The sequence below is a fragment of the Laceyella sacchari genome (assembly GCF_004343255.1).
GTDB lineage: Bacteria > Bacillota > Bacilli > Thermoactinomycetales > Thermoactinomycetaceae > Laceyella > Laceyella sacchari.
This window is the reverse complement of sequence record NZ_SMDD01000003.1, coordinates 229872-343514: the sequence shown is the minus strand read 5'-3', so window position 1 is coordinate 343514 and position 113643 is coordinate 229872. Positions and strand designations below refer to the sequence as shown.

At 50.2% G+C, this 113643-nt stretch carries 119 protein-coding genes, 6 tRNA genes, 1 other RNA gene and 1 riboswitch (2 of these 127 running past the window's edge); of the genes, 108 read left to right on the top strand and 18 right to left on the bottom strand.

All coding sequences use genetic code 11. The features are described 5' to 3' along the window. The 10 genes from dnaG to EDC32_RS11990 form a co-directional block, all read left to right on the top strand. On the top strand, positions 1–1551 hold the 3' portion of the coding sequence (gene dnaG, locus EDC32_RS12035) for a DNA primase (RefSeq protein WP_132222496.1). 288 nt of this gene lie to the left of the window's left edge; the window shows 1551 of its 1839 coding nt (coding positions 289–1839); its start codon lies beyond the left edge, outside the window; the stop codon is at positions 1549–1551. 58 nt (positions 1552–1609) lie between these two features. Next, positions 1610–2704 (top strand): RNA polymerase sigma factor RpoD, encoded by a 1095-nt coding sequence (gene rpoD, locus EDC32_RS12030; protein WP_375163204.1) that lies wholly within the window; start codon positions 1610–1612, stop codon positions 2702–2704. Between the two features lie 229 nt (positions 2705–2933). Next, entirely contained in the window at positions 2934–4076 is a 1143-nt protein-coding gene (locus tag EDC32_RS12025) for an acyl-CoA dehydrogenase (protein WP_022736629.1), read from the top strand. A gap of 171 nt (positions 4077–4247) precedes the next feature. Further along, positions 4248–4853: a GNAT family N-acetyltransferase gene (locus EDC32_RS12020; protein WP_054096031.1), complete on the top strand. Its 606-nt coding sequence runs from the start codon at positions 4248–4250 to the stop codon at positions 4851–4853. A 70-nt stretch (positions 4854–4923) separates the two neighbouring features. Further along, on the top strand, positions 4924–6039 hold the full coding sequence (gene hppD / locus EDC32_RS12015; protein ID WP_132222494.1) for a 4-hydroxyphenylpyruvate dioxygenase: 1116 nt from the start codon (positions 4924–4926) through the stop codon (positions 6037–6039). Positions 6040–6152: 113 nt separating this feature from the next. Continuing rightward, a complete protein-coding gene (locus EDC32_RS12010; RefSeq protein WP_132222492.1) occupies positions 6153–7622 on the top strand; it encodes a M1 family metallopeptidase in 1470 nt (489 codons plus the stop codon). A 100-nt stretch (positions 7623–7722) separates the two neighbouring features. Continuing rightward, positions 7723–8466, top strand: coding sequence for a tRNA (adenine(22)-N(1))-methyltransferase (locus EDC32_RS12005; RefSeq protein WP_132222490.1), 744 nt, complete (start codon positions 7723–7725; stop codon positions 8464–8466). Next, positions 8442–9548, top strand: coding sequence for a Nif3-like dinuclear metal center hexameric protein (locus tag EDC32_RS12000; RefSeq protein WP_132222488.1), 1107 nt, complete (start codon positions 8442–8444; stop codon positions 9546–9548). Before EDC32_RS12005 ends, EDC32_RS12000 begins: the two co-directional genes overlap by 25 nt. A gap of 67 nt (positions 9549–9615) precedes the next feature. Then, an RNA gene (rnpB, locus tag EDC32_RS11995) (RNase P RNA component class A) lies at positions 9616–10037 on the top strand. 194 nt (positions 10038–10231) lie between these two features. Further along, a complete protein-coding gene (locus tag EDC32_RS11990; protein ID WP_132222486.1) occupies positions 10232–10510 on the top strand; it encodes a hypothetical protein in 279 nt (92 codons plus the stop codon). Positions 10511–10550: 40 nt separating this feature from the next. On the opposite strand, the gene EDC32_RS11985 is transcribed toward EDC32_RS11990, so the two are convergent. Continuing rightward, positions 10551–12215: a hypothetical protein gene (locus EDC32_RS11985; protein WP_132222484.1), complete on the bottom strand. Its 1665-nt coding sequence runs from the start codon at positions 12213–12215 to the stop codon at positions 10551–10553. A 154-nt stretch (positions 12216–12369) separates the two neighbouring features. Here EDC32_RS11985 and EDC32_RS11980 point away from each other — a divergent pair, with 154 nt between their 5' ends. From EDC32_RS11980 to EDC32_RS11940, 9 genes are all read left to right on the top strand, one after another. Further along, on the top strand, positions 12370–13434 hold the full coding sequence (locus EDC32_RS11980; RefSeq protein ID WP_132222483.1) for a M42 family metallopeptidase: 1065 nt from the start codon (positions 12370–12372) through the stop codon (positions 13432–13434). A gap of 75 nt (positions 13435–13509) precedes the next feature. Next, positions 13510–14241 (top strand): isochorismatase family protein, encoded by a 732-nt coding sequence (locus tag EDC32_RS11975; RefSeq protein ID WP_132222481.1) that lies wholly within the window; start codon positions 13510–13512, stop codon positions 14239–14241. An 86-nt stretch (positions 14242–14327) separates the two neighbouring features. Beyond that, positions 14328–14942: a DedA family protein gene (locus EDC32_RS11970; RefSeq protein ID WP_132222479.1), complete on the top strand. Its 615-nt coding sequence runs from the start codon at positions 14328–14330 to the stop codon at positions 14940–14942. 63 nt (positions 14943–15005) lie between these two features. After that, entirely contained in the window at positions 15006–15290 is a 285-nt protein-coding gene (locus EDC32_RS11965; RefSeq protein WP_211341929.1) for a 2Fe-2S iron-sulfur cluster-binding protein, read from the top strand. A 15-nt stretch (positions 15291–15305) separates the two neighbouring features. After that, on the top strand, positions 15306–15749 hold the full coding sequence (locus tag EDC32_RS11960; protein ID WP_132222477.1) for a GNAT family N-acetyltransferase: 444 nt from the start codon (positions 15306–15308) through the stop codon (positions 15747–15749). Between the two features lie 41 nt (positions 15750–15790). Beyond that, positions 15791–15901, top strand: a riboswitch (TPP riboswitch). Between the two features lie 60 nt (positions 15902–15961). Continuing rightward, a complete protein-coding gene (locus EDC32_RS11955; RefSeq protein ID WP_246026956.1) occupies positions 15962–16561 on the top strand; it encodes a thiamine phosphate synthase in 600 nt (199 codons plus the stop codon). Continuing rightward, entirely contained in the window at positions 16548–17678 is a 1131-nt protein-coding gene (thiO, locus tag EDC32_RS11950; protein WP_132222473.1) for a glycine oxidase ThiO, read from the top strand. The genes EDC32_RS11955 and thiO overlap by 14 nt, the downstream gene beginning before the upstream one ends. A 4-nt stretch (positions 17679–17682) precedes the next feature. Further along, entirely contained in the window at positions 17683–17886 is a 204-nt protein-coding gene (gene thiS / locus EDC32_RS11945; RefSeq protein WP_425460175.1) for a sulfur carrier protein ThiS, read from the top strand. A 5-nt stretch (positions 17887–17891) separates the two neighbouring features. After that, positions 17892–18656, top strand: coding sequence for a thiazole synthase (locus EDC32_RS11940; protein WP_132222469.1), 765 nt, complete (start codon positions 17892–17894; stop codon positions 18654–18656). A gap of 48 nt (positions 18657–18704) precedes the next feature. On the opposite strand, the gene ftsW is transcribed toward EDC32_RS11940, so the two are convergent. Then, entirely contained in the window at positions 18705–19841 is a 1137-nt protein-coding gene (gene ftsW / locus EDC32_RS11935) for a putative lipid II flippase FtsW (protein ID WP_132222467.1), read from the bottom strand. 289 nt (positions 19842–20130) lie between these two features. Here ftsW and rodA point away from each other — a divergent pair, with 289 nt between their 5' ends. The 9 genes from rodA to EDC32_RS11890 all read left to right on the top strand — a co-directional run bounded on the left by rodA (position 20131) and on the right by EDC32_RS11890 (position 27266). Then, the gene (gene rodA, locus EDC32_RS11930; RefSeq protein ID WP_132222465.1) at positions 20131–21285 is read left to right on the top strand and encodes a rod shape-determining protein RodA; all 1155 of its coding nucleotides are present in this window, start codon (positions 20131–20133) and stop codon (positions 21283–21285) included. Positions 21286–21454: 169 nt separating this feature from the next. Beyond that, positions 21455–22147, top strand: a complete 693-nt coding sequence (locus EDC32_RS11925) for a zinc metallopeptidase (protein ID WP_132222463.1) — start codon at positions 21455–21457, stop codon at positions 22145–22147. Between the two features lie 148 nt (positions 22148–22295). Then, positions 22296–22853 carry a YhcN/YlaJ family sporulation lipoprotein gene (locus EDC32_RS11920; RefSeq protein ID WP_132222461.1) on the top strand — a complete coding sequence of 186 codons (558 nt, stop codon included), beginning with the start codon at positions 22296–22298 and terminating at the stop codon, positions 22851–22853. A 398-nt stretch (positions 22854–23251) separates the two neighbouring features. Beyond that, on the top strand, positions 23252–23548 hold the full coding sequence (locus EDC32_RS11915) for a DivIVA domain-containing protein (protein WP_132222459.1): 297 nt from the start codon (positions 23252–23254) through the stop codon (positions 23546–23548). 15 nt (positions 23549–23563) lie between these two features. After that, positions 23564–23947: a hypothetical protein gene (locus EDC32_RS11910; RefSeq protein WP_132222457.1), complete on the top strand. Its 384-nt coding sequence runs from the start codon at positions 23564–23566 to the stop codon at positions 23945–23947. A gap of 139 nt (positions 23948–24086) precedes the next feature. Next, positions 24087–25703, top strand: coding sequence for a peptide ABC transporter substrate-binding protein (locus EDC32_RS11905; RefSeq protein WP_132222455.1), 1617 nt, complete (start codon positions 24087–24089; stop codon positions 25701–25703). Between the two features lie 299 nt (positions 25704–26002). Continuing rightward, on the top strand, positions 26003–26368 hold the full coding sequence (locus EDC32_RS11900; RefSeq protein WP_132222453.1) for a hypothetical protein: 366 nt from the start codon (positions 26003–26005) through the stop codon (positions 26366–26368). A gap of 94 nt (positions 26369–26462) precedes the next feature. After that, positions 26463–26536: transfer RNA gene (locus EDC32_RS11895), tRNA-Gly, on the top strand. A 97-nt stretch (positions 26537–26633) separates the two neighbouring features. After that, positions 26634–27266, top strand: a complete 633-nt coding sequence (locus EDC32_RS11890; protein WP_246026938.1) for an O-methyltransferase — start codon at positions 26634–26636, stop codon at positions 27264–27266. A gap of 149 nt (positions 27267–27415) precedes the next feature. On the opposite strand, the gene EDC32_RS16400 is transcribed toward EDC32_RS11890, so the two are convergent. After that, the gene (locus tag EDC32_RS16400; protein ID WP_158283356.1) at positions 27416–27709 is read right to left on the bottom strand and encodes a PGPGW domain-containing protein; all 294 of its coding nucleotides are present in this window, start codon (positions 27707–27709) and stop codon (positions 27416–27418) included. A gap of 101 nt (positions 27710–27810) precedes the next feature. On the opposite strand from EDC32_RS16400, the gene EDC32_RS11880 reads away from it, so the two are divergent. From EDC32_RS11880 to thiI, 6 genes are all read left to right on the top strand, one after another. Then, positions 27811–28371, top strand: a complete 561-nt coding sequence (locus EDC32_RS11880) for a beta-class carbonic anhydrase (RefSeq protein WP_132222449.1) — start codon at positions 27811–27813, stop codon at positions 28369–28371. A gap of 15 nt (positions 28372–28386) precedes the next feature. Continuing rightward, positions 28387–28857 (top strand): peptide-methionine (S)-S-oxide reductase MsrA, encoded by a 471-nt coding sequence (gene msrA, locus EDC32_RS11875; RefSeq protein ID WP_022736600.1) that lies wholly within the window; start codon positions 28387–28389, stop codon positions 28855–28857. Between the two features lie 119 nt (positions 28858–28976). Beyond that, the gene (locus EDC32_RS11870; protein WP_375163151.1) at positions 28977–29324 is read left to right on the top strand and encodes a CHY zinc finger protein; all 348 of its coding nucleotides are present in this window, start codon (positions 28977–28979) and stop codon (positions 29322–29324) included. Between the two features lie 106 nt (positions 29325–29430). Then, positions 29431–30471: a LacI family DNA-binding transcriptional regulator gene (locus EDC32_RS11865; RefSeq protein WP_132222447.1), complete on the top strand. Its 1041-nt coding sequence runs from the start codon at positions 29431–29433 to the stop codon at positions 30469–30471. Between the two features lie 219 nt (positions 30472–30690). Beyond that, positions 30691–31854: a cysteine desulfurase family protein gene (locus EDC32_RS11860; protein WP_132222445.1), complete on the top strand. Its 1164-nt coding sequence runs from the start codon at positions 30691–30693 to the stop codon at positions 31852–31854. Continuing rightward, positions 31851–33050, top strand: a complete 1200-nt coding sequence (gene thiI / locus EDC32_RS11855) for a tRNA uracil 4-sulfurtransferase ThiI (protein ID WP_132222443.1) — start codon at positions 31851–31853, stop codon at positions 33048–33050. Before EDC32_RS11860 ends, thiI begins: the two co-directional genes overlap by 4 nt. A gap of 11 nt (positions 33051–33061) precedes the next feature. Here thiI and EDC32_RS16545 read toward each other — a convergent pair whose 3' ends face one another. Then, the gene (locus EDC32_RS16545) at positions 33062–33220 is read right to left on the bottom strand and encodes a hypothetical protein (protein ID WP_211341928.1); all 159 of its coding nucleotides are present in this window, start codon (positions 33218–33220) and stop codon (positions 33062–33064) included. 79 nt (positions 33221–33299) lie between these two features. On the opposite strand from EDC32_RS16545, the gene EDC32_RS11850 reads away from it, so the two are divergent. Then, on the top strand, positions 33300–33992 hold the full coding sequence (locus tag EDC32_RS11850) for a TerC family protein (protein WP_246026937.1): 693 nt from the start codon (positions 33300–33302) through the stop codon (positions 33990–33992). Between the two features lie 94 nt (positions 33993–34086). On the opposite strand, the gene EDC32_RS11845 is transcribed toward EDC32_RS11850, so the two are convergent. After that, positions 34087–34161: transfer RNA gene (locus EDC32_RS11845), tRNA-Gln, on the bottom strand. Between the two features lie 189 nt (positions 34162–34350). On the opposite strand from EDC32_RS11845, the gene EDC32_RS11840 reads away from it, so the two are divergent. From EDC32_RS11840 to EDC32_RS11785, 12 genes are all read left to right on the top strand, one after another. Further along, positions 34351–35466 (top strand): GspE/PulE family protein, encoded by a 1116-nt coding sequence (locus EDC32_RS11840; RefSeq protein WP_158283355.1) that lies wholly within the window; start codon positions 34351–34353, stop codon positions 35464–35466. Continuing rightward, positions 35438–36481 (top strand): type II secretion system F family protein, encoded by a 1044-nt coding sequence (locus EDC32_RS11835; protein ID WP_132222440.1) that lies wholly within the window; start codon positions 35438–35440, stop codon positions 36479–36481. Before EDC32_RS11840 ends, EDC32_RS11835 begins: the two co-directional genes overlap by 29 nt. Positions 36482–36494: 13 nt before the next feature. Further along, positions 36495–36830, top strand: a complete 336-nt coding sequence (locus EDC32_RS11830) for a competence type IV pilus major pilin ComGC (RefSeq protein ID WP_132222439.1) — start codon at positions 36495–36497, stop codon at positions 36828–36830. After that, complete coding sequence (locus tag EDC32_RS11825; protein ID WP_132222438.1) at positions 36827–37264, top strand: prepilin-type N-terminal cleavage/methylation domain-containing protein; 438 nt, start codon at positions 36827–36829, stop codon at positions 37262–37264. The genes EDC32_RS11830 and EDC32_RS11825 overlap by 4 nt, the downstream gene beginning before the upstream one ends. Continuing rightward, on the top strand, positions 37261–37638 hold the full coding sequence (locus EDC32_RS11820; RefSeq protein ID WP_132222437.1) for a type II secretion system protein: 378 nt from the start codon (positions 37261–37263) through the stop codon (positions 37636–37638). The genes EDC32_RS11825 and EDC32_RS11820 overlap by 4 nt, the downstream gene beginning before the upstream one ends. Then, entirely contained in the window at positions 37622–38110 is a 489-nt protein-coding gene (locus EDC32_RS11815) for a hypothetical protein (protein WP_132222436.1), read from the top strand. Before EDC32_RS11820 ends, EDC32_RS11815 begins: the two co-directional genes overlap by 17 nt. Then, entirely contained in the window at positions 38094–38471 is a 378-nt protein-coding gene (locus EDC32_RS11810) for a hypothetical protein (protein WP_132222435.1), read from the top strand. The genes EDC32_RS11815 and EDC32_RS11810 overlap by 17 nt, the downstream gene beginning before the upstream one ends. Before the next feature lie 27 nt (positions 38472–38498). Continuing rightward, positions 38499–39020 (top strand): shikimate kinase, encoded by a 522-nt coding sequence (locus tag EDC32_RS11805; RefSeq protein WP_132222434.1) that lies wholly within the window; start codon positions 38499–38501, stop codon positions 39018–39020. A 42-nt stretch (positions 39021–39062) separates the two neighbouring features. Next, positions 39063–39284, top strand: a complete 222-nt coding sequence (locus tag EDC32_RS11800) for a YqzE family protein (protein WP_158283354.1) — start codon at positions 39063–39065, stop codon at positions 39282–39284. A gap of 166 nt (positions 39285–39450) precedes the next feature. Next, a complete protein-coding gene (gene ispG / locus EDC32_RS11795; protein ID WP_132222432.1) occupies positions 39451–40557 on the top strand; it encodes a flavodoxin-dependent (E)-4-hydroxy-3-methylbut-2-enyl-diphosphate synthase in 1107 nt (368 codons plus the stop codon). A gap of 133 nt (positions 40558–40690) precedes the next feature. Further along, a complete protein-coding gene (locus EDC32_RS11790; protein ID WP_102992916.1) occupies positions 40691–40903 on the top strand; it encodes a DUF378 domain-containing protein in 213 nt (70 codons plus the stop codon). Positions 40904–41120: 217 nt separating this feature from the next. Continuing rightward, the gene (locus tag EDC32_RS11785) at positions 41121–41828 is read left to right on the top strand and encodes a gamma-glutamyl-gamma-aminobutyrate hydrolase family protein (protein ID WP_132222430.1); all 708 of its coding nucleotides are present in this window, start codon (positions 41121–41123) and stop codon (positions 41826–41828) included. A 52-nt stretch (positions 41829–41880) separates the two neighbouring features. On the opposite strand, the gene EDC32_RS11780 is transcribed toward EDC32_RS11785, so the two are convergent. After that, complete coding sequence (locus EDC32_RS11780) at positions 41881–42894, bottom strand: cytochrome d ubiquinol oxidase subunit II (protein ID WP_102992914.1); 1014 nt, start codon at positions 42892–42894, stop codon at positions 41881–41883. 6 nt (positions 42895–42900) lie between these two features. After that, positions 42901–44241 (bottom strand): cytochrome ubiquinol oxidase subunit I, encoded by a 1341-nt coding sequence (locus tag EDC32_RS11775; protein WP_132222428.1) that lies wholly within the window; start codon positions 44239–44241, stop codon positions 42901–42903. A gap of 272 nt (positions 44242–44513) precedes the next feature. Here EDC32_RS11775 and EDC32_RS11770 point away from each other — a divergent pair, with 272 nt between their 5' ends. The 5 genes from EDC32_RS11770 (at position 44514) to EDC32_RS11750 (ending at position 50079) form a co-directional block, all read left to right on the top strand. Next, positions 44514–45488, top strand: coding sequence for a VanW family protein (locus tag EDC32_RS11770; RefSeq protein WP_158283353.1), 975 nt, complete (start codon positions 44514–44516; stop codon positions 45486–45488). 154 nt (positions 45489–45642) lie between these two features. Continuing rightward, positions 45643–46620 carry a 3D domain-containing protein gene (locus tag EDC32_RS11765; RefSeq protein WP_158283352.1) on the top strand — a complete coding sequence of 326 codons (978 nt, stop codon included), beginning with the start codon at positions 45643–45645 and terminating at the stop codon, positions 46618–46620. Between the two features lie 412 nt (positions 46621–47032). Next, on the top strand, positions 47033–48469 hold the full coding sequence (locus EDC32_RS16665) for a YecA family protein (RefSeq protein ID WP_246026936.1): 1437 nt from the start codon (positions 47033–47035) through the stop codon (positions 48467–48469). Between the two features lie 106 nt (positions 48470–48575). Next, complete coding sequence (locus EDC32_RS11755; protein ID WP_132222422.1) at positions 48576–48887, top strand: hypothetical protein; 312 nt, start codon at positions 48576–48578, stop codon at positions 48885–48887. A gap of 370 nt (positions 48888–49257) precedes the next feature. Then, positions 49258–50079, top strand: a complete 822-nt coding sequence (locus EDC32_RS11750; protein ID WP_132222420.1) for a PHP domain-containing protein — start codon at positions 49258–49260, stop codon at positions 50077–50079. On the opposite strand, the gene EDC32_RS11745 is transcribed toward EDC32_RS11750, so the two are convergent. Both EDC32_RS11745 and EDC32_RS11740 read right to left on the bottom strand, forming a co-directional pair. Continuing rightward, entirely contained in the window at positions 50076–50510 is a 435-nt protein-coding gene (locus EDC32_RS11745; protein ID WP_132222418.1) for a GNAT family N-acetyltransferase, read from the bottom strand. The two genes, EDC32_RS11750 and EDC32_RS11745, sit on opposite strands and share 4 nt — an antisense overlap. Before the next feature lie 24 nt (positions 50511–50534). Further along, the gene (locus tag EDC32_RS11740) at positions 50535–51044 is read right to left on the bottom strand and encodes a 2'-5' RNA ligase family protein (protein ID WP_022736572.1); all 510 of its coding nucleotides are present in this window, start codon (positions 51042–51044) and stop codon (positions 50535–50537) included. A gap of 120 nt (positions 51045–51164) precedes the next feature. Between EDC32_RS11740 and EDC32_RS11735 the strand changes: the two genes are divergently transcribed. The 6 genes from EDC32_RS11735 to EDC32_RS11710 all read left to right on the top strand — a co-directional run bounded on the left by EDC32_RS11735 (position 51165) and on the right by EDC32_RS11710 (position 52538). After that, positions 51165–51692, top strand: a complete 528-nt coding sequence (locus EDC32_RS11735) for a phosphatidylglycerophosphatase A family protein (RefSeq protein WP_132222416.1) — start codon at positions 51165–51167, stop codon at positions 51690–51692. A 241-nt stretch (positions 51693–51933) separates the two neighbouring features. Next, complete coding sequence (locus tag EDC32_RS11730) at positions 51934–52113, top strand: hypothetical protein (RefSeq protein WP_132222414.1); 180 nt, start codon at positions 51934–51936, stop codon at positions 52111–52113. 75 nt (positions 52114–52188) lie between these two features. Continuing rightward, positions 52189–52265: transfer RNA gene (locus EDC32_RS11725), tRNA-Met, on the top strand. Between the two features lie 4 nt (positions 52266–52269). After that, positions 52270–52346, top strand: a tRNA-Asp gene (locus EDC32_RS11720). Positions 52347–52358: 12 nt separating this feature from the next. Further along, positions 52359–52434 (top strand) — tRNA-Ile (locus EDC32_RS11715). A 29-nt stretch (positions 52435–52463) separates the two neighbouring features. Continuing rightward, positions 52464–52538: transfer RNA gene (locus EDC32_RS11710), tRNA-Val, on the top strand. Between the two features lie 883 nt (positions 52539–53421). Here EDC32_RS11710 and EDC32_RS11705 read toward each other — a convergent pair. Then, positions 53422–54630 carry an aminotransferase class V-fold PLP-dependent enzyme gene (locus tag EDC32_RS11705; protein ID WP_132222411.1) on the bottom strand — a complete coding sequence of 403 codons (1209 nt, stop codon included), beginning with the start codon at positions 54628–54630 and terminating at the stop codon, positions 53422–53424. Positions 54631–55008: 378 nt separating this feature from the next. Here EDC32_RS11705 and EDC32_RS16395 point away from each other — a divergent pair, with 378 nt between their 5' ends. Next, positions 55009–55155 carry a hypothetical protein gene (locus EDC32_RS16395; RefSeq protein WP_158283351.1) on the top strand — a complete coding sequence of 49 codons (147 nt, stop codon included), beginning with the start codon at positions 55009–55011 and terminating at the stop codon, positions 55153–55155. A 475-nt stretch (positions 55156–55630) separates the two neighbouring features. Then, entirely contained in the window at positions 55631–56842 is a 1212-nt protein-coding gene (locus tag EDC32_RS11700; RefSeq protein ID WP_132222409.1) for an ATP-grasp domain-containing protein, read from the top strand. A gap of 112 nt (positions 56843–56954) precedes the next feature. Here the strand turns inward: EDC32_RS11700 and EDC32_RS11695 are convergent, their stop codons facing one another. After that, positions 56955–58277: a DNA recombination protein RmuC gene (locus EDC32_RS11695; protein WP_132222407.1), complete on the bottom strand. Its 1323-nt coding sequence runs from the start codon at positions 58275–58277 to the stop codon at positions 56955–56957. 185 nt (positions 58278–58462) lie between these two features. Here EDC32_RS11695 and EDC32_RS11690 point away from each other — a divergent pair, with 185 nt between their 5' ends. The 4 genes from EDC32_RS11690 to EDC32_RS11675 all read left to right on the top strand — a co-directional run bounded on the left by EDC32_RS11690 (position 58463) and on the right by EDC32_RS11675 (position 64288). Then, complete coding sequence (locus tag EDC32_RS11690) at positions 58463–62095, top strand: dynamin family protein (protein ID WP_132222405.1); 3633 nt, start codon at positions 58463–58465, stop codon at positions 62093–62095. 347 nt (positions 62096–62442) lie between these two features. Further along, positions 62443–63024, top strand: a complete 582-nt coding sequence (locus tag EDC32_RS11685; RefSeq protein WP_158283350.1) for a stalk domain-containing protein — start codon at positions 62443–62445, stop codon at positions 63022–63024. A 30-nt stretch (positions 63025–63054) separates the two neighbouring features. Then, positions 63055–63627 carry a M23 family metallopeptidase gene (locus EDC32_RS11680; protein WP_132222401.1) on the top strand — a complete coding sequence of 191 codons (573 nt, stop codon included), beginning with the start codon at positions 63055–63057 and terminating at the stop codon, positions 63625–63627. A gap of 127 nt (positions 63628–63754) precedes the next feature. Next, complete coding sequence (locus EDC32_RS11675; protein WP_022736562.1) at positions 63755–64288, top strand: phosphatase PAP2 family protein; 534 nt, start codon at positions 63755–63757, stop codon at positions 64286–64288. A 151-nt stretch (positions 64289–64439) separates the two neighbouring features. Here EDC32_RS11675 and EDC32_RS11670 read toward each other — a convergent pair whose 3' ends face one another. Then, on the bottom strand, positions 64440–64739 hold the full coding sequence (locus tag EDC32_RS11670) for a hypothetical protein (RefSeq protein ID WP_132222399.1): 300 nt from the start codon (positions 64737–64739) through the stop codon (positions 64440–64442). 199 nt (positions 64740–64938) lie between these two features. Between EDC32_RS11670 and EDC32_RS11665 the strand changes: the two genes are divergently transcribed. Then, entirely contained in the window at positions 64939–66261 is a 1323-nt protein-coding gene (locus EDC32_RS11665; RefSeq protein ID WP_132222397.1) for a tetratricopeptide repeat protein, read from the top strand. A 79-nt stretch (positions 66262–66340) separates the two neighbouring features. Here the strand turns inward: EDC32_RS11665 and EDC32_RS11660 are convergent, their stop codons facing one another. Continuing rightward, positions 66341–66757 (bottom strand): DUF1885 family protein, encoded by a 417-nt coding sequence (locus EDC32_RS11660; protein ID WP_132222395.1) that lies wholly within the window; start codon positions 66755–66757, stop codon positions 66341–66343. A 314-nt stretch (positions 66758–67071) separates the two neighbouring features. On the opposite strand from EDC32_RS11660, the gene EDC32_RS11655 reads away from it, so the two are divergent. The 3 genes from EDC32_RS11655 to EDC32_RS11645 all read left to right on the top strand — a co-directional run bounded on the left by EDC32_RS11655 (position 67072) and on the right by EDC32_RS11645 (position 68256). Continuing rightward, positions 67072–67512 (top strand): GAF domain-containing protein, encoded by a 441-nt coding sequence (locus EDC32_RS11655; protein WP_132222393.1) that lies wholly within the window; start codon positions 67072–67074, stop codon positions 67510–67512. A gap of 140 nt (positions 67513–67652) precedes the next feature. Beyond that, a complete protein-coding gene (locus EDC32_RS11650; protein WP_022736556.1) occupies positions 67653–67955 on the top strand; it encodes a DUF3055 domain-containing protein in 303 nt (100 codons plus the stop codon). 169 nt (positions 67956–68124) lie between these two features. Then, the gene (locus EDC32_RS11645; protein ID WP_132222391.1) at positions 68125–68256 is read left to right on the top strand and encodes a GapA-binding peptide SR1P; all 132 of its coding nucleotides are present in this window, start codon (positions 68125–68127) and stop codon (positions 68254–68256) included. 152 nt (positions 68257–68408) lie between these two features. On the opposite strand, the gene EDC32_RS11640 is transcribed toward EDC32_RS11645, so the two are convergent. Both EDC32_RS11640 and EDC32_RS11635 read right to left on the bottom strand, forming a co-directional pair. Further along, positions 68409–69866: an aminotransferase class I/II-fold pyridoxal phosphate-dependent enzyme gene (locus tag EDC32_RS11640; protein ID WP_132222389.1), complete on the bottom strand. Its 1458-nt coding sequence runs from the start codon at positions 69864–69866 to the stop codon at positions 68409–68411. A gap of 472 nt (positions 69867–70338) precedes the next feature. Beyond that, positions 70339–70965 (bottom strand): YktB family protein, encoded by a 627-nt coding sequence (locus tag EDC32_RS11635; protein ID WP_132222387.1) that lies wholly within the window; start codon positions 70963–70965, stop codon positions 70339–70341. Between the two features lie 320 nt (positions 70966–71285). On the opposite strand from EDC32_RS11635, the gene EDC32_RS11630 reads away from it, so the two are divergent. The 6 genes from EDC32_RS11630 (at position 71286) to EDC32_RS11605 (ending at position 75157) form a co-directional block, all read left to right on the top strand. Continuing rightward, positions 71286–71477, top strand: coding sequence for a hypothetical protein (locus EDC32_RS11630; RefSeq protein WP_102992891.1), 192 nt, complete (start codon positions 71286–71288; stop codon positions 71475–71477). A 132-nt stretch (positions 71478–71609) separates the two neighbouring features. Then, positions 71610–73100 (top strand): leucyl aminopeptidase, encoded by a 1491-nt coding sequence (locus tag EDC32_RS11625; protein WP_132222385.1) that lies wholly within the window; start codon positions 71610–71612, stop codon positions 73098–73100. 94 nt (positions 73101–73194) lie between these two features. After that, complete coding sequence (locus EDC32_RS11620; RefSeq protein WP_132222383.1) at positions 73195–73509, top strand: iron-sulfur cluster biosynthesis family protein; 315 nt, start codon at positions 73195–73197, stop codon at positions 73507–73509. A gap of 116 nt (positions 73510–73625) precedes the next feature. Then, entirely contained in the window at positions 73626–74462 is an 837-nt protein-coding gene (locus tag EDC32_RS11615; protein ID WP_132222381.1) for a deoxyribonuclease IV, read from the top strand. Between the two features lie 15 nt (positions 74463–74477). Further along, entirely contained in the window at positions 74478–74750 is a 273-nt protein-coding gene (locus tag EDC32_RS11610) for a YlaH-like family protein (protein ID WP_022736490.1), read from the top strand. A 122-nt stretch (positions 74751–74872) separates the two neighbouring features. Continuing rightward, entirely contained in the window at positions 74873–75157 is a 285-nt protein-coding gene (locus EDC32_RS11605; RefSeq protein ID WP_022736489.1) for a hypothetical protein, read from the top strand. Here EDC32_RS11605 and EDC32_RS11600 read toward each other — a convergent pair. Both EDC32_RS11600 and EDC32_RS11595 read right to left on the bottom strand, forming a co-directional pair. Next, positions 75139–75351 (bottom strand): YlaI family protein, encoded by a 213-nt coding sequence (locus tag EDC32_RS11600; protein ID WP_158283349.1) that lies wholly within the window; start codon positions 75349–75351, stop codon positions 75139–75141. The two genes, EDC32_RS11605 and EDC32_RS11600, sit on opposite strands and share 19 nt — an antisense overlap. Positions 75352–75652: 301 nt before the next feature. Beyond that, positions 75653–76240 carry a YhcN/YlaJ family sporulation lipoprotein gene (locus EDC32_RS11595; RefSeq protein WP_132222377.1) on the bottom strand — a complete coding sequence of 196 codons (588 nt, stop codon included), beginning with the start codon at positions 76238–76240 and terminating at the stop codon, positions 75653–75655. 132 nt (positions 76241–76372) lie between these two features. On the opposite strand from EDC32_RS11595, the gene EDC32_RS11590 reads away from it, so the two are divergent. The 8 genes from EDC32_RS11590 (at position 76373) to fabV (ending at position 82557) form a co-directional block, all read left to right on the top strand. After that, positions 76373–77014: an MBL fold metallo-hydrolase gene (locus EDC32_RS11590; protein ID WP_132222375.1), complete on the top strand. Its 642-nt coding sequence runs from the start codon at positions 76373–76375 to the stop codon at positions 77012–77014. A gap of 14 nt (positions 77015–77028) precedes the next feature. Continuing rightward, entirely contained in the window at positions 77029–77613 is a 585-nt protein-coding gene (locus EDC32_RS11585) for a TlpA family protein disulfide reductase (protein WP_132222373.1), read from the top strand. 14 nt (positions 77614–77627) lie between these two features. Beyond that, entirely contained in the window at positions 77628–78338 is a 711-nt protein-coding gene (locus EDC32_RS11580) for a cytochrome c biogenesis CcdA family protein (RefSeq protein WP_132222371.1), read from the top strand. Between the two features lie 62 nt (positions 78339–78400). Continuing rightward, complete coding sequence (resA, locus tag EDC32_RS11575) at positions 78401–78934, top strand: thiol-disulfide oxidoreductase ResA (protein ID WP_132222369.1); 534 nt, start codon at positions 78401–78403, stop codon at positions 78932–78934. Between the two features lie 15 nt (positions 78935–78949). Next, positions 78950–79270 (top strand): rhodanese-like domain-containing protein, encoded by a 321-nt coding sequence (locus EDC32_RS11570; RefSeq protein ID WP_246026935.1) that lies wholly within the window; start codon positions 78950–78952, stop codon positions 79268–79270. Positions 79271–79293: 23 nt separating this feature from the next. Beyond that, positions 79294–80211, top strand: a complete 918-nt coding sequence (gene cysK, locus EDC32_RS11565) for a cysteine synthase A (RefSeq protein WP_281275231.1) — start codon at positions 79294–79296, stop codon at positions 80209–80211. A 14-nt stretch (positions 80212–80225) separates the two neighbouring features. Next, a complete protein-coding gene (locus EDC32_RS11560) occupies positions 80226–81347 on the top strand; it encodes a class I SAM-dependent methyltransferase (RefSeq protein ID WP_132222365.1) in 1122 nt (373 codons plus the stop codon). A 19-nt stretch (positions 81348–81366) separates the two neighbouring features. Next, positions 81367–82557, top strand: a complete 1191-nt coding sequence (gene fabV, locus EDC32_RS11555) for an enoyl-ACP reductase FabV (RefSeq protein WP_132222363.1) — start codon at positions 81367–81369, stop codon at positions 82555–82557. 98 nt (positions 82558–82655) lie between these two features. Here the strand turns inward: fabV and EDC32_RS11550 are convergent, their stop codons facing one another. After that, positions 82656–82883 carry a DUF2626 family protein gene (locus EDC32_RS11550; protein ID WP_022736478.1) on the bottom strand — a complete coding sequence of 76 codons (228 nt, stop codon included), beginning with the start codon at positions 82881–82883 and terminating at the stop codon, positions 82656–82658. Positions 82884–83004: 121 nt separating this feature from the next. Here EDC32_RS11550 and EDC32_RS11545 point away from each other — a divergent pair, with 121 nt between their 5' ends. The 26 genes from EDC32_RS11545 to ftsA form a co-directional block, all read left to right on the top strand. Next, positions 83005–83769, top strand: a complete 765-nt coding sequence (locus EDC32_RS11545) for an enoyl-CoA hydratase/isomerase family protein (RefSeq protein WP_158283348.1) — start codon at positions 83005–83007, stop codon at positions 83767–83769. Between the two features lie 188 nt (positions 83770–83957). After that, a complete protein-coding gene (locus EDC32_RS11540; protein WP_132222359.1) occupies positions 83958–84575 on the top strand; it encodes an RsfA family transcriptional regulator in 618 nt (205 codons plus the stop codon). Between the two features lie 544 nt (positions 84576–85119). Continuing rightward, the gene (locus tag EDC32_RS11535; RefSeq protein WP_132222357.1) at positions 85120–86448 is read left to right on the top strand and encodes an acetyl-CoA carboxylase biotin carboxylase subunit; all 1329 of its coding nucleotides are present in this window, start codon (positions 85120–85122) and stop codon (positions 86446–86448) included. 12 nt (positions 86449–86460) lie between these two features. Beyond that, positions 86461–86673, top strand: a complete 213-nt coding sequence (locus EDC32_RS16660) for a biotin/lipoyl-containing protein (RefSeq protein WP_132222355.1) — start codon at positions 86461–86463, stop codon at positions 86671–86673. A gap of 16 nt (positions 86674–86689) precedes the next feature. Beyond that, positions 86690–87607 (top strand): hydroxymethylglutaryl-CoA lyase, encoded by a 918-nt coding sequence (locus tag EDC32_RS11525; protein ID WP_132222353.1) that lies wholly within the window; start codon positions 86690–86692, stop codon positions 87605–87607. Then, entirely contained in the window at positions 87604–88380 is a 777-nt protein-coding gene (locus tag EDC32_RS11520; RefSeq protein ID WP_132222351.1) for an enoyl-CoA hydratase-related protein, read from the top strand. The genes EDC32_RS11525 and EDC32_RS11520 overlap by 4 nt, the downstream gene beginning before the upstream one ends. 12 nt (positions 88381–88392) lie before the next feature. After that, positions 88393–89928, top strand: coding sequence for an acyl-CoA carboxylase subunit beta (locus EDC32_RS11515; RefSeq protein ID WP_022736471.1), 1536 nt, complete (start codon positions 88393–88395; stop codon positions 89926–89928). Positions 89929–89997: 69 nt separating this feature from the next. Beyond that, positions 89998–90918 carry a ketopantoate reductase family protein gene (locus tag EDC32_RS11510; protein ID WP_054095994.1) on the top strand — a complete coding sequence of 307 codons (921 nt, stop codon included), beginning with the start codon at positions 89998–90000 and terminating at the stop codon, positions 90916–90918. A 22-nt stretch (positions 90919–90940) separates the two neighbouring features. Continuing rightward, positions 90941–92335, top strand: a complete 1395-nt coding sequence (locus EDC32_RS11505; RefSeq protein ID WP_158283347.1) for an MFS transporter — start codon at positions 90941–90943, stop codon at positions 92333–92335. Positions 92336–92394: 59 nt separating this feature from the next. Then, positions 92395–94035, top strand: coding sequence for a bacillithiol biosynthesis cysteine-adding enzyme BshC (bshC, locus tag EDC32_RS11500; RefSeq protein ID WP_022736468.1), 1641 nt, complete (start codon positions 92395–92397; stop codon positions 94033–94035). 82 nt (positions 94036–94117) lie between these two features. Then, entirely contained in the window at positions 94118–95380 is a 1263-nt protein-coding gene (locus tag EDC32_RS11495) for an adenosylhomocysteinase (RefSeq protein ID WP_022736467.1), read from the top strand. Between the two features lie 139 nt (positions 95381–95519). Then, positions 95520–95951, top strand: coding sequence for a division/cell wall cluster transcriptional repressor MraZ (gene mraZ / locus EDC32_RS11490; RefSeq protein WP_022736466.1), 432 nt, complete (start codon positions 95520–95522; stop codon positions 95949–95951). Positions 95952–95967: 16 nt separating this feature from the next. Continuing rightward, a complete protein-coding gene (gene rsmH / locus EDC32_RS11485) occupies positions 95968–96900 on the top strand; it encodes a 16S rRNA (cytosine(1402)-N(4))-methyltransferase RsmH (RefSeq protein WP_022736465.1) in 933 nt (310 codons plus the stop codon). Between the two features lie 47 nt (positions 96901–96947). Continuing rightward, positions 96948–97313 (top strand): cell division protein FtsL, encoded by a 366-nt coding sequence (gene ftsL, locus EDC32_RS11480; RefSeq protein ID WP_022736464.1) that lies wholly within the window; start codon positions 96948–96950, stop codon positions 97311–97313. Positions 97314–97380: 67 nt separating this feature from the next. Then, positions 97381–99144, top strand: coding sequence for a peptidoglycan D,D-transpeptidase FtsI family protein (locus tag EDC32_RS11475; protein WP_022736463.1), 1764 nt, complete (start codon positions 97381–97383; stop codon positions 99142–99144). Positions 99145–99346: 202 nt separating this feature from the next. Continuing rightward, entirely contained in the window at positions 99347–101263 is a 1917-nt protein-coding gene (locus EDC32_RS11470) for a stage V sporulation protein D (protein ID WP_132222345.1), read from the top strand. A gap of 287 nt (positions 101264–101550) precedes the next feature. After that, positions 101551–103047, top strand: coding sequence for a UDP-N-acetylmuramoyl-L-alanyl-D-glutamate--2,6-diaminopimelate ligase (locus EDC32_RS11465; protein WP_132222343.1), 1497 nt, complete (start codon positions 101551–101553; stop codon positions 103045–103047). After that, a complete protein-coding gene (locus EDC32_RS11460; RefSeq protein ID WP_246026934.1) occupies positions 103044–104438 on the top strand; it encodes a UDP-N-acetylmuramoyl-tripeptide--D-alanyl-D-alanine ligase in 1395 nt (464 codons plus the stop codon). Before EDC32_RS11465 ends, EDC32_RS11460 begins: the two co-directional genes overlap by 4 nt. Positions 104439–104447: 9 nt before the next feature. Beyond that, positions 104448–105467 carry a phospho-N-acetylmuramoyl-pentapeptide-transferase gene (mraY, locus tag EDC32_RS11455; RefSeq protein WP_022736459.1) on the top strand — a complete coding sequence of 340 codons (1020 nt, stop codon included), beginning with the start codon at positions 104448–104450 and terminating at the stop codon, positions 105465–105467. Further along, entirely contained in the window at positions 105464–106840 is a 1377-nt protein-coding gene (gene murD, locus EDC32_RS11450) for a UDP-N-acetylmuramoyl-L-alanine--D-glutamate ligase (protein WP_132222341.1), read from the top strand. The genes mraY and murD overlap by 4 nt, the downstream gene beginning before the upstream one ends. 36 nt (positions 106841–106876) lie before the next feature. After that, positions 106877–107977 (top strand): stage V sporulation protein E, encoded by a 1101-nt coding sequence (spoVE, locus tag EDC32_RS11445; RefSeq protein ID WP_132222339.1) that lies wholly within the window; start codon positions 106877–106879, stop codon positions 107975–107977. Between the two features lie 21 nt (positions 107978–107998). After that, positions 107999–109111 carry an undecaprenyldiphospho-muramoylpentapeptide beta-N-acetylglucosaminyltransferase gene (gene murG, locus EDC32_RS11440; RefSeq protein ID WP_132222337.1) on the top strand — a complete coding sequence of 371 codons (1113 nt, stop codon included), beginning with the start codon at positions 107999–108001 and terminating at the stop codon, positions 109109–109111. A 117-nt stretch (positions 109112–109228) separates the two neighbouring features. Continuing rightward, the gene (gene murB / locus EDC32_RS11435) at positions 109229–110137 is read left to right on the top strand and encodes a UDP-N-acetylmuramate dehydrogenase (RefSeq protein WP_132222335.1); all 909 of its coding nucleotides are present in this window, start codon (positions 109229–109231) and stop codon (positions 110135–110137) included. A gap of 14 nt (positions 110138–110151) precedes the next feature. Then, a complete protein-coding gene (gene murA / locus EDC32_RS11430; protein WP_132222333.1) occupies positions 110152–111417 on the top strand; it encodes a UDP-N-acetylglucosamine 1-carboxyvinyltransferase in 1266 nt (421 codons plus the stop codon). Positions 111418–111552: 135 nt separating this feature from the next. After that, positions 111553–112302, top strand: coding sequence for a cell division protein FtsQ/DivIB (locus EDC32_RS11425; protein ID WP_132222331.1), 750 nt, complete (start codon positions 111553–111555; stop codon positions 112300–112302). A gap of 175 nt (positions 112303–112477) precedes the next feature. Further along, positions 112478–113643, top strand: partial view of a cell division protein FtsA gene (gene ftsA / locus EDC32_RS11420; protein WP_132222329.1) — the 5' portion only. Its footprint extends 73 nt past the window's final position; only the first 1166 of its 1239 coding nucleotides appear in the window; the start codon lies at positions 112478–112480; its stop codon lies beyond the right edge, outside the window.

Below are 113643 nucleotides of genomic sequence, written 5' to 3'. Positions count from 1 at the left end.
GTTCCCGAAACGGGACCGTCTGAGACAGATCCCGCTGAGATTGAGCGGATGGAGATGCGCAAGGCCATGGACTTGGCAGCGAAGCTTTACCATCATGTGCTGATGAAGACGCGCTATGGGGCAGAGGCGCGTAATTATTTGGCAAAGCGTGGTGTTTCGCCGGAAGCGATGGAAGAGTTTCAGCTAGGTTACGCGCCTGCATCGTTTGATTTTCTCCTGTCGTTTTTGAAGGGAAGGGATTTCAACGAAGCGCTGTTAGAAAAAGCGGGGCTTTTATCCTTGCGTGAAGACAAAGGTATGAAGAAGTACTTTGACCGCTTTCGTGACCGCATCATGTTTCCGATCATGGATTCGCAAGGCCGGGTCATCGCGTTTGGCGGGCGGCTGTTGGGCGAAGGGCGCCCCAAGTACATGAATAGCCCAGAGACGCCTATCTTTTCAAAAGGGAATTATTTATTTAACCTCCATCGCGCACGTTCGCACATTCGCAAGGAACAACAAGCGATCTTGTTTGAAGGTTACATGGATGTGATATCTGCTTGGCAAGCGGGCTTTCCAGGTTGCGTGGCTACGTTGGGTACTTCGCTCACTGATGATCAAGCGCGGATTCTGAAACGCAATACTGAAACGGTCATCCTTTGCTATGATTCCGATCAAGCGGGTCAGAATGCGGCGGCCCGGGGGATGGAGCTATTGAGGAAGCAGGAGTGTACAGTCAAAATTGCACAAATGCCCCACGGTATGGATCCTGATGATTACATTCTCCGGTTCGGGGGAACAGCATTTAAGGAAGAAGTCCTGTCCGCGGCTTTGACATTAACCGCATTTAAACTGGAAAACCTAAAGAGACACCACAATCTTCATGATGAAGACGATCGGATGAAATATTTGGCGGAAGCGATTGGCACAATTGCGGAATTGCCGCTGGTTGTTGAACAAGATCATTACCTGCGGCGATTGGCCGAAGAGTTTGGGCTCTCGCTGGACGCGCTGAAGGAAGACCTCAGGCGCGCAAAAAAACGGAAAAAGGGCGAGACCAGAAGGGATAAAGAGGGCTTCAGGTGGAATAATGGGTATCGAGAGCCTGGCAAACATTTGCTCGCTGGGACACAAGTTCATTCCGTCGCGGAAAAATCGGAAATGTACCTCGTCGCCCACATGATGAGGAGCCGCACGGTTACGGAATGGGTGAAAGAAAAGATCGGCGCAGATTTTAATACGGAGATATACGCAGCGCTTGCTGCCTATCTATATGTCTATTATGATCAGGGGAATCCCGAAGACATGGGTCGATTCATCAGTTCTCTCCCCGATCAGGCGCTTATTTCCAAAGCAAGTGAATGTGCGATGCTTGATGTACCTGAACATTTACCGGAAGAAGCGTTGTTGGATTATGTCCGGCATATAAAGAACGTCCCCATATTGAGAGATATTGAAGAAAAAGAAAAAATGGTTGAACGATTATCGCGTGCTGATGAACCCGTCAAGGCCGCGCAGTTGATGCAAGAGATCGCGCAGCTGAGGAAACAGCTTCAAACACGGATGAAGTAGGAGTTCATCAGAAAGGAGGAAATCGATCTTGGCGAAAGAACAAAATGTGGATACTGAGATGGAATTGACGCTCGACCAAGTGAAGGAGCAGCTTGTTGAGGGCGGTAAAAAGCAGGGTGTGGTCACCTATAAGACGATTATGGAGAGATTGGCTCCGTTTGACCAAGATTCCCAGCAGATCGATGACTTCTTTGAGCAATTGAGTGAGCAGGGAATTGAAGTAATCAACGAAGAGAATGATGATGAGTTTGAAAGCCCAGACGACGTGGAAATGGAAGAGGACGACTCTTATCTTGACGAAGATCTGAGTGTGCCTCCTGGGGTGAAAATCAACGATCCGGTGCGCATGTATCTGAAGGAGATTGGACGCGTACCCCTGTTGACCGCTGAAGAGGAAGTGGAATTGGCAAAACGGATCGAGCATGGAGATGAGGAGGCTAAGCGTAGGCTTGCCGAAGCGAACTTGCGTCTGGTGGTCAGCATTGCCAAACGTTATGTTGGGCGCGGTATGCTCTTTCTCGATTTGATCCAAGAAGGAAACATGGGTTTAATCAAAGCTGTAGAAAAGTTTGATTTCCGCAAAGGATTTAAGTTCAGTACTTATGCCACTTGGTGGATTCGCCAAGCGATCACCCGGGCGATTGCCGACCAAGCGCGGACGATCCGGATCCCTGTGCATATGGTGGAAACGATTAACAAGTTGATTCGGGTGTCAAGACAATTGCTACAAGAGTTAGGGCGCGAACCCTCACCTGAAGAGATTGCTAAAGAAATGGGCCTAAGTCCGGAAAAAGTGCGTGAAATCATGAAAATCGCCCAAGAGCCCGTATCGCTGGAGACACCGATCGGTGAAGAGGACGATTCCCACTTGGGTGACTTCATTCCGGATGATGATGCGCAAGCGCCCGCGGATGCTGCGGCTTATGAATTGTTAAAAGAACAATTGAAAGAAGTTCTTGATACGCTGTCCGAACGGGAAGAGAATGTTCTGCGACTGCGTTTTGGTTTGGATGATGGACGCACCCGCACCTTGGAGGAAGTGGGCAAAGTGTTTGGTGTTACCCGTGAGCGCATTCGCCAGATTGAAGCGAAAGCGTTGCGCAAGTTGCGCCATCCCAGCCGCAGCAAACGCTTGAAGGACTTCTTGGAATAAAACCAAAACCCATCCATTCTGCTTCTTTTCACACCCTGCCTACAGGGTGTGTTTTTGTTTCGTTTGTTGATTCAATTTTAATCCTTTTCCCAGTCCAATGCAAATAAGTTTCGGACAATTCTCGGCCGGGCGTTGTTGCATTTTTAAAAATTATTGAAGTACTCCAACAAATGAACCTATAATAGAAATGGAAACGCTTGCAACAAGTCAGCGAAGAGGAGTGGGGTTCATGAATTATGATTTAACAGCAGAACAAAAAATGATTCGCAAACTGTTACGTGATTTTGCAGAAGGAGAAGTGGCCCCGGGAGCGGATGAACGAGATCGAAGCAAACGCTTTCCAATTGAAATATTCGAAAAAATGGCTGACCTCAATTTGATGGGTCTGCCTTTTCCGGAAGAAGTGGGCGGTGCTGGAGCGGATACGGTGAGTTTCGCGATCGCTGTGGAAGAGTTGAGCCGCGTGTGTGCATCCACCGGCATCACCTATTCGGCACACATTTCGTTAGGTTGCGCCCCCATTTACCTGTTTGGAACGGAAGAGCAAAAGCAACGCTACCTCGTTCCATTGTGCCAAGGAAAAACGCTGGGGGCGTTCGGCCTGACGGAACCAGGGGCGGGTTCAGATGCAGGAGGCACGAGAACCCGAGCGGTCAAAGATGAAAACGGCTGGGTTATCAACGGCAGCAAGTGCTTTATCACCAATGCGAGTTATGCCAAGTTTCTGGCGCTGACGGCGGTGACAGGCCAGTCGGATGAGGGCCGGCGGGAAATCACCGCATTTATCGTGCCTACAGACGCACCTGGTTTTCAGGTATTGGATAATCTGAATAAGCTGGGCCTGCACAGTTCCAATACCACCGAGCTGGTGTTGGAGGGCGTTCGGGTTCCTGAAGACAGCGTTCTGGGGGAAATTGGGCAGGGTTTCAAGCAATTTTTGATTACGCTTGACGGAGGGAGAATCGGCATTGGGGCGATGGCAGTAGGAATCGCTCAGGGAGCCTATGAATTGGCGTTAAATTATGCACGGCAACGCACGCAATTCGGGCAATCCCTGTCCAAATTCCAAGCGATTCAACATAAGCTTGCAGATATGCACATGTTGATCGAATTGGCCCGCACGTATGTGTACAAAGCGGCTTGGCTGAAGGATCAAGGGCGCAAATTTACCAAAGAGGCTTCGATGTGCAAGTTGTTTGCCTCAGAAATCGCGATGAAAGTGTGCAACCAAGCCGTACAAATCCATGGCGGCTGGGGGTACATTCATGATTATAAAGTGGAACGTTTCTTCCGTGATGTCAAATTGACGGAGATTGGTGAGGGAACATCGGAAATTCAACGAAACATCATTGCCAGAGAAATTGGTTGTTAATGTAAAGATGGTTGTTTGAAGAAAATACGAACTTATTTTTCAAAAAGAGTAAAATGACGAAATGTTTAGCCGAATCCGTGCGGGATTCGGTTTTTTTTAAAAAAACGATTCTGTAAAATTTGGTTAGAGTCATATCAATGGAAATGGGGGGAGTCTGTTGCGATGAAGCCGATGCCACCGATACTCAAAGATTTTCCCCATTCGTTTGAGACAGAACGGTTGCTGATCCGCCTTCCCCTTCCCGGTGATGGGAAGTTGGTGTATGAAGCAGCGATGGAGTCGCTGGATAGCTTGCGGCAATGGATGATTTGGGCCAACAAACCATTGTCAGAAGCAGAGATGGAAGCAAATGCAAGACAAGCACATTGCCACTTTTTGGAGCGGGTCGACCTGCGGTTTCATTTGTTTGACAAAGAAAATCACATGTTCGTGGGGAGCAGTGGATTGCATCGGATTGACTGGAGCATTCCCAAATTTGAGATCGGGTATTGGTGCCGCACCCAATGTCAGGGGAAAGGCTATATTTCCGAAGCGGTTCGCGGGCTGACTGTGTTTGCGTTTGAGATTTTGGGAGCGAATCGGGTAGAGATCCGCATCGACCAGCGCAATGTACGCTCGCGCAAAGTAGCCGAGCGATTGGGGTACACACTGGAAGGGGTGCTGCGCAATCATCAGTCGGCGGTTGATGGACGCTTGGAAAATACATGTGTCTACGCAATGGTGCCCGAAGAATTTCGGAGCCTTTCATTGCGTAAAAGCGCAGGCGCATCGCTGTGAATGCTTGCGCCTTTTTTTTGTACGCGTTAATCTGAATATAAAGAAATATTTTTCATCGGGAGGGGTTAGCATGAGTAAGGAACAGATGATGCCGGAACTAAAAAATGAATTCTTCCCCATTCAGGATATTGATTATTTGGAATTATACACGGGCAATGCCAAACAAGCGGCCTACTATTTTTGTCAAACTTATGGCTTCCGGTTAACCGCTTATTCCGGGCTGGAAACAGGGCAAAGAGAAAAAGCCTCTTATCTGTTGGAACAAGGGAATTTCCGGTTGGTAGTCAGCGGCGCCTACTCCCCAGAACATGAAATTACCACATTTGTCAACTTGCACGGTGATGGGATTAAAGATATTGCCCTCCGTGTGGATGATGTGGAGCGCGCATTTTCGGAAGCGGTTTCAAGAGGGGCCAAAGTGGTGAAAGAGCCACATGTTGTCAAAGATGAGCAGGGCGAATTGAAAAAAGCAGTCATCGGAACATACGGCGATACAGTACACACATTGGTGGAGCGGAAACAATATCAAGGTGTTTTCCATCCGGGCTTTGTTGCCGTAGATAGCCACATCCCCTCCCAGTCGACCGGCGTATTGGGCATCGACCATGTGGTAGGCAACGTGGAGCGAATGGAAGAATGGGTGGAATATTATGAGCGGGTGATGGGCTTTAAGCAGCTGATTCATTTTGACGACGAAGACATTAGCACAGAATACTCCGCACTCATGTCTAAGGTGATGCAAAACGGAACCGGACGCATCAAATTCCCGATCAATGAACCGGCCGAAGGCAAACGTAAATCGCAGATTCAGGAGTATTTGGATTTTTACCGCGGTCCAGGGGTGCAACATGTAGCGCTGATTACCGAAGACATCGTGGCCACGGTGGAAGCGATGCGCAAGAACGGTGTAGAATTTTTGGACACCCCAGACACATATTACGAGGAGCTGACCAAACGCGTAGGCAACATCGACGAGAGCATTGAGGACCTCAAGCGGCTTAAAATCTTGGTTGACCGCGACGATGAGGGATATTTGCTCCAGATCTTCACCAAGCCGATCGTGGATCGTCCCACCCTGTTTTTCGAGATTATCCAGCGCAAAGGTGCGAGAGGATTCGGTGAAGGCAATTTTAAAGCGCTGTTTGAAGCGATTGAACGGGAACAAGCGCGTCGTGGCAACCTGTAACATTTAATACAGCTGTGCCGTAAGCAAAGGTAAAAAATGCAAATGGGTCATACTTTAACCAAGAGTGGGCATCCTGATAAGAGCCCACTTTTTTGGTTTGAGGTGACTTGTTCATGAAGCATCGATTATTTTCTTTCGGCATAAGCTTGGTGATGGTTGCGATGGCGTTTGCCTCAACTTACAACCATATTGAGCAAGAGAATCCGGCCACTTCGGCTCCTGCGATACATAAACCAAAAGCAACCGAAATCCCCGAATCAGGGAGCCGTCCCTTCTACCAAATTGACGCTGCCTATCACCCTGAAAGGGACGAAGTGACGGCCAAGATGGAAGTGACGGTTCCCAACAAGCAACGCGAAGCATGGCGAGAAGTCTTTTTTCATCTTTATCCCAATGTGTTTCGCAAATGGAAGTATGGAGAAGAAAGCAAACCGAGCAAGCCGGGTCATATCCAGGTGCATCAGGTCAAAGTGAACGGACAACCGGTGAAGGAGAAACTGGTGCGCGATGAAATCATGAAGGTTCCTTTGCGCGAACCGCTAACACAAGGCCGCACGGCACGGATCACCATGGACTTTACCCTGCGGTTGCCGCACGGGGGAACGCGATTAAACACGTTTAAACAGACAGCCTTTTTGGCACAGTGGTATCCTATGTTGGCGGTTAAGGATCGGGACGGATGGCAAGTCGAGCCGTATACGACAGTGGGTGACCCGTTCTATTCCGAGATATCCGACTTCGCTGTTACGTTTCGCATGCCCAAGGGGTACCGCTTGATTTCGACAGGCAGAAACGCAGATACTACCAACTCCGTTGTGACTGTAAAGCAAGACCGGGTGCGGGACTTCGTCGCCGTCTTGACCAAAGATTATCGCAAGCGGAGCGCCAAATCGGGCCAAACTGACGTCAATCTTTGGTATTTGCCGGACATGGAGCGATCAGTGAACCCCCTTCTTAAAGCGGCGGTGCAAAGTATGGAATTCTTTGGGGAGATCTATGGCACCTATCCGTATGATGAAGTGGATGTGGTGTTGGGAGAAACCGGATTTGGCATTGCGGGCATGGAATATCCCGGCTTGATCACATCCATTCCAACCATGGCGACAGAAAAAGGCATTCAACCGGCTGTCAGCGTGGTTGCACACGAATTGGCTCACCAATGGTGGTATGGAGTGGTGGGCAATAATCAGGCTAAAGAACCGTGGCTGGATGAAGGGTTGACCACGTTCTCCGAATTCCTGTTCATGAAGGAGAAGATGAAATCCAATGAGCAAGAATTCTTGCGCCGAGCTACTCAGAAAACAAACGAGATTCACCAAGCAGCTGGTATCACTTGCGTGGACACCCTTTATTCTTATCCCGACATGGTTTATGGACTCATGGTGTATATTCGGCCGGCAGCCATGATGTTTGAGTTGATGGATGAAATTGGGCGGGAGAATGTGTTGAAAATCATGCGCACATATTATGAGCAATATCAATTTAAAACCGCGACGACGCAAGACTTTATTCGAGTGGCCAATCGTACTGCGGGCAAAGATTTGACTCCGTTTTTCCACAAATGGTTGTATTTCGGGAAATAAATGTGGGAGAAGCCGGGATGATCCCGGCTTTTTCTTGTGGATGGGGATGATGTTATAATGAGAGAGGCGAAGGATTGTTAAAAAGGAGAGACATGAGCGGATGGAATCGAGTATCAAGCTATGGCAATTGTCGGAGCGCTTAAAGACGATTGCTTCTTTTATTCCCGATCATAAGCGGGTTGCCGACATTGGAGGGGACCATGCTTTGCTCCTCACACAAGTGGCTAAAGAGAACCGCTTGCAAAAAGGTATTGTCGGGGAAATAAACCGTGGGCCCCATCAAAACGCCAGTGAGCGGGTGAAGCTGGCGGGCTTGACCAATTTGATCGATGTGCGTTTGGGAGACGGGCTCGCCGTGATTCAACCTGGGGAAGTGGAGGTTGTGGTCATTGCCGGCATGGGCGGGGCGTTGATCGCTTCCATCCTGGAGCAAGGCAAGGACAAACTGGCAGGGGTTGAGCGCCTGATCCTGCAACCCAACATAGGGGAAAGCCGGGTGCGATGCTGGTTGGAAGAAAACGGCTTTCGCTTAGTGGAGGAAACCATTGTGGAAGAAGCGGGAATTTATTATGAAATCCTAGTGGCTGAACCAGGAAAGCCGGGTTATGCGGCAGATCAAATATTGGGCCGGGACATGGCCAGAGAAGTGGGGCCGCTCTTGTGGGAGAGGCGACATCCGCTGTTACATAAAAAATTGCAGGAGGTTGTAGCTGGCAAACGGAAGATCCTTCGCCAGCTAAACCTGGGGAAAACAGAGCAAGCTATCGCACGCAAACGGGAACTGGAGAAGGAGATTGAAACTTGGGAGAGGGTGATTCAATGCCTATCAAAGGAAAACAATTGATACAAGTGCTGGAGGCGTTTGCACCGGCAAGCCTTGCTGTGGAAAAAGACCGTATCGGCCTGCAGGTGGGAAATCCGGACAGCGAGGTTACCGGTGTGCTCGTTACATTGGATGTGAATGAAGATGTGGTTGAAGAAGCGATCCGTCAAAAAGCCAACTGGATCGTTGCCCACCATGCAGTGATTTTTCAACCACTGAAGGCATTGCGCTCAGATCAGCCAGCGGGGCGGTTGTTTCACAAATTGTTGAAGCATGACATGAATGTCTACATCGCGCACACCAATCTGGATGCGGCCGCTGGCGGCGTCAATGATGTGATGGCAGAGAAGTTGGGTCTTGGTGCGGTAGACGTGCTGATCGGCTACCGTGAAGACAAACTGAAGAAACTGGCCGTATTCGTGCCAGAATCGCATCATGAGGCGGTGCTTGACGCGATGTGCGAAGCAGGGGCAGGTTGGATCGGCAACTACAGCCATTGCAGTTTTCAGGTGGAAGGTACAGGTACATTTATGCCCCGCGAAGGCACGAATCCTTATATTGGACAGCGGGGAACGCTGGAGCGGGTCAATGAGCGCCGGATCGAAACCGTTGTGCCGGAAAGTAAGCTGGCACAAGTTCTTGCGGCCATGTTGGATGCCCACCCATATGAAGAGGTTGCTTACGATGTTTACCCACTTGAGCTGCAAGGTAAGAAACAGGGGTATGGACGCATTGGAGAACTGCCTCATGCACGGACCCTCCGCGACTTTGCCGCGCAAGTGAAGCAGGCGTATGGCGTGGAAGGATTGCGTGTGGTGGGAGATCTTGACCGCATGGTGAAGCGGGTAGCACTGGTAGGCGGTTCGGGAAGTCGCCACATCGAAGATGCCAAACGCGCTGGTGCGGATGTTTATATTACCGGAGACGTCGATTTTCACACGGCGCAGGATGCTTTGGCAATGGGCTTGAGCATTATCGATCCGGGTCATCATGTTGAACATCATGTGGTGCCGCGGGTATGCGATGTCCTGGAACGGGGACTGGGAGAACAAGTGCCGATCATGGCTTCAACCGTCAACACGAATCCCTTTCGCTACCTCTGATGTTTCCAATGTCCACCAGTTGCTTTGCCTGTGAGTATTTGATACAATGAATTTTGCTTGAGACGGGAAAGTAAACAAGGCAATCGCCGGTGGAGTGCCGCAAGGCCCCACGGGAGGAAAGTCCGAGCTCCACAGGGCAGGGTGCCGGCTAACGGCCGGTGGGGGCAACCCTAAGGCTAGTGCCACAGAAATGTAGACCGCCGATGGAGGTGTCTCACCTCACAGGCAAGGATGCAACGGTGCGGTAAGAGCGCACCAGCAGCATGGAGACATGCTGGCTAGGTAAACCCCACCTGGAGCAAGACCTGATAGGAGATCGGCGCGCTTACGCGCGCAACTGTGGCCCGCAGTGATCTCGGGTTGGTCGCTTGAGCCTTGCAGCAATGCATGGCCTAGATAGATGATTGCCACTCCAATGGGTGGAAGACGTCCACAAGCCGTCGTTATACCACTCGGAGAACAGAACTCGGCTTATTGTTTGCTTTCCACAGGTAGCTTGTGACACCAAGACGCTAAGGCGTCTTTTTTATTTCTCCTTTTTGACGGAATATTCCATCGTTGGGAGTCTGTAGCGGATCGATCAGCCATACTGGGGATGGGAGACCCAAACCCGCCTGATTTGCATAGGGTGGCTTCCATAATGACATGCTAAAGACAAATCCCTTAGTGAAGGTTGGTCGTCTATGCATGATGATTTCGCTTCTTATGAAGCTTATCTAGAACGGTACAAGATGTTTTATGACGAGGAGGGGGATGGCCGCCCTCCCATCGTGTCGCGCGAGCAGTTTGCGGAGACTTTCCGTTTGCTCAAGGAAAGCTACCAAGCGTATGAGGATATGATCCGCATGGGGCATGTGGATCAAGCGGCCAATTATTACACCCAAGTAATCAATAAATTGGAGAACACCTTGGCTATCGCTGACGCTTCGGACAATTTCCACAAACAAATCTTCAATGATTAAGCCGTGTCTCAGTTGGACACGGCTTTTTGCATTGCCTAGCTTACTCTTCATCCAGCAGATGATGTAATTGATGGGCGTCGCGAATCAACGCTTCTTTGCGGTGATAAGGAATATGCCGGTCAAACAGAACCAGACTGGGTAACTCCTCTAACAGATGGAGAGCGAAAGGAAGACGATCTAATAAAATGCATGTGAGCAAGCGGTCTGCTTTGCGAATTAACAGGGGGTGTTCGGTCCACTGCGTCAAATCTTCATGCAGGCGAAACGTTTGGTACATCCGGCGCACTGCTTGAAATGTTCGGAAACGGCGGCTCGGGTCGTAGCGCAAGACTTCTCCCATCAAGTTTCGAGTGCTGGAAATCAGTTCCCATTCATTTCCCTGATATTCAAAATCGCCGTTTTGCAATGAAATACCTGAAGCGGATAAACAGTCAAAACCGCTGTAAGTCCAAGGGGCTGGCCCTTTTTTCATTTTGGTGAGGCGAAGGGACAAGATGGCTTTCCTCTTGCCCCGCAATACCCGCGTCAAGTCCAATGTGACGGGCACCCACGACTCCGAAGCATGACGGGTGATGCTGCTTTGCCAAACGACGCGATTGTCGATCAGCACTTGTTTTGTATACGTTCCTGCACCGGTGTTGGGGGGATAAACGCTCATATGCCAAAAAGAGAGTTTGGCCTGTGTGCGTGGGTCCAGATAAATCCGTTGACGCCATTCTACATAGTGGCCAGGTGCATCATCATCGTGGGTCGAAACGGCTGGCGCGAAAAGATTGGCATAACTAACTCCTGATTTGGCGACCGCATCGCCCTCTTCCTGAAGAAACTCTTTGTGCAGCACATAGGTGACCACCCCATCCAACCGCCGCAATTTCAACCGACCCAAGGCTATTTTCAGAGCGTTAGCCACATATTGCGCACTCGGATTGGCCGGGGTAGCAGAAAGGCGGCTGGCGTAAATCATCAGGATGAAGGGGAGACGGGTTCGCTCCAGGCGAGCTTGCACTTCGTCCAATTGTTCAATCATGCGATCCGTTTTTTGCGTGTTGCGGTAATGATCATCACGAAAGGACATGACCACCCCATCAAAGAGATGTCGGTAGTGTGTGAGCAAGGCGTTGTCGAGGGCTGGGTAATAAATTTGCGGATAAAACAGAAACCCAGGATTTTCTTTACGCCCTGCTCCCTTCGCTTTGGCTAAATAAGCCGGGGTGAAGAAGGTCAAATTATCGTTGAAATCATCCATCACGATGCCTTTGAGATTGGGGAAATGCCGTCCAAGGCGGCCGACGGCGCGAAACCAAGCGACATAATCCGTGCCAAATGGCTCCGACCGTTTCAATTGTGCTTCGGAAGGGGGCACCAGATAGACCCATACATTGATACCCGCTTGGCGGGCGGCCGGCAAAAACTCTTTGCGCAAATCATCCCAATCCGACTTTTCATGCCAGATCAGGTAGAAGTACGTATTGGCATGCAACTCTTTCAACCGCTGAATGGTTCGGGGGGTGTCCACGTGAACCATTCCATCGGCCCGCGGCTTTTTTTCCCTGATTTCGCCGCCGTAATCCCCAAGGATGGGATAAGGGGAAGGGGGAGCGGCTGTGACGGAGACAGGCTGAATGAGAGTGAAGATCAATGCAAAACACAAGCTGACGAGCCAACATCGACACTTCCAGTTTCGTTTGAACAGCCAACTCACCATAGTTACTTTCTCCTAAAGTAAGGACATTCTTCTGCTTAGTGTGAAAGCATCATCGAAAGAATATGTATGAACATAGAAAGAGGATCGAAAGGAAACACTGAGAAACAACCGGGAGTTTCCCATGAGAAGATTTTTATGAGGAAGAGGTGTGCCAATGCGTTTGCTGCAAGAGTTGACGGAAGCCAAAGGCGTTCCGGGATATGAACAGGAAGTGCGCGCCATCATGGAGCGGGAATTAAAAAAGCAAGATGTAAACCTGATCACGGATGGATTGGGAGGCATTTTTGGCGAAAAAAAGGGGACAAGCGACCAACCTCGGATATTGTTGGCCGGGCACTTGGATGAAGTCGGGTTTATGGTGACAGAGGTGACCAAAAGCGGTTATTTGCGATTTGCGCCATTGGGTGGATGGTGGAGTCAAGTGTTATTGTCGCAACGGGTGTCTATCGTGACAGAGAAACGGGTGTTTACTGGGGTGATCGGTTCTCGCCCGCCGCATGTATTGACATTAGAGGAACGGAACAAATTGGTGCCTATCCGCGAGATGTTTATCGATGTGGGGGCCCACAGTGATGAACAAGTAAAGGAATGGGGAATCCGGGTGGGTGACCCGATTGTGCCCATTTGTCCGTTTGAAATCATGCCCGATCACGACACCATCTTAGCCAAGGCGTTGGACAACCGGATCGGTTGCTATTTGTCTATCGAAGTGTTGAAACGCTTGCAAATGGAGAGCCATCCCAATACAGTGATTGCCGGTGCAACCGTACAAGAGGAAGTCGGATTGCGGGGGGCGGCCACCGCACCGTATGTAGTGGAACCGGATATCGCGTTCGCTTTGGATGTGGGAGTGGCAGAGGATTCCCCGGGCAATGAGGGGAGCGGCAAAGCCAAGCTGGGCAAAGGGCCATTGATCACGTTTTTGGATGCTTCGATGATTCCCAACATCCAATTGCGGAACCTGGTGATCGATATCGCCGAACAAAAGCAAATCCCCTACCAAGTGGATACAATGACGGGAGGGGGCACTGACGCCGGCAAGTTCCATCTGTACAAAAAAGGGGTTCCCTCTTTGGTGATCGGGGTGGCAGCTCGTTATATCCACAGCCATGTTTCTATGATCAGCAAGTCCGATTTGGAACACGCTGCCGAATTGTTGGTAGAAGTAATCAAAACACTGGACGCAGCCAAAATGAAGGAGATAACCCGTTTTATCTGACCCATTCCTTCTTTTAAATCAAGCTTGTCTTTGTTAAGATGAGAGCGAATCATCATAAAAGCGGAGGCGATCCAGTTGCAACATCATGTTGAAGCCATCGGTCATATGGAGAGGGTCGTGGCTAAAGCCCCCGTCTGGTCCATTGCTCAGATTAAGAACCAATTGGGGGCCTGGGAACGGGTGTATCTTGTTTTTGTCGATGTGTTGAAAGGGTTTTGCGATGTGGGGCCTTTAGCCAGTCCGCGCGTGCGTGAAATGGTGAAACCTGTGTCAGAGTTGGCTCAAACGCTCATAGCGCAAGGCTTGCCGACGGAAAATATCATTTTCCTCAATGACGACCATCCGGCTGATGCAGTTGAATTCACTGCATTTGCGCCCCATTGCGTGCAAGGCACAGTGGAGGCGGAAGTGGTGGATGAATTGAAGTCGGTCTTTGACGCGCCGGGCGTCCAACTGTTTCGCAAAAACGCCACCAACGGGTTGTTTGGAGTAAATGGAGAAGGCGTCCGATTTTGCGACTGGTTAGAACAGGTATTCGCCGCTGGCCCCAGTTCTTTTATCGTGGTAGGAGATTGTACCGATTTATGCATTTACCAAAACGCGATGGGCATCCGGTTGCTGGCCAATCAAGTTAACGCTCGAACGCAAGTGATTGTTCCTGTTTCTCATGTGCGGACATACGATTTGCCAGTGGAGACAGCCAAACAGATCGGGGCGATGGCCCATCATGCGGATCTGATGGACACCGTGTTTCTTTATCACATGCAGTTAAACGGAATTAAACTGATCTCTGGCATCACCGACTGACCATAGGCGGGATCGCATCTTTTGCTGGACGGGAAAGTATGATATTCTTAAGTTGTTTGTACGTATTGGGTAAACGGGGTTAGACCATGGAACAAACATTATTGGAGCTGTTACAACAATACGGGTATATCGGGATTTTTTTCTTTTTGGTGTTGGGGATCGCGGGATTGCCGTTGCCGGATGAGATCATGATGACGTTTCTCGGTTATCTCACCTCAACGGGTCAACTTAATCTCTACCTCGCTTTCCTCAGTTCGTTCTTGGGATCGGCTTGCGGAATCAGCATCAGCTATTATTTGGGAGTGCGCTTGGGGTATCCGTTCCTCAAGAAATATGGTGGCAAGATATTTATTACGCGCCGCCGCTTGCGAATCACGCAACTCTTGTTCCGCAAGTATGGAAACTGGTTGCTATTTGTTGGATATTTCATTCCTGGCGTACGCCATGTCACCGCTTACCTCGCCGGCATTTCCAAGATATCGCTAGCCCGGTTTTCCCTGTTCGCCTATACGGGGGCGTTTTTTTGGTGCGCTACCTTTATCGGTCTGGGGCATGTGCTTGGCGCGAATTGGGAAATGGTTTTCGGTGTGATGCACAAATACGGCGCCCGATTGTTATGGATTGTGCTTCCCGTTGTGGCGATCTGGTTGGGTTGGTACTTATGGAACCAAAACAACAACTCCTATCACACGAAGCAATAAATAGCAAAGCAACACACCATCACATGTTGACGTGATGGTTTTTTCATGGGGGAGGGCTGAACAATGGCTAAAGTGAGTATTCAAGTCGCCGGACAGATGAAAGAAATGGAAGTGGCTGAAGGAGCCAATCTTTTGCTGGAAGCGGCGTCACAGTCGATTCCGATTCCGTTCAAGTGCACGACAGGTCGGTGTGGAACATGCCGCGTGCGTGTGATCGAGGGGAGTAGCCAATGCAGTGATTACACAGATCCGGAATTGCACCATTTGAGTGAAACGGATTTGGCTTCCGGCCGGCGTCTGGCATGCCAAACGTTTATTTATGGTGATGTCACCATAGAAATCCCTTAAAGGAGCGAGTAGCCGATGATGCGCATACTGGACGTGAAAGATCCGGTCACATTAAGCCGGATCGTGGAGATCCAACAACGAGCCTACCGTATTGAGGCCGAGATCATCGGTTGTGATCAATTGCCGCCGCTTAACGATACAGAAGATTCGCTGAAATGCTCGCCGGAAACCTTTATTGGTTATTATGAGCGGGATGTGCTGGTTGGCGTCCTTTCATATGAACAGAAAGGGCAGCTGGTAGAGATTTGCCGGTTGGCGATTCACCCGGCATACTTTCGCCGGGGAATTGCTTCGCGCTTGCTGTCGCATGTGTTGGAACTGGATGATGCCACCATCTGGGAGGTGCAAACAGGGCAAGCCAACCGTCCTGCAATCAGCTGTTACTTAAAGCATGGATTTACGGTCGTGGAATCATTTACTTCGCCAGAAGGGATACAATTAGTGAAGTTGAGAAAATAATTGTTTTGATTTAAAATGAGATTGGACAAATGAATAAGTTGTCGTACCACTAGGGGTGCACAGGTTGTGCTGTGCTGAGAGGAACAAGTCGGTTCCAACCCTTTGAACTTGAACTGGGTAATGCCAGCGAAAGGAAGTGGGGAAGATCGTGAACCCTTTTTTGATTAGTAGCCCGATATCCCCATGGATATCGGGTTTTTTATGTTGTGGTGATGAAATTGGAATTGCACGTGATTTCAAGTCCTAAGCAGACCGTGCAGGAGTTGGCGCGATGTTGGCTTCGACTGGTGCCGGAGGTGGATTGGTTTCATTTGCGGTACAAGCAACTGTCGGATGACGAGTTGATGCAAAGAGCCAAAGCGCTGTTGTCTGTTGGCATTCCGGCGAAATCGTTGATCGTCAACAGTTCTGTGTCCGTGGCGGAAGCGCTGGGACTGGGGGGGATTCATCTCCCTGAGCGGATGCCGTTTCCCGCTATGTCCCCGGCGATGCGGGTGGGAAGGTCGGTTCATTCATTGGCAGCGGCAGAGCGGGCCGCAGCCGAAGGAGCCGACTATCTGATGGTTGGCCATATCTTTCCTTCCGCTTCCAAGCCGGGATTGCCGCCGTTGGGAAGCGACCGGCTTCTGGTGTGGGTGAAGCAGGTTAAGATTCCGATGATTGCCGTCGGAGGCATCGACGCAGGCAATGTGGCAGAGATCAAGCGTGCAGGTTGCCATGGCATTGCTGTCATCTCTGCAGTGGCCAATCATGAACAACCCGAGCGTGTGGCCAGAGAGCTGAGAAGAAGGTGGGAAAATGCAGACTGCTGAGGTGTTGATTATTGGGGGAGGCGTGATGGGATGCTCCATCGCCTTTCATTTGGCCCGGCGGGGGATCAAAAGCGTGGTCGTCGAGCGAGATGCTATTGGGAGCCATGCTTCATCCGCGGCAGCGGGCATGCTGGGGGCACAGGTGGAGATGGATGAACCTGGGCCTTTGACCGATTTCTGTTTACAGAGCCGCTCGATGTTCCCGGCGTTGCAAGCGGAGTTGCTAGAACGGACCGGGGTGGACATTGAGCTGAACCGGGCTGGGTTGCTGAAGGTAGCCCGATTCGATGAAGATGTGAAGCGCTTGCGGGAGCGTCAGGCATGGCAGACTGCTTATGGACAGACTGCCCGTTGGCTGAAGCCGGAAGAATGTTTGGCGCTTGAACCGAGTCTTCACCCGGAAGTGAGGGGCGGATTATACTTACCAGAGGATTGGCAGGTATCCGCTCCCAAGTTGACGCAGGCATTGGCGGCAGCGGCGCAACGGTTGGGAGCCAACCTGGTGCAAGGCACCGAGGTGCGGGCGATTGAGCGTAGCCCCGATGGGACGTGGCACGTTGATACCACGCAGGAGCATTGGATTGCGGACTGGATTGTTATCACCGCGGGAGTATGGAGCCAGTCCATCGCCGAGAAATTGGGTTGGCATTTGCCGATGACGCCCGTTAAGGGGGAGTCATTGGCATTGCGACCAAAAGAGCCGCTGTTTAGCCGGACGCTGTTTGGCCCGGAGTGTTATCTTGTGCCCAAGGCCAATGGTGAAATCATTGTAGGTGCGACGGAACGGGATGGGGCATGGGACGAAGAGGTGACCGCCGATGCTGTGCAGAGATTGTTGCAATCCGCTTTTAATTTGGTGCCTAGATTGCGGGATAGTCTGCACACCCGTAGTTGGGCCGGGTTGCGGCCCGGTACGCCAAATCGATTTCCCTATGTCGGACAGTTGGGCGATGAGAACCGGGCAGTGATTGCGACCGGTCATTACCGAAACGGTATTTTGCTCAGCGCTGCCACAGGCGATGCCGTTGCTCGACTGCTACTGGGAGAGCCAGCGCCTGAATTGGCCGCGTTTGCCCCAATGAGCCAGGCGGATGTACAGAAGTGGGAGGAGGGATAAAAACGTGATCATTCAGTTGAATGGAGAGCCATTCACTGTGGCTGAAGGCACAGAGACGGTGGCTGATTTGGTCGCCGCCTTAAATTTGGTGTCGCGCATTATCGTCGTGGAACACAATCGGACGGTATTGATGCGAGACGATTATCCGCGTGTGGGATTGCAAGATGGAGATCAAGTAGAGATTGTTCAATTTGTGGGGGGAGGATGAGCCATATGCTCAAAATAGGAAATCATACATTTCATTCTCGTCTGTTTTTGGGAACTGGCAAATTCCCGTCGTTTGAGGTGCAAAAAAAGGCGGTAGACGCATCAGGCACGGAGGTGCTGACCTTTGCGGTGCGTCGCATGAATATTTATCAACAAGACCAGCCTAATTTTTTGGAGATGCTGGATTTGACAAAATATAAGCTCTTGCCGAACACAGCCGGCGCCCAAACGGTGGATGAGGCGGTGCGGATCGCGCATTTGGCCCGGGCTTCCGGTTTGTGCGACATGATCAAGGTTGAAGTGATCGCTGACACGAAGACCCTGTTGCCTGATCCTATCGCCACGCTGGAAGCGACGAAGATCTTGGTCGAAGAGGGGTTCACGGTACTTCCGTATACTTCTGACGACCCGATCTTGGCACGAAAACTGTGGGAAGCAGGTGCCCACGCGATCATGCCGGGAGGATCTCCTATCGGGTCAGGGCAAGGCTTGTTAAATCCGTTGTACCTCCGCTATATCATTGAAGATTCCCCTGTGCCTGTCATCATCGATGCGGGCATCGGTTCTCCGGCCGATGTGGCGCAAGCGATGGAATTGGGGGCTGACGGGGTGTTGTTAAACACGGCTGTATCGGGAGCAAAAGATCCGGTCAAAATGGCACAGGCGATGAAATGGGCCGTTGAAGCCGGACGGCTGGGCTGGGAGGCTGGGCGTATCCCCAAAAAGGTTGTGGCTACGGCCAGCAGTCCGACAGAGGGCATGTTGGACTGAGTGCATGAAAAAGGCCAAATCGGAATGCGCATCCGATTTGGCCTGGTTTTACATATGGACAGGTCGAGCGACGGTTGGGCGCTTGCTTGTCTTTTCTTTTTTGGTGCGATAGCGAGAGATGTTAAGCAACATGCCTAAGCCGATCATTTTGATAATCAGAGCTGTCCCCCCATAGCTAATCAGCGGCAGAGGAACGCCAGTCACGGGGAGCAGAGCAGTGACAACACCTAAGTTAAAGATCGATTCGATGGCCATCAAAGTGACGATCCCGATTCCGAGCAGTGTGCCAAATTGGTCGGGCGCCTGCAATGCGATCAACACTCCGCGCACGATGAACAGGATGAACAACAAAATCACAAACGATCCCCCGACAAACCCCAATTCTTCTGAGATGATGGAAAAGATGAAGTCGGTATGAGCTTCAGGCAGATAAGCGAGCTTTTGGATGCTTTCGCCCAATCCCACTCCTGTCAAGCCACCGGGGCCGATGGCGATGAGCGATTGAATGATCTGGTATCCTTCATCATTGGGATTGCTAAGCGGGTTTAATAATGTGTGCAGACGCTCGATCCGGTAATCGCTAGTCAGCATGATTAAAATCATGGCCGGGATGCCGGACATGAGCAATAAGGCTAGGTGCTTGATGCGCGCGCCGGAGCAAAAAATGATCACAAAGCAGGTGGTGACGATGATAACAGTTGCGCTGAAGTGGGGCTCCAACACCAACAAGGAAGAGACCAAGCCAATAACGATCAGCGGCGGTAACAAGGCCCGCTTGAAATTGTCCAACAGGGGTTGCTTTTTTACCATGATCGAAGCGGTATAGATGATCATGCCTAGCTTCACAAGTTCCGACGGCTGGAAATCAAAGAAGCCCAAGTCGATCCAGCGGCGCGCGCCGTTGCGTACTTCGCCGAACAAAAGTACGGCCAATAGGAAGAAAAGCGAAAGAAACAAGATAATCCCTACGTATTTGCGGTAAACTTGGTAGGGGATGTTGGAGACCACAAAAAACAGCACCAGTCCCAACAATCCGTAGACCAATTGCTTTTTGAAAAAATAGTATGAGTCCTGCAAATCCACATAGCCTTTAAAATAACTGGCGCTAAACACCATGATGAGGCCGATACCTAACAAGGTAAAAGTGATCAAAATCAGCCAAAAGTCAGGTTTGCCGCGTTTCATAACTACAATCTCCTTTTAGCGAAGAGTTATCCTTTATCCTAAATGGCGTGATGGTAAACGGCTCCGCCTCCCGGGATGGCGGGGAAACAGGAAAATAGGTTTACCAGCGCATGTTCGTTTGTTAAGCTGTGATTAGTTGTGGCGGGACTGAAGACAAGCGTGTCCGCGGGCGCAGGAGTTGTACCTGCAAAGCCGCGCACGGGGCGAATCGGCGTAGTACCGTGCGCTGTCGTCAGGAAGTGTCACAGGTGATGGTCAGACTCTGATTGCAAAAAAGGGGCAAGGGATCATGAGAACAGTCCAGAAAAAGAGGTTCTTAATTCTTAACATTGATCCATTTATTATCATGATGGTATTGGTATTGGCAACTATCAGCATTGTTGCCATATCGAGCGCAACTTACACCGACCCCACTTATGTAAATAAGCAGATTGTATGGTATGTAGTGGGTTTTCTATGTATGTCTATTTTTCTCCTGTTGGATTATAAAATTTTGTCACAAGGGAGATTTCTGTACATTTTGTTTGGTTTCAGCGTGTTGCTGAACTTGTTGGTGATGGTGCCCGGTTTGGGGGTCGAGGTGAACGGTGCCCAGCTGTGGTTTCGCATCGGTGGTTTTCAGTTTCAACCTTCGGAAATGATGAAGCTGATCCTGATTTTGATTTTAGCCAAAGTGTTGGCGGAGAAAAAGGGTCACCCTTGGTCCGACCTGTCTTCTCTTGGGCGCATTTGCTTGTTGTTTGGGGTGCCGTTTCTCATTATTTTAGCACAGCCTGACTTGGGGACGTCACTCATCCTCTTCGGTATTCTGCTTAGCATGTTGCTGGTGAGCGGACTCGATTGGAAATGGTTTGTGAGCGGGCTTTTGGTCATTGGTTCAATCGCGGGCAGCGTTCTTCTTCTATATGTTACAGACTCTCCGCTGTTGCACGTCATTCTTCAGCCGCACCAGGTCAAACGGATTCAAATTTTCATCGATCCGGCATCTGACCCGTCGGGAGCGGGCTACCAATCAACACAGGCAAAGATCGCGATTGGCTCCGGTATGTTACATGGCAAGGGCTTCCATCAAGGGACGCAGGCGCAAGGTAATTGGATACCAGAACCGCACAATGACTTTATTTTCGCTGTCTATGCAGAGGAATTCGGCTTTATCGGCGCCAGCATTCTCATTTGCGCCTATCTGCTATTGATATACCGCATGTTGGTTGTCGCCTTGCGTTCGGATCACCTATTTGGAACCTATATTGTGGCGGGAGTCATGGGGATGTTTGTGTTTCAAATCTACCAAAATATCGGAATGACGATCGGCTTGATGCCAATCACGGGAATCCCTCTTCCCTTGATTAGCTATGGGGGCAGTTCGTTGTTGACGCAAATGCTGGCGATTGGATTTGTGGTCAATGTGGGTATGCGCACCCAGACGGATGCACTGTCTTTTTGAAATGCATATCACTTCATGGCACCTATGGCTTAGAAGCCCGGGTGCTATTTATTCTGTTTTGGAATTGGAAAAACAAACCTATATTTTTACAAATTATTGATTTCTATCAAATCGCTGTCATGTTTTTAGATGAAACGGGGTAAGGTTATGATAGGGGGGAAGGACAGAGATGATCAATGCATTGTTTGGTTTCACATTTGTTGTCGGTTTGGCGTTGACCCTATGGGCTCAGTGGAGAGTGAAAAGTAATTTCAACCGCTGGTCGCGGGTCGCAGCCAGATCGGGAATGACCGGGGCTGAAGTTGCCCGGCGCATTCTTGATGACAATGGATTACACCATGTACCTGTTCAAGTGGTGCCAGGACGTTTGTCGGACCATTATGACCCGACCGCGCCTGCTGTCCGCTTGTCCGAAGATGTCTATTATTCAAACTCGATCGCGGCTATTTCAGTGGCGGCGCATGAGTGCGGCCATGCCTTGCAACATAAAGAGTCCTACGGGGCATTGGTATTTCGCCACCGCATGGTTCCGGTACTGAACTTTACATCCGGAGCGGCGCCCTTCCTGCTGTTTGCTGGCGTTGCTTTTCGTATGGCCGGCCTTCTGGTGTTGGGTCTTATTTTCTTTTCCACAGTGGTTCTTTTCCACTTGGTGACTCTGCCTGTGGAATTTAACGCCAGCGCCAGAGCCAAACAAATCATGGCGCGGCAAGGGTTTATCAACGGTGTGGAGGAAGAGCGGGGAGTCAACCGGGTGTTGGGTTCAGCTGCATTCACCTATGTTGCCGGAGCGTTGGTCGCTTTGATGGAGTTGTTACGATATATTGTGCTTTTGCTTTTGCAAAATGGCAGTGATGATTGATACGGGAAAGCAAATGGGCTTTCCCGTTTTTTTTGCCAATAACCTCCTTAGTTTCCTGATTCTCTACTGGCGATTAGACACATAATCGCCGGGGCGCAACCCATACTAACCCTGAGCGGAACCAGTTGAACCAAGGGAGGCAGATCGTGTGAACAGTAGAAAATGGATGACGGGCGCAGTAGCCGCTGGGCTGTTGGTAGCGACATTGACCGGATGTGCTACCAATAACAAAGAAGCGGTGGAAAAACGGCAAGATCAGGGCATGCGGACAACGAGAGTAACCGACAGGACTTACAGACAAATCAATCGTCCGGAGTATCCCAATGTCGCCAGAAACCGCTATGACACCTTGGATGACAACATGGCGCGGGGGGTTCGGTTGGCAGACAATGTGGCGTACGAAGTGGCCCGCATGCCTCAAGTGAACTCCGCCTCGGCGATTATCATGGGCCGAACCGCTTACCTTGGAGTGATGCTGAAAAAAAGAGTTGGGGACGGGAAAATATCCCAAGACCTAAACCGACAAATTTCCGCTCGGGTGCGTGCTGTTGATCCTAGCATCCGCCGCGTGTATGTGTCGCAAAACCCTGATTTTGTCAAGCAGATGAACAACTATGCCCAGGATTTGCGACAAGGTCGCCCAGTGCAAGGTTTTTTCAAAAACTTGATGGATATGATTCGGCGGACTTTTCCGGAAGCCAGATAATGGATTTGGGGGCGGGAGAATTTCAACCGCCCTTTTATTGTTTCTATAAAAATCACTGGGTGTTTTGTCATTTGGCCGTTGGTTGAAACAGCAGGGTTGAGCGGCCGTGGCGGAAGCCGGATTGATTCGATCAGGGCATGATGAAAGGGGACGCATTGGTGTAATGGGTTTTGTAGGGAGTCATTATAAGAAAATGGGCTGGAACCGTGTCATTCCAAAAGGAAAAATGAACTTTTAATAAATTTCACTCTTCCTTAGAAACGGAATCTTGGTTATTCTATAAAATAAGATGGGATATATTCATCAACGCATCTGAATCTTCATACAAAGAAGATGTTTCATCGAAAATGTTTTTATATAATGAATGTAAATGGAATGCAAAGGGGAGCGTGTTGTAGATGAAAAGAATCACTCCGATGGAGATCTTTAATAAAGATTTCAAGCATGCCATAAGAGGGTACGATATCGAGGAAGTGAATGAATTTTTGGATTTAATCATAAAAAGCTATGAAGATGTATTGCAGGAAAACGAATATTTGAAGGAACAGCTTAAAAAGGCCAAAAGTGCCGCCGGCCGGCGCACAGGTAACACCGCGCCACATGCGGCCGTTGGTAATAGCGGCGGGGAATATGACGAAGTGATTAAAAACATCCTTAACCGGTTGGAACATCTCGAATCATTGGTGCTCAGATAAAAGGGGGATGGCGATTTGTCCAAACTTCAGCGTTTTTTCAGCGGCGTGGTGGAAACCAGTGACGATGCCAAGGAGAACGCGTTGCGAACAAGGTATTACCGTGACCGTTTGTCAAACGCCGTGGCCGCGCTCAAACAGATTCCTGCTCAAGCATCTCGCTTTCGGCTGATTCATGTTGATAGTACCAGAGGTGAGGTGATGCTGGAATATGCCAATGGGTTGGGATTGAAGCATGATTTGGTGGTCACTGTGATTGAGGTGTCGCCGATGCGACTGGCGGTAGATGTGCATGCGGCTTTGCGGGCTCGTTTTGTTGATATGGGATGGAATGTACAGGCGATCAGCATCATCTATGCCATGCTGGATCGGCAGTTGGCCAAGGATGAGCGGTTGCATTGAAGGTGGCATGAGGGGTGCGCCTGCGCACTTCTTTTTTCGCAAAAATATTCAGTTTATTCTATTTATATAATATAATGTGTTTATTACGTCATTTATTGCGAAAAGTGAAGGGATTGGCGAGGGAAAAGGGGGAATCGATGTGAAACGGATTGGATTTATATCGTTGCTTATCCTTTTAGTGGCAAGCGGATGTCTTTCCGGTTGCACCTCTGGGGCCGGCCAAGGCACGGCGGACGACAAGACATTGCAATTAATTTTGAGCGGTGAACCAACTTCGCTTGATCCGGCTGATGCGTTCGACTCTGATACTTTGGACGTGACACACAATTTGTTTGAAGGGTTGATGCGCTTGGACAAGGCGCACAAGCCGCAACCAGCTGTGGCGGACAAAGCGGAGTTGAGCGCAGATGGCCTTTCTTACACCTTCAAGTTAAAAAAAACTTATTGGTCCAATGGCGATCCATTGACAGCCCATGACTTTGAGTACGCTTGGAAACGTGCGCTCAACCCGAAACGAGCTTACCAGACCGCTTTTTTGTTTTACTTCATCGAAGGGGCGGAGGAGTATAACACAGGCAAAGGTACGGAAGACCAGGTTGCCGTGAAAGCGGTTGATGACATGACGCTAGAGGTAAAATTGAAACAACCCACTCCGTCTTTTTTGGAATTGGTGTCATACCCTGCTTTTTCACCGGTTAACCGGAAAGTGGACACACAAAATGCAAATTGGCATGCCGAAGCGAAAACATATGTGAGCAATGGCGCCTTCAAATTGGCCGAATGGAAGCACGACGCTGAACTGAAGGCGGAAAAAAATGAAAAATATCATAACAAAGACAAGGTGAAGCTGACTACCCTCCATTACTCTGTCATCAACGATAACAAGACCGCCTACACGATGTTTAAAACGGGTAAGTTGGACGTCGTGTCAAAGTCGCAGGTTCCAGCCGACTTGGTTCCTTCCCTGATGGAGAGTGGAAAGCTAAAACCATCTGATGGGAACGGACTCGCTTTTTTCCGGTTCAATGTGGAAAAAGAGCCGTTTACCAATCAAAAAGTGCGTAAAGCATTTGCCCTTGCCATTGACCGTAAAACCATTGCTCAACAGATTATCGCCGGGGGAGAGCAACCCGCTTACGGCTATGTGCATCCATCGGCGCCTAACGATTTTCGCCAAATCGGTGGCAATTTGATCCAGGATAATCAGACCGCCGAAGCGAAGCAGCTGTTGGCCGAAGGGATGAAAGAAGAAGGTTGGGACAATTTGCCGGAAGTTACTTTGCTGTACAGCAATTCTAATGAGAAGAATAAGAAAGTGGCGGAAGCTGTCCAAGAGATGATCCGCAAAGGCTTGGGTGTGAACATCCGGTTGCAGGCCAAAGAGCGAAAAGTGTTCTTTGCCGATGAGCGGTCACAAAATTACAAGATGTCCTTGTCCAGTTTTTTGGCGGATTATAACGATGTGTACAACTATCTGGAAAGCTTCCAAACGGGACATTCCATGAATCGAACCAATTGGAGCAATGCTAAATACGACGAGCTGTTGAAGGAAGTGGCCAATACGGCAGATATCAAAGAGCGAGACCGGTTGCTCCATGAAGCGGAAAAAATCCTGATCGAGGAAGCACCATTGACGCCATTGTATTTCTATACCAATGCGGTAGTGGAGCAACGTGGGATCACCGGCATCCTTCGACATCCGGTAGGCCCGTCAGATTATACGCAAGCCGACAAGGTGAATGATGGTAACGATTAATATGTGTGGGAATAAAGACGGATTCCCAGCTGCTTCCTATGCGTCGGGGGCGCTCACTTTATACCACTTATGCGCCAACTCGGATCGCTGGATACCTGTTTACCTGTGCTAGGTGGCAGACGCCGTGAGCAATCGAAAAACCATTTGCAAATAAGCCTGTTCAGGGTTCCCCTGGAAAATAAAAAGTCCGCGAAGTATTCCCGCGGGCTTTTTACTTTTTCAAATGGGGTTTATTAACAGGTAGAGCCATAGGAAAAAGGAGCATACTAACTGCAGGATAGCGAGAAAGGAGGGGTAAGATGGCTGACAGACCAAATCAACATACAGACGAAGAAAGACGCGTGTCCAAATTGGATCATGATGAGGAAGTGGCGGCGGAGTTTTCACCAACTCCTGCGGGCATTCCCATTCGTACCAACAACAAGGAACACAATGAGAGGGAAGGTGCGGATACGGAGAACAGCGGGGTGGGACTGGGAATTACCGCGCTTATTTTGGCAGTGCTCTCCTTTTTTATGTTGCCGTTCCTTCTCGCGCCGGCGGGAATTATCATCGGTGCGATTGCGGCACGCCGTGGGAGCAGTTGGGGAATCTGGGCGGTTGCGGTCGGCATCATCGCGGTGATTGTTTCCTTGATCGTTTTGCCATTTCGGCTGATATTTTAAGCACCCCAAAAAGCTCCCGCTTTGGGGGCTTTTTGTGCTTGCCAACAGATTGGTTCTCTGTTAAAATATTAAATGTCAGCGAACATATTAATATGCGGATGTAGTTCAATGGTAGAACTCTAGCTTCCCAAGCTAGCAGCGCGGGTTCGATTCCCGTCATCCGCTCCACATTTTTAAAGAGATACCTGCAAAGGTATCTTTTCTTTTTATTTAACGCTAAAATTAATTTGTAGGATCACCAATTACAATAAAGGGGAGAAGTTTCTTGCGGGAACAAGAATATGTTCGCTCGCTATTCGCCCAAGAGGATGAAGTGTTGAAAAGCATCGCGCCTGGTTTGGATGAGCGGGGTATGCCGCAAATATCGGTGCCGCCGGAAGTGGGCAAAACCCTATATCTGTTGGCCGGTTTATCGGGAGCCAAACGTGTGCTGGAAATTGGAGCGCTGGGCGGATACAGTACGATCTGGCTGGCGCGTGCACTGCCTGCGGACGGGCAAGTGATTTCGTTGGAATTGAAGGAGGAGCATGCGGCATTCGCGCGGGAGAATGTGGCCAAAGCCGGGCTGGCAGATCGCGTCACGATTATGGTGGGTGATGCCACAGAGAGTTTGGCTAAGCTGGTGGAAAGTCAAGAGAAATTTGATTTCTTCTTTCTCGATGCTGATAAGCCCAACTATCCGCACTACCTGGAACAAGCGATTGCATTGGCTTCGCCCGGCGCGGTGATTGCTGCCGATAATCTTTTCCAAAACGGCCGGATTTTCGACGAATCCTACCAAGGGCCTTCTCCAGTGACGATTCGTCGGTTCAACCGACAACTAGCCGAAGATCCGCGGTTGGAATCCATTATTCTGACCATCGGGGACGGTTTGGGCGTGTGTCGCGTCAAAAAATAAAAACTTCCCTGTGATGGGAAGTTGCCTTTAGTGCTACGGAACAAGTGTAGGCGCTTATTACTGAATCGGCGCCTACTCTGCGAATTTTGCAGGATGGGATGTGTCAGTGTTTTTCGTGCGTGAAGTGGGAAAGGGGATGGCAACAGCTTTCATTCTTGGTCGGGGGAATTTGCACCCCAATTGCGTTTTCTCTTGTTGGGAGGAATGATCCAACCTTCCACTCGATGAATCCAAGAGTCGAATGTGGCCGACAGCTTGGGGTAACGCGATTTCAAGCGTTCCAGCCACCGCTTGGCCCAAGGGGAGCTTTTTGACAAAAGATAAAGCCCGATCAGAAGGAAGAGGATGCCCTGTAAAAACGGAAGGAATAATCCAAGCACGCCGAGAATGAGAAAAAACCAGCCAAAAATGTTATAGAGCAACATGCGTTTCGTCGAATTCATGCAACGAATCGAACTCCTTTGATGCGTGTTTTTTAACAGTATACCCGAGCTGCGCATGGATGAATATGAAGGATTTTTGGCAATGAACTGGGGGGATTCTGATGAGCCAATTGGAAAACATCTTGCAACATAATCGCGAATTTGTGGAGAATAAAGCTTATGATCCATATAAAGCAAACCGATATCCCCTCAAGAAGCTGTTGGTCGTCACTTGCATGGACACGCGATTGGTGGAATTGCTTCCTCGGGCGCTCAACCTCAAAAACGGGGATGCCAAAGTGTTGAAAACAGCCGGTGCGCTGATTTGTCAGCCATATGGTAGCATCATGCGTAGCGTGTTGGTGGCTGTCACGAAGTTAGAGGCTCAGGAGATCATGGTTGTCGGCCATCATGATTGCGGTATGGTCGGCTTGACAGCGGAAACGGTGTTGGAGGAATTGAACGAACGCGGCATCACGGACGCTGATCTTACCCGCTTGAGCGAAGATGGGGTGGATGTAGGCACATGGTTGCGCGGGTACAAAGATGTGGAGACAGGCGTGATGGAAAGTGTTAAAATGATCCAAAACCATCCTCTGTTGCCCAAAGATGTGCTTGTGCACGGATTGGTGATCCATCCGGAAACCGGAGAATTAACCTTGCTTCACGATGGAAGAAAATGAGTGGAGGGTATGGATATGGCATTGGCGACATTTGGTGCAGGATGTTTCTGGGGAGTAGAAGAGACGTTCCGCAAACTGCCGGGCGTTTTGAACACCGCCGTCGGTTATATGGGTGGGACGAAAGAAAACCCCACATACGAAGAAGTGTGCACAGATAAAACAGGACACGCAGAAGTGGTACAAGTCGAGTTTGATCCGGAACAAATCACGTATGCAGATCTGCTGGATGTGTTCTGGAACAACCACAACCCAACCACTCTCAACCGTCAAGGCCCCGATGTGGGCACTCAGTACCGTTCCGTCATTTTTTATCATGATGAAACGCAAAAGAAACTTGCGGAGGAATCTAAGCAAGCGTTGGATCGCTCGGGTCGCTTTAAAAACCCGATCGTCACCCAAGTGGAACCGGCTACGACTTTTTGGCGGGCTGAAGAATACCATCAGCGCTATCTGCAAAAGCGTGGCATGGATTCTTGCCATCTGTGACGCTACCCCTAACCGTGATGGGTTGCTCCTTATTTGGGGTGGTTCGCGGACTATAACTTGGACATGGGCTGCCCTCTTTTGGGCTGGCCCATTTTCGTTTTCAGAAGGGAGATGGTCCAGTGGGCGAGGTGATTATTCACGGAGCTGTTGTCGACGAAGAAACCCGATGCGTCCACTATCGTAGCGAGCGGGATATCATCGCGATTCGTTTTGCGTGTTGCGGTCGTTATTATCCTTGCATCAAATGCCATCAAGAGGCGGAAACCCATTTGGTCAGAACCTGGAAACCGGAGGAGTGGGATCAAAAAGCGGTCTTTTGTGGCAGTTGCAAACAAGAGCTGTCCATACGGGATTATCTTTCAGCCGCAGGGGCTTGTCCGTCGTGTGGCCGATCGTTTAATCCAGGGTGCCAAAAACATTGGCACCTGTACTTTGAGATCGGGCAACAGTTTGGATGTCCACGGTAAAACCTTTTTCGATCGTTTGCAAGCTGGTTTAGCGCTGTTTAACCAGAAAATGTGCGGCAACTGGAGTATAATGAAGGTGAACAATGATGGGTGAAGGAGCGCTTTTATGGTTACAATCAAAGATGTTGCAAGACGGGCGGCTGTTTCCCCTTCAACCGTTTCCCGTGTGATCGCGGGAAGCAACCGGATCAGCCTTCAAACGAAGCTGCGTGTGCAACAGGCGATGGAGGAATTGAATTATGTTCCCAACGCTATTGCTAGAAGTCTGGCCAGAAGCCATACGCGTACCATCGGTTTTACAGTTGCCAGGCAAGCCGATGAAGCTTTTGCCAACCCTTTTTTTTCAGAAGTGATGAGAGGGATGTCTACGGTTGCCCAAGCGCGTGACTACAATATATTGCTGTCGATTAATCCATCCGCGGAAGAGGAGCGGGAAAAATGTATGCGCTTAATCAAAGAGCGGCGTGTCGACGGGTTAATTGTATCCACCTCCCGGATGAAAGACCGCTTGATTGATGCCTTGGCAGAAGAACAGATTCCGTTTGTGCTCATCGGACGAAGTGCGGAAAAGCCCGTGCTGTCGGTCAATAATGACAATGTACAAGCGGCACGAACGGCGACCATCCACCTGTTTGAACAAGGCTATGAACGGGTCTTGTTTCTTGGTGGAGACCGCCGCCTTGTGGTGACGCAAGATCGCTTGGCCGGTTACAAGCAAGCATGTTACGAATGGCAACGCGCATATGATGAAGCCTATGCGCTTGAAGCGGAGTTTTCGATCGAAGGTGGGTACCGGGCGCTTTTGGAAGCAAAAGAGAGAGGGATTGCCTTTGACGCTGTGCTGGCGGCGGACGATTTGTTGGCACTGGGCGCGTTCAAATACGCTGAGACAAGCCATTACCGGGTACCTGAACAATTGGGTGTGGTTGGTTTCAATGACTCGCCGCTCCTTTCGTTTGTAAGCCCCCCGATGACCAGCGTCAGAATATTGGCATACGAATTGGGGATTGAGGCGATGGAGCTGTTGATCGACACGTTGGAAAAACCGGCCAAGGCGGGGATGAAAAAAGAGATTCTGCTCCCTTCTGAACTGATCGTGCGCGCATCAAGTGTTCGAAGCGGGGGAGAGAAGACTGCCGGAAGGTAAGGAAGGTATGCTAGGGTGTGTCTGGCAACGCGTGAAGCGAATGAGAAAATAGTTTTGGAGCTGCTGGCATATTCATCAGACACGCTCTAGTGGGAAGGGAACTGTCAGCATGATACTGATTTGTCAAGAAGCTCACACCTGACCGTCATGTCAGGTGTTTTGTTTTATGTTAGAATGGTGAAGTTATAGAAGTGAGGAGAATGAAAGGAGGGTTGTGCGATGATCTATTTGGACAACAGTGCGACGACGCAAACAGACGCCGACGTGATCAAGGTGATGGCAGATGTGATGGCCAATGTGTACGGGAATCCGTCTTCTCTGCACGGGTTGGGGGTCAAAGCGGAACGGCTGATGGAGCAAGCCCGTAAAATCATTGCTCAAGAGCTCGCTGCCAGTCCGCAGGAAATCATTTTCACCTCGGGCGGAACCGAAGCAAATAATATGGCAATCAAGGGAGTGGCCGAAGCGTATCAGCACCGGGGCAAGCACATCATCACCACCGAGTTGGAGCACCCTTCAGTCTATGATACATGCAAACAGTTGGAACAGCGGGGATGGCGGATCAGCATGCTCCCTGTTGACCATTTGGGCCGCGTCAGCCCTGAATTGGTGGAACAATCCATAACAGAAGACACTGTGCTTGTCTCAGTCATGCACGTCAACAATGAAATCGGAACCGTTCAGCCAATCAGTGAGATTGGGAAACGGTTGAGACGTTATCCCAAAGTTTTGTTTCATGTGGATGCTGTCCAATCGTTTGCCAAGCTTCCCATTCATCCCGAACAATGGGGGATTGATCTATTATCGGTGTCAGGGCATAAATTTCACGGGCCGAAAGGAATCGGCTGTTTATATAAGCGAAAAAATCTACAATTGACGCCCCTTATTGCCGGCGGTGGACAAGAGCAAGCCTTGCGATCGGGCACGCAAAATCTACCCGGTATCGTCGGTTTGGCAAAAGCGACTGCGCTCGCAGGCAAACAAAGGGATGCCTTTATGGAAAGGTGCCGTGCATGGAAGGAGTGGCTGATTCAGCGCATAACCGCTGAAATCAAGGAGGTCCGCGTCAATGGTGATCTGACCGGTAACGGTGGGGCTCCCTACATATTGAGTCTCTCTTTCCCCGGACTGAAATCAGAGGTCATCGTGCATGCATTGGAGCAAGAGGGGGTATTCGTTTCCAGCAAATCAGCGTGTTCATCCAAAAAAGAGGTTCCCAGTCGGGTGCTCAAAGCGATTGGGTTGGAGGATGAAGCGGCGGTGGGCTCCATACGCATCAGCATGGGCTTGATGACGACGGAGAAAGAGGTGCGCCATGCGGCGGAAGCCTTGCTAAAGGTGATTCCATCATTACAACAAGTGATAAAGGTGCGTAAGAGATGAAAAGAAACTGCATTTTGGTGCGATATGGTGAACTGGCCTTAAAAGGCAAGAACAAAGCGGAATTTGAAGACCGTCTGGTAAAAAATATCCGTGACAAAGTGAGAAGGTTTCCAGGCGTTCAAGTGAACAAAACCCATGGGCGCATTTTTATTGAGTTCGGGGAACAAGCTGTCGAGCCTATTTTGGAAGAAGTGTCTCAAGTGTTTGGCTTGGTAGGCATCAGCCCGGCGATTCGTGTCGCCTCTGATTGGGAAGAAATTAAAGGTGCGGTGCGGGAGTTGGTTGAGTCACAACGTGATGCCGTCCGCACGTTCAAAGTGAACAGCAAACGGGCCAATAAAACGTTCCCCCTCGGTTCACAAGAGATGAATCATCGGTTGGGTGGCTATCTGTTGGGGATGTTTCCTCAGCTCAAAGTAGATGTGCACAATCCGGAGTTGACCGTTCATGTCGAAGTACGTGGGAAATATTCTTACGTTTACGGCAATGACATCAACGGGCCGGGAGGCTTGCCTGTCGGTGTGAGCGGGCGCGTAATGTTGCTCTTATCCGGAGGGATTGACAGCCCTGTCGCAGGCTACTTGGCGCTGAAACGCGGTGCTGAATTGCATGCGATCCATTTTCACAGTTATCCGTTTACCAGCGAACGGGCCAAACAAAAAGTGATTGATTTGGCGCAGACGCTTACGCGTTACGGTGGCCGCATTAAGTTACATGTGGTGCCTTTTACCGAAATCCAAACAGAAATTAACAAACACTGTTTTGAGTCGTACTCGATCACCGTCATGCGGCGCATTATGTTGCGGATATCCGAAGAGGTGGCTAAGCGCAATGGGGCGTTGGCGCTGGTAACTGGGGAGAGCTTGGGCCAAGTGGCCAGTCAGACACTTGAGAGCATGAATGCAATTAATGATGTAACCCGTATGCCGATTTTGCGCCCGGTGATCGGAATGGACAAACATGAGATCATGAATATCGCCAAGCGCATCGGCACTTATGAAACATCGATTTTGCCTTATGAAGATTGTTGTACCGTCTTCTTGCCCAAAGCGCCCAAAACCAAGCCAGATAAAGAAGTGGCTCGTGCGCAAGAAGCGAAGTTGGACTTGGAGCGGTTGATCCAAGAAGCGGTTGATGGCGTCGAAGTGATTGATTTAGTTCCAGAACAGCCGGATGAGGAACTCTCTTATTTCTGAACGATCGCAGGCTAACGTGCCGGGAAGGGAAGCAGGCTACTTATGGTTGTACGCCTTCCTGTCATCGCGCGACCCGTTTTATCATAAGGATAGGGTGACAAGCCTCCCGGCGCCCCTTTGACCGGGGCAAGTGCCGAACCTGCCGGTGTGAATCGTTCATTTGTGTGCATCCTTGTTTCGTCCTGGGTTGGGGGATGAGGATTCGGGGTGGATGGATTTGCAGATTACTGCTAGATGAGGGGCTGAACAATGGAAGCGATTGGGTTTATGGATTTGAAATTTTGGGTTGGTTTTTTCAACATCATTATCTTGGACCTTATTTTAAGTGGCGACAATGCGGTAGTCATCGGCATGGCTGCGCGGAATCTGCCGGAACAGCAACGGAAGAAAGCGATTCTCTTTGGGGCGGGGGCGGCGATTCTGTTGCGAGCAACCTTGACCGCCGTCGCCACATATCTGTTGGAAATCCCGTTGTTGATGACTATGGGCGGGTTGTTGCTGTTGTGGATTGCCCTCAAGCTCTTGCTGGAAGAAGATGAAGGCCCTCATGTATCAGTGGGTACCACCTTGGTTTCAGCTATCAAAACGATTATCATTGCCGATGTAGTGATGAGTCTTGACAATGTGGTTGCCGTCGCTGCCAGCGCCCATGGGAACGTATTCTTGGTTCTGTTTGGACTGGCTCTTAGCATTCCCATCATCATGTGGGGCAGCGGATTGGTGGCAAAGGTGATGAATCGCATTCCATGGTTGATGTATGTCGGATCGGCCATACTGGGTTATACAGCTGGTAGTTTGATTGTCGAAGACCCGTATATTTCCAAAACATTGCTGGAAGGACAGGAAGGCTGGAGCATCGGGATTCCGATCGTGTTGGCGGTTTTGGTCGTTTTGATCGGGTATACGCTCAAAAAAAACATGGGCAAACAAAAAACGGCATAGTCTGTGAAGAATGGCTTCCATTTGGGGAGCCATTCTTTATATGGTCAGGTTGAATGAAAAAAGTGGTTGTCCCATCTGGGTCAACCACTTTTTTTGGCTGGGGAAGTAGGATTCGAACCTACGCATCACGGAGTCAAAGTCCGTTGCCTTACCACTTGGCTATTCCCCATCGCCGGCATCATTATTGTATGCCGATGGGACTCATGTCATGCACCATCCATGAAATTTTTTTATTTTTATTTTTTGAAATGAATCGAATAGACGTTCTGTTGTTGGTGAAAAAAGGCAGGATTTTTCATATTAAGGTAGAAAATGTCAAATCGACTCCAAATTTGCTTGGATGAAATGGAGAGATGGGATGGTGGGGAAGAAACACGATGTCATGCACTTCATCAATCAGTTATTGACTAAAGCAAGCCAACAGCGGGCGAGTGACATTCATATTGAGCCACAGGCAACGCATGTGCGGATTCGACAACGCATTGATGGATTTTTGCTTGAGACGGATCAGATAGCCAAAGCATTTGCCAATGCCCTTATCTCCCATATTAAAATCACCAGCCACTTGGACATCGGTGAGAAACGGATGCCCCAGGATGGAGCCATGCGATGGGAGGAAAAGGATGTTTGCCTAGATGTCCGTGTGTCTACTTTACCGACGGCCCATGGCGAAAAAGTGGTGTTACGATTGCTCAAAAACGAGCAACAAGCCTATCAGCTGGATGATTTGGGGATGCAACCCGCAGAACGGGAAAGAACGGAGCTTCTCTTGCGGCGGGGAAGCGGACTCGTCATTGTGTCTGGGCCAACCGGATCAGGCAAAACGACTACCTTGTACGCCATGATTCAAGCATTAAACCGGACAGAGGCCAATATTGTCACCTTGGAGGACCCCATTGAATTGAAGCTACACGGAGTTAATCAAGTCCAAATCCGCCCAAAAGCAGGTTTGACCTTTGCCCGGGGGTTGCGGTCGGTATTGCGCCAAGACCCTGACATCATCATGATCGGGGAGATCCGGGATGAAGAAACGGCCAATATTGCGATAGGTGCGGCGCTATCAGGTCATTTGGTGCTCTCTTCACTACACACATCTGATGCCATTCGGGCAGTCACTCGCCTGGTTGACATGGGCATCGCACCGTACCGTGTCGCCGCTTCGTTGTCGGGGGTGATCGCGCAACGGTTGGTGCGCCTGGTTTGTGACCAATGCGGTGGCGAGCGGTGTCCTGTCTGCCAACACACGGGATATCATGGGCGAACGGGTGCATTTGAAGTGGTGGGAATGGATGAGGATCTGGAACAGCTGATTGCCAAGAGGGCCTCGTTGGCCGACATGCGAGCTCTTTTGCGGGAACGTGGGGTGAGGGGGCTCAAAGAAGCGGTAAAAGTGTTGGTAGATCAGAATCGGACTACTTATGAAGAATGGATGCGGGTGATCGAAGGTGTGGAGAAAGAACAAATGGAGTGCTGAACAGTACATGTTATACAGCCAGCAGATGGCCCATTTGCTGGACAGTGGGATCCCGTTGTTGACCAGCTTGGATGTGCTTAAGGAACAACGGTTGATCTCCAAACGGTTTTACAAGCGGCTGGTCCATCTGTTGAATCAGGGATTTAGCTTGTCCAATGCTTTGGAAAAGTTGGCTTTCCCTGCTCTTTTCATCTCATTCATCCGGGCGGCCGAGGAACACGGGGATTACGCACATGGTTTTAAACAATGCGAGTCTTACTATGAGACGAGAGCCTACTGGACCCGCGAGCTCGGCAAGTCGCTCATCTATCCGCTATTGGTGCTGGCGATTGCTAGTTTGGCCTTATTGTTCCTGTTGGGGGTCGTGTTGCCCCGATTTACCGAACTGTACCAGATGATGGACGTGCCACTTCCGGGACTGACCGCTTGGCTGTTTACCGTGTATGCTTCCGCAGGGGCTTGGATGCCGAAGGCAACGGTGTGGGTCGGGGGCGGATTGACTGCTTGTGTGGTGGCACGCATTGCTCCCAGGCCGATTCGAGCGTGGCTGGCTAGAGGTTTGTTTTGCTTGCCACTGGTGGGAAGCATGTTGAAACATCGGCTGACTCATTTTTTTGCCATTCAATTGGGTTCGCTTTTAAAGGCGGGGGTTCCGTTGCTTGATGCACTTCAGGCTTTGCGCAAGATGACACCGTGGCCGGTGCTCGATCGGGTACTCAACGCCATCGTGGACAGTGTGATGGGCGGTGCCTCATTGTCGGAAGCGATTAGCAAAAGCGGTCGCGGTTTGTTTTTACCGTCGCTTGTGAAAATGGTGGCATTGGGTGAGGAAAGTGGGAAGCTCGACCAAATCCTGCTCCACTTGTCCCATGGTACGGGGATGGTCATTAAAAACCGGTTGGAGCGGTTCACCCGCAGTGCTGAGCCATTGTTCATTTTTATCATCGGCTTGTTTATCGCCGTGATCATCATCGCGATGTTTTTGCCATTATTACACCTGGTGCGGGCGATTTAAAGGAGGTGGAAGGATGAAAGGTAGAAGCTTTTTTGGTGAGAGGGGCTTTACTTTGATGGAGATGCTGATTGTCGTGTTCATCATCGGCGTGATTTTGACCATTGCGTCTCCCAACTTGCTGGTGGCAGGGGAGAAGGCTAAACGGCAGGCGGATCGGGCCAACCGGCAGATGATCGCCGCCCAAGCCGATAATTATTATCTGGAGTATGGAGAATATCCAAATGATGTGAAGGAGTTGGTGCGCCGCGGATACTTGCGTTCTGCTCCAAAATGTCCATTTGGTGGCGAATATCTGATACGACGCTCTTTGAACATTACGGCGGAGCAGAGGGTGGTATGCGCCAAATGAAGACCGGGGAACGGGGATGGACGCTGATTGAGTTGGTGATGGTTATCATCGTGTTAGGATGGATGTTTTCTATCGTTTATCCCGCTTTCGCAACCATGGGGGAACGGACAGAACGGCAATTTTTTCTTGGGGCGTTGGCCAGTGAGCTGTCTTTAGCGCAGACGGAAGCCGAGAGCAGGGAGAGGGAAGTGACGGTAATTCTTGATAACGCTCGTAAACGAATCACAGTTAGCCAAGGTACTAAACGTCAAAGAATGTTGCTCATTCCGGACAAATATGTTGTGACCAGCAATTATCCGAGGAATCAGATCATTTTTCGTGAAACTGGACAAGTGCGTGGGGGGACGATCTGGTTAAAGCGCCAAGGGGAACCGATTGGCAAAGTCGTGGTCCATGTGGCTTCGGGTCATCCAAAGGTGGAGTTGGGGCCATGAATGGGCGGGAACGTGGTTTCACCTTAGTTGAGACGATAATGGCTTTTTTGGTGTTTGGGGTTTTGACTGCTTTTGCTGTTCCCTTGTGCCGAGAATTGAATCTGCAACTTCATGAACAACAAATGGATATGGAGATGGTTCGCATCTTGGAAGATAGAATGGAAAGTCTGGCGAGCGACACGGGATTAGCGGGTTCGGGTGCGGAAAGGCTCCCTGGTCGGACAGAGGGAAGCGGCCCCTACCACGTTTATTGGCGGGCGGTTGAGATTGAACCACGTCTGTATGAAGTGTGGGTGGAGGTGAAAGGAAAGGATCGTGGCGGGAAAATCCATAAAAAACGCTGGGTTACGCACCGGTTTGTCGAAACGCAGTGATGACGCTGGCTTCACCTATGTGGAACTTATGATCGCCTTCATGCTTTTGCTGCTGTTGTTGCCGGCCCTGTTCTTCATCGCCCATGCGTTTGAAACCAACCTGAAGACGTTTGTCGGGCAACAGGAATTACAACTCGAGTACATGGCTTTCCGGCCCTTGGTCGAGCGAGACATTGCCCAAGCGATACATATTGTCACCATGGAAGGCGGAGTGCTGGAGCTGATCCATCCCGATGGGAAGGCTGTTCGGTACCAGACAAGCAATCGGCAAGTGATCAGGCGAGTCAAAGAGGCTGGTGCGAACCGGTTTTCAGGGGCGACGGTCGTGCTTCGGCATGTGTATTATATGGGATTTCACCCAGAGCGGCGGGGTGTTCGATTGGATATGGGATTGCAGAATTGGCTGGCAGATTTGGATATAAAGATCTTCATTGCGGGAAGGATGGGCGTTCACCATGCGGCAGACCGATGAACGTGGCATGGCGTTGCCGGCAGTGACAGCTGTGACCACTCTGCTGTTCACCTTTGCAGCCCTTGTGGCCACCATGGCTGTGCGTGCGGATAAGGCAACAAGGCTGTACGAAGAGCGGATGAGAGTCAAATACGCGACCGAAACAGGGGTTGCCAAAGTCCAACAGGAGCGGTCATTGGGAAAGCGCCAGCCGGAGACGCTACTCAATGTGGGTGGCGTGATGGTGGTCGTTCAGATCGAAGAAAAAGAAGACGGCACCTTACGGGTGGTGGCGACCGGTCACGGCGAACAGGGAGTGCGGCAAACCATTGCCGTTTTGCTGGATCAAAAGACGCTGGCGATTATCAAATGGATTGGGTAACATGGTTAATAAAAAACGGAGGCAACCATGCAACACAACAAACGGCATTTGGCACTGATCGGGATGATGGGGACGGGGAAGACCACGGTTGGACGGGCGGTTTCAGAGCTGCTTGACATGACGTGGAGAGACACGGATCAGGAATTGGTGGCTAAATGGGGATGTTCCGTTGCCGAATTTTTTGCCCGTTATGGGGAAGAGCGGTTTCGAGAGGAAGAAACGGCGATGCTACGCACCTGTTTGGAAGAACAAAGGCTCCTGTTGACGACAGGTGGAGGGATTATCTTACGCGAGCAAAATCGCCAGCTCTTGACCCAATGGGCTTATGTTGTTCATCTAGACGCTGATCCTGATGAAATCATTGAGCGCCTGCGACGTTCTGAAGAGGAGCGCCCCTTGCTCCGTGGTGATCTGTCTGCACGGGTGCACGCTATTTACAAAGCCCGACGCGACTTTTATCGCTTCGCCGATTTGCGAGTGGACACGACGGGCCGCGCGGTCAGCGATATTGCGGAGGAGATCGTCCGTGCATGGCGGGAGCATGTTTAAAGGCGGACGGCATCGGCTATGCTAGTGGTGAGGTGGGGCGATATGTCTTTCAAGGATTGGGTCTGTTATCTATTGGAACGCTGGCTATGGTACGTTGAGACGCCCAAGCACGAACGGAAAGAATTAAAACAGATGAGAAGGGTGCCATGGACGGTCAGATGGTTTGGATTGATTCCTTTTTCTATGAAGATGGCCGTTGACAAACAACGGTCCCGGCTAAGAAGTCGCACCATGACTAAGCGTTCCATCAGAGAAGCTGAATGAATTGGCTCACCACAAATGAAGTTGAAAATGAAAGATTATGTGAAGGAGCAGATGATGCTCCTTTTCTTTATATATGTGTGGTATACTTTGTAATTGAAGTTTCCAAGTCCTAATTGATAATCATGAAACATGATGCCATGTTGTCGTAAAAAGGAGAGAATCCTTTATGTATCATCGTACGGAAACAAGAGTGGTTAAGGTCGGAAACATACAAATCGGTGGGAACGACCAAGTGGTCATCCAAAGCATGACCACGACCAAGACACATGATGTAAAAGCCACTGTCGCGGAAATCAAGCGTTTGGAAGAAGCAGGATGTCAAATTGTGCGTGTCGCTTGTCCGGACATGCGTGCCGCGGAAGCGATTGCGGATATCAAAAAAGAGATAAACATTCCGCTTGTTGCTGACATTCATTTTGACTATAAGCTGGCCTTGAAAGCGATCGAAGGCGGCATTGATAAAATCCGCATCAACCCGGGGAACATTGGGCGCCGCGAAAAAGTGGAAGCGGTAGTGAAAGCGGCCAAAGAACGGGGGATTCCGATTCGGATTGGAGTTAACGCCGGCTCATTGGAAAAGCGGATTTTGGATAAATACGGTTATCCCACCGCGGATGGTATGATCGAAAGTGCCAAGCATCATGTAGGCATTCTGGAAGATCTCGATTTTAAAGATATCATTATTTCCATGAAGGCGTCGGATGTGCGTTTGGCGATTGAAGCGTACCGAAAAGCGGCGGAAACGTTCCCTTACCCATTGCATCTGGGAATTACCGAATCAGGCACGCTTTTCTCCGGCACGATCAAAAGCTCTGCCGGATTGGGTGCTTTATTGGCAATGGGCATCGGTAACACCGTTCGTATCAGCCTGAGCGCCGATCCTGTGGAAGAAGTGAAAGTGGCGCGCGAGTTGTTGAAATCGTTTGGTTTGGCTGCCAATGTTGCTACGTTGATCTCTTGCCCCACGTGCGGCCGGATCGAAATTGACCTCATTAGCATTGCCAATGAGATTGAAGAATACATTTCGACTGTCAAAGCGCCGATCAAAGTGTCCGTGCTCGGATGTGCAGTCAACGGGCCCGGTGAGGCGAAAGAAGCGGACATCGGGATCGCCGGTGCACGGGGAGAAGGGCTATTGTTCAGACACGGCCAGATTGTGCGCAAAATCCCTGAAAAAGACATGGTTGCCGAACTGAAGAAAGAAATTGACAAACTCGCTGAAGAGTATTACCGCAAGCAAGCGGCCGACACCAAAGAGGAAGTGAAGGTGTGACGGTCGTTCATGCGCCCCTGTCAGGGCATTTCGTCCTGGCGGGGGCGTTTTTTCGTCATGGTGGGATGGTTATAAACTCCATGGTTTGAAGCCATACTATGAGTAGACCTCGCCATGGAAAGGAGGACAGGGAATGAGAAGTTTTGCCCTAACCTTGGTTATTATCGGAGCGTTGAATTGGCTGTTGATTGGATTGTTTCAGTGGGACTTGGTAGCGGCGATATTTGGCGGTGACACGATTCGGGAATCTTCCGCATTCAGTCGGGTGATTTACAGCTTAGTTGGCTTGGCGGGGATTTACGCTATTCGTTTCTTCTTTGATGAACGGGCGACAGTAAACGATTGAGTGACATGCGATATATGGAGCCTCAGGTAGATGCCTGGGGCTTTTTTGAATGGCACAAACTCTCTATAAAGGGGAGTTAAATGTCTAACTTAACATATGGATGAACTCTTTTATAATGGAAGTGAATACACTGCATGCGAATGATTCATACAGATGGAAATATTCTGTGCAATGCGCATCAGCAAACATGATAAATCCAGACTGGGGAGTGTGGAGAATGAACCCGATCATTGGGATCACGATGTCTCGGGAACACGAACAGCAACAGATTTTGTCAAGAGCATACAGCGATGCAGTCATCCAAGCGGGCGGTGTGCCCTTGTTAATCCCGTATACTACTTCGGACTCAGTGATTAAAGAGATGAGCCGGGTACTGGACGGCCTGTTGTTGTCGGGAGGAGGTGACATCGACCCCACATTGTTTGACGAAGAGCCTTTGCCGGGATTGGGGCGGATCGATCCCGACCGGGACGAGATGGAGATCGCGCTCATCGAACAATTCATTTCTCAAGATAAACCGATCTTGGGCATCTGCCGGGGGTGCCAAATCCTGAATGTTGCTTTGGGCGGAGGGATGTTCCAAGATCTTCCCTCACAAAAGAGTGACTTGTTGCAACACGCTCAACAAGCTCCGCGATACCATGCCTCCCACACGATTCATATCGAAGAAGGCACGCTTCTCCACCAAATTTATTGCAAGTCGGTGGCTAAGGTTAACAGCTTCCATCATCAAGCGGTCAGGGAAGTGCTGGCGCCCTTGCGAGTGAGTGCGGTGTCTCGGGATGGTGTGGTGGAAGCGTTTGAAAGCGAACAGCATCGATTTGTGTTGGCCGTTCAATGGCATCCAGAAGAGATGGTGCATATCGATTCTGACGCTGCCAACTTGTTTTCGGCGTTTGTGGAAGCATGTCGGCAACAACCATAATCTTCGATGTGCATGCGAAAAGCCCCCCGATACTCACCGGGGGGTTTTGGAATTATTTTTCACCGCGCACATATTTGGCGTTAAACAAGAACAGCCACATCAACAGTGCGATGGAAGGGATGAGCAAGAATAAACCGGCGATAAAGGCGCCGACCAAGGCCCAACCCATGGTACTGTTTGTCAGCGCACTCGAAATGGTGACGTAATCATATAACAGATAAGGCATATGTGACATTCCGTAACCGAAGAAAGCGTAAGCGAATTGGAACATGACAAAGATAAATTGAATTCCTAAGTTCTGACGCTTCCACATCAGATAGACTGCGACACAGAAACAGAGGAAGGAAGCGCCAAACATCCAGCCAATGGAGAGAGCGTTCTCGAAATGAACCGGATTATGTTTGGATAAGCTCCAAAATACCAGCAGACTGGCGAGAATGGTAGGGCCGCTCCAGAATAACGTGTATTTGCGCAACAGCTCACGAGCAGCTGTGTCTCCGGCCCGATCAGCGTAAAAGGTGAGAAAGCTGGCGCTGATGTACAAAATGCTCACCAGAGCCAAGAACACCACGCTCCAAGAATAGGGGCTGGTCAATAGACGATCTGCGTGGAAAACCACTTCCGTGCCAACTTTTTCAATAAATCCACCTTCCGAAATGGTTAAGACGGTGGACAGCGAAGCGGGAATGAACAAACCGGTCATGCCGTACAAGAACATATACACGCGGCTCTGGCGGGCGCCGTAATTGGCAAAAGCGTAAAAGGAGCCGCGGATCGTCAACAGAATCAACGCGATGGAACCGGGAATCAACAATGCCGTGCCATAATAATAAGCGGTGTCTGGAAAGAAGCCGACGCAACCGACGACAAAAAAGATGAGAAAAACGTTGGTAACTTCCCAGACCGGCGACAAATAGCGACTGATGATGTTATTGATGATATGGTCTTTTTTGGTCAACATGCTGTAGTACGAAAAGAACCCGGCTCCAAAATCAATCGATGCCACAATCAGATACCCGTACAGAAAAACCCATAGGACCGTAATCCCGATGATTTCTAATTTCATGATCTTTCACCCCTTTTGTTCCCCTGCGAGCATGTTCTCAAGCTCCGCTTCAGCGGGTTGGTTTTTGAAGAGGCGATTGAGAACGACCAATGCGACAATGGTCAGGATGAGGTACAGGATAGAGAACAAAATAGTCATCAGCGCAACACTATCTGAGGTGGTCGCAGCTTTGTCCACACGCATGATACCGGTGATAATCCATGGCAAGCGACCGACCTCGGCGAAAATCCAGCCGCATTCAATGGCGATAAATGAGAGCGGCCCCCCAAGGATAATCGCGCTTAGCAGCCATTTGTTCCATTCGCTCCCTTTTTTTCTCCACCAACAGTACAGGAAGACGGCAGAGACCAGTGCCAGGTATACGCCGATCGCAACCATGATGTCGAAGAGATAATGGATGTACAGCGGCGGGTGGTTCTCCTTTGGAATATCGTTTAAACCGATCACTTCCGTTTTGGTTGAATTGCCTGCCAGGATGCTTAAGGCATTCGGAATTTTGATGGCGTAGTGAACTTCATTCGTTTCCTTATCCAGCACGCCTCCAAAGTAGAGGGGCGCTTCTGATTGCGTCTCAAAATGCCATTCGGCTGCGGCCAATTTGGCAGGTTGGTATTTGGCCAAGAACTTGCCGGAAATGTCTCCGGCCACAAATGTGAGCAAGGAGAAGATGAGACCGGCGATCATGGTTAACCGCAATGCTTTTTTATAATAGGCGTGCTTATTGCCGCGCAAGATATGGTATGCGGCGATGGCAGCCAACAAGAAGCCGCTGGTCAGATAAGCAGATGAGACGACATGGGCCACTTTTGATGGTGTGGCCGGGTTTAGCATGGCTGCGATGGGATCGATGTCCATCAGTTTGCCATCGGCGGCGATGGTGAATCCGGCTGGCGTGTTCATGAAAGCGTTTACCATCGTGATAAACACGGCGGACATGGTTGAGCCGATGATGATGGGAATGGAAGTCAGCCAGTGGATAATCGGTTTTTTAAACCTATCCCATGTGTACAGATAGATACCCAAGAAAATCGCTTCAAAGAAAAAGGCGAACGTTTCCATAAAGAGTGGCAAGCTGATGATGTTTCCAGCTAATTGCATGAATTTGGGCCACAGCAGGGAAAGCATGATCCCGATGCATGTTCCCGTCACCACACCAACAGCCACTGTGATGACAAAGCCACGGGTCCATCTTCGGGCAAGCAGGATATAGTGGGGATCTTTGGTGCGGATTCCCCAATATTCGGCAAGGGAGATGAAAACAGGTACCCCCACCCCGATGGTCGCCCAGATGATATGGAAAGCCAATGTCGTTTCCGTAAGTACGCGACTCCAGAATACTGAATCCATCCAATCACTTCCTACCTGTTCATTTTCTTTTTCATTATACGTTCACATAACTACTTTGTACACTATTTCACTAACTTTGACAACAAAATTCAACAAATAAACATCAAATCACATCGTAAATGTTCAATAATGAACATGAATGCTCCGGGATACCACGTGTCCAATCCGCCGCTCTCCAGCACAATTATTGTTCCGGAACCACTGCTTGATTGTGAAAGGTCATAGCCAGGTTCGTTTTGATGCACACTAAGCGAAAAAAAGGGAGTGCGGCGATGAACAAGAACATGTATGTCATTTTGCTGATTCCCCTGGTCGCCTTGTTGATCTCGATGCCGTCTGTGCCTGTTGTGGCTGCGTCTTTTCCTGTCCCAGCGGCTGTGGAAGCTGATTCATCTTTTGCTCCCACCTTGGTGCTGGAGCATAAGGGCCAACGCTGGGTTTTTCCTTTGCGCGACATTGGGTTTGACGGGATTGATCCCACTACATTGAACCGCACGTTGGCGCTGGAGTGGATAGCCGGCGTTCTCGAACGGGACTTGAATCGTCCTGCGCGCTCCGCTTACTACCACGAGCGACGGATTGTCCCAGAGCAAGCGGGGTTGATAGTGGATCGCCAACGCATTGAGGAGTGGTTTGATCGCATCCATGAGGTCATGGGCCAACCGCTCGCAGTTCCGGTCAACATAGTAAAACCCAGGCTGACAGCGGCGAAACTGCGGAGGTTGAAAGAGAAACAAATCGGAAGTTATCTTACTTATTACAATGAATGGAACAGAAATCGCGCGCACAATATTCATCTGGCGACAGAAGCGATTGATCATAAAGTGTTGATGCCCGGTGAGGTGTTTTCGTTTAATAAGACAGTTGGGCCGCGCTCGCAGGCCAGGGGTTACCGTCTCGCCCGCATCATTGTTAAAGGGGAATACAGTGAAGGGGTTGGCGGAGGAATTTGCCAAACCTCGTCTACTTTGTACAATAGCGTGGACAAGGCTGGGCTCAAGATTGTAGAACGGCAAAGGCATAGCAAACAGGTGGCCTATGTGCCGAAGGGCCGGGATGCCACGGTGTCTTGGGGCGGGCCGGATTTTAAGTTTCAAAACCAGTTGAACGAACCGATTTTGATAGTGGCTAAAGCCAGCAACGGCCGATTGCTCATTTCTATTTATGGGCCGGAAGAAATTCATGCTAAACCGCGAAAGGTTCCGGTTGCGCCCAAACAGGCGGTTTTGCTGGAAGAAGTGGAATAAATTGTCGCGAGCGGTCATAAGCCAGGTTCCGTGGGCATAAATCTCAATTAAAATGGATGAATCTATGACAATCCTGCTAGAGTCATAGATTAGGGAGAAAACATCTGCTATAATGGCTTCATTGCTTAGGCTTTACTGCAGAAGGAGGATGTCGATGAAAAAGTTCCTTCTACCCAGCCTCGCGATGTTTTTCATCCTGCTCACGGGCTGTTCCGGTTCCTCACAAACAGTGAAAATTACTTTCAGCGATCAAGATAAAGCACTGCAATTTGAACGCTCAAGAGATACATTGGCAGAAGCGCTGGAAGGCCAAGGCCATAAGATTGACGAGTTAAAACAGCGCTACCAGCCAAGCATCGGTTGGGATCAAAAAATCGAAGGCCACAGCGAGATTACATTGAAGTGCAAGTGCAAAGTTTCCTTGCGTGTGGCGGGCAAGGACTTTGGCACCTTTGAAACCTTGCAGCCCACAGTAAAAGGAGTTTTGCAAGAGAAAAAGGTTGTTCTGACCGAGTGGGATGAGCTAAACATGCCGCTGGATAAGAAGATCATGAACGGTACCAATATCGTGGTCGATCGCATCGAGCAAAGGCTGCAGAAAAGAGTGGAAGAAATCCCTTATAGCACGAAAGAGATAAAAACAGATAAATTAGCAGAAGGAAAAAAAGAAGTGAAAAAAGAAGGGGAGGAAGGGAAAAAGATTTACGAAGTCCTCCTCGTCTACAAAAACGGCATGCCAGTCATGGAAGACGGTAAACCCAAAGCAACGGAAAGACTTGTCCAAACAATCAAGCCCGTCGACAAAATCGTGAGCATTGGCACGAATAAAGAGATGGCGAAAAAAGATGATGTGGATCTGACTTCAGCCAAGACATTAACAGTGGAGGCGACAGGTTACACCCATACCGGAAGCCGTACGGCGACCGGCACTTACCCCAAGCGGGGCACCATCGCGGTGGATCCCAGTGTGATTCCGCTCGGAACCAAAATGTATATACCGGGCTACGGCTATGGTGTTGCTGAAGATACAGGTGGCGCGGTCAACGGTCATATCATTGACCTGTTCTTTGAAACGCGGGCTGAGGCACTCAAATGGGGTCGCCGGACAGTAACTATCAAGATTTTAAAATGAGTGAAAAAAAACCTTGCGATGAGCAATTCATTGCAGGGTTTTTTATTTCTGACATGGAATCATTAAATAAGAATCTTCCGTGGCTCCCTTTATCTCTCAATCATCCCTTTATTCAACTATCCATTTCTTCCATCCCTCGGAAAAATTTTCTTCAAAAGCGTGTTTTAAATCGTTAAAATAAAGGTATAGTTACTCCAGGATACAAAGCAAATTGGGAAAATGGCATTTAGGATGAGCAGAAGCATGAAACGACTTCGGGGTCATATTGCCACCCCGATACCGTGTGATTGTCCAGTGAATGGACAGGTGAGAAGGATATGCGGAATGGGTTTTTGTGGAAAAAATCTCTTTGTCATATCCTAACCTTTCATATATACTTAATGGCAAGGAAACTAGCATCCGAGGTGTGAGTATGGTAGGCCGGAATGAACCTTGCCCCTGCGGCAGTGGGAAGAAGTATAAGAAATGTTGTGAGAGAGTTGTAGCGCTTGATTCAGTGGAAAAGGCCAGAGCTGAAAGAGAGAGCCGCTTAAAACACGACCTCTTGGTCGATCTGCAACATTGGTTTACAGGGCGGATCTCACCTGAGATGCAGAAAAGATGGGCACAACGCTTTAAAAAACTCATGCAGTTGCCTTTAGACCAGCCGATTTCCCAAGAATATGCCACTTACTTTCGCTTTTGGCTCCTGTTTGACGCACCTTGTTTAAACCGCCGGCGACCGGTAGAAGTGTGGCGCTCTACCATTCGCAATGCCCCGCACAAGGAACGCATGGCCCGCAATATGAGCGAGTCAACCTTTACCTGCTACGAAATTTCACAGACCGACGAACACACCCTGACCTTGACATCCTTGACAACGAAAGAGCAAGTCCAGATTCAAAAAGGGGAATCGATTCCCAGGGAAAAGCTTGTTTTTACTCGATTGCTTCGTGTTGGTCAACGATATGAATTCTTTGGCCCTTATACATCTTTCGCGCATGAGATGAGAGGGGAGATACTCGTGCAGCTTGAGAAATACAATCATCCAGAAGAAGAACGTCAGGAATACACCACCTGGGAAAACGGTTGGAAGGTTTTCGGTTGGTCTATCAAACGAACAGAAGAGGTCGAGCAAGGGATGTTATCTGCGCCTGTTGTGACAGAGCCCATGGTGGAAGAAACGGCTTTCTGGCCGGTCGTTGAGCCGAAAGAAGAGGAATTGCCTTTGCGAGTGATGCAACATTTGGAACAGTTTTATTTCAACCATGTGGCCACATTACAAAAGGGAACGCAAACTTTGTACAGCCGTTCATTGGAATTGTTGTACAAATATTTGTCGATGCGTTTTGGTCAATCGTTCGACTGGTCGATGCTGGATGAGGAAGTCCTGTGCCATTTTTTGAGCGTATGGTATTTGGATCAAGGCAAAGTAAGTGCTCCTGGTTCAAAAATCTTCCTCAATACCCTGAAACATCTGTTCCGCTGGTTGAAAGAAGAAGGCATCAGCGATGCGTACCTGTCATTCAGAAAGGTATATGCCTCGTTGATCCGCGCGTTGCCTGTCGCGGTTGAAGCGAAAAAATGGATGGAAGAGAATGGTGTCAAGCCAGACTATCGCAACAACGAGCAAACTGGTTCCACACAGATGGTGATGTTGGCTTTCTCTTCAACAGGTCCGGCGCTGTTGATCGAAGACAAATGGCTGCCAGTGAATCTGCTTGGCGTGCCCACCATGTGGAGTGAGCATCGCTTCTGGGTTCACGGGACTGTACAGATGGAACCGTCCGGCTGTTATTTCACACGGATCGATGGGCTTTATCCAATCATTTCATTGGACAACCAATTAAAAGTGTTAGGCCATAAGTGATAAGGTAGCCGTGCTGAACCAATGCATGGGCTACCTTATTTTTGCATGAACCTCTCCATCTGTTGAGATACTAACAGTACACTCAGCGTAAAGGGGGGCTCTTCTCATGTTTGGCTTTTTGCGTAAAAACAAGTTCAAAGAGATGATAAATGAAATGGCAAAAGAACTGGGGATCAAACAAGACGCGCGCGGCAAAAACGGCCAAGAAGTGACCCAGCTCGCCGAAGAGTTCAGTAAGGAATTGGGTTTGAAGCAGAAGCGCACCCCAGCGGGCCAAAAGGATTTGGTCAAAGAAGTTATGACTGAAGCGGGGAAAGAGTTGGGAATTACGGAGAATACAACTTCCACCAACATGAGTCCCGACCAGTTGGCCCAGCGGATTAATGAAGAGATTCAAAAACGGAAGAAATCACGCTGAGTGAAGCGAGCACCCAAATGGATCGGGTGCTCGTTTACATTCACGACTCTCATGTCGGTTGCGCGAGGCTGTGTGTGGGTCCATGGCGGGCTGTCATTTGTCGGGTTAAAGGGAAAGGCGATAGACTTGACCAGAGGCCAGGGTTCTTATATTGCTCATAGGTCGCACACACACATTTGTCAGCGCTTTGGCGCGCAATTGCATAAATATCTTGCCGTTGTGATCGCTTTATTACCCTCGTCAAGAAATAAGTAATCCTCTTTTTTTTGTGAAATTTTCGCATGGTGCGGTACAATGATATGGGTAAGATGGTGCATCAGGCCAACAAGTCGGAAAAAATGAATATATTGTTTGACAGGAGGAATGTAGTGTGGGACGTGTAGATTTGCATGTACATACGACGGGATCGGACGGATTATTTACTCCCTCCGAAGTGGTGAAATTGGCTAAGGAAGTGGGGCTTGCCGGATTGGCAATTACTGACCACGACTCGGTCAGCGGAATAGAAGAGGCGTTATCCGCAGGACGCGAATGGGGTATCCATGTAGTCCCGGGAGTGGAAATAAGCACGTTGTGGCAAGGGAAAGAGATTCATATGTTGGGGTTACATATCGATTATCGCGACCCGTCTTTACTTGAAAAGTTGAAGCGGCAACGTGAGGTGCGGCAGACGCGCAATCGCATGATGATCGAAAAATTAAATGAGTTGGGGATTGAAGTGACCATGGAGGAAGTCATGGCCAAAAAGAAAGGGGAGGGCCAAGCTGACAATGTGGGGCGGCCGCATATTGCTGAAGTGTTGATTGACAAGGGGATTGTACAATCAATGGATGAAGCGTTTGACCGATATTTAGGGCGGGATGGGCAAGCTTATGTAACGCCGCCGCGCATCAGCCCGATCGAAGCGATCCAATTGATCCACCAAAGCAAAGGGAAGGCCGTCATCGCTCATCCCGGATTGTATGAGCAAGACGACTTAATTCCTTTGTTGGTGGAAAATGGATTGGACGGCATTGAAGTGAACCATCCGGATCACACGGATGAAGCCAAACAGCGGTATGCCGAAATGGCAAAAACATTTGGGCTTTTCGAGACGGCCGGATCGGATTTTCATGGGGAACGGCACGGCTCGATGTACCATGCGATGCTTGGCACATGCACGGTGGATGAAGGGATTTTGACCAAGCTTTAAATCAGCTTCTTCTTCATCGATACGTGCGGGATACCTGCATCAACAAACGGCTCACCCATGACGTGATAGCCCAGCTTCTCATAAAACGGGATCACCGGCATTTGGGCGTGGAGGACGATCGCGTGGGCTTGTTCTTGGCGGGCTTGGGCTTCTAACGCTTCCATCATGAGGCGCCCGGCGCCGCTGTGGCGTTTGGATGGTAGCACAGCGACCCGTTCGGCTTTGGCCACGTTACGGTTAACCCACCGCATCCGGCAAGCGCCCACCGGTTGTCCGTCCTCAAGCGCCACAAAATGCAACGATCGCTCATCATATTCATCTGATTCCCGCGTTTCAGGTACTTTTTGCTCTATCACGAACACCTGGCGGCGAATGGCAAAAGCCCATTCCCTCTCCATCGGTGTTTGGGCGATGATGACGGTGACGGCCATGGGACGACATCCTTTCGGATCAGATCATTTTTTCAACAGGAATGTTTGATGAATACTCCAAGAGCCGTTTTCCAGCTGGTACATAAGGTGGAAACGGTCAATTTTCGATTCTAATTCAAATTGCCTCAACCGTAGGGTGCCATACACATCATGTAGCTCTTCTTCCGACATTTTCTGCCCAATGGTGAGATGTGGGATGTAATCATAAGGCATTGGAATGGGATCCAAAGAAGCACTGATCTGGTTGTGCAACGTTTCCAAAGGTTTGCTGTCTTTGATCGCCAGATAGATGGTATGGCTGGTAGGATAGAAATGGCTCACTTTGTGGAACTGGATGGTGAAGGGCTTGTTTTGCTTGGCGATTTCTTCTAATTTCTGGACCGCGTCTTCCACTTTTTCATCAGGCAGTTCAAATTTTTCCCGCAACGTAATATGGGGTGGAATGAGGCTGTAATGCGGGTCGTACCGCTTTCTATAGGAATTGACTAGGTCTTGTACGTGTTTTTGTGGAAAAACTGCAATGCCGAAAAACATAACACATTCCCTCCTTGAACAGAAAAATGGCGCATTTCTTATATTATATCTTTAAATTTTGGTTCACGCATCTTTTGTGGACAATTGATTATGGTAAGATGGCTTATGGGAGGGAAACAGATGAGAAGAGTACACAGCAGTGAAGTGAAACGTACAGTGATGAAAAGCTTGGAAGAACGCGGAGTCAGTATCGAGGCAATTGCTGAAATTGTTCACGAAATGCAGAGCCCTTATAACCCGAATCTAACCATGGAGCAGTGCGTCGACAGCGTGCTGGCCGTGCTGAATAAACGGGAATTGCAACACGCTATTCTGGTAGGAGTTGAGTTAGACCGCTTGGCGGAACAGAATATGTTGTCTGAACCGCTCTTATCCCTTGTCAAAGGGGATGAAGGGCTGTTTGGTTGTGATGAAACATTGGCCTTGGGTTCTGTTTTGGGCTATGGGAGCATCGCCGTCACTACCTTTGGTCACTTGGACAAGCATAAAATTGGGCTCATTCGCGAGTTGGACACCAAAAAAGGTGGACGGGTGCAGACGTTTATGGATGATTTGGTCGCCAGTGTCGCGGCTGCAGCTTCAGGACGCCTAGCACACCGTTTGCGCGATGAGGAAGAGCGGGCTTCAGCCCAACAGCTGGAAGATTGAGCAAATAGCAGGCCTATCGATGCAAATAAGCCGTTGTCACAATCGACAACGGCTTTACCATTTGGCCGTGAGGAGGGAATATTGGTCGGCTCGTGAACAGTTAAGCCCGACAAGGTTGCTTGGGTTAATATAGCATATGCGGGAAGGGTCTGCGCGCTCTGGACGAAACGGAAAATGTGCAAGCGCCCTTAGGCATGAAAAATGGAAAACAGCGAAAAATAAGAGATGAAAGGAGGAACGCATGATGCAATGGGTATATTGGGCCAAATTATATGACAGCCGCTTTCAAGCGCGGTGTTTGGCGGCACGAATGCAGGAGGACTGGTGGCTGTACGGGTATGATAGCCCGGAGCGTGTAGAGGTGTTTCGTTCCAAAAAAGGGCGTTATGGCGTTCGTTATATTTGGGATAAAAAATCTTAAAAAAAGGCCTTGCACTTTTGAAGAAATTGATGTATATTAATAAATGTCGCTGATGACGATTAAAACAATTAATATCGCGGGGTGGAGCAGTCTGGTAGCTCGTCGGGCTCATAACCCGAAGGTCGCAGGTTCAAATCCTGTCCCCGCAACCAACTCGGAGCTGTGGTGTAGAGGCCTAACATGCCTGCCTGTCACGCAGGAGATCGCGGGTTCGAATCCCGTCAGCTCCGCCACTTCACCATCATGGGCCTATAGCTCAGTTGGTAGAGCAGTCGGCTCATAACCGATCGGTCACAGGTTCGAGTCCTGTTGGGCCCACCAACTTATCTAAAAACTACATATTTTCACTTGGGCAGTTAGCTCAGAGGGAGAGCGCTTCCTTGACACGGAAGAGGTCGTAGGTTCGATTCCTATACTGCCCACCAACCAAACCCTTGCACATTTGCAAGGGTTTTTTGTTTGATAGAGGAGTAAGTTGCGTTTTTATGGTGAATTGATGAAAGAGAGAGAGTTAATCACTATTATTGTTCGATGTAAAACAATAAATCATGGAAAAGGGTGCTTGGTTACTGATTGGATATGGTGTTCGGCTATGGATCCCCTTGCTGCGTATATTAAATCATACTACATAGTATATACTGATTATAATGGCTATTTTGCGAGATAGGAGGTGGAAAAGTGCTAAATGGGGATCTGTGTTGATTTTTTTATCTTGATTGTTATTGCAACTTTGCATTTAAAAACGATGCGCGGGAATAAGAAGAATGGAATACATTTGGCCTGAACAGATACCGAAATTAAGGTATATATCTTTTCTAGGTAACTGCGCACATTTGATAAAAATACTCAAATTCTGTTATGAAATGATGTATTGAATGAAAAGAATTATAGCACCTCAAATAGATAAAGCCAAGGGTTTGGAAGTCATCTTTCAGTGTTTAAACAAACGACAGTAAGCATATGTATGGTGCAGGCTGAAGGCAAAAAAAAGGTCTCCGCCGAGGGGGTGCGCTAGAATGGATTCGACGGAGACGAGGAAGAGTTAAGAAAACCATTCATTGTGGGGATTCGAAGATAAGCGAGACAGTGCTATCCTCGAACGCTATTAAGTATAACACATTTATTCAATATGTTACAGTTTTTAATTGAGGAATGCATTAATTATTAATACTTATTTGCTCATAAATAGGAAATTAATACATGATGGCATCATCCATGCCCAGCATGAGAGGGGTACTCCTGAGGGCGATTAAAGCAAAAGTGATGGGATGCGTGCAGATGCGTTGATATGATGGTGGACGCTTTTTTTTATTCACGGTGCGAGGCGACGAGGACGGAAGTGGAATGTTGTCCTCCCTGCTTGCGGGCGTGGTGAATCGCAGCTTCAAGGATCACGAGGGCACGGATCAATTCTGTATGGGAATGGAAGGCGTGGATGGAAAAGCGGATGCCTTCCGGGCGCGGCAGATGGCGAATGTATAGATGGTGCTTTAGACAGTAGTCCACGATTTCCTCGTGGGCAAGGCCTTCTATACGGAAGCATACCAAACCGGAAGCGGGGAAGGAGAGGTCGTTGAACAGAGTGACATCCGGCAGAAGCAGAAGCTGCTGTTTGAACCAGGTGGCCAAATGATGGATCTGCGAGGTGACCGCGGGAAGCTGGTACTGCTCCAAGAGTTCTAAGCCACGGGTGAAGCCGGCAATTAAGGCGATGTTTTTTGTGGAGCATTCCATTTTTTGTGAATCCATCTTCCAATCTATCTGCCCGTCAAGGGAAAAGCCGGTGATGGATTGGTAGCCTGCTGCAAGGGGCCATAGTTGCTCAACGAGCTTGGTGGTGATATAACAAGCGCCGGTGCCGGTGGGACCCAACAACCACTTGTGGCCGGAGAGAGCATACGCATCACAACCGATGGCTTTAACATCGACGTCTACATTTCCAGCGCCTTGCGCTCCGTCGATAAGGGTGAGCACGCCGTGGTCTCGGGCCAGGCGACAGATGTCAGCGACAGGCAGGATGCGGCCCGTGTTCCAGGTGACATGGCTTGCGACGATCAGGCGTGTGCGTTGATCGATGGCTTTAGCCAACGCGCCGATCATCTCTTCATCTGTTTTGTCGTCGGGATCGACAAGGGTGACAGAGAGATCGTACCGTTTTGCGATGTTGAAGCATGGTACGAGACTGCTGACATGCTCGTGAGCAGTGATGATGATTCCATCTCCTGCTTGCCAAGGGATGCCGGCGATGATCGCATTCATGCTGAAAGTGCCGTTTTCCGTCAGCGAGATTTCGCTAGGGTGGGCTCCTAACAGAGAAGCCAGCTTCTGACGGGCTTCCATGCAGACTGATTCGGTAACCAACCAGGGCTTGGGAGATGGGGATTGGAGGGAACGGTTCGCTTGGGTGATCGCTTCATGAATCGGTTCCAAAAGCGGTACGCACGTTCCTATGTTAAAGTAGAGGCTGTCACCCAAAGGAGGGCATAGGTCTTGGAAGTGTGGCCAACGGGTTGGCATTCGGGCATCATCCTTTATATATAGCTTGAAATTCGTTGTTTATATTATATAAATTTGCAAATAGAAGAACAATTCACTTTTGGTGTGAGATGGTAAAGTGATTGGAAAGTGGTTAAAACATTAATAAAATCACGAGAATTCATCATGCCTGATCTTATGATGAAGATGCCATGCACTAAGCGGCCTTATCCTGCAAAGGGAAGTGATCGAGATTGATTAGAATTCTATCTGTTTTGCTGGGGATTCACCAAAAATTTTTCCGTATGAAGGATAGATCGTGTAGCTAAGGCATGCTGAAACAACCTCTTTTTTCAATGGCCGGTCCCGGCGTAAGGAGCGAAGAAGAAGGGCATACTGAAGCAAAAAAAGGAGGTTGTCATGAACAACAATCAGCAGCAAAGCAGATTGGAAGGACAGATTGAGGATCAGGTGAAATGCGCGTCGCGGATGGAAGAAGCGTGTCAGGATATTCGCATTCCCGCGCATCTGGTGGCGGAAGTGCAGGATGAGGAATCGACATCATGATTGACCGCTCCTGCCGTTACGGGGGAGCGGATAGTAAAGTTAATAAATAGATTGACAAAATATTATGTTTTCTCTAATATTAAAAAGAACCCCTACTGATTGGACATGATGTGCCGACGGTTTAACCTCTTCTTCTAAAGGTTAGACCAACGTCTTCAGGTTTCCGCCAGAGGATGCCCACTCCACGGGAAATAGCGTGCGTCCGTCGTATTATCTCCAGCAATTATGATGTGAATACTCGGTTCAACGATGAGTCTGTTTTGCGGTGAGGAAGAGCTTGCTTGTCAGCCAGCTCAGTGTAGACGAGCCCCTGCAGGAGCGAGATTTTTGAAAGCGGAGTTGCTTGTCGCTTAAGAAAACCACGGAACGCAGGCTCAAAAATCAGCTCCGGGCCACTTTGTCAACAAGTTCGAGCTTGCTAGCCGGGCAAGCTTGGTGTGTTCACACATCTTGGATTGAAAGGGGAACGTTTGGGTTGAGCATTTTAATTTTCAATCGCTTGCCTTATTATGATGTACCCTATGACAAATGGCTGGAGGACTTGAACGAACCGTTGGTGATCCTGACGGAACAAAAATTGGCGCCGGCGTTTCAGGAAAAAGCGCGCGCCTTATCTTTTGAAAATTATGACTATAACAATGCGGTTGAATTTGTCGCTTTACAGATGGCGAAAAAGAATCCATTTCGCCGGATTGTTGCAACTGCTGAGCGGGATATTTTGCGCGCGGCAAGACTTAGGGAGCATTTGGGGATCGAAGGACAGTCGTTGGAGAGCGCGCTTGCTTTTCGTGACAAGGTGAAGATGAAGACGTTGCTCAAAGCGGCCAATGTGAAGGTTCCCCCGTTTGCTGAAATCACTTCGGTAATCGATTTGGTTCGTTTTATCGAAGCAGAGGGATATCCCGTCGTGGTAAAGCCAGTCGATGGCATGGGCTCTCGAAATACTACGATTTTGCATGACGACGAAGATACCATCGCCTATTTAGCAGAGGGATTAACTCCCCATTTGGAAGTGGAGAAGTTTATCGAGGGTGAAATGTACCACATTGATGGTATAGTGCTTGATGGGGTGATTGAGCTTTGTTGGCCTTCCAAATACTTGAATAACTGTCTTGCATTTCAGGAAGGGAAATATCTCGGTAGCTATCTGCTGGAGCCGGAAAATCCGCTTACGCCCCGCTTGCAGTGTTATGTTACGAACGTGCTTCATATTTTGCCCACGCCGCAATATACCACTTTTCACGCGGAGGTGTTCCACACCCCCGAGGATGAGTTAATATTATGTGAAATCGCTTGCCGGACCGGAGGATCCCGCATTTGTGAAGAATATCGCCAAGCGTTTGATTTGGATTTGACCAAACTGGCGGTACAAGCCCAATGCGGATTGCCCGTGACTGTGCCCGAGCAAGTGCGGAGCGGGCGGGGACCCAAGACGCAGATTGGCTTTATCGGCATCCCGCCGAAGCAAGGGGTTTTTCTCTCTGCCCCCAAAGCGGACGAGCTTCCTGATTGGGTGACGGAATACCGTTTGCTGGCAGAGCCTGGCCAATATTTTGATGGGCCGCATACCAGTGTGGATTATACGGTGACGTTGGTGGTGATCGGGGAGACCGAAGGGGAAGTGTTGGCGAGGTTAGAAGAGGTGGCTGACCTGTTTGAACGGAACACGGTTTGGCAATCGAAGTGATGTGAACAGCGTGACATAACTGCAACAAAGATGCCTGAGCAGTTGAAAAAGGAGCCGGGCCCTTTTTCAACTGCTTAGGCTTTTTTATAGGCAATAAATGCAGTTTTCGGGTTCATTCCCGCTCGTCATTGGCCGCGAGTGGCAAGGTTTCTGAGCCACCGAGCTCGGGAAGGTTTTCCACCCGGTTCAGTTTCTTTTTCATCGTCTCCGTTTGCTTGGTTGCTTGACCGATTGTTTTGCTGGCCTCGTCCAACTTGCGCTGAGCTTTGGTCAAAGTGTCGCCAAACTTGAATAATTCTGTTTTTAACAGGCTTAACCATTTCCACGCTTCATTGGTGTGCTTTTGGATTGCCAGCGTGCGGAACCCCATGTGCAGGCTGGTCAAAAAGGCGGACAATGTGGTGGGGCCGGTGATCGCGACTTTGTATTTGCGCTGGATATGCTCCCACAGTCCGGGCCGCCGTAAAATCTCGGCGTACAAACCTTCGATCGGCAGAAAGAGGATGGCGAAGTCGGTGGTTGTCGGGGGATTGATGTATTTATCCGCTATTTTTTTGGCTTCTTGCTTAATCCGTGCTTCCAAGTTTTTCAATGCTTCTTGGACTTGATCGGCTTGTCCGCGCTCTTGTGCTTCGGTGAGGCGTTGGTAATCGTCCAAGGGAAACTTGGAATCGATCGGGAGCAACAGATGTGAGCGTTCCGCGTCTTTGGCGGGCAATTTAATGGCGAATTCGACATTCTCTTTGCTATTCTCTTTGACTGTGGCGTTTTTGCTATATTGATCCGGCGTTAGCAATTGTTCCAAAATGTTTTCCAGCTGGATTTCCCCCAAGACCCCACGGTTCTTCACATTGGACAAGACTTTGCGGAGATCGTCGACGCCGGTGGCCAGATGGTGCATTTCCCCCAAGCTTTTATGAACCCGTTCCAATCGCTCGCTGACCATTTGGAACGATTCACCCAGCCTTTGTTCCAACGTTTGATGCAATTTTTCGTCAACCGTCTGCCGCATCTGCTCCAGCTTTTGCTGGTTGGCTTCCTGAAGCTGGTTTAATTTTTCTTCTACTTTGTCTCGTAGCAGTTCTTGTTTGCGTTCAGTCATGATGGCCATTTCGTTGAGTTGTTTGGAAAAACTGTCCAGCAGGTCTTTTTGTTGACGTGAGCTTTCACGAATGGTGGAGATGGTGGATTGGGTGAGATTGTTGAAGGAGTTGCTCAGGTCGCGCCGATTTTCAATGATCGAGCGATTCCATTCCAACCGATTGGTGGCAAATTCTTCGCGCATTAATTTTTCCAATCGCTCTTGGTTAAGTTCCAACCGTTCCACTTGTTTGCTTAACGATGAATCATTTCCTTCGCGATTCGCCCGCTGGAAGATGAGATACAGAATCACCGCGTTCAAAAGGAGGGAGATGATCCCGATGATTGTTGACATGTTGAACACCTTCTTTTATGGAATCGAGTATCTTCCATTATAACTGATTTGGAAAATATTGTTCAGGCTCTTTGGCTGGTGCGCTGGCTCTTGTTTTTCCAAGGAGGCGCTTTCTTGCGCGAATATGGTAAGATAATGAACGTATGCAGAGTTTAGACTGAGTTCAAAAGGAGAAGCGCACTTTCATGATTGACGTGAAATTCCAACCGGTTTTGCACCGCTTGGCGGCGGTGGAACAAGCCATGGGTGAGCGCCATGATGAAGAGCATCGGGAAAAAATGGCGGATTTGATGCGAAAAGTGGCCAAAGGGGAATGGACCATCGCATTTTGCGGGCATTTTTCGGCGGGCAAATCTTCTATGCTCAATGAGTTGTACGGTGAGTCGATCTTGCCGACCAGCCCGATTCCGACCAGTGCCAATGTGGTGAAAATCATGGCTGGCCAGGATGAGGTTACGTTATTGTTGAGCACCGGAGAAGTCCATCGTTTTGCTGGAGTCTACACTGAGCAAGAGTTGAAGGCCTTGTGCAAAAATGGGGAAGAGGTGCTGGCAGTTCACATCAAGCGCGAGACAGAAGCTTTGCCTGAAGGTGTCGCGCTGTTGGACACCCCGGGAGTGGATTCCGCCGATGACGCGCATCAGGCGGTCACCCTATCTGCCTTGCATCTGGCGGATGTCATCTTTTACATGATGGATTATAACCATGTGCAGTCAGAAGGGAATCTTTCATTTATTAAGCAGCTGATCGCACGAAAAGAGGAAGTTTATCTGATCATCAACCAGATTGATAAACATCGCGATGCAGAGCTTCCGTTTGCCACATATCAAGCAAATGTGGAGAAAACATTTGCCGAGTGGGGAATTCAGCCGGCTGGCGTATATTATACTGCGCTTGCTGATCGGTCGCATCCGGCCAATCAATTGGCGGAATGCAAGGCACTGATCCGGCGACTGATGCACAAGAGAGATCGGATGGAAGAGAGCGCGCGCAAAGAAGCTGAGTATCTGATCGGTGAACATCTGGACGCGCTTAGGGCGCGAGAGCGAGAAGAACGGGTGAAGCTGGAGAAAATGTTACACGCGGTTACGCCGCCTGCTGGTCGCAGCATGAGCCAGTGGCTGGCTGAGTGCGAAAATGAGTTGAGCCAACTTGCCGGGCAAAGCGAACGGGAGCGGGAGGCGTGGGTTCACGGCCTGAACCGTTTGCTACAAAACGCTTACCTGATGCCGGCAGATCTGCGCGAGGTCGCACGCGCTTACTTGGAAACGGTGTTGACGCCGTTCAAAGTGGGTTTTCTGTTCAGCGCCAAAAAAACGGAGCAAGAGAAAGAACGGCGTCGTCTTGCATTTTATGAACAATTGCGCCAGACGGTGGAAACGCAACTGGAAGTTCATCTCAAGGCGCATCTCATGCAGTTTGCCAAAGAGCGGCAATTGGACACGGACCCCATCAGTGAAACGATTTATCAGTCTGTCTCATGGGTGACTCCGGAATTGCCGCTTCAAGTGATCAAACCGGGAGCGGAGTGGTCAGGTGCCTATGTGTTGACTTACGCCGAGGATTTGGCACAAGCAATCAAAAAACGGGCGCGCGAATGGGCGGAAACCATCTATGACCGTATGGCGGGAGAACAGGCTGAACGGATGCAAGCGCTACAAACGCAGTTGACAGCACAAATCAACAACATCAAGCAAGCGTTGGCAGCGGAACAGCAGTTGGCGGCGAAAGATCGGGAACTGGCCGAATATGAAGCATATCTCCTTCAGGTAGTTCGCGGCGATATTGACGTCGCCGAGTTTGACCTTGCTTACCTGCTCCATGAAGAGATCCCAGGTGCCCGGCAACGCTATGAAGTGAAGTTGGCCGATGCAACGGTTGCATTAGAGCAGCCGACTATAGCGCGGGTGGTTGATACGCCACAAGCACCTAAAGCAGCGATGCGGACGAATTGGGTGCTACAGTTGGTGAAACAAGCGGAACAAAGCTTGCAAGAGTTGCCAAACTTCGCTCAGTTGCGTGAGGAATGGGCGGAAAAACGGTCTCGTATCGAGGGAAAACAATATACGGTGGCGTTGTTTGGTGCGTTTAGTGCCGGAAAATCCTCTTTTGCCAATGCGTTGTTGGGTGATCGCGTATTGCCAGTGTCTCCACATCCTACGACGGCTACGATTCACCGTATTTGCCCGCCGACAGAAAAATATGCCCATGGAGAGGCGGTCATTCGTTTCAAATCGCGGGAAGCCCTTTTTCAAGACCTTAAGCAAGTAGCTGCCTTATTCCAGCGGGAAGTGGAATCTCTGGAAGCCGCGGTGGCGGGGATCGAGGAGCTGCTGCGCGAACCGACCACTTTCACCAAGCAGAAGCTAGCGCTTCCCTTCTTGCGGGCTATTCAACAAGGATACGGGGAGTTGGCGGACGAGCTGGGTGGCGAAAAAGTGGTTTCGCAAGCAGAGTGTGAAGCCTTTGTAGCCAACGAAGCAAAATCGGCGTTTGTAGAATCCGTCACGTTGTATTATGATGCGCCGTTGACCCGCCAGGGGGTCACCATCGTGGATACGCCCGGAGCAGATTCGATCCATGCGCGTCATACGGAAGTGGCCTTTCAATACATTAAAAACAGCGACGCCATCATATATGTCACTTATTACAACCATCCTTTTTCCCGTGCTGACCGTGAGTTTCTGATTCAGTTGGGCCGGGTGAAAGATGTCTTTTCCCTGGATAAGATGTTTTTTGTGATCAATGCCGCTGACCTGGCTTCGTCCGAAGAGGAGCTGGCCATGGTGCGTCAATATATCGAAAGCCAGTTGCAACAATACGGCATTCGCCATCCGCGCTTGTTTGCACTGTCCAGCTTACAGGCTTTGGCCGATTCCGAGGACGAGCGCATGGCACAGTTTAAACAAGCGTTTCTGTCGTTTATTCTGCACGACCTGACAGAGGTTTCATTGAAACAGTTGGGGAGTGAAGTGCAACGGGCCGAGCACATGCTGGAACAGATGGGGCAAGCTCTAACACAGAGCAAAGCGGAAAAGGAAGCGAGCAGGCAGGCGCTGGTTGCCGAGCGGGAAGCGATGGAACGCATCATCAGTACCAGTGGTGGGAAAGCAGAAGAGCAGGCCTTGGAACAAGAATTGAATGAGTTGTTCTATTATGTGAAACAACGGATGTTTTATCGCTACCATGATGTGTTCACTGAGATATTTAACCCGTCGGCACTGAAGGAAGATGGACAGGTCAAAGAGAAGTTGCAAGGTTGCGTCTGGGAATTGGTTGAATTCATCAAACACGACTTGTCTCAGGAAATGCGGGCGACGGCACTTCGGATGGAAAAATGGATCGCACGGACGGAAAGCGCTTTGTCGCAGACCATCGCCAAACGCTTGGAAGCTGTACGCCCTGACTTTCAAACCACTTTCCACAGTGAGGAGGGCATTGCCTCCCCCGTGCTGAAAGAACCGCTGACCAATCTATCTCCTGCCTCGTTTAAAAAAGCGCTCAGCTTGTTCAAAAGCGCCAAAGCCTTTTTTGAAAAAGGAGAAAAAGCACGGATGGAAAGCGAATTGAAGAGCGTACTGGAACAAGAAGTGACTGCCTATTTGGAGCAATGCAAGACGGAGTGGGGCTCGCACTATGCCATGGCGTGGCAAGTGTCAGTGGACCGGGTAAAACAAACATTGCGCGATCAAGTGCTTCATGAATATGAATGGCTGTTGCAAGGATTTGATGAAACTCTCCCACTCGATGTGTTCATGGCAGCCCAACGGCGATTTGTCGAAGTGAGCGCGGAGTTGAACAAGGTATTGACTGAATAGGTTGTATGCGGCGGGCATGCCTGCTTGCGTTTGAAACGGCGCTTGGCTGCTTCGGCTACGAAAACCCTTCGCCCATGAGGTGCGAAGGGCTTTTATAATTGAACGCAGGGAAACGCAATTTCATTGAATCGAAATATTTACGCTACAGAGAGCGGTTGACCCTCCATTTCGACTCAGCTTACAATGGTTAGGCAAAAGGGTAAATGGCTTGCATGCGTCAAGCTTGCCTATCGGTTATTCCAAAAGCCGCCGTTTAAGAGAAAAAGCCATTTTCCTTTCTCAAGTTGTTGAAGTCGCTTGTTTTGTTCTTGACTGATGAGAAAAACGGCATGATCAAGGAGATGACCATGAACAAGGCATCTTTATTCATAACGATGGTAAGCTTGTCCGGACTGATTGTCTTTATGCCTCCAAGCAATAAAGCGTGGTTGCAAATGATGGAGGAATGGGTCAAAGCTGATTTGACGTCAACGGAATCTCCATATTCGTCCGGGGAAAGACCCAAACCGATTGCGAAGCCCCAAATGCCTCCTGTCACGGCTAAACCTGATCCCGAGCCCGACGAAGAGCAACCAAACCCTGGCAAACAGCAGGGCATCGCTTTGACGTTGATCCACAAAAACGGGTCCGCCTATATCAAACTGGATGAGGTCAAACGACACCTGCCGATCAAGGGACAGGTTGATTTGCGGTCGGGCAAGATGACGCTCACTTACCGCGAGACACGGCTGGAGTTGGTTCGCAACATTGCGGTCATGAATCTGAATGGCATTTACGCGCCACTCGAGGAGCCGCCGCTCATTGAGGAGTCGGAGGTTTTCATTCCCGTGTCTATCCTGCAAGAGGTGTTTGGGCAAACACTCAACATTGAGAGTGGCAAGGCGATATGGTTTGTGGATGAGGATGCTGTACCGGCGTTTGCCCGGTAGCCGGACTTGCCAACCTTCTCTGTTAAGGGCATGATCCAATATCTGTCTTTTGTTGAAAAGCCGATCAAGGGCGCGCATGTCAGTACCAGAGCTTCCCATTTGCCAGGTGCACCCCGGACATATCGCAATGGGGTGCATGAAGGGCTTGATTGGTACAGTTATGCCACCGGTACTCGGATTGACCGCAACACGCCCGTTTATTCGATCGCTGATGGAGTGGTTGTGCGGGCAGATCATGATTATCGGGAAATGACGACGCCAGAGCGGGAAGCGTTGTTGGCGAAAGGGGCCGACAATGATGGACAAACCCCTGAAGACATTCTTGATCGCATGCGGGGTCGCTCGGTTTGGATTCAACACGACAAAGGGTTGATGGCGCGCTATGTGCATTTAGATCGGATTGATCCTCACGTGCAGGTAGGGCAAAAAATCAAAGCTGGTGACATCATCGGTTATGTGGGGAATTCCGGAACGAGTGACGGAGCGAAAGGTAACGATGAAGGATTGCATTTGCACTTAGATCTGTTTCTCTACGGAGAATGGTTCTGGAAACAATATAGTTTAAAAGAGCGCAGGATGATTTTGGAAGGTGTTTTCGATTGATAAACATAGACATGGGTGTTGATCTCCCGGCAAAGATTAACACCCCATTTACCTTCTCTTCAAACAATTTGATTACCATGGCAATGTATAGGGATTTTACGCTGAAACGGGGCGGAGGTGAGGCAGTTTGAAAGGGATTGCTTCGTGGGTGACCCGATATGATCATTCATTGATTCAACTGGTCAATTGTCATTGGAAATGCCGTTGGTTGGATTGGTTGATGCCGCGGATCACTCATCTGGGTGGCCCCACAGCTACGATCGGTTTTCTGCTTGCGTGGTATCTGTTTATGCCCAAAGAGTTTAAAACATGGGCGGTTGAAGGTGTGATCGCCCTCGCAGGCAGCCATTTGATCGTGCGCGTGCTGAAGATGCTGATGCCTCGAATCCGTCCTTATCTGCGGTTGGAGCATTTGCATACGTTCCCCAACCCGCTGACGGACTATTCTTTCCCGTCGGGGCATACGACGGCGGCGTTCTCTGTCGCGATGACGTTTATCCTGCATTCGACGGTATTTATGGCTATTTTACTGCCATATGCCATCATTATCGGATTTTCTCGCATGTATCTGGCTTTGCATTACCCCACCGATGTGTTGATTGGCACTTGCTTGGGTAGTGCGTTTGCTGTGGGTTCAGTTTACTTGTTTCAAGTGATATGAACATCCTTCAGCCCCTTTCCCGGACGAGATGCCTGGGAAAGGGGCTGAATCCTTAGCATTGACACTTACCATACACCGGTAATTATGCTACAATATAGAATAGACCAACTTTTCTTCATGCCCCTACCAGCCGAGTTGATGGGGCTTTTTTCTATCCAAATATGTCATAAACTTTCCCACTGATAAAAGTGACTGTTTCATCCATTTTGACCATGTGTCCATCGACAAAGTGGATGTGAATTTCCTCACCTGTGTCTGTGAGCAACGTGATTTGCAGTGGATTGCGATGGGTTGGTACAAACTGAAGCTGTGCTTCCACCTTTGCTTCTCCCGTTTGGGAGGGGGATTGTTCAATGGTGTGCAATTGCATATGATATTGTGGTTGTGTGGCAAGGTCAAACAGGAAGGGGTGTAGTTCTGAAGGCTTTCCGGAGATAAGCAATTTTAGCATCGCTTCAATCCTTTCGTTTTATTTTACTGAAAATTTATTATTGTGATACGAAGAGTATACATCCTGGAAAAATTTATGTCAAACCGGCTTTTCATTTGAAAGTTTAATAATCTTTCTATCAAGGGATTAGAATGCGGTAAAATTTCAATTAATTTGTTGGGGTTGCGATGCAATCCTTGATGAAGAGGTGAATGAGCGAATGGAGTATATTCATCCCAGCCAAATTGGTGAATTGTTGCGAAAACGGAGGAAAGAACTAGGTCTGAGGTTAGAGGATCTGGCTGATGACTTTATTTCCCCTTCCACGATCAGCAATATTGAGCGGGGCATCACCTATGTAAACGAGGAAAAGGTTCGGTACATTGCTGACAAACTGGGTGTGAACCTGGAGCAGATTCATGAATTGTGGGCTAAAGAAAAGCAGGAAGAAGAACAAATGGAATTAAAGCTGGCGGCTGTGGAAAGTATCGTTGACTTGATGAATCCCGATAAAGGCTTGGAGAAATTGCGCAAATTGGCGGTGCCTAACAATCACTTGTCCACAGCTTATGTTCATTTTTTGCGTGGGAAAATCTATTTGCAGAAGAAAAATTGGGTGAAATCACAAAATCATTTTTTAGAAGCGATTCGGATCGTCGACCAGAAGGGGGAGTGGCAGAAAAGTAACATAAAAGCGGCTAGTTATCATGAACTGGGACGCATTGCGATGGAAGTGCATGATGCGGATCAAGCCTTGAAGTATGTAGAAGAAGGCATAGAGCATTTCCAAGAGGCGGGTGAGCGCAGCGATTATAAAAGCATGTTGCTGGCGGCGAAGGTGAAAGTGTTGGAAAAGCTGGATCGGATCGAAGAAGGCCTGCGGCTGATCGAAGATTTGTGGCAACAGATCGATGAGATCAAAAATGTGGAAGTGGTGCTAAATTTGTCGCAGTCACGGGTTTCCATGCTGACCAAGCTCAAATTGTATGATGAAGCGGTGACCCACGCTACAGCGGGGATTGAACTGGCCCGTATCAACAAAAAGCCGGAACATGCATCCGAGCTGTGGATGATGCTGGGCGGCATCCATTTGCGCAAGGGCCAATGGGATGAGGCGGAGGATTGTTTCCGCACGGCACTCTGCTTGCAAGAAAAAATTAAAGCGGATGAATTAAAAATAAAAACGCATACATATTTGGGGATGGTATTGCTGGAACAAGGAAAAAGCGACGAAGCCAAACAGGTGTTGGAAGAGGCTGTGGCTATTTGTGAACGAAATCACCAAACCATGCCACATCGGGAAACGTACATTGTTTTGGGTGACTGTCACGCTAAGCAAGGCGCTTACAGTGATGCGATTCAAGTGTATGAAAAAGTGTGGAAGATGGCACGCAAAAAGGGGGACAAGCCACAAGAGCACAAGGTGATTCTCAAGTTGGCCCGCTGTTACGAGCAACAGGACAAAGAGAAATTTGCCGAGTTTTTGCAAGAGTTGTACCGCGTGGAAAATGAGCTTGATCTGGAGTTGGATGTTCCGTATTGACAGTGAAGATTATTCGGTAAGTTAACCGCTTTAAACGCAAGGGAAATGAAGGCGCCCTGGGAGACTCCCAGGGTGCTTTTCATTTGCGTGGATTGTAATAAATGATGCGGCCGTTGAATAAGTGGAGTTCGGCTTTAAGCTGTTTGGCTATGTACTTGGAGAATTCGTTTCCTTTGGCGAGGTCGCCATGCGTTGCTTGCTCCGGCAAAACCAATTGGACGTAAGGGGTGCCGGTATCTTCTTCCTGGCTGACGCCAATTACTAAGCCGCGGTATAAGTGGGGCTCTGTCCCTTTTAGAACCAGATAGGGGACGTCATCTTGTTCCTGTTCTTCGATGGTGTAAGGAAAAGCAGCCGCTTGATAATCCCAGTCCAGCTGCTGGCCGGTCAGTGAAGTCATATGTTGGTATCGAACCAAGAGTTCTTTTACATCGGCCAGAGTAACCTCCGTTTGCGCAGAACCTTTCACCAGCTTGATGTATGCGCTTTTATTCAATGAAAACTCGCTCCTCATCCATGGCTAATGTTTTTTTATTTCCATCTTAGCACGGGGTGAAATGGTTGCGCAAATCAATCAAATCTCATTATTTGGACACCGGTCACGTTGCGATGGATTGAAGATTGCTTAACCACAACATGTTTGAGGTTCGGTTTTTTCGGAAATAGGAAGGTAGCGGAAAAATCGCGCGATTTTTGCAAGCTTCATGATGGATTCATCATGTTTTTTAAAAAATTGAAATATAATGACTTGTCCCGTGTATGCGGTCATGTTAAAATTTTTTCTATTCTACGGATTTGGAGGCTTTTCTGATGCGTAAAGTGGATTTGCTCGACGAGTTACGCTCAGAGATCGGCGTCGTTTCGGATAAATGCGCGGATCAAGTGAACGATCTTTACCAATTTGTGTGTGAGTCATTGCAAAAAAAGGTGCCCGGTTACCAATGGGTAAGCATATATTTGGTTCAGGATTATGCTTTTGTGTTACGTCACGATGAAGGGGAGCGACTCCTGCCACAGCGGATTCCTTTCGGGGAAGGGTTGATCAGTGTAGCTGCAGCTAGAGGGAGCATGGTTCGCGAACGATTGTCCGGAAGGGTCGAAGTGTATATGCCATTCTATCGAGGGCATCATTTGATCGGCGTGCTTGTTGTGATCTCCAAACGTGCAAATGTGATTGATGAAGAAGATGTTTCTCTGTTTATGGAGTTGGCGTCTCTTTTTGAAACGAAAGTAGAAAAATATAATTCATGAAAAAAAGGTTTCATTGATATGCGGGTGGGGAAATAAGTAATAGCCCTGTCCCACGGGCTTCTGTGGAAAACCACTTGACCGAGGACATTGCTTTTGGCAATGTCTTTCCCATTCTTCAAAGAAAGTGAGGAGGAGATTAGATGAGTCTTTATGAACGACTGTATGACGAGTCCGAAAAAGCGAAAGTGCGCTTCGTCGGTTTCATTTCCGAGCACGGCCGATACGACTTCGGAATCGTGTACACCCACATGTTTTTTGGTAAGCCGCTTGTTGTTTGCATGCAAACCGGACGCTCCTCTCTGCTTTCAATGGAGGATACTGAGAATTTGGAATATCTGCAGAAGATCTTTAATCTTCGTTCACGAGAAGAAGCGGAGGAGATTGCGCTGTTTTTCAGAAGCAACCTTCCCGCAATTACAATGGAAATAGAAGCAGAGCATTGACAGTGAGAGCAAGTCTTCGGATTTGCTCTTTTTTTTGTGCGCTTTTTTGGGGGAATGGGCAAAATAAATCACCCTTTGACATAAATAGTATGTCATAATATAATATAAGTGACATCATAATAAGAGCGCTTACAAAAAAGCTTGCAAATCAGTTCGGGAGGGAACTTCAATGGAAGCGATTGTGTGCCAAACATGTGAAGAAGTGATTACTTATGTGCCGGCAGAGAAAGTGGGCACGTTGTATGGCAAATGCCCGGGCTGCGAAAACACGGAAACAGCTGCCAACGCGAAAAGCGAATAAGTGAGCGAATGGGCAGCACACGGCGGCCAATTGGCGCTGTGAACGTCTGTTACGATGTGCTAATAGGAAGATTGATTAAATAAAAAGCCCGCCGTTGAAACAATGGTGCGGTTCACATAAACGTTGAAAGCCACCGTCTAATTGACGGTGGCTTATTTGATTACCCGAATCTTACGCATAGTGGGGTCTTCCGGCCCTTGGACGGGGAGGCCTGCTTGGAGATGTTCTTCGATATAGTAGATGTTTTCTTCGGTAATCTCTTCACCCGGCGCCAAAATGGGAATGCCAGGAGGGTAGATCATGATAAACTCGGCGATCACCCGGCCGGCTGCTTCCTTCAGCAAGATGGATTCCGTCTCACTGTAAAACGCTTCGCGCGGAGACAGAACCAATCTGGGGATCTCAGGAAGGCGGATTTCCACCGGAGAATGACATTTGTCTTGGTAAAAGCGATCAGACATGTCCTTGAGTGCGTTAAGAAGTTGATCGATGGTTTCTTGGGTGTCTCCAGGTGTGATTAAGCAGAGCAAGTTGTGCAAATCGCTGAGTTCTACTTCGATCTGGTAGTTTTCGCGCAACCAGTTTTCTGCTTCATTCCCGTTGATGGTCAGATTTTCCAAATGAATGAGAAGTTTGGTTTCATCCAAGTCATAAAGCGCGTCGCTTCCCAGCCATTCTCGGCCGACGCAGCGCAAACCGGCAATTTCATTGATTTGCCGTCGGGCGTAATCGGCCAGGCGCAGGGTTTCTTCGATGATCGCTTTGCCGTTTACGGCCAAATAGCGGCGGGCGGCGTCCAGCGATGCTAACAGGATGTAGGACGTAGAAGTCGTAGTCAACATGCTGATAATGGATTGCACGCGTGCCGGGCTAACCAAACCCTCACGGACATTTAACACAGAGCTTTGAGTGAGCGAGCCACCCAATTTGTGGACGCTGGTTGCGGCCATATCGGCCCCGGCGTCCATTGCTGAGAGGGGCAAACGGTCATGGAAGTGAGTAAGTACCCCATGTGCTTCATCGACGAGCACGGGAATACCGTGTCGGTGAACCAGATCGACAATCTCCTTGAGATTGCCAGCAACGCCGTAATACGTGGGATTAATGACCAACACTGCTTTGGCTTCCGGGTGCAGTGCCAGCGCCTTTTCCACTTGGCTGGCAGTGATGCCATGGGCGATACCCAAGGTTTTGTCCATTTCCGGATGTACAAAAATGGGCAACGCTCCCGCCAAGATGATTGCCGACAGGACGGATTTGTGCACATTGCGCGGCACGATGATTTTGTCGCCGGGGCCAACAACGGACATCACCATGGTCATAATCGCTCCGCTGGTGCCTTGGATGGAAAAAAAGGTATGATCCGCGCCAAAGGCTTCTGCCGCCAGCTGTTGGGCTTCCTGAATAATGCCCTGGGGATGGTGCAGGTCATCGAGAGGGGCGATATTGATCAAGTCGATCGACAAGGCATTCAACCCGATGAAATCACGGTATTCAGGATCCATGCCCTGCCCTTTCTTATGGCCAGGGATGTGAAATTGGATCGGGTTGAGGTTTGCGTGTTCTCTCAATTTCGTAAATAAAGGAGTTTGGTATTGTTTATTGTTCATATGCGTTGCCTGCCTTTACCTTTATCGCTTTATCACATAAACCGCATGAACATACGGAAATGGTTGATTGTATGCACGACCGTTAGTATAACAAAAACAATACGGCAACAAAAGAAAAATTTCATAAGTAAAATTAGACAGTTGGTTGAACGGGGAAAGACGGCGGAAACACGGCAAAAAACGCCTGCAAGATGTTTTTTTATACTGCGGAGAGTGCTTGGGGGCAAGGGGTTTGAAAGGTGTAAGCGGGTTTCAAAGCATGTGGGAAATCGAAATGGGAAATGGTCTGGCGTAAATATATCATTCTAACACATGTCTGATAAAGGCAAGCGGCTTCAAAACCGTTTTTCTCAAGTGTTTCATACATGACAAGACGCTCCTCAAGAAAAGGGTTTTTCCACCGCTTTTTTCTAATAACTTGATGCCAAACATGACCTGGATAGTCAAGTGTTTCTAAACAGATGTGGCTGTTTTATTCCATCGCCAAACGGTACAGCGGGTTTAGTGTTTCGTAAGTGGATTCAATTTGCTTGATCAAATCGTCACCCGACAATCGACAAGCTTCTTCCCGTGGAATGATGCGTCCGCACAAAAACTCTGCCTTTTTCACTTTTTCCAAGCGCTCGAGCATCTTGTGAGCTTGCTCGTCGGTCAAGTCCGCTTTGCGGGTGACATCGGGCCGGGTGTGGTCTTGGGAGAAATAGTATGTATTGGGAATCAGAGCCCAGTAGCGGTCGAACTCTTCGCGCAATCGGCGGGCAAAGGGTTGCTTCCGGTCGCATTCGTAGATCAGGGCAAACCAGATGAAGAGATGATCGTCGCGAATCCCTAATTGAAAGTGGGGCAATCCTTTGTATCCGCGCTTGCTTGTGGACCAGGCTACCCAGGTTTCGTCCGGCGGATTGACGGTGCGGCGGGCGTGTTTGGCGATATGTGTGCTGACGGGTTCGCCCAATTGCATGGTCAGAAAGGAGGAAAGGTGTTGCCCGATGATGTCAAACTTGGGTTGAATGTGTTGTTTGATTGCGTTCATGCGAGGTTCGAGCCCATCAATGTCAAAAACCTGAAAGTCTTGTTCGATAAAACCGGGTATCGTCATAATCATCACCATCCGTATCATCAAACTGAGTCCGGCGGCGCAAGGACGTTGCCGGGACCAAAGAAAAGCGGTTGCGGACTTATCTTACCACAATCACGAGATAGATAAAAATTTTAGAGAGTTAATTTCTAAAAATTTAAAAATTTATTTGAGTGGTTCACCGTGCCCCTAGCTAGGATGATAGCGTAACATAATTGAGAAAGTTGATTTGTGTCCCAGGTTTAATTCACCTTGGTTGGGGCAATGCTGTATCCAAGCTAACCTTTAAGGTCGGCGGTTGGGACCCAAAGCCCAAGCATATAAAAGGGGTGTAGTGGACCATGGAAGAGGTAATCAGAGTCTACCGTTGCCAGGATGCGGAGGAGCGCATTCCAATTCTGCGAATGGAATTGGATGAGGAGTTGGAGAAGCTGTATGAAGCCCTTAAAAACAACAACTTTCACAGGATTGATCAAATTAAAGCCAGACTGGAAGAAATAAGAAAAGAGATGCTCATGTTGGAAGTTTTATAAAACAATTCCGTCTATTTTTGGAGAAAAGGAAATAAATTAGAATTTGTCGAAAGTGTAACATGTGAAATTCTAGATCGTGTGTTACACTTTTTATTTTTTTCTACTTATTCCAATTATTCAGGAGGCGTAATCATGGAGTGGAAATTGACGAGAGAGCCGTTGGCCTCTGTGGCGACGGACGCAATTATTGTATTTCATTCCAAAGAAAAAGAATCGACACAAGGCATGGCCCGTGAGATTGATGAGGCCCTCGGTTTTCGGATTTCCAGCCTGATCACGGCAGGGGAGATAACTGGCAAACTGGGGGAAGTCACCCAGTTGCACAATTGGGGTAAGATACCGTCTGGACGTGTGATTGTGGTCGGTTTGGGTGAAGGGGATCAAACGGATCTGCACCAGTTCAGACATGCGATTGCGGCGGCGAGCCGCGCGGCCAAGCAAAAGGGATTAAAAAGCTTGGGGATAGGGTGCCCTTCTTCCATCATTGACCGCTATAACGCGGTTGATGCGGTACAAGCGATTGTGGAGGGCGTCGAACTTGGGACGTATGAGCACCAGAAATACCAATCCGAAACGAAGAAGCAGGAACTGAAATCGGTGTTAATCAGTATTCCGCAACTGAATGAGCAAGCGGCTCAAGCAGGGATCGAACGGGGGCAGATTTTTGCACGAGCCACCAATTTCGCCAGGTATTTGTCCCATGAACCAGCTAACATATTAACACCCCGACGGTTTGTCGAGCATGCCAAACAAGTCGCCGAAAAACGCGGATTGGATATGGAAGTGCTGGATGAATCACGCTTGGCAGATTTGGGCATGCAAGCGCTATTGTCTGTGGCGCGTGGCAGTGAGGCTGGAGCACGCATGATCGTGCTGTCTTATCAAGGGGCGCCAGAGAGCACCGAAGTACTCGGATTGGTTGGCAAGGGTGTGACTTTTGATAGTGGCGGCCTCCAGTTGAAACCCTCACCGTTTATGTTGGACATGAAAGAAGATATGGCTGGCGCGGCGGCGGTGTTGGCGGCGATGGATGCGATTGGTGAATTGCGTCCTCACAGCAATGTGTTGGCGGTTATCCCTGTCTGCGAGAACATGGTCAACGGCCAAGCGTATCGCCCGGGCGATGTGATTCGATCCTTCAGTGGCAAGACAATTGAAGTGGCCCATACTGATGCCGAAGGGCGGGTTATTTTGGCTGATGCGATCTCTTATGCTAAACGGAAGGGAGCTACCCGCTTGGTCGATGTGGCTACACTGACCGGCGCAGTTGTAGTTGCCTTGGGGCATGAAGCGACAGGAATGATGAGTAACGATGAAGAATGGGCCGATGAAGTGAAGGCTGCCGCTCGCATTGCCGGCGAACGGATGTGGGAATTGCCGATGTACAAAGAGTATGGCATCTATGTTGAAAGTGAGATTGCCGATGTAAAAAATGAGGGGGGAAGCCCGGCGGGATGCATTCAAGGCGGCTTGTTTTTGCAGGCGTTTGCTGAAGAAACCCCTTGGGTGCACTTGGATATCGCCGGATCAGCCACAGCGCCGCGCGAATCAGGCATTTTTGCCAAAGGAGCAACGGGTGTGGCTGTGCGGACACTCATCCAGTTGGCGGTTCGTTTCGGCTAGGGCGGGATAAATCGGAGTGATGGGGCGGATGCTCCTCCACTCCGGTTTTTTTGTGTAAAATAGATGGGAATAAAAGAAAAGTGGGGCGGTTGAAATGCATATCGAGATATCCGCTGGGGCTCGCTCCCGGCTGTTGGAAGCCAAGCCGACAGAGGAAGCCGCATTGCGCGTTGCGGTGATCACTGAAGGGTGTGGTTGCGGTGCCGATGTCGTGTTTGAGATGAATTGGGATTATGTGAAGCCAGACGACTTGGTGGTGGCAGTGTCACCTTCCTTTCGCATGGTGCTGGACTGCGAGAGTGCCCGATTTTTCGGTGCTGATTTGGCGGTGGATTGGCATGAGCGGAACCAAGCCTATGTTTTGAAAAACAAAGAGCAGATCTTTAGCAATCGATTAATGCTCTATTGAAGGGCTGTTTGAAGGCAAAGCGGAAGAGTTGTTGCCCCCTACGGAAGATGTTACAATGGAGAAAGTGGAACGGCGCCCGAAACAGAGGCGCTTTTTGTCTTTCAGGAGGAATCGAGATGAAAATAGGTTGCCATATCAGTGTTGCCAAAGGATTCGCCAAAGCGGCATCAAAAGCCAAGTCGCTGGGCGCCGAATCGTTTCAAGTCTTTACGAAAAACCCGCGCGGTTTAAGGCCGAAAAAGCTGGACATCGTCGATGCGGAACGTGGAAGAGCATTTTGTGAAGAGCATGGGATCGTGCTGGTTGCGCACACCCCTTACATCACCAATTTGTCCACCCCCAAGGCGGATTTGCATGAAGTGACGATTCGTTCAATCAAAGAGGATTTGTCCATTGCAGAGGCTTACGGCGCAGTTGGGGCGGTCGTTCATTGCGGCAAGCATGTGGGTGAAGGGGAAGAGTACGGACGCAAACGGATGGTTGAGACGCTCAACCTCATTCTGTCTGAATATGAAGGAAGCACCAAATTGCTTTTGGAAAACACGGCGGGCCAAGGTAGCGAACTGGGCTTGACGATCCGTGAACTGGTGGAAATCCGTGAAGCGACAGATTACCCGGAAAAAATCGGTTTTTGCTTTGACACGTGCCATGCCTTCGCCGCCGGGATCTGGACGGAGGAATCCTTTGCGTCGATGGTACAGGAAATGAAGGAGACCGGCTATCTTGAACAGCTAACAGCCATTCACTTCAATGATAGCAAAGCACCTTTTAACAGCCGCAAAGATCGCCACGAAAAAATTGGCAAAGGTGAAATCGGTGCGGCGGCTTTGGCTTTGTTTTTGCGTGATGAGGCGTTCGCTCACCTGCCGGTCATTCTGGAGACACCGGTCGACGATGAGTCGGAATACGCGGACGAAATTCAGTATTTGCATCAATTGAGACAAGAGGGTTGAGGAGGGAGAAGCGAGATGGATGCTGTGCAAACTTGGCTGAACAGCCTGTCGCCGTGGACGATCTATTTCATCATCGTGGTGTTGGCGGCCGTAGTGTATAAGGTGGCTTTCGCCATTCGTCTGCCGTTGCTGAAACAAGTGATCGTGTATGTGGTGCTGGCGGTGGGGTGCCTTTTGTTGACCTTGTTCCATTACATGGGCTTCCCTGTGATTCCCATTCTCTTTTTCACCGTTATTCTCATTGCTGTCACAAGGATCAGGCTCTATTTTGTGCGAAAACAAAATTAGTCGGGGGGTTGGCTGGAGCGATCGGTCAGTGAATAAAGCGTTCTGGCCGCTCCCGATCCGCGGAAAAAGGGGCGAGCGGACAAGCCCCTTTGCACCGCCAGGAATGGGAGAGGAGAATTAACATGCAATTGAAAGACGCATTGTTTAATTGGTTGCAGATCCAAGTGGTGTGGGACAAACGGCCCAGCGACCGTTCCGCCAAGGAAACGGTGCATTTTTTTGAAGAAATGTTGCGCGAGGATCATCAGGTGACGATTGTGGAAAAAAAAGTGGAGGGTGACAATTATCTCATCACCTATGAGCAAGCGGGCGAGCCGTTGCAAATTGCCTTTCCGTGCGATCAGGCAGACAAATTGTTAAACGACATCATCAATGAACCGAAGTACAATCAATCTTTCGGAGATTGACTGGATAGAGGGTCAGCGGGGTGGCTAAGTGTGCTGCCCGTCTGGCCAGCAAGCCTTCGTTGCTCCACTTGCTGAGTAATGCGTTGGCGGCAGTCCGGGCAGATTTGAATGCGGTGCGGATGTTTCCTGATTTTTTTGGCGATCAGCTTCTCCGGTTGAAAAGGCTGATCACACAGGATGCAGATCACTTTCACGACGATTCCGTCCTTTCCGTGCAGATGGTTACAGCTAGGATATGTCTCTGGCAAATCAAGTTGGTGTGGAAGAAGCGGCGGAAAACCCCTTTCTCGAGCAGTGACTCGTCACGCGTGAAGCGAATGAGAAAATGGTTTTGGAGCCGCTGATCTATACATCAGACACGCCCTAGTATACTACATGTCCGGGAGCTGAAGCCAACATGGGGTTGAAGCTTAAAAACGCAAAAACACAACTCCGCAAGGGAATCCTGCGGAGTTGTGTTTTTTTGAAGTGTTTTCAGGAACGGCAAGATTAAGGTCACTGACGAGCAGGGGCTCGCCGGGACTGATTAAGCCGTTCCTGATTGATTTTGTCCGGTTTCTGTTCGGACTTCTCCGTTTCCCGGGAAGGCAACGGAGCGATGCGGGCGGCGATTTCGGCCAGCTCTTCCATCAGTCCGCCGATGGGCCGGCCTCGCCGGATGTCATCGTTTAGCTCACGTATGCGTTGCACCAGGTCAGTGTCAGCGGTAACCAGCGCTTTCGCCCCTTGCGGATCTTCCCGCAACGCTTCCGCCACCGTATATTTGATCGTACCAACACGTCCCCGGTCCAAAGTGGGTTCCAGATCGATTCCCACCAGCGTGTACCCACCAATGACAATGGCATTGGCACCTTTCACATGGGGCACGCTCGTCGCGATGCGCACCAATCGGTCGGCCACTGCCTGAGGAGAACGGTCACGGTGGGGTTCCGGTGCTGTTTGTTTGACACGGCGCACCTCAGGAATCTGTTTGTTTGTACCAGGAGCGGATTGATTGGCCGGGGGCTTATTCTCTTGCTGGCAACCCGCCAAGATGGCAAGTAAAACGATGAGAGGGATGGTCAGTCTACATAAAAACCGCATGCGCCACCTCTTCCTTTCTACGCGTTTGTCCCATAGTCTGTCCTGTTTGTGCCGTCACCATGTACCAGCTTTGAACCGAAGGCAAGTTCGTGTAGAATGGGGGATGGAAGAGTGAGGTTAGGAGGCTTAAGCATGAAAATAGAGACCTTTGTCTTTGGTCCGGTGATGACCAATTGTTATTTGGTGTATGATGATGGGAGCAGACGTGGATGGGTTGTCGACCCTGGTATGAACCCAGATGCGTTGCTTGCGCGTATCAAAGAGCTTGATATAAAGGTGGAAGCGATTTTGCTGACTCACGCCCATTTCGACCATATCGGCGGGGTCGAAGCGGTGCGCGAACTCTCAGGGGCACCCGTTTACGTGCACCGCGAGGAAGCGGACTGGCTGACGAACCCGGAGCAAAACGGTTCCCTTTTTTTTATGGGAGTGCCGATGAAGTGCCAGCCAGCAGAGAAAGTGCTGACAGGCGGAGAGTCGATCGAACTGGTTGGCCAAACGTTGAAAGTGTTGCACACACCTGGTCATTCCCCTGGCAGTGTAACTTATGTCTGGGATGACGTGATATTCAGCGGGGATGTGTTGTTCCAACAATCGATTGGGCGAACCGATTTGCCCGGCGGGGATTATGAAACGCTGATGCAGTCTATTCACCAGCAATTAATGAATTTGCCCGAAGCGACCCGGGTGCTGTCTGGTCATGGGCCGGAAACGACGATTGGTCAGGAACAAATGACCAATCCTTTTGTCACGGGCGGCTTGACTAACAGGTAAAGGAGTCTAGGGGGATGAAAGGAAAAAACCTGATCATCTTTTGTGTCTTGCTCGCGTTGGTGGGCATAGCAGTGTGGACGGGGATCGGGGATCGGCAAACACCGGCGAGCGGCGGCACGAAAACGGATGCAGCCATTCAGTGCAAAGGAGAAAGCAGGCCAGAAGAGGGGTACTGCGCGCCAAACTTCATTTTGCGCACGATCGATGGCAAAGAAATCGAGCTTTATCGCAACCAAGGAAAGCCCACCATCATCAACTTCTGGGCGACATGGTGCCCGCCGTGCAAAAAAGAAATGCCTTATTTCCAAAAGGCATATGACCAATACAAAGATAAAGTAAACTTTATTATGGTCAATGAAACAACGCAAGAAAAAGATGAAACCAAGATCAAACCCTTCTTGGACAAACATGGGTACACGTTCCCGGTGGTGCTTGACCCTCTTGAAAACAAGCGGACGGTCGGATTCGACCAATACGGATTGTATGGCATTCCCGCGACTTTTGTAGTGGGGGCCGATGGGAAAATTTTGTATCACTTCATCGGGGAAATGGATGAAGAGAAGATGGCCATGCTGATGCATGAATTGTCCAGGTGGTAATGGGAGGAGAAATCATGGCAGGGTTAAGTGTTTGGCTGGCGTTTGGCGCGGGGATTTTGTCATTCATCTCGCCATGTTGCTTGCCGCTGTATCCATCGTATCTGTCGTATATCACTGGGATTTCGGTGGCACAACTCAAAGAGCGGGAACGATCCGCAGAGATAAAGAGAAATACGATGTTGCACACGTTTTTCTTCATTTTGGGTTTTTCCTTGCTTTTTTACGCGATCGGCTTCGCGGCCAGTTGGGTGGGTACGGCATTCAAAGCATATGACGATTTGATCCGCATGATTGCCGCGGTTTTGCTGATTGCGTTCGGGCTGTTTATGCTCGGCGTCTTCCAGCCATCGTTTTTAATGCGTGAGTACAAATGGCAAGTGACCAAGAAAAACGTCAGTTATTTTAGCTCGTTCATCGTGGGGATCGGTTTTGCCGCCGGTTGGACACCCTGCGTCGGCCCGATCTTGGGGAGCATCATCACCATGGCCACCCTCCGTCCGGAAATGGGCTTCGCGTATTTGACTTCTTACATCTTGGGCTTCGCCATTCCGTTTTTTATCATGGCTTTTTTCATCGGCAAAACGCGCTGGATTTTGAAATACTCCAACCAAGTGATGAAAGTCGGGGGCGGCCTCATGGTTTTGTTTGGCGTGCTCTTGTACACCGATCAGATGTCGGTCATCGCGGCTTGGTTGACGCAAGTGACCGGATTTACCGGGTTTTAGCTGAAGTGGTGCGCCATTTCAGCTTTTTTGTTACAATTTGATGGGAAAGACAGGTGATGAATGTGAGCAAACAAACACGGTATTGGGTCAGACGCCTTTTGTTTGTCGTGATGCTGGGGCTGGTCGGTTACGCCTTGTACCAATCTGTGGCCCAAGGGGAAGGGAACCGTCCAGAACCGGGTCGTCCTGCTCCTGTTTTCCAATTGACGACGCTGGACGGCAAAGAGGTTTCGCTTGAAGATTACAAAGGAAAAGCGGTTATGCTCAACTTTTGGGGTTCGTGGTGTGAACCGTGCACCAAAGAGATGCCGGCTTTACAAACCGTTTATGAAAAATACAAAAACCAAGGCTTTGTCGTGCTGGGTATCAATATTGCGGAAACAGATTTCACGGCCAATGCATTTGCCAATCGGATGGGCATTTCGTTTCCGGTACTTATGGACCGGCAACGTGATGTGGTGAAGTTGTACGATGTGGTGCCGATCCCAAGCTCATTCTTCATCGATCCAGAGGGAACGCTGAAGCAGAGGGTGGAAGCACCACTTACGGTGGAACAATTGGAGCCGATCGTGCAGTCGATTTTACCCAAAAAATGATAAGGAGCGGTCATGATGGGACAATACAAAGATATTGAAGCAAGTCGTTTAAGCGAAGCGGCGGATGAATTGCAACAATATGTGCCAGTGGATGTGCGCACGGATGAGGAGTACCAGGAAGGGCATATTCCGGGAGCAATTCACATCCCGCACGATCAAATGGAAGCGCGGTATGAGGAACTGGCACCGCACAAAGGGAAGAAAATCTTGTTGATTTGCCGGAGCGGCCGCCGTAGCGTGGTGGCGGCTCAAGTGCTGGCTGCACGCGGATACACGGAGTTGTACAACCTCAAAGGGGGAATGCTGGAGTGGACGGGTCCGCAAACCAAGGAGTAAAAAGCAAATCACAGCACGCGCGGGTGGCCCAGCAAGTGCTCGATTTAATCGGAATGACGCCGGTGGTCAAGCTGAACCGGCTTGTTCGCCCGGAGTGGGCAGAAGTGTATGTAAAGCTGGAAAAAATGAATCCGGGCGGCAGTGTGAAAGATCGAACTGCCTATAACATGATTCGCGATGCCGAAGAAAAAGGCCTGCTCAAGCCGGGGGCGACCATTATCGAGCCGACAAGCGGCAATACAGGGATCGGTCTGGCGCTGGTCGGTGCCGCCCGTGGGTACCGGACGATTCTGGTCATGCCCGACACGATGAGCAAAGAGCGGGTGATGCTGTTAAAAGGGTATGGCGCAGAAGTAGTGTTGACGCCAGGGAACGAACGGATGCCGGGTGCGATCAAAAAAGCGGAAGAGCTGGTGGCATCGATCCCTGGTTCGTTTATGCCATCACAATTTGAAAATGCCGCCAATCCCGATGTACATCGGCGCACGACCGGCCCCGAAATTCTCAAGCAAACGCAAGGGCGTTTGGACGCGTTTATCGCTACGGCGGGAACGGGCGGTACTATCACCGGAGTGGGCGAGTATCTGCGTCAGCATATTCCGAGCATATTTATCGGTGTGGTGGAGCCTAAGGGATCACCGGTGTTGGCCGGAGGCGTACCGGGACCACATCAAATTCCGGGTACCAGTCCCGGTTTTGTGCCGCCTGTGCTGAACCGTTCCGTTTTTGATGAAATTTTTCATGTAAGCGACGAGGAAGCCCTCAATGTAACGCGTGCCCTCGCTTCCCAAGAAGCGCTGCTGTTAGGGCCTTCATCTGGAGCTTCTGTCTGGGCAGCGCTTAAAGTGGCTGAGCGTCTCGGCAAGGGAAAGCGGGTTTTGTGCATGGCCCCAGACACGGGTGAACGGTATCTGAGCACCGAAGTATTTAATTTTTCGTAAGAGAGGACAGTGCCATGACCCAACCGCTCTTAAATGAAATCGTCGCGGAGATTGAGCGTTCCCCTCATCAGGCTATCCCTTTTTCGCGGTACATGGAATTGGCGTTGTACCATCCGAAGTGGGGTTATTACCAGACAAATCGAACCAAGTTGGGCAAAGAAGGGGATTTTTTCACCAACGCCCATGTCGGAACAGTTATGGGCCGGGTCTTGGGGCGTTTGTTCCGGCGTATGGTGGCGATGACGGGAAACGATGAGGAATGGGTACTGGTGGAGATGGGCGCGGGAGACGGGCGTTTGATGGAGCAAGTGGCCAATGAATGGCTGGCTCAAGGCGGGAAGCCGGACAAGTTGCATGCGTACTTGGTGGAAACAAGCCCTTATCACCACCGATTGCAACAAGAACGCCTGGGTTCGCATCCCATCTCGTTTCATTGGTCTAGGCGCCTTGAGGAAGTGCCACGGGCCAAATACTCCTTTTTATATACCAATGAGTTGGTTGACGCCTTCCCGGTGCATCGGATAAAAAAAGAAGGGGGAGCCATTTGGGAAGCGTATGTATCCAAGGGGAAGAACGGATGCTTAAGCGAATGTTGGTTTCCCCTGAAAGAATCTGACGATCCCGCCGTATGGGAGAGGGGCCGGCTTCTTGCGGAGGGGCAGATTGCCGAAGTGTCCGTCGCTGCCCGTGAGTGGCTCAGTCAGGTGGCGGGCTGGTTGGAAAAGGGAATGCTCTTGACGATCGATTACGGCGGAGAAACGGAAGAGCTGCTGGCCCGGAGGGAAGGCACGCTACGGGCTTACCGTGAACACCGGTTGTGGACAGACCTGTATCACACACCGGGGGAGATGGATTTGACAGCCCATGTGGATTTCACATTGCTTCGGCAGTGGGGGATGGAGTTGGGCTTACACACATTTGCCTGTCTGTCCCAAGCCGAGTTTTTGCTCAGGGCTGGCGTATTGGATCTGCTACCGGCCACTCCGGCGCGTGACCCGTTCAGCGCCGAGGCGAAACAAGCGCGGGCCGTCACCCATTTGATTCATCCGCAAGGGATGGGCGAGCGCTTCCGCGTTTTGTTGCAAGGCAAAGGCGTGTCCGCGTCCGACATGGAACAGTTGGTTCCCAATTTATGAAAACGAAAGAGGATGGAAAATGATCATTAAACCTAAATTTCGTGGGTTCATCTGTACGACGGCACATCCGGAAGGTTGTGCGCAACAGGTGCGAAACCAAATTGAATATGTTAAAAGTCAACCGGCCATCAATGGCCCGAAAAAAGTGTTGGTGATTGGCGCTTCAACCGGTTATGGATTAGCTTCCCGCATCACGGTAGCCTTTGGTGCCGGGGCGGATACGATCGGCGTCTTTTTTGAGCGTCCGAGCTCGGGCAACCGCACAGCAACCGCAGGGTGGTACAACACGGCAGCGTTTGAGGAAGCAGCGCGTGAAGCGGGGTTGTTCGCCAAAAGCATCAATGGGGATGCTTTTTCCAATGAAATCAAACAACAAACCATCGAAATGATCAAACGGGAATGGGGCAAAGTTGATTTGGTGGTATACAGCTTGGCCGCCCCCAAACGAGTTCATCCGGAGACAGGAGAAGTGTTTTCATCCGTTTTGAAACCGATTGGCCAAACGTTCTCCAATAAAACGGTTGATTTCCATACCGAGGAAGTGTCGCATATCTCGATTGAACCGGCGACCGAGGAAGAGATTCGCCATACGATTGCAGTGATGGGCGGCGAGGACTGGAAGATGTGGATCGATGCTCTTCAAGAGGCCGATGTATTGAATGAAGGGGCGAAAACGGTCGCATACTCGTATATCGGGCCTGTTGTGACGCATCCTGTGTATCGTGAGGGAACCGTGGGTCGCGCCAAAAACCACCTGGAGGCGACGGCTCATGAGCTGGACAAGCAGTTGAAGAAGATTGGCGGCGAGGCGTATGTATCAGTAAACAAAGCGCTTGTTACCCAATCCAGTTCGGCGATCCCAGTAGTGCCGCTGTACATATCGCTTCTGTACAAAGTGATGAAAGAAAAAGGCCTGCATGAAGGATGCATCGAGCAGATGTACCGCTTGTTCAATGAACGCCTGTACACCGGCGGAGAGGTGCAGGTAGATGAGGAAGGGCGCATCCGTATCGACGATTGGGAGATGCGGGAGGATGTGCAAGCGGAAGTGTCAGCCCGTTGGTCCAAGGTGGACTCGGACAATCTGAAGGAGCTTTCGGATATTGAAGGGTACCGCAGAGATTTCTTCCAACTCTTCGGATTTGAGACCGATGGGGTTGATTATGAAGCGGACACCGAAGCCAATGTGACGATTCGGAGCTTGGCCTGACGCTTGACATTGGGAAGGACTCGGACTCTTGGATGTGTTCCGAGTCCTTTTTTGACCATAAAAATAAGCTCCCTGTGAATCCGGGAGCTGTGCACTGATTAATGCATCATAAATGTGGAATACCAGACCATGCCGACGAACGACACGAACATATATCCACCGAAAAGATACATATAGGTTCTTTCGGTCAGCTTCAGGTAGCCTAACACGACAAACAGAATCGTTTGTACCGCGAACAGGGCCGCCGGAATGTACATATGACCCGCTAAGAACATGAGTGCAATCACGAATGTCCAGAAGCCGAGGACGCGAAACATGCGGTCCATGTGCCACACTCCTTCCTACTTGGATGCGTTATGTAAGGGCATCCACTGTCGCCATATTCTAACATGCTTATTATACCCTCAGGCATCACTTGTATCAAGCAAAAGGGAAAGGATGTTCAAAATGCAGACACTTCTTGTGCGAAAACAAGGGCCGATCCAATGGATCCGTTTTCACCGCCCAGATGTGAGAAACGCGGTTAATCTGCAAATGATGGGGGAGTTAGAGCAAGTTTTGACTGAGATCGAACAAGATTCACAGTGCAAAGTGGTCATTTTCTCCGGAGATGAGCGAGCTTTTGTTTCCGGTGGGGATTTGGATGCGTTGCATCAATATGGGCACAAACATGAAATCCAACCAATCATGGAGCGGATGGGACGAATTTTAGAACGAGTTCATGGATTGGCGCCATTGACGGTCGCTTTTGTCGAAGGAGCGGCTGTTGGTGGGGGATGCGAAATCGTGGCCAGTTGCGATCTATGTTTTGCATCGGCGACGGCCCGGTTCGGCATGATCCAAGTGAAGCTGGGTATTACCACAGGATGGGGAGGAGCGGGACGCTTGATGCGGAAGATCGGGCCGGCACGAGCTCTGCCCCTGCTGCTGACAGGACAGATTCTGTCTGCGCCCGAAGCGAAGGCATCCGGGCTGGTTGATGTGTTGCTTGATGGAGAGCGGGCTGACCAGGCTGTACAAGAGTTCGCTGAACAAGTGGCGAAGGCGCCGCTGGAGATCATCCGATTCTATAAGGGTCTGGCTGAAGAAGTGAATCGGGGTGTGCCCACGGCGGAACTGTATGCCCGAGAGGCAGAACAGTGCGCCAGCCTGTGGGAATCAGAAGAACATGCGCAAGCGGTACGCGAATTTTTGGCGCGGCGGAAATCATAAGCCACAGCGAAATCGCTTAGGATAAGGCGTATGAGGCCAGTAAGCCGCGGAAAATCGTGTATACTTCCTCTTCCACATGGCAATAAAAATTAGTAGAGCCATATACTATGTTTTATATCAATTGCATAAAGATAAAACGGAAACGTTTGTTAGACGCGCATGAGCTGTGGAAGATGGGAGGTACTCGTATGGCTGTAAAGCGCCAGGATGCGTGGACACCGGATGATGATATGATCTTGGCCGAAGTGACGCTCAGGCATATCCGCGAAGGCGGCACGCAACTCTCGGCATTTGAGGAAGTGGCGGAAAAGCTGGGGCGGACACCGGCTGCTTGCGGTTTTCGCTGGAACAGCACCGTGCGAAAAAAATATGAGGCGGCGATTCAAATTGCCAAGTCGCAACGACAGAAGCGATTGCAGGAACGGAATCGCAACCAGTCTCACCGGGTCAAATCCGGCGAGGATGCAACCGGCGATTCCTTGTATACGATTGACAATATCATCCGTTTCTTGCGGCAATACAAGAATGAAGTGGCCGAGCTAAAACGCCAACAAAAATTGCTGGAAAAAGAAATTAAGGAGAAAGAAGCGCTTCTTAGCAAGCTGGAGGCTGAAAACAACGAAATGAAAGCGCATCTGGAACACGTGCAGAGTGATTACCGACTGGTGAACGATGATTATCGGACCTTGGTGCAAATCATGGAGCGCGCACGAAAAATGGCTTTGCTGACGGAAGAAGACGAGGCACTCAGCAAAGCGAAATTCCGGATGGAGGAAAACGGCAACCTGGAGCGTCTGGACAAATAACGAAAAAAGACCCGCATACAACGTTTGTGTGGGTCTTTTTAATCGTTAATGTTTCCGTTCCACTCCTGGAGGAAGCCAGACATAAGGGGGATTGGCGCGGTCGCGGGAAGGGGAGGCATGACGAGGCCAAAGCCCATTTTTAACCAAAACGGGCCAGATCGCCAGCGAGTGTTGGGCTTGATGGGTGGGCGTGGGCGACCAATGCCCGACCAAGTCTTCGCTCTCAATATTGCGGCAAGATTTCTAGTTTCCATATTTTGCAGAGCCAAGGTATGCTGCTGTTCATGCCGTAGAGTGGAGAGTGGCCAGATGGGTATGTAGATCGTCGATGGGCTGGGTGAATTGTACTGATGTTTTGTGATTAAATCTTGAGGTGTTCCATCTGAAAAAGTTTTTATGCGCTCCCTCCCAGGGGTTCTTCGTTTTTCATTGTATCCTGAAAGCGATCATGTTATTCTGAGAAGGATTAAAATAAATAATTGTCGAATTTTTTGCGATAGAAATATTTTTAATAAGAATGCAATCAGGTGAGGTGAGGCTGAATTTGCGAAAAGTGCTGATTGCCAACCGTGGAGAAATCGCTTGTCGGATCATCCGTACGTGTCGAGAGCGTGGCTGGAAAAGCGTGGCTGTTTATTCAGAAGCGGATCGGATGATGCCATTTGTGGAGATGGCGGATGAAGCCATCTGCATTGGACCGCCGCCTGTGGCCAAAAGTTACCTCAACCAAGAGGCGATTTTGGATGCGGCTAAGCGCACGCAAGCAGATGCTCTGCATCCCGGATATGGTTTTTTGTCGGAAAACGCCCAGTTTGCCAAACGGGTTCAAGAAGCGGGGATCCGATGGATTGGACCGGAACCGGAAGTGATCCAGTTGATGGGAGACAAGGTGACGGCTCGTGCCACTATGAGTCAAGCGGGTGTGCCGATTGCTCCGGGGACGGGGGCGCTTGCATCGTTGGAGGAGGCATGCCAAGCCGCAGCGGAAATCGGTTATCCCGTCATGATCAAAGCGAGCGCTGGCGGGGGCGGAATCGGGATGCAAGTCTGTCCAAACGAAGAAGCGCTGAGGCAGTCGTATGCCTCGATTCAAACCAAAGCCCGCGCCTATTTTGGCGATGCGGCTGTTTATATTGAAAAGTGGGTCTCACCTGCCCGCCATATTGAAGTACAGATCGCCGCGGATGCGGATGGACAAGTGATTCATCTGTTTGAAAGGGATTGTTCTGTGCAACGGCGCAATCAGAAAGTGATTGAAGAGAGTTTGGCTCCGGCACTGGATGCGACCATAAGGAAGCGGATGTACCGAGCTGCCGTCGCTGCTGCCCAAGCGGTGAAGTATACAGGAGTGGGAACGGTTGAGTTCTTGCTTGGTTCTGATGGGGAGTTTTATTTTTTGGAGATGAATACGCGGTTGCAAGTGGAGCATCCTGTGACAGAAATGATCACGGGGTTGGACCTGGTTGCGATGCAATTTGATCTTGCTTGCGGAGAAGCGCTTACTCTAGAACAAGAAGAGGTTTCGGTGCAGGGACATGCGATCGAATGGCGGATTTACGCGGAAGATCCAGTGACGTTTTATCCTTCTCCAGGCATGATCACGGTGTTTGAACCGCCTACGGGCGAAGGGATTCGCGTCGATGCGGGAGTGAAGGAGGGCATTATGGTGTCACCTTACTATGATCCGCTTTTGGCCAAATTGATTGTAAGCGGTTCCAACCGTAAAGAGGCTCTCACCAAGAGCCATCAGGCTTTGGAGGCCTTTAAGGTGGAGGGGATCAAAACCAATCTGCCCTTGTTACGCCGATTGGCCCAAGAGCCGGTGTTTACGTCAGGCAAATACGACACGCAAATCATATCTCAACTCAAATAGGAGGGAATGTGAATGGCACAAGTAAAATCGACAATGGCAGGCGTGGTGTTAGCGATTAACGCGCAACCGGGGGAGCGGATTGAAGTGGGGCAGGATGTGATCTTGCTGGAATCGATGAAGATGGAAATTCCTATTCAGGCCGAAGTGGCAGGTACTGTGAAAGAAATCAAGGTGCAAGTGGGTGATTTTGTCGAGGATGGAGCGGCGTTGATCGAATTGGAGTAAGCCAGGGGGGGAGCTCATGCAGATCAAACTGGTAGAAGTGGGCTTACGAGACGGATTGCAGAATGAACGGATTATATTGGCAACTGAAGACAAAGTAAGAGTGGCGAAAGGGCTTTTGGCTGCGGGTGTTCGCCACCTGGAGGTAACCTCTTTCGTCTCTCCGCGTTGGATTCCGCAGTTGGCTGACGCCACCCAATTGGCAAATCAATTGCCTTCTCTTGCCGATGTTGTCTATCGAGCGCTCGTTCCGAATCGCAAAGGAGCCGAGCGGGCCGCGCAAACACCCATTCACGAGTGGGCTGTCTTCATGTCGGCTAGTGAGACGCACAACCGCAAGAACATCAACAAGAGCATCAGCGACACATATCCAGTGTTGCGTGAGGTCGTGGAAATGGCCAAAGAGCAAGGTATTCGTGTGCGAGGATATGTTTCAACGGTATTTGGTTGCCCTTACGAAGGAAAGGTGTCTACGGCACAGGTTTTGCGCGTGTGTGAGCAATTGCTCCGAATGGGGGTGTATGAGATTTCACTTGGTGACACGATTGGCGTTGCCACGCCCAAAGCGGTAAAAAGCTTGTTGCAAGAGTGTCAGCAACATATTCCCCTGACGCAGATCGCGGGCCATTTCCATGACACCAGGGGCACGGGGCTGGCTAATGCCTATACGGCTCTGGAGATGGGTGTGCGCACGTTGGACACGTCCTTGGGCGGATTGGGCGGATGTCCCTACGCGCCAGGCGCATCAGGAAATTTGGCCACGGAGGATGTCTTATACTTGTTGCAACAAGAGGGGATCGAAACCGGCATCGATCTGTCGCGCGTCTGCGAAGCGAGTGAATATGTGCAGACCAAATGTCGCCGGACGTTGCCTTCCAAGGTGTTGCAAAGCTATCTGGCGCAAAAAAGACAAGAGAAAAGGGGAGATCAGTCATGAACGCGATCCGTTTGGAACGGCGTGACGGAATTGCCTTGGTGACACTTAATCGACCAGCATCCCACAATGCATTAAATCGCCCATTGTTGCAAGAATTATCCCAATTGACGGAAGTGCTGCGGGAGGAGCGCGATACGCGCGTGGTCATTTTCACTGGTGCTGGGGAAAAGGCGTTTTGCGCCGGCGCGGATTTGAAAGAGCGCCAGACGTTTACAGAAGAGGATGTGCGCCAGTTTATTGTGCTGATACGCGACACTTTCACCCGCATCGCGGAGTTGCCTCAGCCTACCATCGCGGCGATCAATGGGGTTGCATTTGGCGGGGGAATGGAACTGGCTTTGGCGTGTGACTTGCGGCTGATGGATGAGGCGGCACGGATGGGATTGACAGAGACATCGCTTGGCATCATTCCGGGGGCGGGCGGAACACAGCGCTTGCCACGGTTGGTTGGAGTGGCCAAAGCGAAGGAACTGATCCTTATGGCCAAACGGTTCGGTGCTGCCGAAGCATTGCAGATGGGTCTGGTCAATGCGATTTCAGCACCGGGCGAGGTGTTGAGCCTCGCATGGGAGTGGGCTGAAACCTTGAAGCAAAATGCCCCTTTGGCATTGATTCAAGCCAAATGGGCGATCGACCGCGGATTGGAGACGGGCATGGGTGAAGGGCTTTTGTTGGAAACCAAAGCCTACGATGTTTTGATCCCAACCAAAGATCGCCTGGAAGGACTGGCCGCTTTTCAAGAAAAGAGAAAACCGCAATATCGCGGAGAATAAGGGGTGGAACCGATGAATGACCAATTGATAGCGAAACTGGCTGAGAGCGAAACCCGTGTGAAAGCAGGAGGAGCGCCCAAATATCACGAAAAATTGCAGCAACAGCAGAAACTGTTTGTGCGTAAACGCTTGGAGTTATTATTTGATGATGATTTTCAAGTGGAAGACGGCCTGTTCGCCAATTTTTCTGCGGGTGACCTGCCGGCAGATGGCGTTGTGACGGCTATGGGCAAAGTAAATGGACAAATGGTTTGCGTCATGGCTAATGACAGCACGGTGAAGGCGGGTTCATGGGGCGCCCGAACCGTCGAGAAAATCATCCGCATTCAGGAGACGGCAGAGAAGTTAAAAGTGCCGCTGATTTATCTGGTAGACTCCGCGGGGGCGCGGATCACCGACCAGATTGAGATGTTCCCAGGACGCCGGGGTGCAGGTCGCATCTTTTACAACCAAGTGAAATTGTCGGGGATGATTCCGCAAGTGTGCGTCCTGTTTGGCCCGTCTGCAGCGGGAGGAGCGTATATCCCCGCTTTTTGCGATATTGTCATCATGGTGGACAAAAACGCGAGCATGTACTTGGGATCGCCGCGGATGGCGGAGATGGTGATCGGGGAAAAGGTGACGCTGGAAGAAATGGGCGGTGCCCGTATGCACTGTACAGTCAGCGGGTGCGGCGATGTGTTGGCAGCCAGTGAAGAAGAGGCCATCGCATCCTGCCGTCGCTACTTGAGCTATATGCCTGCCAACTATCAAGCGCCGCACCGACCTGTTGCAGGCAAGTCGCCCGAACAGGGAGTCCGGCCGCCGTCCAAAGTAATCCCCGACCATCAGAATGCGCCATTTGACATGCAGGAGCTGATTCAGGGGTTGATTGATGAAGATTCCTTTTATGAGGTAAAGGCGTTATTTGCCAAAGAGATGATCACTGGCTTTGCCCGGATTGACGGCCGGCCGGTGGGGATTATCGCCAATCAGTCCAAAGTGAAAGGCGGAGTGATATTTATCGACTCTGCGGATAAGGCAACGCGATTTATCAATTTATGCGATGCGTATAACATTCCTTTATTGTTCTTGGCTGATGTGCCAGGTTTCATGATCGGTACACAGGTGGAGCGGGCCGGAATCATTCGCCATGGCGCTAAGATGATCTCGGCGATGTCGGAGGCCACCGTACCCAAAATCTCCGTCATCGTTCGTAAAGCATATGGTGCCGGCTTGTACGCCATGGCTGGCCCGGCGTTTGAACCGGACTGCTGTTTGGCCTTGCCCACGGCGCAGATCGCTGTCATGGGCCCCGAGGCGGCTGTCAACGCCGTCTATAGCAATAAAATCGCCGAACTGGAAGAGCCTGAACGGACTGAATTTGTCATGGCCAAACGGGAAGAGTACCGTAAGGACATCGACATCTACCGGTTAGCGAGTGAATTGATTGTGGATGGAATTGTTGCCCCAGATAATTTGCGTGGGGAATTGATCCGGAGATTTTCCGCCTACGAAAGCAAGCTAATGAAATTTGGTGAGCGAAAACATCCGGTTTATCCGGTGTGATAACATGTGTATGATAAAGAAGGAGCCTTCAGCTGTTGGCTCCTTTTTCATATGAGAGGAGGGGGCGAGATGAAGACGGCCATCATCGGTGGTGGTGCGTTGGGGCTTTTGTGGGGTGCCCGATTGGTCCGGGCGGGTTGTCCAGTAACAATGATCGTAAGGACACAGAGTCAGGCCGCCACGATCAAGAAGATGGGAATTACCGTACAAAGCTTGTCAGGCGATGAATGGACCGTGCCGACAGAAGCGTGCGCCAGCTCATCTCTTCCATCCGGTAAAGCCGACAGTGTGTTCGTCATGGTGAAGCAAATGGACCTGCCGGCGGTCACCCCGCTAATTGCGTCCTTGGCTCATGAGGAAACGCAAGTTTTGTTCTGGCAGAATGGATGGGGACATGGGGAAATCGTCAAGAAACTGTCTGCGCAGGCTTGCACCTACTTGGCTGTGACCACGGAAGGCGCTTTGCGGTTGGGGGAGAATCAGGTGGCACATACTGGAAACGGCGAAACGTGGGTCGGCCCGTATCCGTTTTCGCGCAAGGAACCGCATCCTGCATTGGAGCGCTTATGGCAACTGGAACAAAAGATGGCATGGGATCCAGACATTTTGGTTCGGATCTGGGAAAAACTAGCCGTAAATTGCGTCATCAATCCCTTGACGGCGTTGGAGGATGTGCCAAATGGCGAAGTGGGACATCCGCGGTTCGAACAAATGAAGCGGGCGATCATTGAAGAGACGGTTCGCGTTGCTCGCGCGGAAGGCATCCGGCTTGATACGGGCGCTGTGAAGGAAAGGGTGGAACGGGTCATTCGTTTGACCGCTCGCAACCACTCGTCAATGTTGCAGGATATGAAGCGAGGACGGAAGACAGAAATTGCCCACATCAATGGAGCGGTGGCGGAACTGGGCGCCAAATGGGGCATCCCCACCCCCGTCAATGCAGAGTTGGTGCGACGGGTTCAGGATAAAGAAGCGCAGATTGGATGTTGAACACGCTGGAGGGAGTATTATCTTGACACGTTTTAAACGGTTCACGTTGGAAACGTATGTAGTGGCGATGGTTGCGATCGCCATTGATGCGATCATCCTGGCTCCGGCCTTGCCTTTTGTGATGAGTGAGTATCATGTGCCCATTCATTGGGGAGTGTGGACCATCTCGTTGCACCTTGCTGTTTTTTCCATGGCATTGCCGGTGATGGAAAATGCGGCGATGAGCATAGGACGTATGAAAATATTACATGTCGCGCTGGGGCTTTTATTTGTGGGAACGTGGATGGTGTTTACGGTCAAGTCTTGGGTGTGCTTGATGTGTGGAAGAATCATTCAAGCAGTGGGCATAGGTGGCGCCATTCCCTATATTTCCGTGCAGGTTCGCCGCATCATGGCCCAACAAAATCGTCAATGGCAATCGATGGCCATGTTGGTGTTGGGGAGCACGGTGGCCTCCATCCCGTGGTTGGTTTCAGGACTTATTAAGTTGCTCGGTTGGCGGTTTGCTTTTTTGTTCCACGGGTTGGGGGGCGTGGCTTTGTTTGTCGTCTCCCGCAGATGGGTTTGTTCTGACCGCCCCCAACGAATGCGCGTCACCGGAGGGGCGTCCATTTTCTTTTTCGGGCTGATCTTGTTTTTCGTCATGGCTGGATTGACGAAGACGGATTTGTTGGGGGGATGGCCTGCTATTGCGCAACCGGATGTATTGCCTTTGTGGATCATGGGCGTGGGAATGATTGTTCCGTTGTTGATGGTGGAACGGCAAAAAAGCCAACCGTTTTTTGAACCGCATCTTTTCGCCAATTGGCGGTTTTGGCTTCTGTATGGCCAAGCCGGACTATCCGGATTCATTTGGACGGGGTTCGTGCTAATACCTTTTTGGGCTGCGTACAGTTACGGATTTGATCATATCACTGCTGGTGCATTGTTCTGTTACTTGGTACTTTGCTCTTTGTTTGCACTGTCATTGGTGCAGTCGGTGGCGAGAGCATGGGGCTTTCGATGGACGGCAGTGTTCGGGTATGGACTGAGTGCGCTGTCTTTTCTCGCTTTGGCGCTAAACCCGCCGTTTGTCTGGTCATTCACCGCGTTTGGTTTGCTTAGTTTCGGCCTGAGTTTTGTGTTAGCCGCGCCCGTTCATCAGCCGCTGTTTGCTTGGGTGCCCAATCGGCGCATGCGCAGTGGGATGATGGCGTTGGGGATGTTTCGCGTGGCGGGGGGAGCAATCGGCCTTCTCACCGTGAGCCGAATTTTCACCGCGGCCAATACCCGGCTGTTATTTTGGACAGCGGATATGGCCTTGCCATCGCAAGTGGTTGCCGCGGGAGTGTCAAGTGTTTATTGGTTTTCGGCCTTTGCATCGCTCGCAGGCATTTTTCTCAGCATGTTGGTGCGATTTCAGCGTCCCGTTCTATGAACTTTTCGTGATATACTATAGAAAGGTAAGCAAAGTATACGATAAAGAAGGAGTCACATATGGAAATCAAAGCGAGCAGGCTACCCGTTGGCAACCCGTTTATGGAGCGTTATCTGGCTGATGACGAATGGGTGCGGGCTTTTTATGAGTATAATCCATGGGATGAATGTAGCGTTTCGAATCGATTGGAATACATTGAGCAGGAGTGGCGCGGTGCTGATCGGGCGGAGCTGGCCGAGGTCATACGGGCGTATCACACTCCAGAGCTGTTGCATCCGGCTGTTGAGCGCAATCTGACCCGCTTGGCAGATTCCAAAAGCTTGGTTGTTATCGGAGGGCAACAGGCGGGGCTGATGACTGGCCCATTGTATACCTTGTACAAAGCAATCACACTGATCCAGTTGGCGAAACAGGAAGAAGCCCGATTAGGGCGCCCTGTCATTCCGGTGTTTTGGATTGCAGGTGAAGATCACGACAGCGAAGAAGTGAATCACATCCATGTGCATGACCGCCATGACGGCTTGACCAAAGTGGAATGGACGGGACAGCTGTCAGGCAAGCAACCCGTGTCCATGCAAATGATGCAACCAGAGGAGATGGCAGCCTACCTGCAAACATTGACCCAGATCATGGGGGATGGTGCGGCGAAACGGGAATGGCTGGAGGAGATGCAAGAGTTACTGGAGGGCCCGGTCGGCTGGACACGGCATTTCGCACGGATCATGCACCGTCTGTTCGGTCGGGAAGGGCTCCTGCTGATCGACTCGGCTGATCCTGGTTTGCGCCGCTTGGAAGCGCCGTTTTTCACTGTTTTGATTGATCAAAGCGCATCAATTCAAGAACGAGTGCAACAAGCGAGTGCCGGATTGGTGGCGTCGGGCCTTACCGAACCAGTACATTTGCAAGATGGGCAAGGAAATCTGTTTTTGATGGAAGCAGGTGAACGGCAAGCCTTGTACCGTGGTGTGGGAGGCTGGGTAACCAAAAACGGCGAAACGCGGTTGACGCACGAAGAACTGGTCAACATCGCGCATGAGTCGCCGGTGCGATTGAGCAATAATGTTATCACCCGGCCATTGATGCAGGAATATCTGTTTCCAACCCTTTATTTTGTGGGTGGGCCCGGTGAAGTGGCTTATTGGGGTTTGCTCAAGCAAGCCTTTGCACAAGTGGGTTTGCGTATGCCGATCGTGCTTCCCCGCCTACAGGTGACGATCCTGGATCGCAGGGTGCAAAAGCGCATGAATGAGTTTGGGCTTTCTGCGACAGATGTGCTGGCTGGCCTCGATGATAAGCGGGAAGCGTGGTTAGCAGAGCGGGTGCCCTTTGCGCTTTCGGAACGCTTTGCCACAGCCAAACAGATCATCGAGCAGGAATACGAGGCGCTGATAACTGATCTGGAGCAAGGGATTGGCAGAAATACGCGGGAAATCGGGCAAAAGAACCTGAGCAAAATTTTAGCGCAAGTAGAGTATTACCAGCATTTCACTGAGAGAGCCGTGCGGGAGAAACACCAGGTTGAGTTGCGCCATTGGGAGGAGCTGTCGCTGGCAGTCACGCCTGACGGCAAATTGCAAGAACGGGTGTATAACTTCCTTTCTCTTTGGAACGCTTGGGGATTGGATTGGCTACACCGCCTGTTGGAAACCCCGCTGGTCGGCCAAGGGCGGCGGCATGTGCATTATTGTATGTTCTTATAATCCGAATTTGTTAATGGGATTACTTGATGTATAATATATCTGTTGGTGAATAAAGAAACGCATGCATTTGAGGAGGAGCGACATGAATAGTTTGGATAAAAGCACCATCCGCGATGTTAACTTGGCTCCGGCGGGACGCCTGAAAATGGATTGGGCCAAGGAACATATGCCCGTGTTAAACCGCTTACGCGAACGGTTATCGGTAGAGAAGCCCCTGGCTGGTAAAAAAGTAGCAATCTCTTTGCATTTGGAAGCGAAAACCGCTTGCTTGGCGGAGTTGATTCGTGACGCTGGTGCAGAAGTGACAATTACCGGGAGCAATCCGCTTTCTACCCAAGATGATATTGCGGCAGCACTGGCGGTAGCGGGCATCACCGTTCATGCTAAATACGATCCCACGCCGGAAGAATACAAAGAACACCTGATCAAAACCTTGGAAGAAAAGCCGGATTACATAATCGATGATGGCGGCGACCTTGTGGGAATCCTGCACAGTGAGCGCCCAGACCTCCTGGAGAATGTGAAGGGCGGTTGTGAAGAAACCACGACGGGCATTTTGCGCCTGCGTGCGTTGGAAAAAGCAAAAGAGTTGCGGTTCCCGATGATCGCCGTCAATGACGCTTGCTCCAAATTCCTGTTTGACAACCGGTATGGAACGGGCCAATCGGTGTGGGACGGAATCAATCGCACCACCAACTTGGTGGTCGCCGGCAAAACCGTCGTCGTGGTCGGCTATGGCTGGTGTGGACGTGGCGTGGCTATGCGGGCCAAAGGGCTTGGAGCTCGCGTTATTGTGACCGAGGTTGATCCAATTAAAGCGACTGAGGCGTACATGGACGGCTACCTGGTCATGCCGATGAGCGAAGCGGCGAAGCAAGGGGATTATTTCGTGACCACCACCGGCAACAAAAACGTGGTGAACGCCGATCATCTCCGCGAGATGAAACATGGCGCGATTTTGGCTAATGCCGGCCATTTTAATGTGGAAATCGATGTAGAAGCGCTGGAGCAAATGAGCGTGAGCAAACAAACGGTACGCAAAGACATTGAAGAGTACACCCTTGAAGACGGACGGAAGCTGTACCTGCTCGCTGAAGGGCGTTTGGTCAACTTGGCCGCAGGTGATGGCCATCCAGCGGAAATCATGGACATGACCTTCGCACTCCAAGCGCTCTCGCTGTTGTACGTGGCGGAGAACCATGAACAGATCGGGCCGCGCGTGCTGGATGTACCGTACCAAATCGATGAGCAAGTCTCCCGGTACTTCTTGGAGGCTAACGGTGTCCAAATCGACAGTTTGACCCCGGCGCAGGAAAAATACCTGGCGAGCTGGGAACTGGAATGAATGGAAAATGATGTAAATTAGGCTGTTAAATCCTGCACATGAGTGCAGGATTTTTTAATGGGCGTGTGGTATAATTACCAATGTGGTGGAAAGTGGAGGGAAGTGGTAGGGAAGGGGGAGAGAGGGGAGTGACAGTGGGATGTTCATGGGTGAGTTTCGGCACAATATCGATGAAAAAGGACGGATCATTGTGCCAGCCAAGTTTAGAGAGGGACTTGGCGATTCATTTGTTATAACCCGCGGATTAGACCACTGTTTGTTTGCATACCCTCAATCCGAATGGAAACAATTAGAACAGAAGTTAAAAACCCTTCCATTTACCAAAGCAGATGCACGTAAATTTACGCGTTTTTTTTTCTCAGGAGCTTGTGAAGCGGAATTGGACAAACAAGGCCGCGTTAACATACCCAACCATCTCCGCGAATTTGCTCAGCTGACAAAGGAATGCGTCATCATAGGCGTCTCCTCACGCGTAGAGATTTGGTGCAAGGAGCGGTGGGATGAGTATTATGAGAGCTCCGAGGAATCATTTAATGAGATCGCAGAAAGCATAGTAGATCTGGATCTGTAGTCAAAGGATGAACAATGTGTTTGAACATGTAACCGTATTACGAGAAGAAGCAGTGGCTGGTTTAAATCTGAAGCCGGACGGGGTGTATGTCGACTGCACGCTAGGCGGGGCGGGACACAGCCGCCTCATTGCTGAGCAGCTGGGTCCGTCAGGCACACTGATCGGATTGGATCAAGACCAGATGGCGCTTGATCATGCCGAGGAGCGCTTGGTCGGCGTTTCTTGTCGGCTCCATTTGGTCAAAACCAATTTTCGGCACATCGCCCGTGCCGTTAAAGGGTTGGGATTTGAATCGGTTGATGGCATACTGTTTGACTTGGGGGTATCTTCTCCGCAATTGGATCAGGGAGAAAGAGGTTTTAGCTACCACCAAGAAGCCCCCTTGGACATGCGAATGGACAAAGAGCAGGAGCTGAGCGCCTTTCAGGTGGTGAATGAGTGGCCTGAAGAGGAGCTCGTCCGCATCCTGTTTGAATACGGGGAAGAGAAGTTTTCACGCCGCATCGCTAAAATGATCGTGAAAGAGCGTAGCAAGGCGCCAATATCGACCACACTGCAATTGGTCGACATCATCAAGCAAGCCGTGCCTGCGCCAGCGCGCCGAACGGGGCCACACCCTGCACGACGCTCATTTCAAGCGATCCGTATCGCCGTCAATGATGAATTGAACGCGTTTCGCGATGCGCTTGCCGACTCGGTCGGACTTCTCCGCCCACAAGGCCGAATCAGCGTCATCACATTCCATTCGTTGGAAGATCGCATATGCAAGCAGTTTTTTCTAGAAGAAGCCAAAGGATGTGTTTGTCCACCTACCTTTCCGGTTTGTACCTGCGGACAGACACCAAGGCTAAAGATCATTACGAGGAAACCGCTTTTACCAACAGATAAAGAAATAGAGAGAAATCCAAGAGCACGTTCTGCCAAATTGAGGGTCGCAGAGAAAATATAAAAAAAGAGGGATGAAGGAGAAGTCGGTAGCGTGAGGAGGATTCATATATGAGACGGGATCAATATAACGTTGCGGTCGCCCGCCCCTTTGAGAAGCCTTATACGAAAGTGCGGGACAAAAAACAGAAAGCGCCCCGCACGATCGTCACGGTGGGCGAAAAATTGCTATACTTGTCTAGCGTCATCGTCTGTGTGGCGTTAGCGTTGGTGGTTTTGTCCAAATATGCCAAAGTCAACGAATTGAATGTGGCGTTGCAAGAAACGAACGCAGCCATTGAAGAAGCACACAAGGTCAATTTCAAACTGGAGACGGAGAAAAAAAAGCTGGCGGATGTTGAGCGGATTCGAAAGTTTGCGGAGAGCAACGGCTTGGAATTGACCACCCCCAAATACCTCCCGTCGATTCGGCCATGATGAGAGAGTTTTCATCGACTAACAGCACCACCAATGAAATGGATTCGTAGATGGGAGAGGCTGAATCATGGGCTCGCTGATTAAGAAGAGCAAAGAGCGTTCTCTTCTGATCGGACTCCTATGGTTGCTCTGTTTGGTTGTGTTGATTTTCCGCCTGTTTTGGTTGCAAACTTTTAACCATGATGAGTTGTTGGCTCAAGCAAAAGAAGAGTGGATCAAATCAGAAAAGATCAAGCCGAAGCGTGGCAGTATCTATGACCGAACCAAGGGACAACCATTAGCATGGGAAGTGGACGCTTACTATTTTGTAGCTGATACAAGCAAAGTCAAAGATGTGAAGGGGACGGCAAACGTGCTGTCGCCCATTCTGGGTATCGATCGGGATGTGTTGATTCGCAAATTGAGCGTGAAAGATGGTTCAGTTGAGCTTAGGGACAAAGGCAAATACAAATATCCCGAAAACGTGTACCGTCAAGTCGTGGCGTTGCGGGAAAAAGGGAAGATCCATGGTATTTACGCCTTCTCTACAACGATGCGTCAGTATACCCGTTCAACAGCTGCGCATCTTTTGGGGTTTGTGAATGTGGATGGCAAAGCCGTCGGCGGCGTCGAGCAGTTTTATGACAAGCTGTTGCGTGGCGAAGCGGGCTATGTCAAATATCTCAAGGCGAAAAATGGCATGATGATTTCGGACACGCCGGATAAAAACCAACCGCCGCAACAAGGGAAAGATCTCGTACTTACCATTGATTCTCAAATTCAATCGCAGGTCGATTTGGAGCTGGAAGAAGCGATCAAAAATTATCAAGCCAAAGGCGGAACGGCGATTGTAGCAGATCCTCACACTGGCGAGATTTTGGCCATGGCCAGCCGGCCGACATTTGATTCAAACTCGTACGCATCCACATTGAATGACGAAAATCGGACCAACCGAGCGATTGAGAGCCAATTTGAACCGGGGTCAACCTTTAAAATCGTGACATTGGCCGCGGCGATTGAAGAGGGGATCTTCAACGCAAACAAGACTTTCCAATCGGGTGCGATCAACATCGCTGGCCAAATCATTCGCGATTGGAATGGCACCGGATGGGGGGAGATTAGCTTCCGGGAAGGTGTCAAGCAATCGAGCAATGTGGCATTTGTTCTGCTGGGCAAGGCGCTGGGGCCCAAGAAACTGGCTGATTACATTGACCGGTTTGGCTTCGGCAAGATTACCGAGCGATTTGGTAAAAAGACCGGAATCGATCTTCCGGCAGAGGCACGGGGCGTGTTTTTTGGTCGTGACCTCTATCCGGCAGAATTGGCTGCCACATCTTTCGGGCAAGGTGTATCTGTCACCCCGATTCAACAGGTTGCTGCTATTTCCGCTGTGGCCAACGGCGGAAAGTGGATCAAACCCCATGTCTTGAAAGAGGTGTGGGAACCTCAGCTTAAACGTAAAGTGAAAGAGGTCAAGCCCGAGAGTAAGCGTATTATTCAGGAGTCGACGGCCAAAAAGGCCCGTGAGCTATTGCGTGAAGTGGTGCGCAGTGGTACGGGAACCAAGGCGGATTTGGCAGGGTATCGCGTAGCCGGCAAAACAGGTACAGCCCAAAAGCCAGACCCTACCGGCAATGGATATTTGAAAGGCAAGCATATGGTCTCATTCATTGGTTTTGCTCCTTATGACCATCCGGACTTGGTTGTTTATGTGGCCATTGATGAGCCGTTTGTGGAAGGTGGAGAGGCGTCAGGCGGTACGGTAGCCGCTCCTGTCGCCAAAAGCATCTTGGAGAAAGCCCTGCCGATTCGCAAAGTCGAACGAAACCAATATGCGGACGGCGTAAAATGAGAAGCGCCGTGCTCCGCTGACAGGCGGTCGGCCGGTCAATCATATAAATGGAAAGCCTGGCAGGGAGTCGGGCTTTGCCAACAAACCACCAGTTGCATCAAGGGCAACTGGTTTTTTATTGCCACGGGAAGCTTGTCATTTTTCTTTTCTCGTTCACATAGCTTGAAGGTAAGAAGAGACTCCGGAAGAGAGGAAGGAAAACATGCGTGGTCGACGGGTAGTAGTCAGAAAACGGTTGTTCTCCTTGTTACTCATCGCTGTCTTCATATTGACGGCGTTGATGGGTAGATTGGCTTATGTCCAATTATTTCAAGGTACGTGGTTAGCGGAAAAGGCGAAAGACCTGTGGAGCCGCGACATTCCTTTTGAAGCGAAGCGGGGGAAATTGCTTGATCGCAATCGAAAAGAGCTCGCTTACAATGTAAGCACGCCATCGGTCATGGCCATACCGGCACAGCTCAAGGATCCGGCCAAGACGGCAAAAATTCTGGCCAGCATTTTGCAGGGGCCTGAAGAAAAGATCTATGAACAAATCACCAAAAGAGAAGTCATCAATCGCATCACGCCGTGGGGTCGGAAAATATCCGAAGAAAAGGCTCGCGAGATTCAAGGGCTTCGGTTGCCGGGAATTGCCGTCGTCGAGGACAGCAAGCGGTTTTATCCATACGGTTCGATGGCAGCGCATGTCCTGGGGTTCACAGGCATTGACAATCAGGGGCTGGCGGGCATTGAGCTCATTTATGATGAAAAGTTGCGCGGAACCAAGGGCTACGTGTCATTTAGCACCAACGCCAGGGGGGAGAAACTTCCCGGTGGAGTGGATCGCTACACACCGCCCCGTGACGGAATGAACTTGGTCACCACCTTGGATTATCAGATCCAAACCATCATTGAGCGCGAGCTGGATCAGGCGATGGCTGAATACCAGCCGGAGAATATCTTGGCGATTGCGATGGATCCGCAGACGGGAGAGTTGCTGGGGATGGCCAGCCGCCCTACCTTTCGCCCCGATCAATACCGGACAACCAATCCGTTGATCTACAACCGCAATTTACCCATCTGGAAAACGTACGAACCTGGTTCCACCTTCAAGATCATTACCTTGGCGGCCGCATTGGAAGAGAAGAAAGTAAGCCTCAACGAGTCATTTAATGATCCCGGGTATATCATGGTCGGCGGTGCCCGCTTGCGTTGCTGGAAAGCGGGTGGGCATGGACATCAAAACTTTCGAGAGGTTGTGGAGAATTCCTGTAACCCCGGTTTTGTGACCCTGGGGCAACGCTTGGGTAAAACCACCCTTTTCTCATACATCCGCAAATTTGGGTTTGGACAAAAAACGGGCATCGATTTAAACGGTGAAGCCAAAGGTATTTTATTCAAGGAGAGCCGGGTAGGGCCAGTGGAGCTGGCTACCACCGCTTTCGGGCAGGGAGTGTCGGTGACACCGATTCAGCAAGTGGCCGCCGTATCCGCGGCGATCAATGGGGGAGTGCTGTATGAACCGCACCTGGCCAAAGGATGGGTTGATCCGGAAACAGGAGAGATGGTGGAAGAAATTAAACCCAAAGTGAAGCGACGCGTGATTTCCAAAGAAACATCCAATCAGGTTAGAAACGTTCTAGAGAGCGTAGTAGCACGGGGTACTGGCCGCAAGGCGTTTGTCGATGGATACCGAGTGGGAGGTAAAACAGGAACAGCGCAGAAAGTAGGGCCAGATGGACGGTATATGAGAAACAACCATATTGTTTCGTTTATCGGGTTTGCCCCTGCCGATGATCCCCGTTTGGTGGTGTACGTCGCAGTTGACAACCCGAAAGGCATTCAGTTTGGCGGTGTGGTCGCTGCGCCGATTGTGGGCGACATCATTGAAGACAGCTTGCGTTATATGAAAGTGCCTAAGCGCAAAAATCAGATTCCCCCGGAAGATACACCGCTAACTCCGGCGTTGGTGGGCACACCCAATTTGACCGGACAAGATATTGAACGCATTCGCAACAGTTTGTTCTCATTTCCACTTCAAGTGTACGGAGAGGGGCGCATTGTGGTTGATCAGATGCCAAAACCCGGCCAGCGGGTGAAAAAGGGCACTACCATTAAGATCTATTTAGGTGATGGGTGAAGAAATCTGCATCATAGCAGGGAAATCGGCCCGATGCTTTGTGATTTCTTTGCAAACAATTTGCAAACAAAATGCAAACGGAGAGAAGCGGTAAGCGGGTGCAGTTACTGGGTTTCCCCTGTTTGTCTGGCGTGAGCGGCCTGTCAATGCGCCGCCGTGGATGAGGGCGTGACAAGTGACAAATAAAACAAAGGAGATTAAAATAGTGGATGTGCATCATCTTGTGCCAGGAATGATGAACCTGGCTTTTTGCTTGTCTGTCCGCTTTTTTGAAAAGGAGGAGCAACATGCAGTTGAAAGAGTTGATCCGGCCGTTGCTGGTACATACGGTGACGGGAGATCCCAATGTGGAAATCACCGGCATCCAAATGGACTCCCGTCTTGTGAAACCGGGAGATTTATTTGTTGCTGTACGTGGTTTCACAGTTGACGGGCATCAGTATGTATCCGCCGCCATTCAAAACGGGGCTGCGGCCGTGATGGTGGAAAGTCCGGTCGACAGCGACGTGCCGGTCATCATGGTGCCGGATAGTCGGAGGGCGTTGGCGGTTGTCGCGGCGGAATATTACCGTCATCCAACGCGCGAATTAAAATTGATAGGCATCACGGGCACCAACGGAAAAACGACCACTTCCTATCTCATCGAGAAATTGCTCGGTGACGCCGGACATCCCGCGGGGGTGATCGGCACAGTCCAGATGAAGATTGGAGACAAGATTTTTCCGGCCAAACATACGACCCCGGAAGCGCATGATCTGCAAAAAGGATTTCGGATGATGCGGGACGAGGGTTGTGAGTATTCAGTCATAGAAGTCTCTTCGCATGGTCTGGCATTGGGGCGGACACGCGGTAGTCAATTTCACATTGGCGTGTTCACCAATCTGACGCAAGATCATCTGGATTACCATAAGACGATGGAAGAATATCGCCAAGCTAAGGGGCTCCTCTTCAGCCAATTGGGCAACCGTTATACGAGCGAGCCGGGGGAAAATGCGTTTGCTGTGCTGAATGCGGATGATGAGGCATCGGCCTACTACGCGGCGATTACACCAGCGCAAGTGGTTACCTACGGGATCGATCGTCCCGCGGATGTGCGTGCCTCAAACATTCGCATCACTGGGCGCGGGACCGCGTTCACATTGGAAACATTCCGCGGTTCTTGCGAGATAACGCTCCAATTGATCGGCAAGTTTAACGTGTACAATGCCCTAGCTGCTATTAGCGTCGGCTTGATCGAGGGATTGCCATTGGCTGAGATCAAACGGAGCTTGGAGCAAATTCCGGGGGTGAACGGCCGATTCGAGCCAGTGCATGCAGGCCAACCTTATACTGTATTGGTTGACTATGCTCACACACCGGATAGTTTGGAAAATGTGCTTACCACCATTCGCGAGTTTGCGCAGAAGAAGGTTACTTGCGTGGTGGGATGCGGTGGGGATCGCGACCGCACCAAGCGGCCGTTGATGGCCAGAATTGCGGCCAAATACAGTGATTGGACGATTTTCACCTCTGACAATCCTCGTTCGGAGGAGCCGGAAGCCATCATCGAAGACATGTTGGCAGGTATCGACCCGGCTGAACGTGACAAAGTTGTCACGATTGCTGACCGCCGCCAAGCGATCACAGAAGCGATCCGGTTGGCTGAGCCGGGAGACATTATTTTGATCGCTGGGAAAGGGCATGAGACGTACCAAGAGATTCAAGGGGTGCGATACGATTTTGACGACCGCCAAGTGGCTCGGGAAGCCATCGAAGCTAGAGCGGAGGGAGGAAACGGCCAATGAGCATGGAACGGACATGTGAGTGGATAAGCCATGTCACAGGGGGAAAACTTGTCGGCACCCCCACGGCGCGGCATCTGCTTGTGCGGGGAGTTTCGACGGACACCCGGACGCTTCAGGCCAACCAATTGTATGTCCCTCTGGTCGGAGAGCGGTTTGATGGTCATCAGTTCCTGAATCAAGCGGTGGACAAAGGGGCTGCCGCGGCATTGTGGAGTTCTCACCAGCCGTTGCCGGAAACACCACCCATCCCACTGATCGTTGTGGATGATACGCTGTCGGCTTTGCAACGCATCGCTTCCAGCTATCGGGATGAGATGCAAGTACAGGTAGTGGCAGTGACCGGCAGCAATGGGAAGACGACAACCAAAGACTTGATCGCAGCCGTGTTATCGGAAGCGTATCGGGTGCATAAAACCAAAGGTAATTTGAACAACCACATCGGGGTTCCCTTGACGTTGACGTCCATGTCGGAAGATACCCAAGTGGCTGTGGTTGAGATGGGCATGAACCATGCTGGCGAAATCGAGGTTTTGTCACACCTTGCTAAACCGGATGTGGCCGTGATTACCAACATCGGTGAATCCCATCTGGAGTTTCTCGGAAGCCGAGAAGGAATAGCCAAAGCCAAATTGGAAATTAAAAAGGGACTGAATGAGCGAGGGCCGCTCATCTATGACGGAGACGAGCCACTGTTGGCAGGATTGTTGGCTGATGATCCGCATCCTAAGGTGCGGGTGGGCTGGTCTGACGAACTGGATGAGTCACCGGTAGATGTGGAGATGGTCGGCGTTGAAGGGTTCCGTTTCCGTTCGCGTCGATGTGGCACGCCGTTTGTTTTGCCACTATTGGGCAGGCATAATGTCAAAAACGCCTTGATGGCTGTTGCGGTCGGCCGGGCTTTGGGTATGGAAGAGACCGCAATTGCCCGCGGACTGGCCAAAGTGCAACTGACGGGGATGCGCCTAGAATTGAAACAGGCAACCAACGGCATGGACATCATTGATGATGCGTATAACGCCAGCCCCACATCCATGCGCGCAGCCATCGACTTATTGATGGAGCTGGCGCAGGGGAAGGAAAAGTGGGCGTTGCTCGGCGACATCAGAGAAATTGGAAGCACGGAAGAGCAATACCACAGGGAACTGGGAGCTTATGCCGTAGAAAAAGGGGTTTCGCGGCTATATACAGTCGGTGAACGGGGCCGCTGGATCGCCGAAGGTGCGCGGTCGGCCGCTTCAGGGAGTGCGTGCGTCATCCACCATTTCTCTTCCCACGAAGAAGCGGCGCAATTGCTGTCCGCTGAGGGAAACGCGCATATCCTGTTGCTCGTAAAAGCTTCCAGAGCAGTGCAATTAGACATCGTGATACGAAAATTAACAGAAGGAGCGTAGAGGGAGACAATGGGGAATATAGATTATCGCATCTTCTTGGTTCCGCTTGCAGTGGCGTTTGGAATAGCGGTGATATTAGGCCCGGTGATCATTCCGATTTTACGCAGATTGAAGTTTGGGCAGAGCATTCGTGAAGAAGGCCCACAAGCGCATTTGAAAAAGGCGGGCACGCCGACCATGGGCGGGGTCATCATCATGACGGCGATCGCGCTTACGGCGGTTCCGTTTAGCAGCATTCAACTGTTGAACAAAAATGAGTCCGTCATTAACGCTGACTTATTCTTCTTGCTGTTTGCCACCCTGGGCTATGGGATTCTCGGGTTTTTGGACGATTACATCAAGGTCGTGATGAAGCGCAACCTGGGTCTGACGGCGAACCAAAAATTATTCGGGCAATTATTTATCGGTTTGGTCTTATTCTGGGTGTTGTTGCAAGTACGTACACCAAAGGGCGGGTTTATCTTCGACGTGACGGTTCCGGGAACGGATTGGACGATCCAGCTCAACTGGCTGTATTTGCCGCTCTTGTTGGTGATGATGATCGGGGCGTCTAACGCCGTGAACTTGACTGACGGCTTGGACGGGTTGGTTTCAGGTACTGCTGTTTGTGCGTATGGCGCATATGCCATCATCGGTTACATGCAAAGCAATCCGACGGTTACCATCTTCTCTGTCGCTGTCGTCGGGGCATTGCTTGGTTTCTTGGTTTTCAACGCCCATCCGGCCAAAGTGTTTATGGGGGACACCGGTTCCTTGGCCTTGGGTGGGGGGATCGCCGCATTGGCGGTTATCACCAAGACAGAACTCTTGTTGCCGATCATCGGTGGGGTGTTTGTACTGGAAGCCATGTCTGTTATGATCCAAGTGGCTTCGTTCAAGCTGCGTGGCAAACGCGTTTTTCGCATGAGTCCGCTTCACCATCACTTTGAATTGGTCGGTTGGTCCGAATGGCGAGTGGTAACGACGTTCTGGTTTTGGGGATTGATTCTCGCTGTGATTGGAGTCGTGTTAGAGGTGTTCATTAAATGAGTCGTTTGACGAAGGAAAACTGGACAGGTCGTTCAGTTGTCGTACTGGGATTGGCAAGGAGCGGGGTGGCTGTCGCCAAGCTCCTTCACCATTTGGGGGCGAAGGTCGTGGTCAACGACTTGAAACCACGCTCGGCTTGCCCAGAAGCGAGTGAGCTGGAAGCGCTCGGCATTCCGGTCATTTGCGGTAAGCATCCTGATGATTTGATTCATGAGCAAGTAGAAATGCTGGTCAAAAATCCGGGCATCCCTTACCGGGCCAAGCCTGTTCAGCAGGCGTTGGCGGCCGGTGTGCCCGTGGTGACAGAAGTGGAAATCGCGGGCGCGTTGTCTGAGGCGCCGATGATTGGCATCACTGGTTCTAACGGTAAGACGACCACGACGTCGTTGGTAGGGCAGATTTTGACGCGCTCCCAAGTGAAGTGCACTGTAGCTGGCAACATTGGTCAAGCGTTGGCCGATGTGGTGGAACAGGTGACAAGCGACGAATGGTTGGTCGCCGAATTGAGCAGTTTCCAATTGAAGGGAACCGATCAATTTCGCCCACGTATTGCAGCTTTGTTAAACGTATTTCCGGCTCACCTCGATTATCACGAAACCATGGAAGATTATTTGGCGTCGAAGCGCAAGGTTTTTGCCAACCAAGAAGCCGGAGACATTGCTGTTTTAAACGCCGATTCACCGGTTTGCCGGGAAGTGGCGAAGACGATTTCCAGCGATATTTGGTGGTTTAGCCGCACTGCCCCGGTGGAGCAGGGGGTTTATGTACAAGATGGTGTAATCTACGTGATTAACGAAGGTCAGACGCAGGCGATCTTGCCTGTGGATGAAGTTGCGCTACATGGCGATTTCAATTTGGAAAACGCCTTGGCAGCTGCTGCGATCACACTGGCCGCTGGGGCCACGCTTGATGCAGTGGCGCAAACGTTGCGCGAATTTCACGGCGTGGAACATCGGCTGGAATATGTGGCGACCATCAACGGTGTACGTTATTACAACGACTCTAAAGCGACCAATGCCCAGGCGGCTATCAAAGCGCTGGAGGCTTTCACAGAGCCAGTCGTGTGGATTGGCGGGGGCTTGGATCGCGGTGTTGATTTCAAAGAGCTGGTTCCGGTGTTACGTGGCCGCGCTAAAGCTGTCATCACTTATGGACAATCCAAGTCGATTTTGGCTGAACGTGGACGCGATGCCGGGGTGCCAACCGTGCAGGTAGTCGATAATTTGGAAGAAGCGGTGAGCAGGGCCGCTGGTCTGGCTCAAGACGGAGATGTGGTGCTTTTGTCACCGGCTTGTGCCAGCTGGGACCAATACACCTCTTTTGAAGAGCGGGGTAGCATATTTAAACAAGCCGTGCATAGGCTTCAAGTATAAGAAGCTTGCCCAAATCTGTAAGAGGTGAAAACGCCCATGAAAAGTGTACGGACTTCTCCCGATTATGTGATTGTTGTTGCGATCTTGCTCTTATTATCCATCGGTGTCCTGATGGTTTACAGCGCGAGCGCTGCATTTGCTTATCACAAATACGGAGATGCCTTTTATTTTGCCAAACGGCAATTTTTGTTTGCCGCCTTGGGCGTTTTCGCGATGTTATGGATTTCTCGGCTGGATCCTCAGAAGTTTTATGAGTGGTCAAAACCCGGCCTTATCATCTGTTTTGTTTTATTGATTGTCGTATTGATTCCGGGTGTCGGCATCTTGCGCAACGGAGCGCGCAGCTGGCTGGGGATCGGGGCGTTTAGCATCCAACCTTCGGAGTTTATGAAATTGGCGATGATCGCTTATTTGTCAAGGATGTACGCAAAACCCGGATTCCCCATCGAATCGTTTGCCAAAGGGTTTGTGCCTGGGCTGATATTGCTGGGCCTGGCCTTCGGAGCCATTATGCTACAACCGGATTTGGGGACGGGAACTGTCCTGATGGGGACGGGTCTCGTCCTGATCTTTGCGGCTGGCGCGCGAATGAAACACCTGGTGGGCTTTATGCTGTTGGGAATTGTGGGTTTCGTGGGTCTCGTGCTGGCTGCTCCTTATCGAATCCAACGGATCGTGGCATTTCTCAACCCCTGGGAAGATCCGCTGGGTGCCGGCTATCAATTAATTCAATCGCTGTATGCGATCGGGCCGGGAGGATTGCTCGGATTGGGATTGGGAATGAGCAAACAGAAGCACCTTTATCTCCCGGAGCCGCATACTGATTTCATTTTTTCCATTTTGGCTGAAGAGCTTGGGTTTATTGGCGCCGCAACAGTGATCTTGTTGTTTGCAATCATCGTGTGGCGCGGCGTGCGCGTGGCCATTACATCACCTGATCTGTTTTCCAGTTTGGTTGCGATGGGGATTACGGCGATGATTATGATTCAAGCAGTAATAAACATCGGCGTGGTATCAGGAGCCTTTCCCGTGACCGGCATCACTTTGCCGTTTTTGAGTTACGGGGGGTCATCGCTGACATTGACGTTGGCGGCCGTCGGGATTTTGCTGAATTTGTCCCGGTTTTCAAACAGATGATTCGGGTGAGGAGGAGAGAGGATGAAGCGCATTTTGCTATCTGGTGGTGGAACGGGTGGACATATTTATCCAGCATTAGCCATTGCGCGCACAGTGAAGAAACGATATCCTGATGTAGAAATTGCTTATATTGGAACAGAAGATGGACTGGAATCGCGAATTGTTCCCAAAGAAGGGAACATTCATTACTATACAATAGAGGTTCAAGGATTCAAACGGAGCATTTCTTGGAAAAATGTAAACACGATTCGTACATTCATCAGCGCAGTTAAACGATCCAAAGCATACATAAAGGAATTCCAGCCGGATGTGTTTGTGGGGACGGGCGGTTTCGTTAGCGGACCACCGGTATATGCCGCCCACCGCATGGGAATTCCTACGCTCATCCATGAGCAAAACGTCGTGTTGGGAATGACGACGAAGTTTTTGTCCCGATATGTGGATGTGGTGGCGATCAGCCTAGAGGAGTCACAAAAATATCTGGGGCGTGCCAACCGCATTGTGTTTACGGGAAATCCCCGCGCGACCGAGGTGGTGCAGGCAAGTGCCACCCAAGGACGCAAATCATTGGGGATTGCCGATGTGCATCAGCCGATTGTCTTGCTGTTCGGCGGTAGCCGCGGTGCCAAAGCGATCAATGAAGCGGTCCTGCAGATGGTGGACCGGATGAAAGAACTTCCCCATGTGCATTTTGTCTATGTCACGGGGGAAGTTCATTTTGACGCCATCCGCTCACGGATTCCGATAGAAGAATACCCCAACCTGTCCGTCAAGCCGTTTTTGTACAATATGCCGGACATTCTTGCGGCGACCACTCTTGTTGTGGGACGAGCTGGTGCTTCCACCTTGGCGGAATTGACGGCGCTGGGCTTGCCTTCGGTATTGATTCCTTCGCCTTATGTGGCAAATAACCATCAGGAAGCCAATGCGCGATGGTTGGAAGAGCAGGGTGCTTCTAAAATGCTGTTGGAGAGCGAATTGACCGGAGAGACGCTGTGGCGAGAAATTAAACGCCTGCTTGAAGATCCGGAAGAACATCATGATATGAGTGAAGCGGCACGTCGGTTGGGACGGCCGCAAGCAGCTGAGGTGTTAGTAGATGAATTGGAGAAAATTGCAACAGCCCGCTTTTAATAAGCGCATGCAAGCCAGTGGGCTTTTGTCACATTGCCTGCGCACTGGCATAAACTGTGGTAAACCACTGTCGGTTGGGTTGCAGTCGGAGATGTTTGGTGAGGGGGGACATAGCAAATGAAGCAAGTGATCGAGGAATTGAAGTTAGCGGGTGTGACCGATGTAAGAGAAAATGAACCGTTGTCCCGCCATACCACATGGAAAGTGGGCGGACCCGCCGACATGTTGATTTATCCGCGCAATGAAGAAGGGTTGGAGAAAGCGATGCGGATTGTAAGAGAGCATCGGTTGCCTTGGCGCGCGATTGGTCGAGGCTCTAACCTGCTCGTCCGCGACGGGGGCATTCGCGGTGTTGTGTTCAAGCTGGACGAAGGATTTAACAGTCTTTCGATCGACGGCACCAAAGTGGTTGCGGGAGGAGGGTATTCCACGATCCTGCTGGCCACGATGACCGCCAAACAAGGCTTGACCGGATTGGAGTTTGCTGGGGGCATTCCGGGCAATGTTGGGGGCGCCGTCTACATGAATGCCGGGGCACACGGTTCAGAGATAGCCCGCGTGCTGGAATCGGCGAAGGTGCTTTTGGAATCAGGCGAATGGGTGACACTTTCCAATGAGGAAATGGCGTTTAGTTACCGGACTTCTATTTTGCAAACGGAGATGAAGGGGATTGTCACTGAAGCCACTTTCCGTCTGGAACGGGGCAACAAGGAAGAAATCACGGCCCAATTGGCCAAGTTCAAAGATCGCCGCAGACAGACCCAACCCCTGCAATATCCATGTGCGGGCAGTGTTTTCCGTAATCCTCCTGGCGACTATGCGGGACGGCTGATTCAGGAAGCCGGGCTCAAAGGGTACCGGATTGGGGATGCGGAAGTGTCCGAGATGCACGGGAACTTCATCATCAACCGCGGCAACGCGACGGCGGAAGATGTGTTGAACTTAATTGCTTATGTGAAGAAGACAATCGAAGAAAAATACCAGGTGGTGTTGGAGCCTGAAGTGCAGGTGGTGGGTGAAGCGTAAACGGAGGTGACATATTGGAAGGATTTGTCATCGAAGGTGGAACGCCATTAACGGGGCGGGTGCGTGTACAAGGAGCGAAAAATGCAGCCCTTCCTATCTTGGCGGCCACCGTGCTCGCTGCCGGAACGTACGAAATTCACGATGTGCCCCAACTGACGGACATCGATGCGATGTGCCGCATCTTGGAAAGCCTTGGCGCCAAAGTGGAACGCGCCGGGCACCGGGTTACTGTGGATACGGTCGGGCTCAATCAAACCCACATTCCGGATGAGCTGATGAGCCGTATCCGCTCATCCATTTTTCTGATGGGGCCCTTGCTTGCAAGATTGGGCAAAGTGACCGTGTCACGCCCCGGAGGATGCGCCATTGGCAAACGGCCGATCAATTTACACTTGAAAGGATTGGCTTGTTTGGGAGTGAATGTGGTGGAAGAAGGGGATATCATCGCGTGTAGTGCTCCTGAGTTGAAGGGGGCAGAAATTGCCCTGGACTTCCCCAGTGTTGGAGCGACTGAGAACATCATGATGGCCGCAGTGTGTGCCACGGGAGAAACCGTGATCACCAATGCCGCGCGCGAACCGGAGATTGTCGACTTAGCCGCGTTTCTCAATAAGATGGGAGCCAAAGTGCAAGGGGCGGGTGAGTCTACCATCGTCATTCAAGGGGTCCCGAAGATGCAGGCTACGAATCATTCGGTCATGCCAGATCGGATCGTCGCCGGAACGTTGATCATTGCGGCCGGAGCAACTGGCGGTGAGGTGGAGCTTGACAACGTGGTGCCAGAACATCTGGAAAGTGTCATTGAACCATTGCGACAGACCGGGCTCGCCATTGAAACGGCAGAGAGGGGATTGCGGGTAAAGGCAGATCGAAAGCTAAATGGCATTCCGCACATCGTCACCACTCCTTATCCGGGTTTCCCGACGGATATGCAACCGCAAATGCTAACGCTACTCACCTTGTGTGAGGGAACAAGCCGCGTGACGGAAAAAATCTTCGATTCCCGCTTGAAGCACGTGGAGGAATTGAAAAAAATGGGGGCCGAGATTCGGCTGGTAGGGGATACCGTGACAGTTCACGGTGTCAGACGGCTGAAGGGCGCCCATGTATGCGCGACAGACTTGCGCGCCGGTGCTGCTCTGGTGATCGCGGCGCTAAACGCGCAAGGAAGATCGGTAGTTGCCGGAGTTGAACATGTCGATCGGGGATATGAACGGCTCGATGAAGTGATCGCCCAACTGGGAGGACAAATTCATAGAGTGGCCTTGAAAAAACAGTAGCACATCCCGTGCTTCTGTTTTTTGTGTTAAAATTCATGTGAGCCCCGGCTGTTTGTGGTAATATATAGGGAAGACTATAAGATTTAGTGTGAATGAACAGACAGACGATTGGTGTTGTGGAAAGGAGTCACTACCATGGATGAGCGTATTCCTCACTTTCGCTCACGGGTAGGAAGAAGACGTTCCCCTGCACCCTGGTTGTTCGTGTTCATCTTTGTGTTTTTTTTGGGAATGTTATTTATCCTATTCTTGCGTTCACCGCTTAGCAAAATAGAAACGATCCATATCAGTGGTCATCATCTGGTGAAAGCGGATGAAATATTGGCGAAAACACGGATGAAAAAAGGAATTTCTTATTTCAGCATCGATGGCGCACGTGCAGAGCAAGCGCTTATGCAGTTGCCTGAAGTGAAAAGAGCCAGCGTGGTCACACGCTTTCCCAATCAGGTGTACATACGAGTAGAAGAGTGGCCTCCCGTCGCAATATTCGAAACAAATGATCAAAAACTCCTGCCCATACTCTCAAATGGAACGATACTTGCCGCAAGGCCCTATCTGACGAATCGGCCGCATCAGCCGATTTTCAGGGGATGGGCCCGCATGAACCCGACTTTCACCTCAGCAGTAAAGCAAATTGCTCGATTGCCCGAACCAATACGCAAAAAATTTATCACCATATCCCCTGCCGCTACCGATGCGGAACAGGTGGAAATCCAGAGTGACAGACAACATCGGATTTATGTCCGAGCTAAAGAATTAGCTGACAAATGTCAATATTATCCCTCATTTTACCAGCATCCGCCAGGAGCGATCTACTTGTTGGAGAGCATCTGGTTTGCACCGGAGAGGTTAGGGAAGCCCCAACTTCAATCGGAGACGGAATGAGGATATTTCCATGATTGGGAAAATATGTAAGTTTGAGGAAGAAAAATGAACAGTTTTAAGAGGGGAAATTCCCCCGGCTGTTGAATATGGTTTGTAAGTATTTCCTCCCTTTCCCTACTTACAGATCTCTTTATTCAAACAGAGTTTTACTTCTCGGGCAAGGAGGTGCCCAGGATTGAGCAATGAAGATTTTGTGATTGCTTTGGATTTAGGCTCATCACAGGTTCGTGTTATCGTAGCAGAAATCAATCCGGACGGAACAACGCACATTGTTGGTGTTGGAACAGCTGATTCACTGGGGATGAAAAAGGGAGCCATCATCAATATCGATCAGGCGGTTCAATCCATTCGTGAAGCGGTAGACCATGCCGAACGCATGGTTGGAATAGAGATTTCGGAAGTCTATATCGGAGTGTCTGGGCATCATGTCTCATTGCAACCCAGTCATGGTGTGGTAGCAGTGGCCAGTGAAGACAGAGAGATCGGCTATCATGATATTGACCGTGTTTTACAGGCAGCCCGTGTCATTGCCATACCGCCGGAACGGGCAATTGTCGAAGTGGTTCCGAAACAATTCATCGTTGATGGATTAGATGATATCCGAGATCCGAATGGGATGATCGGCGTTCGTTTGGAGGTAGACGCGCTCATTGTCACCGGAGCGAAAACGATTATCGAAAATTTACTTAGATGCATCGAACGCGCGAATTTGAGCATCGCGGGCATGGTTTTCCTGCCATTGGCGGTCAGCGAACTCTGTCTGTCCACGGATGAGAAGAACCTTGGCGTGGTCGTGGCTGATATCGGCGGTGGGACGACGACGTTGACGGTGTTCCAACAGGGACATTTGGCCGGCACTTCGGTGATTCCCATCGGTGGGGAGTACATCACCAATGACATCGCCATCGGCTTACGAACGCAGACTAGCACCGCGGAAGAAGTGAAATGCAAATACGGTGTGGCCAGCAAGGATTTTGCTGATGTAAATGAAACATTTCAAGTGCAAACGATCGGCACGACGCGTGAGCGAACGGTCACCCAGCTGGAACTCTCGCAAATCATCGAACCCCGGTTGGAGGAGATGTTTCATCTGATCAAGCAGCAAGTTAAAGCAATGGGATTTTCCGATGAGCCCGCTGGAGGGTACGTGTTAACAGGGGGGGTCATGGCCACCAAACAGATCATTCATGTCGCCCAGAGCCAATTGGGTGCCGCGGTACGCATCGCTGTCCCCAAAAACATCGGTGTCAAAGAGCCAGCGTATACGGGAGGGGTGGGGATGATCCACTATCTGCAGAAACGGGGCGTGCTCCAGCCGACCAACCCGAGACCTGCCCACCC

Excerpts from the sequence above, each read along its gene's own strand:
- rpoD (WP_375163204.1), top strand. The coding sequence starts at position 1,610 with ATGGAATTGACGCTCGACCAAGTGAAGGAGCAGCTTGTTGAGGGCGGT.
- EDC32_RS12025 (WP_022736629.1), top strand. The coding sequence starts at position 2,934 with ATGAATTATGATTTAACAGCAGAACAAAAAATGATTCGCAAACTGTTA.
- EDC32_RS12020 (WP_054096031.1), top strand. The coding sequence starts at position 4,248 with ATGCCACCGATACTCAAAGATTTTCCCCATTCGTTTGAGACAGAACGG.
- hppD (WP_132222494.1), top strand. The coding sequence starts at position 4,924 with ATGAGTAAGGAACAGATGATGCCGGAACTAAAAAATGAATTCTTCCCC.
- EDC32_RS12010 (WP_132222492.1), top strand. The coding sequence starts at position 6,153 with ATGAAGCATCGATTATTTTCTTTCGGCATAAGCTTGGTGATGGTTGCG.
- EDC32_RS12005 (WP_132222490.1), top strand. The coding sequence starts at position 7,723 with ATGGAATCGAGTATCAAGCTATGGCAATTGTCGGAGCGCTTAAAGACG.
- EDC32_RS12000 (WP_132222488.1), top strand. The coding sequence starts at position 8,442 with ATGCCTATCAAAGGAAAACAATTGATACAAGTGCTGGAGGCGTTTGCA.
- EDC32_RS11990 (WP_132222486.1), top strand. The coding sequence starts at position 10,232 with ATGCATGATGATTTCGCTTCTTATGAAGCTTATCTAGAACGGTACAAG.
- EDC32_RS11985 (WP_132222484.1), bottom strand. The coding sequence starts at position 12,215 with ATGGTGAGTTGGCTGTTCAAACGAAACTGGAAGTGTCGATGTTGGCTC.
- EDC32_RS11980 (WP_132222483.1), top strand. The coding sequence starts at position 12,370 with ATGCGTTTGCTGCAAGAGTTGACGGAAGCCAAAGGCGTTCCGGGATAT.
- EDC32_RS11970 (WP_132222479.1), top strand. The coding sequence starts at position 14,328 with ATGGAACAAACATTATTGGAGCTGTTACAACAATACGGGTATATCGGG.
- EDC32_RS11965 (WP_211341929.1), top strand. The coding sequence starts at position 15,006 with ATGGCTAAAGTGAGTATTCAAGTCGCCGGACAGATGAAAGAAATGGAA.
- EDC32_RS11960 (WP_132222477.1), top strand. The coding sequence starts at position 15,306 with ATGATGCGCATACTGGACGTGAAAGATCCGGTCACATTAAGCCGGATC.
- EDC32_RS11955 (WP_246026956.1), top strand. The coding sequence starts at position 15,962 with ATGAAATTGGAATTGCACGTGATTTCAAGTCCTAAGCAGACCGTGCAG.
- thiO (WP_132222473.1), top strand. The coding sequence starts at position 16,548 with ATGCAGACTGCTGAGGTGTTGATTATTGGGGGAGGCGTGATGGGATGC.
- EDC32_RS11940 (WP_132222469.1), top strand. The coding sequence starts at position 17,892 with ATGCTCAAAATAGGAAATCATACATTTCATTCTCGTCTGTTTTTGGGA.
- ftsW (WP_132222467.1), bottom strand. The coding sequence starts at position 19,841 with ATGAAACGCGGCAAACCTGACTTTTGGCTGATTTTGATCACTTTTACC.
- rodA (WP_132222465.1), top strand. The coding sequence starts at position 20,131 with ATGAGAACAGTCCAGAAAAAGAGGTTCTTAATTCTTAACATTGATCCA.
- EDC32_RS11925 (WP_132222463.1), top strand. The coding sequence starts at position 21,455 with ATGATCAATGCATTGTTTGGTTTCACATTTGTTGTCGGTTTGGCGTTG.
- EDC32_RS11915 (WP_132222459.1), top strand. The coding sequence starts at position 23,252 with ATGAAAAGAATCACTCCGATGGAGATCTTTAATAAAGATTTCAAGCAT.
- EDC32_RS11900 (WP_132222453.1), top strand. The coding sequence starts at position 26,003 with ATGGCTGACAGACCAAATCAACATACAGACGAAGAAAGACGCGTGTCC.
- EDC32_RS16400 (WP_158283356.1), bottom strand. The coding sequence starts at position 27,709 with ATGAATTCGACGAAACGCATGTTGCTCTATAACATTTTTGGCTGGTTT.
- EDC32_RS11880 (WP_132222449.1), top strand. The coding sequence starts at position 27,811 with ATGAGCCAATTGGAAAACATCTTGCAACATAATCGCGAATTTGTGGAG.
- msrA (WP_022736600.1), top strand. The coding sequence starts at position 28,387 with ATGGCATTGGCGACATTTGGTGCAGGATGTTTCTGGGGAGTAGAAGAG.
- EDC32_RS11865 (WP_132222447.1), top strand. The coding sequence starts at position 29,431 with ATGGTTACAATCAAAGATGTTGCAAGACGGGCGGCTGTTTCCCCTTCA.
- EDC32_RS11860 (WP_132222445.1), top strand. The coding sequence starts at position 30,691 with ATGATCTATTTGGACAACAGTGCGACGACGCAAACAGACGCCGACGTG.
- thiI (WP_132222443.1), top strand. The coding sequence starts at position 31,851 with ATGAAAAGAAACTGCATTTTGGTGCGATATGGTGAACTGGCCTTAAAA.
- EDC32_RS16545 (WP_211341928.1), bottom strand. The coding sequence starts at position 33,220 with ATGCACACAAATGAACGATTCACACCGGCAGGTTCGGCACTTGCCCCG.
- EDC32_RS11850 (WP_246026937.1), top strand. The coding sequence starts at position 33,300 with ATGGAAGCGATTGGGTTTATGGATTTGAAATTTTGGGTTGGTTTTTTC.
- EDC32_RS11840 (WP_158283355.1), top strand. The coding sequence starts at position 34,351 with ATGGTGGGGAAGAAACACGATGTCATGCACTTCATCAATCAGTTATTG.
- EDC32_RS11830 (WP_132222439.1), top strand. The coding sequence starts at position 36,495 with ATGAAAGGTAGAAGCTTTTTTGGTGAGAGGGGCTTTACTTTGATGGAG.
- EDC32_RS11825 (WP_132222438.1), top strand. The coding sequence starts at position 36,827 with ATGAAGACCGGGGAACGGGGATGGACGCTGATTGAGTTGGTGATGGTT.
- EDC32_RS11820 (WP_132222437.1), top strand. The coding sequence starts at position 37,261 with ATGAATGGGCGGGAACGTGGTTTCACCTTAGTTGAGACGATAATGGCT.
- EDC32_RS11810 (WP_132222435.1), top strand. The coding sequence starts at position 38,094 with ATGCGGCAGACCGATGAACGTGGCATGGCGTTGCCGGCAGTGACAGCT.
- EDC32_RS11805 (WP_132222434.1), top strand. The coding sequence starts at position 38,499 with ATGCAACACAACAAACGGCATTTGGCACTGATCGGGATGATGGGGACG.
- EDC32_RS11800 (WP_158283354.1), top strand. The coding sequence starts at position 39,063 with ATGTCTTTCAAGGATTGGGTCTGTTATCTATTGGAACGCTGGCTATGG.
- ispG (WP_132222432.1), top strand. The coding sequence starts at position 39,451 with ATGTATCATCGTACGGAAACAAGAGTGGTTAAGGTCGGAAACATACAA.
- EDC32_RS11790 (WP_102992916.1), top strand. The coding sequence starts at position 40,691 with ATGAGAAGTTTTGCCCTAACCTTGGTTATTATCGGAGCGTTGAATTGG.
- EDC32_RS11785 (WP_132222430.1), top strand. The coding sequence starts at position 41,121 with ATGAACCCGATCATTGGGATCACGATGTCTCGGGAACACGAACAGCAA.
- EDC32_RS11780 (WP_102992914.1), bottom strand. The coding sequence starts at position 42,894 with ATGAAATTAGAAATCATCGGGATTACGGTCCTATGGGTTTTTCTGTAC.
- EDC32_RS11775 (WP_132222428.1), bottom strand. The coding sequence starts at position 44,241 with ATGGATTCAGTATTCTGGAGTCGCGTACTTACGGAAACGACATTGGCT.
- EDC32_RS11770 (WP_158283353.1), top strand. The coding sequence starts at position 44,514 with ATGAACAAGAACATGTATGTCATTTTGCTGATTCCCCTGGTCGCCTTG.
- EDC32_RS11765 (WP_158283352.1), top strand. The coding sequence starts at position 45,643 with ATGAAAAAGTTCCTTCTACCCAGCCTCGCGATGTTTTTCATCCTGCTC.
- EDC32_RS16665 (WP_246026936.1), top strand. The coding sequence starts at position 47,033 with ATGGTAGGCCGGAATGAACCTTGCCCCTGCGGCAGTGGGAAGAAGTAT.
- EDC32_RS11755 (WP_132222422.1), top strand. The coding sequence starts at position 48,576 with ATGTTTGGCTTTTTGCGTAAAAACAAGTTCAAAGAGATGATAAATGAA.
- EDC32_RS11745 (WP_132222418.1), bottom strand. The coding sequence starts at position 50,510 with ATGGCCGTCACCGTCATCATCGCCCAAACACCGATGGAGAGGGAATGG.
- EDC32_RS11740 (WP_022736572.1), bottom strand. The coding sequence starts at position 51,044 with ATGTTTTTCGGCATTGCAGTTTTTCCACAAAAACACGTACAAGACCTA.
- EDC32_RS11735 (WP_132222416.1), top strand. The coding sequence starts at position 51,165 with ATGAGAAGAGTACACAGCAGTGAAGTGAAACGTACAGTGATGAAAAGC.
- EDC32_RS11730 (WP_132222414.1), top strand. The coding sequence starts at position 51,934 with ATGATGCAATGGGTATATTGGGCCAAATTATATGACAGCCGCTTTCAA.
- EDC32_RS11705 (WP_132222411.1), bottom strand. The coding sequence starts at position 54,630 with ATGCCAACCCGTTGGCCACACTTCCAAGACCTATGCCCTCCTTTGGGT.
- EDC32_RS16395 (WP_158283351.1), top strand. The coding sequence starts at position 55,009 with ATGAACAACAATCAGCAGCAAAGCAGATTGGAAGGACAGATTGAGGAT.
- EDC32_RS11695 (WP_132222407.1), bottom strand. The coding sequence starts at position 58,277 with ATGTCAACAATCATCGGGATCATCTCCCTCCTTTTGAACGCGGTGATT.
- EDC32_RS11690 (WP_132222405.1), top strand. The coding sequence starts at position 58,463 with ATGATTGACGTGAAATTCCAACCGGTTTTGCACCGCTTGGCGGCGGTG.
- EDC32_RS11685 (WP_158283350.1), top strand. The coding sequence starts at position 62,443 with ATGAACAAGGCATCTTTATTCATAACGATGGTAAGCTTGTCCGGACTG.
- EDC32_RS11680 (WP_132222401.1), top strand. The coding sequence starts at position 63,055 with ATGATCCAATATCTGTCTTTTGTTGAAAAGCCGATCAAGGGCGCGCAT.
- EDC32_RS11670 (WP_132222399.1), bottom strand. The coding sequence starts at position 64,739 with ATGCTAAAATTGCTTATCTCCGGAAAGCCTTCAGAACTACACCCCTTC.
- EDC32_RS11665 (WP_132222397.1), top strand. The coding sequence starts at position 64,939 with ATGGAGTATATTCATCCCAGCCAAATTGGTGAATTGTTGCGAAAACGG.
- EDC32_RS11655 (WP_132222393.1), top strand. The coding sequence starts at position 67,072 with ATGCGTAAAGTGGATTTGCTCGACGAGTTACGCTCAGAGATCGGCGTC.
- EDC32_RS11650 (WP_022736556.1), top strand. The coding sequence starts at position 67,653 with ATGAGTCTTTATGAACGACTGTATGACGAGTCCGAAAAAGCGAAAGTG.
- EDC32_RS11645 (WP_132222391.1), top strand. The coding sequence starts at position 68,125 with ATGGAAGCGATTGTGTGCCAAACATGTGAAGAAGTGATTACTTATGTG.
- EDC32_RS11640 (WP_132222389.1), bottom strand. The coding sequence starts at position 69,866 with ATGAACAATAAACAATACCAAACTCCTTTATTTACGAAATTGAGAGAA.
- EDC32_RS11635 (WP_132222387.1), bottom strand. The coding sequence starts at position 70,965 with ATGACGATACCCGGTTTTATCGAACAAGACTTTCAGGTTTTTGACATT.
- EDC32_RS11630 (WP_102992891.1), top strand. The coding sequence starts at position 71,286 with ATGGAAGAGGTAATCAGAGTCTACCGTTGCCAGGATGCGGAGGAGCGC.
- EDC32_RS11625 (WP_132222385.1), top strand. The coding sequence starts at position 71,610 with ATGGAGTGGAAATTGACGAGAGAGCCGTTGGCCTCTGTGGCGACGGAC.
- EDC32_RS11620 (WP_132222383.1), top strand. The coding sequence starts at position 73,195 with ATGCATATCGAGATATCCGCTGGGGCTCGCTCCCGGCTGTTGGAAGCC.
- EDC32_RS11615 (WP_132222381.1), top strand. The coding sequence starts at position 73,626 with ATGAAAATAGGTTGCCATATCAGTGTTGCCAAAGGATTCGCCAAAGCG.
- EDC32_RS11610 (WP_022736490.1), top strand. The coding sequence starts at position 74,478 with ATGGATGCTGTGCAAACTTGGCTGAACAGCCTGTCGCCGTGGACGATC.
- EDC32_RS11605 (WP_022736489.1), top strand. The coding sequence starts at position 74,873 with ATGCAATTGAAAGACGCATTGTTTAATTGGTTGCAGATCCAAGTGGTG.
- EDC32_RS11595 (WP_132222377.1), bottom strand. The coding sequence starts at position 76,240 with ATGCGGTTTTTATGTAGACTGACCATCCCTCTCATCGTTTTACTTGCC.
- EDC32_RS11590 (WP_132222375.1), top strand. The coding sequence starts at position 76,373 with ATGAAAATAGAGACCTTTGTCTTTGGTCCGGTGATGACCAATTGTTAT.
- EDC32_RS11585 (WP_132222373.1), top strand. The coding sequence starts at position 77,029 with ATGAAAGGAAAAAACCTGATCATCTTTTGTGTCTTGCTCGCGTTGGTG.
- EDC32_RS11580 (WP_132222371.1), top strand. The coding sequence starts at position 77,628 with ATGGCAGGGTTAAGTGTTTGGCTGGCGTTTGGCGCGGGGATTTTGTCA.
- EDC32_RS11570 (WP_246026935.1), top strand. The coding sequence starts at position 78,950 with ATGGGACAATACAAAGATATTGAAGCAAGTCGTTTAAGCGAAGCGGCG.
- EDC32_RS11560 (WP_132222365.1), top strand. The coding sequence starts at position 80,226 with ATGACCCAACCGCTCTTAAATGAAATCGTCGCGGAGATTGAGCGTTCC.
- fabV (WP_132222363.1), top strand. The coding sequence starts at position 81,367 with ATGATCATTAAACCTAAATTTCGTGGGTTCATCTGTACGACGGCACAT.
- EDC32_RS11550 (WP_022736478.1), bottom strand. The coding sequence starts at position 82,883 with ATGGACCGCATGTTTCGCGTCCTCGGCTTCTGGACATTCGTGATTGCA.
- EDC32_RS11545 (WP_158283348.1), top strand. The coding sequence starts at position 83,005 with ATGCAGACACTTCTTGTGCGAAAACAAGGGCCGATCCAATGGATCCGT.
- EDC32_RS11540 (WP_132222359.1), top strand. The coding sequence starts at position 83,958 with ATGGCTGTAAAGCGCCAGGATGCGTGGACACCGGATGATGATATGATC.
- EDC32_RS16660 (WP_132222355.1), top strand. The coding sequence starts at position 86,461 with ATGGCACAAGTAAAATCGACAATGGCAGGCGTGGTGTTAGCGATTAAC.
- EDC32_RS11525 (WP_132222353.1), top strand. The coding sequence starts at position 86,690 with ATGCAGATCAAACTGGTAGAAGTGGGCTTACGAGACGGATTGCAGAAT.
- EDC32_RS11520 (WP_132222351.1), top strand. The coding sequence starts at position 87,604 with ATGAACGCGATCCGTTTGGAACGGCGTGACGGAATTGCCTTGGTGACA.
- EDC32_RS11515 (WP_022736471.1), top strand. The coding sequence starts at position 88,393 with ATGAATGACCAATTGATAGCGAAACTGGCTGAGAGCGAAACCCGTGTG.
- EDC32_RS11510 (WP_054095994.1), top strand. The coding sequence starts at position 89,998 with ATGAAGACGGCCATCATCGGTGGTGGTGCGTTGGGGCTTTTGTGGGGT.
- bshC (WP_022736468.1), top strand. The coding sequence starts at position 92,395 with ATGGAAATCAAAGCGAGCAGGCTACCCGTTGGCAACCCGTTTATGGAG.
- EDC32_RS11495 (WP_022736467.1), top strand. The coding sequence starts at position 94,118 with ATGAATAGTTTGGATAAAAGCACCATCCGCGATGTTAACTTGGCTCCG.
- mraZ (WP_022736466.1), top strand. The coding sequence starts at position 95,520 with ATGTTCATGGGTGAGTTTCGGCACAATATCGATGAAAAAGGACGGATC.
- ftsL (WP_022736464.1), top strand. The coding sequence starts at position 96,948 with ATGAGACGGGATCAATATAACGTTGCGGTCGCCCGCCCCTTTGAGAAG.
- EDC32_RS11475 (WP_022736463.1), top strand. The coding sequence starts at position 97,381 with ATGGGCTCGCTGATTAAGAAGAGCAAAGAGCGTTCTCTTCTGATCGGA.
- EDC32_RS11470 (WP_132222345.1), top strand. The coding sequence starts at position 99,347 with ATGCGTGGTCGACGGGTAGTAGTCAGAAAACGGTTGTTCTCCTTGTTA.
- EDC32_RS11465 (WP_132222343.1), top strand. The coding sequence starts at position 101,551 with ATGCAGTTGAAAGAGTTGATCCGGCCGTTGCTGGTACATACGGTGACG.
- EDC32_RS11460 (WP_246026934.1), top strand. The coding sequence starts at position 103,044 with ATGAGCATGGAACGGACATGTGAGTGGATAAGCCATGTCACAGGGGGA.
- mraY (WP_022736459.1), top strand. The coding sequence starts at position 104,448 with ATGGGGAATATAGATTATCGCATCTTCTTGGTTCCGCTTGCAGTGGCG.
- murD (WP_132222341.1), top strand. The coding sequence starts at position 105,464 with ATGAGTCGTTTGACGAAGGAAAACTGGACAGGTCGTTCAGTTGTCGTA.
- spoVE (WP_132222339.1), top strand. The coding sequence starts at position 106,877 with ATGAAAAGTGTACGGACTTCTCCCGATTATGTGATTGTTGTTGCGATC.
- murG (WP_132222337.1), top strand. The coding sequence starts at position 107,999 with ATGAAGCGCATTTTGCTATCTGGTGGTGGAACGGGTGGACATATTTAT.
- murB (WP_132222335.1), top strand. The coding sequence starts at position 109,229 with ATGAAGCAAGTGATCGAGGAATTGAAGTTAGCGGGTGTGACCGATGTA.
- EDC32_RS11425 (WP_132222331.1), top strand. The coding sequence starts at position 111,553 with ATGGATGAGCGTATTCCTCACTTTCGCTCACGGGTAGGAAGAAGACGT.